This is a genomic window from Chitinophaga sp. CC14 (genome assembly GCF_048957795.1).
GTDB classification, from domain to species: Bacteria; Bacteroidota; Bacteroidia; order Chitinophagales; family Chitinophagaceae; genus Chitinophaga; species Chitinophaga ginsengisegetis.
Genome location: NZ_JARBFY010000006.1, coordinates 57,672 through 173,014 on the forward strand (window position 1 = coordinate 57,672; position 115,343 = coordinate 173,014).

106 protein-coding genes, 1 pseudogene and 1 riboswitch (2 of these 108 cut by a window edge) are annotated in these 115,343 nt (G+C 47.7%); of the genes and pseudogenes, 58 read left to right on the plus strand and 49 right to left on the minus strand.

What is annotated here, in order from left to right; translation table 11 throughout:
- Both PV783_RS30600 and PV783_RS30605 read left to right on the plus strand, forming a co-directional pair.
- Positions 1–2,055 carry the 3' portion of a S9 family peptidase gene (locus PV783_RS30600; protein WP_420990697.1) on the plus strand. 108 nt of this gene lie to the left of the window's left edge, so the window shows 2,055 of its 2,163 coding nt (coding positions 109–2,163); its start codon lies beyond the left edge, outside the window; it ends in the stop codon at positions 2,053–2,055.
- A gap of 28 nt (positions 2,056–2,083) precedes the next feature.
- Entirely contained in the window at positions 2,084–2,479 is a 396-nt protein-coding gene (locus PV783_RS30605) for a hypothetical protein (protein WP_079471846.1), read from the plus strand.
- Between the two features lie 55 nt (positions 2,480–2,534).
- On the opposite strand, the gene PV783_RS30610 is transcribed toward PV783_RS30605, so the two are convergent.
- From PV783_RS30610 to PV783_RS30620, 3 genes are read right to left on the minus strand one after another with little or no spacing between them, the layout of a single operon-like run.
- On the minus strand, positions 2,535–3,179 hold the full coding sequence (locus PV783_RS30610) for a VIT1/CCC1 transporter family protein (RefSeq protein WP_420990698.1): 645 nt from the start codon (positions 3,177–3,179) through the stop codon (positions 2,535–2,537).
- Positions 3,180–3,189: 10 nt separating this feature from the next.
- Positions 3,190–4,428 (minus strand): ornithine--oxo-acid transaminase, encoded by a 1,239-nt coding sequence (rocD, locus tag PV783_RS30615; protein ID WP_079471848.1) that lies wholly within the window; start codon positions 4,426–4,428, stop codon positions 3,190–3,192.
- 59 nt (positions 4,429–4,487) lie between these two features.
- Entirely contained in the window at positions 4,488–4,751 is a 264-nt protein-coding gene (locus tag PV783_RS30620; RefSeq protein ID WP_079471849.1) for an acyl-CoA-binding protein, read from the minus strand.
- A gap of 248 nt (positions 4,752–4,999) precedes the next feature.
- Here PV783_RS30620 and lepA point away from each other — a divergent pair, with 248 nt between their 5' ends.
- The 11 genes and pseudogenes from lepA to PV783_RS30675 all read left to right on the plus strand — a co-directional run bounded on the left by lepA (position 5,000) and on the right by PV783_RS30675 (position 16,049).
- Positions 5,000–6,793 (plus strand): translation elongation factor 4, encoded by a 1,794-nt coding sequence (lepA, locus tag PV783_RS30625; protein ID WP_420990699.1) that lies wholly within the window; start codon positions 5,000–5,002, stop codon positions 6,791–6,793.
- A 215-nt stretch (positions 6,794–7,008) separates the two neighbouring features.
- Positions 7,009–7,563, plus strand: a complete 555-nt coding sequence (locus PV783_RS30630; protein WP_336388575.1) for a thioredoxin family protein — start codon at positions 7,009–7,011, stop codon at positions 7,561–7,563.
- A gap of 253 nt (positions 7,564–7,816) precedes the next feature.
- Positions 7,817–8,119, plus strand: coding sequence for an urease subunit gamma (gene ureA, locus PV783_RS30635; protein WP_420990700.1), 303 nt, complete (start codon positions 7,817–7,819; stop codon positions 8,117–8,119).
- Positions 8,120–8,140: 21 nt separating this feature from the next.
- Positions 8,141–8,440, plus strand: a pseudogene (ureB, locus tag PV783_RS30640) (urease subunit beta); the annotation flags it as partial.
- A gap of 71 nt (positions 8,441–8,511) precedes the next feature.
- The gene (gene ureC, locus PV783_RS30645) at positions 8,512–10,233 is read left to right on the plus strand and encodes an urease subunit alpha (RefSeq protein WP_079471853.1); all 1,722 of its coding nucleotides are present in this window, start codon (positions 8,512–8,514) and stop codon (positions 10,231–10,233) included.
- Between the two features lie 12 nt (positions 10,234–10,245).
- Entirely contained in the window at positions 10,246–10,749 is a 504-nt protein-coding gene (ureE, locus tag PV783_RS30650; protein ID WP_079471854.1) for an urease accessory protein UreE, read from the plus strand.
- A gap of 5 nt (positions 10,750–10,754) precedes the next feature.
- Positions 10,755–11,435, plus strand: coding sequence for an urease accessory protein UreF (locus PV783_RS30655; protein WP_111578160.1), 681 nt, complete (start codon positions 10,755–10,757; stop codon positions 11,433–11,435).
- Between the two features lie 17 nt (positions 11,436–11,452).
- Positions 11,453–12,088 carry an urease accessory protein UreG gene (ureG, locus tag PV783_RS30660; RefSeq protein ID WP_111578161.1) on the plus strand — a complete coding sequence of 212 codons (636 nt, stop codon included), beginning with the start codon at positions 11,453–11,455 and terminating at the stop codon, positions 12,086–12,088.
- Positions 12,085–12,864 (plus strand): urease accessory protein UreD, encoded by a 780-nt coding sequence (locus tag PV783_RS30665; RefSeq protein WP_111578162.1) that lies wholly within the window; start codon positions 12,085–12,087, stop codon positions 12,862–12,864. Before ureG ends, PV783_RS30665 begins: the two co-directional genes overlap by 4 nt.
- Before the next feature lie 9 nt (positions 12,865–12,873).
- Positions 12,874–13,578 carry a hypothetical protein gene (locus tag PV783_RS30670; protein WP_079471858.1) on the plus strand — a complete coding sequence of 235 codons (705 nt, stop codon included), beginning with the start codon at positions 12,874–12,876 and terminating at the stop codon, positions 13,576–13,578.
- A gap of 44 nt (positions 13,579–13,622) precedes the next feature.
- Positions 13,623–16,049 carry an AsmA family protein gene (locus PV783_RS30675; RefSeq protein WP_420990701.1) on the plus strand — a complete coding sequence of 809 codons (2,427 nt, stop codon included), beginning with the start codon at positions 13,623–13,625 and terminating at the stop codon, positions 16,047–16,049.
- 43 nt (positions 16,050–16,092) lie between these two features.
- On the opposite strand, the gene PV783_RS30680 is transcribed toward PV783_RS30675, so the two are convergent.
- Positions 16,093–17,397 (minus strand): O-acetylhomoserine aminocarboxypropyltransferase/cysteine synthase family protein, encoded by a 1,305-nt coding sequence (locus PV783_RS30680; protein WP_420990702.1) that lies wholly within the window; start codon positions 17,395–17,397, stop codon positions 16,093–16,095.
- Positions 17,398–17,549: 152 nt separating this feature from the next.
- Between PV783_RS30680 and PV783_RS30685 the strand changes: the two genes are divergently transcribed.
- The 5 genes from PV783_RS30685 to PV783_RS30705 are packed head-to-tail and all read left to right on the plus strand — an operon-like array spanning position 17,550 to position 24,322.
- Positions 17,550–18,923, plus strand: a complete 1,374-nt coding sequence (locus PV783_RS30685; RefSeq protein ID WP_420990703.1) for a 3' terminal RNA ribose 2'-O-methyltransferase Hen1 — start codon at positions 17,550–17,552, stop codon at positions 18,921–18,923.
- Complete coding sequence (locus PV783_RS30690; RefSeq protein ID WP_079471862.1) at positions 18,920–19,681, plus strand: nucleotidyltransferase domain-containing protein; 762 nt, start codon at positions 18,920–18,922, stop codon at positions 19,679–19,681. Before PV783_RS30685 ends, PV783_RS30690 begins: the two co-directional genes overlap by 4 nt.
- Positions 19,671–20,747: a DNA polymerase beta superfamily protein gene (locus tag PV783_RS30695; protein ID WP_420990704.1), complete on the plus strand. Its 1,077-nt coding sequence runs from the start codon at positions 19,671–19,673 to the stop codon at positions 20,745–20,747. The genes PV783_RS30690 and PV783_RS30695 overlap by 11 nt, the downstream gene beginning before the upstream one ends.
- Positions 20,731–23,334 carry a polynucleotide kinase-phosphatase gene (locus PV783_RS30700; protein ID WP_420990705.1) on the plus strand — a complete coding sequence of 868 codons (2,604 nt, stop codon included), beginning with the start codon at positions 20,731–20,733 and terminating at the stop codon, positions 23,332–23,334. Before PV783_RS30695 ends, PV783_RS30700 begins: the two co-directional genes overlap by 17 nt.
- 37 nt (positions 23,335–23,371) lie before the next feature.
- Positions 23,372–24,322: an NADP-dependent oxidoreductase gene (locus tag PV783_RS30705; RefSeq protein ID WP_420990706.1), complete on the plus strand. Its 951-nt coding sequence runs from the start codon at positions 23,372–23,374 to the stop codon at positions 24,320–24,322.
- A 237-nt stretch (positions 24,323–24,559) separates the two neighbouring features.
- Here the strand turns inward: PV783_RS30705 and manA are convergent, their stop codons facing one another.
- Positions 24,560–25,762 carry a mannose-6-phosphate isomerase, class I gene (manA, locus tag PV783_RS30710; RefSeq protein ID WP_420990707.1) on the minus strand — a complete coding sequence of 401 codons (1,203 nt, stop codon included), beginning with the start codon at positions 25,760–25,762 and terminating at the stop codon, positions 24,560–24,562.
- Positions 25,763–25,908: 146 nt separating this feature from the next.
- Between manA and PV783_RS30715 the strand changes: the two genes are divergently transcribed.
- Positions 25,909–26,259 carry a YraN family protein gene (locus tag PV783_RS30715; protein WP_079471867.1) on the plus strand — a complete coding sequence of 117 codons (351 nt, stop codon included), beginning with the start codon at positions 25,909–25,911 and terminating at the stop codon, positions 26,257–26,259.
- An 87-nt stretch (positions 26,260–26,346) separates the two neighbouring features.
- Entirely contained in the window at positions 26,347–26,514 is a 168-nt protein-coding gene (locus tag PV783_RS30720; RefSeq protein WP_159454397.1) for a hypothetical protein, read from the plus strand.
- 163 nt (positions 26,515–26,677) lie between these two features.
- Here PV783_RS30720 and purB read toward each other — a convergent pair whose 3' ends face one another.
- Entirely contained in the window at positions 26,678–28,015 is a 1,338-nt protein-coding gene (gene purB / locus PV783_RS30725; protein WP_079471868.1) for an adenylosuccinate lyase, read from the minus strand.
- A 142-nt stretch (positions 28,016–28,157) separates the two neighbouring features.
- Here purB and PV783_RS30730 point away from each other — a divergent pair, with 142 nt between their 5' ends.
- Complete coding sequence (locus tag PV783_RS30730; RefSeq protein ID WP_420990708.1) at positions 28,158–28,910, plus strand: menaquinone biosynthetic enzyme MqnA/MqnD family protein; 753 nt, start codon at positions 28,158–28,160, stop codon at positions 28,908–28,910.
- A 206-nt stretch (positions 28,911–29,116) separates the two neighbouring features.
- Complete coding sequence (locus PV783_RS30735; protein ID WP_420990709.1) at positions 29,117–29,776, plus strand: NADPH-dependent F420 reductase; 660 nt, start codon at positions 29,117–29,119, stop codon at positions 29,774–29,776.
- Between the two features lie 53 nt (positions 29,777–29,829).
- Here PV783_RS30735 and PV783_RS30740 read toward each other — a convergent pair whose 3' ends face one another.
- A complete protein-coding gene (locus PV783_RS30740) occupies positions 29,830–31,461 on the minus strand; it encodes a M1 family metallopeptidase (protein WP_420990710.1) in 1,632 nt (543 codons plus the stop codon).
- 45 nt (positions 31,462–31,506) lie between these two features.
- Here PV783_RS30740 and PV783_RS30745 point away from each other — a divergent pair, with 45 nt between their 5' ends.
- Positions 31,507–33,150, plus strand: coding sequence for an ABC transporter substrate-binding protein (locus tag PV783_RS30745; protein ID WP_420990711.1), 1,644 nt, complete (start codon positions 31,507–31,509; stop codon positions 33,148–33,150).
- Between the two features lie 112 nt (positions 33,151–33,262).
- The gene (locus PV783_RS30750) at positions 33,263–34,039 is read left to right on the plus strand and encodes an acyl-CoA desaturase (RefSeq protein ID WP_079471872.1); all 777 of its coding nucleotides are present in this window, start codon (positions 33,263–33,265) and stop codon (positions 34,037–34,039) included.
- Between the two features lie 311 nt (positions 34,040–34,350).
- Here PV783_RS30750 and PV783_RS30755 read toward each other — a convergent pair whose 3' ends face one another.
- The 4 genes from PV783_RS30755 to PV783_RS30770 are packed head-to-tail and all read right to left on the minus strand — an operon-like array spanning position 34,351 to position 37,911.
- Positions 34,351–34,938 (minus strand): HAD family hydrolase, encoded by a 588-nt coding sequence (locus tag PV783_RS30755; protein WP_420990712.1) that lies wholly within the window; start codon positions 34,936–34,938, stop codon positions 34,351–34,353.
- Positions 34,935–35,666 carry an SDR family oxidoreductase gene (locus tag PV783_RS30760; RefSeq protein WP_420990713.1) on the minus strand — a complete coding sequence of 244 codons (732 nt, stop codon included), beginning with the start codon at positions 35,664–35,666 and terminating at the stop codon, positions 34,935–34,937. Before PV783_RS30760 ends, PV783_RS30755 begins: the two co-directional genes overlap by 4 nt.
- Positions 35,667–35,692: 26 nt before the next feature.
- Entirely contained in the window at positions 35,693–37,024 is a 1,332-nt protein-coding gene (locus PV783_RS30765) for an FAD-binding oxidoreductase (RefSeq protein ID WP_420990714.1), read from the minus strand.
- Entirely contained in the window at positions 37,024–37,911 is an 888-nt protein-coding gene (locus PV783_RS30770) for a decaprenyl-phosphate phosphoribosyltransferase (protein ID WP_420990715.1), read from the minus strand. The genes PV783_RS30765 and PV783_RS30770 overlap by 1 nt, the downstream gene beginning before the upstream one ends.
- A gap of 114 nt (positions 37,912–38,025) precedes the next feature.
- Between PV783_RS30770 and PV783_RS30775 the strand changes: the two genes are divergently transcribed.
- From PV783_RS30775 to PV783_RS30790, 4 genes are all read left to right on the plus strand, one after another.
- Positions 38,026–39,657, plus strand: coding sequence for a hypothetical protein (locus PV783_RS30775; RefSeq protein WP_420990716.1), 1,632 nt, complete (start codon positions 38,026–38,028; stop codon positions 39,655–39,657).
- Positions 39,658–39,989: 332 nt separating this feature from the next.
- Positions 39,990–40,604, plus strand: a complete 615-nt coding sequence (locus PV783_RS30780) for a CGNR zinc finger domain-containing protein (RefSeq protein WP_336388560.1) — start codon at positions 39,990–39,992, stop codon at positions 40,602–40,604.
- The gene (locus PV783_RS30785) at positions 40,601–41,503 is read left to right on the plus strand and encodes an EamA family transporter (protein WP_420990717.1); all 903 of its coding nucleotides are present in this window, start codon (positions 40,601–40,603) and stop codon (positions 41,501–41,503) included. The genes PV783_RS30780 and PV783_RS30785 overlap by 4 nt, the downstream gene beginning before the upstream one ends.
- Positions 41,504–41,742: 239 nt before the next feature.
- Positions 41,743–43,929: a bifunctional alpha,alpha-trehalose-phosphate synthase (UDP-forming)/trehalose-phosphatase gene (locus PV783_RS30790; RefSeq protein WP_420990718.1), complete on the plus strand. Its 2,187-nt coding sequence runs from the start codon at positions 41,743–41,745 to the stop codon at positions 43,927–43,929.
- 52 nt (positions 43,930–43,981) lie between these two features.
- On the opposite strand, the gene PV783_RS30795 is transcribed toward PV783_RS30790, so the two are convergent.
- Positions 43,982–45,763 carry a glycoside hydrolase family 15 protein gene (locus tag PV783_RS30795; protein WP_079471881.1) on the minus strand — a complete coding sequence of 594 codons (1,782 nt, stop codon included), beginning with the start codon at positions 45,761–45,763 and terminating at the stop codon, positions 43,982–43,984.
- 164 nt (positions 45,764–45,927) lie between these two features.
- Between PV783_RS30795 and glk the strand changes: the two genes are divergently transcribed.
- The 4 genes from glk (at position 45,928) to PV783_RS30815 (ending at position 49,482) form a co-directional block, all read left to right on the plus strand.
- Positions 45,928–46,983 carry a glucokinase gene (gene glk / locus PV783_RS30800; RefSeq protein ID WP_420990719.1) on the plus strand — a complete coding sequence of 352 codons (1,056 nt, stop codon included), beginning with the start codon at positions 45,928–45,930 and terminating at the stop codon, positions 46,981–46,983.
- 16 nt (positions 46,984–46,999) lie between these two features.
- Positions 47,000–47,071: riboswitch (Fluoride riboswitch) on the plus strand.
- 45 nt (positions 47,072–47,116) lie between these two features.
- On the plus strand, positions 47,117–48,403 hold the full coding sequence (locus PV783_RS30805; RefSeq protein WP_420990720.1) for a voltage-gated chloride channel family protein: 1,287 nt from the start codon (positions 47,117–47,119) through the stop codon (positions 48,401–48,403).
- Between the two features lie 50 nt (positions 48,404–48,453).
- On the plus strand, positions 48,454–48,891 hold the full coding sequence (locus PV783_RS30810; RefSeq protein WP_420990721.1) for a VOC family protein: 438 nt from the start codon (positions 48,454–48,456) through the stop codon (positions 48,889–48,891).
- A 174-nt stretch (positions 48,892–49,065) separates the two neighbouring features.
- The gene (locus PV783_RS30815) at positions 49,066–49,482 is read left to right on the plus strand and encodes a RidA family protein (protein WP_420990722.1); all 417 of its coding nucleotides are present in this window, start codon (positions 49,066–49,068) and stop codon (positions 49,480–49,482) included.
- A 374-nt stretch (positions 49,483–49,856) separates the two neighbouring features.
- Here the strand turns inward: PV783_RS30815 and PV783_RS30820 are convergent, their stop codons facing one another.
- From PV783_RS30820 to PV783_RS30830, 3 genes are read right to left on the minus strand one after another with little or no spacing between them, the layout of a single operon-like run.
- On the minus strand, positions 49,857–51,452 hold the full coding sequence (locus tag PV783_RS30820; protein ID WP_420990723.1) for an MFS transporter: 1,596 nt from the start codon (positions 51,450–51,452) through the stop codon (positions 49,857–49,859).
- Between the two features lie 2 nt (positions 51,453–51,454).
- Positions 51,455–52,528, minus strand: a complete 1,074-nt coding sequence (locus PV783_RS30825; protein WP_420990724.1) for an HlyD family secretion protein — start codon at positions 52,526–52,528, stop codon at positions 51,455–51,457.
- Between the two features lie 3 nt (positions 52,529–52,531).
- On the minus strand, positions 52,532–53,857 hold the full coding sequence (locus PV783_RS30830; protein WP_420990725.1) for a TolC family protein: 1,326 nt from the start codon (positions 53,855–53,857) through the stop codon (positions 52,532–52,534).
- 86 nt (positions 53,858–53,943) lie between these two features.
- On the opposite strand from PV783_RS30830, the gene PV783_RS30835 reads away from it, so the two are divergent.
- Both PV783_RS30835 and PV783_RS30840 read left to right on the plus strand, forming a co-directional pair.
- Positions 53,944–54,735, plus strand: a complete 792-nt coding sequence (locus PV783_RS30835; RefSeq protein ID WP_079471888.1) for a helix-turn-helix transcriptional regulator — start codon at positions 53,944–53,946, stop codon at positions 54,733–54,735.
- A 71-nt stretch (positions 54,736–54,806) separates the two neighbouring features.
- On the plus strand, positions 54,807–56,351 hold the full coding sequence (locus PV783_RS30840) for a S10 family peptidase (RefSeq protein WP_420990726.1): 1,545 nt from the start codon (positions 54,807–54,809) through the stop codon (positions 56,349–56,351).
- A 71-nt stretch (positions 56,352–56,422) separates the two neighbouring features.
- Here the strand turns inward: PV783_RS30840 and PV783_RS30845 are convergent, their stop codons facing one another.
- On the minus strand, positions 56,423–57,217 hold the full coding sequence (locus PV783_RS30845) for a porin family protein (RefSeq protein WP_420990727.1): 795 nt from the start codon (positions 57,215–57,217) through the stop codon (positions 56,423–56,425).
- Positions 57,218–57,223: 6 nt separating this feature from the next.
- Entirely contained in the window at positions 57,224–58,279 is a 1,056-nt protein-coding gene (locus tag PV783_RS30850; RefSeq protein ID WP_420990728.1) for a PCMD domain-containing protein, read from the minus strand.
- A 64-nt stretch (positions 58,280–58,343) separates the two neighbouring features.
- On the opposite strand from PV783_RS30850, the gene PV783_RS30855 reads away from it, so the two are divergent.
- From PV783_RS30855 to PV783_RS30865, 3 genes are all read left to right on the plus strand, one after another.
- Positions 58,344–58,847 carry an FUSC family protein gene (locus PV783_RS30855; protein WP_420990729.1) on the plus strand — a complete coding sequence of 168 codons (504 nt, stop codon included), beginning with the start codon at positions 58,344–58,346 and terminating at the stop codon, positions 58,845–58,847.
- Between the two features lie 58 nt (positions 58,848–58,905).
- On the plus strand, positions 58,906–59,736 hold the full coding sequence (locus tag PV783_RS30860) for a phosphatase PAP2 family protein (protein WP_420990730.1): 831 nt from the start codon (positions 58,906–58,908) through the stop codon (positions 59,734–59,736).
- Between the two features lie 442 nt (positions 59,737–60,178).
- A complete protein-coding gene (locus PV783_RS30865; RefSeq protein ID WP_079471894.1) occupies positions 60,179–60,700 on the plus strand; it encodes a hypothetical protein in 522 nt (173 codons plus the stop codon).
- Here PV783_RS30865 and PV783_RS30870 read toward each other — a convergent pair.
- Positions 60,689–61,333 (minus strand): phosphatase PAP2 family protein, encoded by a 645-nt coding sequence (locus PV783_RS30870; RefSeq protein WP_420990731.1) that lies wholly within the window; start codon positions 61,331–61,333, stop codon positions 60,689–60,691. The two genes, PV783_RS30865 and PV783_RS30870, sit on opposite strands and share 12 nt — an antisense overlap.
- A 4-nt stretch (positions 61,334–61,337) precedes the next feature.
- Entirely contained in the window at positions 61,338–61,784 is a 447-nt protein-coding gene (locus PV783_RS30875) for a DinB family protein (protein WP_420990732.1), read from the minus strand.
- A gap of 90 nt (positions 61,785–61,874) precedes the next feature.
- Between PV783_RS30875 and PV783_RS30880 the strand changes: the two genes are divergently transcribed.
- The gene (locus tag PV783_RS30880) at positions 61,875–62,705 is read left to right on the plus strand and encodes an ion transporter (RefSeq protein ID WP_079471897.1); all 831 of its coding nucleotides are present in this window, start codon (positions 61,875–61,877) and stop codon (positions 62,703–62,705) included.
- A gap of 3 nt (positions 62,706–62,708) precedes the next feature.
- Here PV783_RS30880 and PV783_RS30885 read toward each other — a convergent pair whose 3' ends face one another.
- Positions 62,709–63,104, minus strand: a complete 396-nt coding sequence (locus PV783_RS30885) for a hypothetical protein (protein ID WP_420990733.1) — start codon at positions 63,102–63,104, stop codon at positions 62,709–62,711.
- 61 nt (positions 63,105–63,165) lie between these two features.
- Between PV783_RS30885 and pncB the strand changes: the two genes are divergently transcribed.
- Complete coding sequence (gene pncB / locus PV783_RS30890; protein WP_420990734.1) at positions 63,166–64,332, plus strand: nicotinate phosphoribosyltransferase; 1,167 nt, start codon at positions 63,166–63,168, stop codon at positions 64,330–64,332.
- 63 nt (positions 64,333–64,395) lie between these two features.
- Here the strand turns inward: pncB and PV783_RS30895 are convergent, their stop codons facing one another.
- Positions 64,396–65,259: a neutral zinc metallopeptidase gene (locus PV783_RS30895; RefSeq protein WP_079471900.1), complete on the minus strand. Its 864-nt coding sequence runs from the start codon at positions 65,257–65,259 to the stop codon at positions 64,396–64,398.
- Between the two features lie 147 nt (positions 65,260–65,406).
- Here PV783_RS30895 and PV783_RS30900 point away from each other — a divergent pair, with 147 nt between their 5' ends.
- Genes PV783_RS30900 through PV783_RS30915 form a run of 4 tightly spaced genes read left to right on the plus strand, consistent with a single transcriptional unit; the run spans position 65,407 to position 70,105 of the window.
- Positions 65,407–66,408: an NADP-dependent oxidoreductase gene (locus tag PV783_RS30900; protein ID WP_420990735.1), complete on the plus strand. Its 1,002-nt coding sequence runs from the start codon at positions 65,407–65,409 to the stop codon at positions 66,406–66,408.
- Positions 66,409–66,416: 8 nt separating this feature from the next.
- Positions 66,417–67,244, plus strand: coding sequence for a formate dehydrogenase accessory sulfurtransferase FdhD (gene fdhD, locus PV783_RS30905; protein ID WP_420990736.1), 828 nt, complete (start codon positions 66,417–66,419; stop codon positions 67,242–67,244).
- 11 nt (positions 67,245–67,255) lie between these two features.
- On the plus strand, positions 67,256–69,550 hold the full coding sequence (locus PV783_RS30910) for an FdhF/YdeP family oxidoreductase (RefSeq protein ID WP_420990737.1): 2,295 nt from the start codon (positions 67,256–67,258) through the stop codon (positions 69,548–69,550).
- 3 nt (positions 69,551–69,553) lie between these two features.
- A complete protein-coding gene (locus PV783_RS30915) occupies positions 69,554–70,105 on the plus strand; it encodes a putative glycolipid-binding domain-containing protein (RefSeq protein ID WP_420990738.1) in 552 nt (183 codons plus the stop codon).
- On the opposite strand, the gene PV783_RS30920 is transcribed toward PV783_RS30915, so the two are convergent.
- The gene (locus PV783_RS30920) at positions 70,095–71,162 is read right to left on the minus strand and encodes an NAD(P)H-dependent flavin oxidoreductase (protein ID WP_420990739.1); all 1,068 of its coding nucleotides are present in this window, start codon (positions 71,160–71,162) and stop codon (positions 70,095–70,097) included. The genes PV783_RS30915 and PV783_RS30920 overlap by 11 nt on opposite strands.
- A gap of 57 nt (positions 71,163–71,219) precedes the next feature.
- On the minus strand, positions 71,220–72,968 hold the full coding sequence (locus PV783_RS30925) for a hypothetical protein (protein WP_420990740.1): 1,749 nt from the start codon (positions 72,966–72,968) through the stop codon (positions 71,220–71,222).
- A 320-nt stretch (positions 72,969–73,288) separates the two neighbouring features.
- On the opposite strand from PV783_RS30925, the gene PV783_RS30930 reads away from it, so the two are divergent.
- On the plus strand, positions 73,289–73,450 hold the full coding sequence (locus PV783_RS30930; protein ID WP_079471907.1) for a DUF1328 domain-containing protein: 162 nt from the start codon (positions 73,289–73,291) through the stop codon (positions 73,448–73,450).
- A gap of 142 nt (positions 73,451–73,592) precedes the next feature.
- On the opposite strand, the gene PV783_RS30935 is transcribed toward PV783_RS30930, so the two are convergent.
- Complete coding sequence (locus tag PV783_RS30935) at positions 73,593–74,351, minus strand: DUF695 domain-containing protein (protein WP_079471908.1); 759 nt, start codon at positions 74,349–74,351, stop codon at positions 73,593–73,595.
- A gap of 348 nt (positions 74,352–74,699) precedes the next feature.
- On the opposite strand from PV783_RS30935, the gene PV783_RS30940 reads away from it, so the two are divergent.
- Positions 74,700–77,192 carry a TonB-dependent receptor domain-containing protein gene (locus PV783_RS30940; protein WP_420990741.1) on the plus strand — a complete coding sequence of 831 codons (2,493 nt, stop codon included), beginning with the start codon at positions 74,700–74,702 and terminating at the stop codon, positions 77,190–77,192.
- 30 nt (positions 77,193–77,222) lie between these two features.
- Entirely contained in the window at positions 77,223–77,696 is a 474-nt protein-coding gene (locus tag PV783_RS30945) for an acyl-CoA thioesterase (RefSeq protein WP_079471910.1), read from the plus strand.
- Between the two features lie 228 nt (positions 77,697–77,924).
- Here the strand turns inward: PV783_RS30945 and PV783_RS30950 are convergent, their stop codons facing one another.
- The 3 genes from PV783_RS30950 to PV783_RS30960 all read right to left on the minus strand — a co-directional run bounded on the left by PV783_RS30950 (position 77,925) and on the right by PV783_RS30960 (position 80,347).
- Positions 77,925–79,697, minus strand: coding sequence for an ABC transporter ATP-binding protein (locus PV783_RS30950; protein ID WP_420990742.1), 1,773 nt, complete (start codon positions 79,695–79,697; stop codon positions 77,925–77,927).
- A gap of 137 nt (positions 79,698–79,834) precedes the next feature.
- Positions 79,835–80,074 (minus strand): hypothetical protein, encoded by a 240-nt coding sequence (locus tag PV783_RS30955; RefSeq protein WP_079471911.1) that lies wholly within the window; start codon positions 80,072–80,074, stop codon positions 79,835–79,837.
- 75 nt (positions 80,075–80,149) lie between these two features.
- On the minus strand, positions 80,150–80,347 hold the full coding sequence (locus tag PV783_RS30960) for a hypothetical protein (RefSeq protein WP_079471912.1): 198 nt from the start codon (positions 80,345–80,347) through the stop codon (positions 80,150–80,152).
- 132 nt (positions 80,348–80,479) lie between these two features.
- On the opposite strand from PV783_RS30960, the gene PV783_RS30965 reads away from it, so the two are divergent.
- Genes PV783_RS30965 through nfi form a run of 3 tightly spaced genes read left to right on the plus strand, consistent with a single transcriptional unit; the run spans position 80,480 to position 83,086 of the window.
- Positions 80,480–81,145: an MgtC/SapB family protein gene (locus tag PV783_RS30965; protein WP_420990743.1), complete on the plus strand. Its 666-nt coding sequence runs from the start codon at positions 80,480–80,482 to the stop codon at positions 81,143–81,145.
- Positions 81,146–81,164: 19 nt separating this feature from the next.
- Complete coding sequence (locus PV783_RS30970) at positions 81,165–82,373, plus strand: DUF763 domain-containing protein (protein WP_420990744.1); 1,209 nt, start codon at positions 81,165–81,167, stop codon at positions 82,371–82,373.
- Positions 82,374–82,396: 23 nt separating this feature from the next.
- Positions 82,397–83,086 carry a deoxyribonuclease V gene (nfi, locus tag PV783_RS30975; RefSeq protein WP_420990745.1) on the plus strand — a complete coding sequence of 230 codons (690 nt, stop codon included), beginning with the start codon at positions 82,397–82,399 and terminating at the stop codon, positions 83,084–83,086.
- A 13-nt stretch (positions 83,087–83,099) separates the two neighbouring features.
- Here nfi and PV783_RS30980 read toward each other — a convergent pair whose 3' ends face one another.
- From PV783_RS30980 to PV783_RS31000, 5 genes are all read right to left on the minus strand, one after another.
- Positions 83,100–84,722 (minus strand): hypothetical protein, encoded by a 1,623-nt coding sequence (locus PV783_RS30980; protein WP_420990746.1) that lies wholly within the window; start codon positions 84,720–84,722, stop codon positions 83,100–83,102.
- A 63-nt stretch (positions 84,723–84,785) separates the two neighbouring features.
- On the minus strand, positions 84,786–85,949 hold the full coding sequence (locus PV783_RS30985; protein WP_420990747.1) for an efflux RND transporter periplasmic adaptor subunit: 1,164 nt from the start codon (positions 85,947–85,949) through the stop codon (positions 84,786–84,788).
- A gap of 24 nt (positions 85,950–85,973) precedes the next feature.
- Positions 85,974–87,206, minus strand: a complete 1,233-nt coding sequence (locus PV783_RS30990; RefSeq protein WP_420990748.1) for a TolC family protein — start codon at positions 87,204–87,206, stop codon at positions 85,974–85,976.
- Positions 87,203–90,334, minus strand: coding sequence for an efflux RND transporter permease subunit (locus tag PV783_RS30995; RefSeq protein ID WP_420990749.1), 3,132 nt, complete (start codon positions 90,332–90,334; stop codon positions 87,203–87,205). The genes PV783_RS30990 and PV783_RS30995 overlap by 4 nt, the downstream gene beginning before the upstream one ends.
- Before the next feature lie 96 nt (positions 90,335–90,430).
- Positions 90,431–90,736, minus strand: coding sequence for a DUF6660 family protein (locus PV783_RS31000; RefSeq protein WP_363436162.1), 306 nt, complete (start codon positions 90,734–90,736; stop codon positions 90,431–90,433).
- 103 nt (positions 90,737–90,839) lie between these two features.
- Here PV783_RS31000 and PV783_RS31005 point away from each other — a divergent pair, with 103 nt between their 5' ends.
- The 4 genes from PV783_RS31005 (at position 90,840) to PV783_RS31020 (ending at position 94,546) form a co-directional block, all read left to right on the plus strand.
- Positions 90,840–91,535, plus strand: coding sequence for a LytR/AlgR family response regulator transcription factor (locus PV783_RS31005; RefSeq protein ID WP_420990750.1), 696 nt, complete (start codon positions 90,840–90,842; stop codon positions 91,533–91,535).
- 127 nt (positions 91,536–91,662) lie between these two features.
- Entirely contained in the window at positions 91,663–91,854 is a 192-nt protein-coding gene (locus tag PV783_RS31010; RefSeq protein WP_079471920.1) for a hypothetical protein, read from the plus strand.
- Positions 91,855–91,990: 136 nt separating this feature from the next.
- Positions 91,991–94,189, plus strand: a complete 2,199-nt coding sequence (locus PV783_RS31015) for an ATP-binding protein (protein WP_420990751.1) — start codon at positions 91,991–91,993, stop codon at positions 94,187–94,189.
- A gap of 156 nt (positions 94,190–94,345) precedes the next feature.
- Positions 94,346–94,546: a hypothetical protein gene (locus PV783_RS31020; RefSeq protein WP_142687064.1), complete on the plus strand. Its 201-nt coding sequence runs from the start codon at positions 94,346–94,348 to the stop codon at positions 94,544–94,546.
- 166 nt (positions 94,547–94,712) lie between these two features.
- Here the strand turns inward: PV783_RS31020 and PV783_RS31025 are convergent, their stop codons facing one another.
- Together PV783_RS31025 and gyrA are read right to left on the minus strand one after the other, a co-directional pair.
- The gene (locus PV783_RS31025) at positions 94,713–95,966 is read right to left on the minus strand and encodes a tetratricopeptide repeat protein (protein WP_079471923.1); all 1,254 of its coding nucleotides are present in this window, start codon (positions 95,964–95,966) and stop codon (positions 94,713–94,715) included.
- Between the two features lie 158 nt (positions 95,967–96,124).
- Positions 96,125–98,731: a DNA gyrase subunit A gene (gene gyrA / locus PV783_RS31030; RefSeq protein ID WP_079471924.1), complete on the minus strand. Its 2,607-nt coding sequence runs from the start codon at positions 98,729–98,731 to the stop codon at positions 96,125–96,127.
- 423 nt (positions 98,732–99,154) lie between these two features.
- Here gyrA and PV783_RS31035 point away from each other — a divergent pair, with 423 nt between their 5' ends.
- Positions 99,155–100,477 (plus strand): saccharopine dehydrogenase C-terminal domain-containing protein, encoded by a 1,323-nt coding sequence (locus PV783_RS31035; protein WP_079471925.1) that lies wholly within the window; start codon positions 99,155–99,157, stop codon positions 100,475–100,477.
- Positions 100,478–100,563: 86 nt separating this feature from the next.
- Here PV783_RS31035 and PV783_RS31040 read toward each other — a convergent pair whose 3' ends face one another.
- From PV783_RS31040 to pdhA, 7 genes are all read right to left on the minus strand, one after another.
- On the minus strand, positions 100,564–101,241 hold the full coding sequence (locus PV783_RS31040; RefSeq protein ID WP_079471926.1) for an SIR2 family NAD-dependent protein deacylase: 678 nt from the start codon (positions 101,239–101,241) through the stop codon (positions 100,564–100,566).
- 10 nt (positions 101,242–101,251) lie between these two features.
- A complete protein-coding gene (locus PV783_RS31045) occupies positions 101,252–102,121 on the minus strand; it encodes a DUF4349 domain-containing protein (RefSeq protein WP_420990752.1) in 870 nt (289 codons plus the stop codon).
- 107 nt (positions 102,122–102,228) lie between these two features.
- Positions 102,229–102,642 carry an EVE domain-containing protein gene (locus PV783_RS31050; protein ID WP_079472477.1) on the minus strand — a complete coding sequence of 138 codons (414 nt, stop codon included), beginning with the start codon at positions 102,640–102,642 and terminating at the stop codon, positions 102,229–102,231.
- Between the two features lie 34 nt (positions 102,643–102,676).
- The gene (locus tag PV783_RS31055) at positions 102,677–103,396 is read right to left on the minus strand and encodes a (Fe-S)-binding protein (protein WP_420990753.1); all 720 of its coding nucleotides are present in this window, start codon (positions 103,394–103,396) and stop codon (positions 102,677–102,679) included.
- A 25-nt stretch (positions 103,397–103,421) separates the two neighbouring features.
- Positions 103,422–103,922 (minus strand): 6,7-dimethyl-8-ribityllumazine synthase, encoded by a 501-nt coding sequence (gene ribH / locus PV783_RS31060; RefSeq protein WP_111578206.1) that lies wholly within the window; start codon positions 103,920–103,922, stop codon positions 103,422–103,424.
- Positions 103,923–103,987: 65 nt separating this feature from the next.
- Positions 103,988–104,686: a tetratricopeptide repeat protein gene (locus PV783_RS31065; protein WP_079471930.1), complete on the minus strand. Its 699-nt coding sequence runs from the start codon at positions 104,684–104,686 to the stop codon at positions 103,988–103,990.
- A gap of 120 nt (positions 104,687–104,806) precedes the next feature.
- Positions 104,807–105,799, minus strand: a complete 993-nt coding sequence (pdhA, locus tag PV783_RS31070; RefSeq protein WP_079472478.1) for a pyruvate dehydrogenase (acetyl-transferring) E1 component subunit alpha — start codon at positions 105,797–105,799, stop codon at positions 104,807–104,809.
- Between the two features lie 228 nt (positions 105,800–106,027).
- Between pdhA and recF the strand changes: the two genes are divergently transcribed.
- Both recF and PV783_RS31080 read left to right on the plus strand, forming a co-directional pair.
- Positions 106,028–107,107 (plus strand): DNA replication/repair protein RecF, encoded by a 1,080-nt coding sequence (gene recF / locus PV783_RS31075; RefSeq protein ID WP_079471931.1) that lies wholly within the window; start codon positions 106,028–106,030, stop codon positions 107,105–107,107.
- Positions 107,108–107,188: 81 nt separating this feature from the next.
- Positions 107,189–107,476 carry a DUF721 domain-containing protein gene (locus tag PV783_RS31080; RefSeq protein ID WP_079471932.1) on the plus strand — a complete coding sequence of 96 codons (288 nt, stop codon included), beginning with the start codon at positions 107,189–107,191 and terminating at the stop codon, positions 107,474–107,476.
- A gap of 3 nt (positions 107,477–107,479) precedes the next feature.
- On the opposite strand, the gene PV783_RS31085 is transcribed toward PV783_RS31080, so the two are convergent.
- The 6 genes from PV783_RS31085 to PV783_RS31110 form a co-directional block, all read right to left on the minus strand.
- Positions 107,480–107,989: a DUF4252 domain-containing protein gene (locus tag PV783_RS31085; protein ID WP_420990754.1), complete on the minus strand. Its 510-nt coding sequence runs from the start codon at positions 107,987–107,989 to the stop codon at positions 107,480–107,482.
- A 17-nt stretch (positions 107,990–108,006) separates the two neighbouring features.
- On the minus strand, positions 108,007–108,528 hold the full coding sequence (locus PV783_RS31090; protein ID WP_079471934.1) for a DUF4252 domain-containing protein: 522 nt from the start codon (positions 108,526–108,528) through the stop codon (positions 108,007–108,009).
- Between the two features lie 34 nt (positions 108,529–108,562).
- Entirely contained in the window at positions 108,563–109,036 is a 474-nt protein-coding gene (locus PV783_RS31095; protein ID WP_111578208.1) for a hypothetical protein, read from the minus strand.
- Entirely contained in the window at positions 109,026–109,541 is a 516-nt protein-coding gene (locus PV783_RS31100) for an RNA polymerase sigma factor (protein WP_079471936.1), read from the minus strand. Before PV783_RS31100 ends, PV783_RS31095 begins: the two co-directional genes overlap by 11 nt.
- A gap of 87 nt (positions 109,542–109,628) precedes the next feature.
- Positions 109,629–110,684 (minus strand): ABC transporter permease, encoded by a 1,056-nt coding sequence (locus PV783_RS31105; protein ID WP_079471937.1) that lies wholly within the window; start codon positions 110,682–110,684, stop codon positions 109,629–109,631.
- Positions 110,685–110,690: 6 nt separating this feature from the next.
- Positions 110,691–111,773: a BT_3928 family protein gene (locus PV783_RS31110; protein ID WP_079471938.1), complete on the minus strand. Its 1,083-nt coding sequence runs from the start codon at positions 111,771–111,773 to the stop codon at positions 110,691–110,693.
- A 247-nt stretch (positions 111,774–112,020) separates the two neighbouring features.
- On the opposite strand from PV783_RS31110, the gene folP reads away from it, so the two are divergent.
- Positions 112,021–112,884, plus strand: coding sequence for a dihydropteroate synthase (gene folP, locus PV783_RS31115; RefSeq protein WP_420990755.1), 864 nt, complete (start codon positions 112,021–112,023; stop codon positions 112,882–112,884).
- Positions 112,885–112,908: 24 nt separating this feature from the next.
- Entirely contained in the window at positions 112,909–113,721 is an 813-nt protein-coding gene (locus tag PV783_RS31120) for a diadenylate cyclase (protein WP_420990756.1), read from the plus strand.
- 140 nt (positions 113,722–113,861) lie between these two features.
- On the opposite strand, the gene PV783_RS31125 is transcribed toward PV783_RS31120, so the two are convergent.
- Positions 113,862–114,743: an FKBP-type peptidyl-prolyl cis-trans isomerase gene (locus PV783_RS31125; protein WP_079471941.1), complete on the minus strand. Its 882-nt coding sequence runs from the start codon at positions 114,741–114,743 to the stop codon at positions 113,862–113,864.
- Between the two features lie 38 nt (positions 114,744–114,781).
- Positions 114,782–115,343, minus strand: the 3' portion of a protein-coding gene (locus PV783_RS31130; protein ID WP_079471942.1) for a DHH family phosphoesterase. The gene runs 443 nt beyond the window's last position; 562 of the gene's 1,005 nt are visible here — the last part of the coding sequence; its start codon lies off the right edge, out of view — the gene reads right to left on this strand; its stop codon occupies positions 114,782–114,784.

The following is a 115,343-nucleotide window of genomic DNA, read 5'->3' on the forward strand; positions in this document are numbered from 1 at the left end:
AAAGCCACCCCGGCCGGAATCGAATCTTTCCCGCTTTCCGGTGAGCCATCTTCCCTTAAAATTCCCGCAGCCAGCTATCATAGCCTTGCTATAAAGGATTTTTATTTTTCCGGAGATGAAAAAAAAGTACTGCTTTATACCAACTCAAAAAAAGTATGGCGCTACGAAACCCGCGGCGACTACTGGTTACTGGACATTGCCAGCGGAAAGCTGCTGCAGCTCGGGAAAGATAAGCCCGCGTCTTCTCTTATGTTCGCTAAATTATCACCGGACGGCACCAAAGCCGCCTATGTAAGCGGACATAACATTTTCGTGGAAGACCTCTCCACCGGCGCCATTACTCCCATCACTACTGATGGTACCCGCCGTTTTATCAATGGCACATTCGACTGGGCCTATGAAGAAGAATTCGGCTGCCGCGACGGCTTCCGCTGGAGCCCCGACAGCAAGCGCATCGCCTACTGGCAAATCGATGCCACTAAGATCCGCGACTTCCTCATGATCGATAATACCGATTCCATATATTCCTTTACAGTACCGGTAGAATACCCGAAAGCAGGAGAGAGCCCTTCCGCCTGCCGCATCGGCGTAGCAGATATACAAACTGCTAAAACAACCTGGATGCAGGTTCCAGGCGATCAGCAACAACACTATATTCCCCGTATGGAATGGGTACCCGGTAAAAATACTCTCATCATCCAGCAGCTGAACCGCAAACAAAACGAAAGCAAAATAATGCTCTGCGACGCCGCTAATGGAAACGTTCGCTCCATTTACCAGGAAAAAGACAGCGCCTGGATCGATGTAAAATCACGCTGGGACGATGACAACATCGCCGGATGGGACTTTATCCGCAACAGCAAATCCTTCATCTGGGTAAGTGAACAGGACGGCTGGCGTCATCTCTACAATATTTCTACGGAAGATGGTAAAGCTACCTTGCTCACACCCGGTAACTATGATGTGATCAGCATTGCCAAAATTGATGAAGCCACTAACACTATCTATTTCCTGGCCTCACCGGATAATCCCACCCAGCAATATCTTTACAGGGTGCCGTTAAACGGCGGCAAGGCGGAACGCATTACGCCAGCCAACGAACCTGGTTCCCACGAATATAAAATTTCCCCTTACGGCGCATGGGCTATCCACGACTTTAGCAACGCCTATACTTATCCTGTTAGTGAAAACCTGCAGCTGCCTGCGCATAAAAGCAATGGCAATACAGTATTGAATGCGATCACCAAAGGCGCCGCAGCACCCAATAAACCGGAGTTTTTCACCATCACTACGGTTGATGGTGTTACCATGAGCGGCTGGATGAGCAAACCCGCCAATTTTAATCCCGCTAAAAAATACCCCGTGGTATTTTATGTATACGGCGAACCCGCAGGCGCTACCACTTTGGACGCCATCGGCGCAGGCCGTAACTTCCTCTATGATGGTGACATGGCAGCCGATGGATATGTATACGTATCAATGGACAACAGAGGCACCCCGTTGCCCAAAGGCCGTACCTGGCGTAAATGCGTGTACCGCAAAGTAGGATTGATCAATGCACGCGACCAGGCAATGGGCACTAAAGCGCTGCTGCAGAAATATACTTTTCTTGATCCGCAACGGACCGCTGTATGGGGCTGGAGTGGTGGCGGCTCTATGACGCTGAACCTCCTGTTCCAGTATCCGGAAATTTATAAAACAGGGATCGCTATTGCCGCAGTAGGCAACCAGCTTACTTATGATAACATTTACCAGGAACGTTACATGGGCCTGCCCGAAGAAAACCGGGAAGACTTTGTAAAAGGTTCGCCTATCACTTACGCAAAAAATCTCCAGGGCAACCTGCTGTACATCCACGGCACCGGCGACGATAACGTACATTATCAGAATGCGGAAATGCTGCTGAATGAACTGATCAGGTATAACAAGCAGTTCCAGTTTATGGCTTATCCTAACCGTACGCACAGTATCTCTGAAGGACAAGGAACTTTCGAGCACCTGTCTACTTTATATACTAATTATTTGCGTTCGCATTGTGAACCGGGCGCAAAATAAGTACCTTTGCCTCCCTAAATTGAAAAGTATGTCCAGGACAGCTATTATTGGAATACTGGCAGTGTTGCTGGTGATTGTATGCGCCTTTTTGCCGTGGTCGGTGGTAGACGTGGAAGGCAGGCACCTGGTATTTACAGGCGTAAACGGAACAGGTTCCAATTACGGAGAGCCCGGCCGGTTATGTATTATCCTTTCTGTACTGGCAATTGGAATATTCCTGGTGAAGAACAAGTGGGTGTCCAGGGTGAACCTCTTTATTGTAGGGTTCCTGCTGGCCTGGACCTTCAGGAATATGTTGTTGTACTCAAGATGTGAAATGGGCGATTGCCCGCAGTCGCAACCCGGTCTGTACCTGTCTTTCGCCGGTGCGCTGGTGGCTTTTGCCTGCGTGTTGTTTACACGCTCGCCAAAAAGCAGTAAATAAGGAACGAATAACAAAAGCGGCATCCGGGTAATTTCCGGATGCCGCTTTTTTATTTTCAGAAGATGGTTTTATGTAAGATCCATGCGCCTGCCAGGATACCGGCTCCCATCACCCAATATCGCAAAATTACCGGGAGGGGACGTTGCGCGGTTACTTTCGCCTTGATAAAACTGAAAATGGTGAGCCCCAGGAAAACCAGCAGGATACTGGTTTGTGAGGCAGCCGCGAAATTTTCATTGGAGAGATAAGGCCCCAGCGAAAGGATACCGCCAAGCAAAAAGAAAACCCCTGTCATCAACGCACTCTTGATAGCACGGGAACGGCTAAACGCAGATTCCTTTACTTTCTCGTGTTCCAGCATCAGCTCCCATGAATGGGCATCCTTCTCCATTTCCTGTTCTATATGCGCAATCACACGTGGCGTGATATCCAGGCGTTGCAACTTGGTCCGTTCCTGGTCCGACAACAGGGCGCTGTCGTGCTGCAGGTCGCCTTTGTTAGCCTGGAACGCGCTGATCATCACCAGCATAGCGCCAATAATCCACGCACACAGGTGAATGGTATAAAAGGTCTGGACCTCAATGGGAAATACCTGTATCACCTGCGTAGCAAAGAACAACAGGAAAAGCCCATCGGGGAACCCGATTAAAAAATCTGTCTTCCATCCTGAACTACGGATGGCTTTATGGGATGTAGTCATACAAGGTTCACTAACTGAAAGCCTGCTCCAGGCTTCTTTTAATGATTTGCACACAATCATTGATCTGTCCGGCATTGATAGACAGGGGAGGTGCAAACCGTATTTTATCACCGTGGGTAGGCTTGGCCAGCAGGCCGTTTTCTTTTAAAGTAAGACAAAGGTCCCAGGCAGCTTCCGGGTCTTTATGTTCAATAACGATGGCATTCAGCAGTCCTTTACCACGGATGGTGGTGATGTATGGCGAATGCAGTTCCTTCAGGCCGTTGCGGAGCAACAGGCCCATTTCCGCAGCGTTTTCCGCCATCTTCTCATCCTTCAGTACCTGCAGGGAAGCAATGGCCACCTTGCAGGCGAGCGGGTTGCCGCCGTAAGTAGAGCCATGTTCGCCCGGCTTGATGGTGAGCATGATCTCATCATCCGCGAGTACGGCGCTCACCGGCAGGGTGCCGGCCGACAAAGCCTTTCCGAGTATCAGGATATCCGGGCGCACATTTTCATGATCGCATGCCAGCATTTTACCGGTACGGGCCAGCCCTGTCTGGATCTCATCTGCAATGAACAGTACATTGGCGTCCTGGCAATACTGCCGCGCTTTGGACAAATATCCTTCATCCGGTACCATTACACCGGCTTCTCCTTGTATGGGTTCTACCAGGAAACCTGCTACGTTTTTATCCTGTAAAGCCTGTTCCAGTGCGGTTAAGCTGTTGTACGGAATTACTTCATAACCCGGCGTAAACGGACCAAAGTTATCACGTGCCGCAGGATCTGTACTAAAGGAGATCACATTCAGCGTACGTCCGTGGAAGTTATTGGCGCATACAATGATTTTTGCTTTGTCTTTCGGAACGCCTTTTACAATATATGCCCAGTGGCGGCAAAGCTTCAGCGCTGTTTCCACCGCTTCCACACCCGTGTTCATGGGCAGCACTTTATCATATCCGAAATAAGTAGTGATGTATTGTGCGTATTCTCCCAGCAGATCGTTGTGAAATGCACGGGAAGTAAGTGTCAGCTTTTTTGCCTGCTCTATAAGAGTAGCAATAATTTTAGGGTGACAATGACCCTGGTTTACGGCAGAATAGCCGGATAGAAAATCATAATAACGTTTGCCATCCACATCCCATAAAAAAACACCTTCGCCCCGGTCCAGTACAACCGGTAGCGGATGATAATTATGGGCACCATACTGTTCTTCCAGCGCCAGGTAATGTTGTGATTTTTCGCTTATCGTGTATGAAGGTACCATAACTCAAAAGTAAGGAAAAAGATGAAAGAAGCTGTTAGCCGTCAGCTAACAGCTCCGGGCTAATTGCCTCCTTTCAGCTTCTTTACCAGGTCCACATATTCCTGCATAGCCGCATCTTTCGTTTTACCTTTCAGCTCCGCCCACGCTTCATGCTTGGCTTTCGCCACAAAGTCAAACGGGTTGGAAGGGCCGTCATTATCCACATCGCCGGTTGTTCCCTGTTTGTACAGGGCGTACAGCTGCAGCAAAATTTCATTGGACGGTTTTTCCGGCAGGGTTTTACTCGCTGCCACTGCCTCTTCAAACTGACTAGTTAGTTCCATGTGCGGTGAATTTTTAATTTTTTAATAATATGGGGTAACACCCTCATTTTCCCTTATGTCTATAAAGTTGAGCTTTATATATTAATATATCAAAAAAAGCCCGCGCTATGGTTTCTATCTCCTTAAAAACCAAATAACAAAACATAATTACTAAACGCATTAACTAATGAACTAATTTCAATACCTTTGCCGGCTGAAAAGGTCCGATGCAGTACATTGCAGCAGACTACGGAACAGCAAAACATCATATGAAGAATATTCGCAATTTTTGTATCATTGCCCATATTGACCACGGTAAAAGTACCCTGGCAGACCGTTTACTGGAGTTTACACATACTATTTCCGACCGCGACATGCAGGCCCAGGTGCTGGATGACATGGATCTTGAACGTGAAAAAGGTATCACCATCAAGAGCCACGCTATTCAAATGGATTACACTGCAAAAAATGGTGAAAAATATATCTTTAACCTGATCGATACCCCCGGCCACGTGGACTTCTCCTACGAAGTGTCCCGCGCGCTTGCCGCCTGCGAAGGAGCGCTCCTCCTGGTAGATGCCGCACAGGGTATCCAGGCACAAACTATTTCAAATCTTTACCTGGCACTGGAAAACGACCTCGAAATCATCCCCGTTATCAATAAAATTGATATGCAGGGCGCCATGATCGAGGAAGTGAAAGACCAGATCATTGAACTCATCGGCGTAAAAGGAGAAGATATCCTGCTCGCTTCCGGTAAAACCGGTATCGGCATCGAAGATATCCTCGAAGCCATTGTACACCGTATTCCCGCTCCAAAAGGCAGTAACGACGCGCCATTGCAGGCACTCATCTTCGATAGCGTATTCAACTCCTTCCGTGGTATCATCGCATATTTCCGCGTGTTCAACGGCTCCATCAAAAAAGGAGATAAGATCAGGTTCTTTAACAGCGGGGAAGAATATTTTGCAGATGAAGTAGGCATCCTGAAACTGGGCCTCGATCCCCGCAAGGAAGTGTTCACCGGGGATGTAGGGTATATTATTACCGGTATCAAAAGCGCTAAGGAAGTAAAGGTAGGAGACACCATCACGTTGTCGAACAACCCCTGCCTGGAAGGTATCAACGGATTCCAGGAAGTAAAGCCAATGGTATTCGCCGGTATCTATCCTGTAAATACAGAAGATTTCGAAGAGCTGCGTGAATGTATGGACAAACTGCAGCTGAACGATGCCTCCCTGACCTATGAGCTGGAAACCTCACAGGCGCTGGGTTTTGGCTTCCGTTGCGGATTCCTCGGCATGCTTCACATGGAAATCATCCAGGAACGCCTCGAAAGGGAGTTCAATCAAACTGTGATCACCACGGTTCCCAACGTAAGCTTCATTGCACATACCACCCGCGATGGTGTAATCATCGTAAATAACCCAAGCGAAATGCCCGATCCCACCAAGCTGGACAGGATCGAGGAACCTTTCATCCGCGCACAGATCATCACCAAACCCGAATATATCGGTAACATCATGACCCTGTGCCTCGGCAAACGCGGTAACCTCCTGAATCAAAGCTATCTGACCACCACCCGCGTGGAACTGATGTTTGAAATACCACTCACGGAAATCGTATTCGACTTTTATGATAAACTGAAAAGTCAGACGCGTGGATACGCCTCCTTCGATTATACACCGATCGGATTCCGCGACAGTGACATCGTGAAAATGGATATCCTCCTGAACAACGAAAAAGTGGATGCACTCAGTGCCCTGATCCACAGAAGCCGTGCGCAGGAGTTTGGCCGTAAACTCACCGAAAAACTGAAGGAACTGCTGCCACGCCAGCAATTCCTTATTGCCATCCAGGCTGCCATTGGCGCAAAGATTGTTGCCCGCGAAAATATCAGCGCTATGCGTAAAGACGTAACCGCGAAATGTTATGGCGGTGACATCTCCCGTAAACGTAAATTACTGGAAAAACAAAAAGAAGGTAAGAAACGTATGCGCCAGATAGGTAACGTGGAAATACCACAGGAAGCATTCCTGGCGGTACTCAAACTGGATGATTAAGCGAATTTTGTCTTTCTCAGGATTAGACTGATTTTACTGATTATATTTTAAAAATGATTTTGGGAGATATCAGCGAAAATATTTTCGCTGATATCTCCCAAAATCATTTAAAATCCAAAGTGATCAAATCCCTGAATCAGTATAATCAGTCTAATCCTGAGAAAGACAAACTCCGCGTTCACCAAATTTATTATATTTGAGAAAACCAATCACCCATGCGTTCTTTAGTTCTCTCTTTAACATTCGTATTCTCTGCGCTCACTTTCTCTGCTGTAAAAGCCCAACAGGCGCCACCTGCAGCCGATGAAGTAGTAAAAGATGCCTGCGCACAGGCAGCAAAAGCCAATAAAAAAGTGATCGTCATCTTTCACGCATCCTGGTGCGGCTGGTGTCACAAAATGGATACCGCGATGAATGATGCCAGTGTTAAGAAAGCATTCGATAATAACTACGAGATCCGTCATATCACCGTGCTGGAAAACGGTGCCAACAAAGCACTGGAAAACCCGGGCGGCGCTGACCTGCTGGCAAAATACCACGGCGACCAGGAAGGTATCCCTTTCTGGCTGGTATTAAACACCAACGGCGAACTGCTGGCCGACAGCCGCATGAAAGGTCCTACCGGTAAACTGCAGAATGTTGGTTGCCCTGCCCAGAAAGAAGAAGTGGAATACTTTGTGGGCATCCTCGAAAAAACATCAAAAATGAAACGTGGAGAACTGGACGCAGTACGCACCCGGTTTGGTAAAATAGCCTCCGCCGCACACTAAAGCGTATTTTGTCTTTCTCAGGATTACGCTGATTTTACTGATTATATTTTAAAAAGATTAGGGGAGATAAAAGTAGGTATATCCACTTTTATCTCCCCTAATCTTTTTAAATCAAAAGTGATCAAATCCATAAATCAGCATAATCAGTCTAATCCTGATAAAGACAAAATCCGCGGAAAATTCGTACTTTACCACTCCTTTCATACACCAGCCAATCTCCCGGAAACAAGTTTTTATACAACAATCTATTCATATGCACCTGACTGCACGGGAAACCGAGAAATTATTACTGCATCTGGCCGGAGAACTGGCCGAGAAAAGAAAAGCAAGAGGACTGCGCCTTAACTACCCTGAAGCCATTGCCCTCATCAGCAGCCGTTTAATGGAAGCAGCCCGCGACGGGAATACCGTGGCCGCGCTCATGCACTACGGCGCTACCATTCTTACCCGCGAAGATGTAATGGAAGGAGTCCCCGAAATGATACACGAAATACAGATCGAAGCTACCTTTCCCGATGGTACCAAACTGGTCACCGTACACGATCCTATCCGTTAACCATAATTAAATTTTACAACCATGATCCCCGGAGAATATTTTTTGAAGAAAGAAGATATCATTGCCAATGCCGGCCGGAAAACGGTCAGGATCAGCGTGGTGAACACCGGCGACAGACCGGTACAGATAGGCTCCCACTGCCACTTTTTTGAAGTGAACCGCATGATGTCCTTCCCCAGGGAAGCGGCATTCGGTATGCGGCTTAATATTCCTTCAGGCAACGCGGTACGCTTTGAACCAGGGGAAGCCAAAGAAGTAGAACTGGTGGAACTCGGCGGCGCCCGGAAAGTGATCGGTATCAACAACCTCGTAAACGGCGATACCACCGATCCTGCTGTAAAAGCTGCTGCCATCGCCAAAGCAGCTTCCCTCAACTTTAAATCTGAACAACTATGAGCCTGTCTATCAGCAAAACAAAATATGTAAACATGTACGGTCCTACCACCGGCGATCGCGTACGGCTGGCAGATACAGACCTCATCATCGAAATAGAAAAGGACTATAACGTATACGGAGATGAAAGTAAATTCGGCGGCGGCAAAAGCGTGAGAGACGGCATGGCGCAATCGGCCACTGCACTGCGCAGCGAAGGCGTGCTCGATTTTGTGATCACCAACGTGATCATCATTGACCACTGGGGTATTGTGAAGGGAGATATAGGGATTAAAGACGGTAAGATCGTTGCAGTAGGGCAGGCTGGTAACCCCGATACAATGGACGGTGTACATCCGCAGCTCATCATCGGAGCATCTACCGAAGTACATAACGGCGCTAACCTCATCGCCACCGCAGGTGGTATTGATACGCACATTCACTTTATCTGCCCGCAACAGGTGGATCACGCCCTCTTCAGCGGGGTAACCACCCTGATAGGCGGCGGTACCGGTCCGGCGGATGGCACCAGCGCCACCACGGTAACGCCGGGGAAATGGAACATCCAGCGCATGCTGCAGGCCGCAGAGGCATACCCGGTAAACCTCGGCTTCTTTGGTAAAGGCAACTGCGCTACTACGGAACCATTGGTGGAACAGATCGCCGCCGGCGCACTGGGACTCAAAATTCATGAAGACTGGGGCGCTACACCGGCCGTAATAGACGCTTCCCTGAAAGTAGCCGATGAACTGGATGTACAGATCGCCATTCATACCGATACGCTGAATGAAGCCGGTTTCCTCGAAGATACACTCAACGCCATCAACGGCCGCGTAATACATACCTTCCACACCGAAGGCGCCGGTGGCGGCCATGCACCGGATATCATCCGCGCAGCCTCCTTCCCGAATGTATTACCCGCATCTACCAATCCCACGCGCCCATACACGGTAAATACCATCGATGAACACCTCGACATGCTGATGGTATGCCATCACCTGGATAAGAAAGTGCCGGAAGATGTGGCCTTTGCAGATTCCCGCATCCGCCCGGAAACCATTGCTGCAGAAGATATCCTGCACGACATGGGCGTATTCAGCATCATGAGCTCCGACTCACAGGCAATGGGCCGCATTGGTGAAGTGATTATCCGTACCTGGCAAACCGCAGATAAAATGAAGAAACAACGCGGCGCACTGGAAGAAGATAAAAACAGCGACAACGATAACTTCCGCGTAAAAAGATACATTGCCAAATACACCATCAACCCGGCCATCGCACACGGCATCTCCACACATATCGGTTCCCTGGAACCCGGTAAGATGGCGGATCTGGTGCTATGGAAACCCGCCTTCTTTGGCGTGAAACCGGAAATGATCATCAAAGGCGGCATGATCAATGCCAGCCGCATGGGCGATCCCAACGCATCCATTCCAACACCGCAGCCGGTGGTGTACCGCCATATGTTTGGCGCACACGGAAAAGCACTGCTGCACACCAGCGTATTGTTCGTATCTGCGTTATCGTTAGAGAAAGGGATTAAAGAAGAATACGGTTTGCAGAAGCAGCTGTTACCGGTGAGCAACTGCCGTAACATCTCCAAAAAAGACCTGATCCACAACGATAAAACACCCGATATCACCGTAAATCCTGAAACATATGAAGTACGGGTAGATGGTGAAAAAATCACCTGCGAACCGTTAAAGGAACTGTCGCTCGCACAGCGCTATTTTTTATTTTAACCCGGAGGAGATATGTTGGTAAGGGAAATCATAGGAAATACGGATACGCATACACGCAGCAGTAAGGAAACAGACCTGCTGCCGCTGGAGTGGTTTGAAACCTCCCGGCGCATTCAGCGGAAACATACTGCCGGCGGCCGTGAAGTAGCATTGAAGTTTACAAAGGAAGGGCAGCAGCTCAGGCAAAATGATATCCTTTACCAGGATGATGACCTGATGATCGTGGTAGATATCCTTCCGTGCGAAGCCATCGTGATCAGCCCGCGGAACATGGCGGAAATGGCAAAGGTGTGTTACGAAATCGGTAACAAACACCTGCCGCTTTTCCTCGAAGAAGAACAACTGCTGATTCCCGCAGATGAACCGCTGTACCGCTGGCTGCATGCAGCCGGTTACCCGGTGGTAAAAGAACGCCGCAAGCTCCTGCACATCCTGCGTACTAACGTGCAGCCACATACGCACGGCAACGGCGGCCCTTCATTTTTTGAGAAGATCCTGGAACTGGCGTCAAAATAAAGCATATGGAACAGCATTATCTCGGCAGCTTACTACACCTGGCAGACAGCACACTGCCTATTGGCGGTTATACGCATTCCGCCGGGCTGGAAACCTTTGTGCAACAGGGTTTGGTGAACAGCGCCGCTACGGCGGCCACCTTTGTACGTAACATGCTGCAGAATAATATCCGTTACAACGATGCCGCATTTATGAGCCTGGCTTATACCGCAGCTACACAAAACAATGTGAGCGAACTGCTGGAGCTGCATCACTTATGCACCGCCGTAAAAGCGCCGCGCGAACTCCGGGAAGCCAGCCAGAAGCTGGGAGCCCGGCTCACACGCATTTTCAGCCGCAGGTATACCAGCGAACTGGTTACGCAATATGAAACAGCTGCGGGCAACAGCCCGCATTACTGCCTGGTATTTGGCATCTATGCGCAGCTTACTAATATCCCGTTGTCATCCGCGTTGTACGCATACTATTACAACGCCGCTATGGGAATGGTGACCAACTGCGTAAAGCTGGTGCCCCTCGGGCAAATGGATGGGCAGGACATCCTCTTTGACCTGCAACCTTTATTGAAAGAACTGACGGAAGCAACAATACAACCCGATAAGTCACTGCTCGGGCTTTGCAATGCGGCATTTGATATCCGCAGTATGCAGCACGAACGCCTGTACAGCCGGTTGTATATGTCGTAACAATAATTATTGATACCATGAGCAGAGAATATATAAAAGTAGGAGTGGCCGGACCTGTAGGTTCCGGGAAAACAGCGCTCATTGAGCGGTTAACCAGGCAAATGGCGCAACACTACCAGGTGGCCGTTATCACCAACGATATTTATACAAAGGAAGATGCGGAGTTCCTCACGCAGAATAGCCTGCTGCCACCGGAAAGGATCATCGGTGTGGAAACCGGCGGCTGCCCGCATACCGCTATCCGTGAAGATGCCAGCATGAACCTCGAAGCCGTGGAAGAAATGGTACGCCGTTTCCCGGATATCGAAATCATCTTCATAGAAAGCGGCGGCGATAACCTGTCGGCCACCTTCAGCCCCGATCTGGCGGATGTCACCATTTTTGTGATAGACGTAGCGGAAGGAGATAAGATCCCACGTAAAGGTGGTCCGGGTATTACCCGCTCCAACCTGCTCGTCATCAATAAAATTGACCTCGCCCCCTATGTACATGCGGATCTTGGCGTAATGGAAAGGGACGCCCGCAAAATGAGAGGGGGACAGCCTTTCGTATTCACAGACCTCATGAGCGGCACCGGGCTGGAAGATGTGATCAACTGGATTAAAAGATACGCATTACTGGAAGACATCGCAGCGCCCAATCTCTTAACATGATCAGTGAACTGAAGATATTGACGGGGAAAAGAGATAGTGGCACCTATCTGAAGGAATGCTACTGCACACGGCCTTTTAAAGTGGCTAATGTGCGGGAAGAACGCAGCGACCCGGTATTGCGTCTCATGATGATGAGCTCTTCACCGGGTATGCTGGATAAAGATCATTACCAATTGGATATTACCGTTGCCGCAGGCACGGCTTTACACCTGCAAACGCAGGCGTACCAGCGGCTGTTTAACATGGAAACCGGCGCTACACAGGAAATGCGCGTACGGCTGCAAACCGGGAGCACCTTCACCTTTTTGCCGCATCCCCTGGTGCCGCATGAAAAGGCTACCTACACCGGCTATACGAACCTGCACCTCGCAAATAACTGCCGCCTCATCTGGGGAGAGATCATTACCTGCGGCCGGAAGTTAAACGGGGAAGTATTCCGCTTTACAAAACTGCACAGCATCACGCAGGTATTTTCAGGAGAACAGCTGCTGCTAAGAGATAACCTCCTGATGCAACCCGGCGTTACCAGTTTTGAGGCAATGGGCTGGATGGAAGAATACACACATCAGGCTACCTTCCTGTTTTTCGATACCCATGAAAAGGTAGCCCTTAATGAAACTGCGGACAGGCTTCACCGTTACCTGGAAGAACAACCCCGCATATTGGCGGGTGTTACACGCACCGCCGGCAACGGTATCATGGTAAGAATGCTGGGCCATAGCGGGGAACAACTATTTGAATGTCAGCAACAACTGGCAAAGCTTTTATCTGTTTAAAACAGTAGTATGTCATTTATCGATAACAGTTTATTACTAACAGCAGTTACCATCAGCTGTCTTCATACGGCCTCCGGCCCGGATCATTATGTACCTTTTATCGTTTTTTCCCGCACCCGGAAATGGTCGGTGGCTAAAACCATCGGGTGGACGGCCCTCTGCGGCCTCGGACATGTAATGAGTTCCCTCGTGATCGGGATGATCGGCGTGGTGCTGGGATGGCAGCTATCGCGTTTTACCGCTATCACAGAAGTACGTGGCGGCATTGCGGGATGGGCATTGCTGATATTGGGGCTTTTTTACCTCATTTGGGGATTGTATAAAGCCATCGCCAACAGGCCACACAAACACTTTGATGTATACGACGATGGCGATATGTATGTTTATCAGCATCGTCATAATGAAGCCTACGTAGCGCCGCAGAAAAGGATCCGCGTAACGCCCTGGATCCTGTTCGTGATATTCGTAATGGGCCCCTCTGAACCCTTGCTGCCGTTATTGTTTTACCCGGCGGCGCAACAATCTGTACCCGGCATTGTAATGCTGATTGCTACTTTTACCTTCTTTACCATTCTCACCATGATCATTATGGTACTGCTGGGATACTATGGGTTTTCCCTCATGAAACCCGTTGCTACGGAAAGATATATGGCCGCCATCAGCGGCGCTGCGGTTACACTCTGTGGAACGGGCATGGTTTTTATGGGTTGGTGAACTGTTTAGCAGCTCAGCTGTTATAGCAGATAAACCTTTACCACATGAGAAAATGGCTCAGGATCATCCTTATTACCGGCGGTATATTTATAGCACTCCTGGTGTTGTTAATCCTGGGTATGACCTGGTACATACATGCCAATAAAGACAATTTCCTGAAACAGATCACGGCCCAGCTGAATGATCGCCTGAGCGGAAATATCCGTATCGCTGATATGGAACCTTCCCTGTGGAAGAGCTTTCCCAATGTATCTATCGCCCTGAAAAAAGTAGTACTGGAAGACAGCCTCTTTCAGCAACATCATCATCCATTGCTGGATGTTAACTACATTTTCGTACGGGTAAATACGTTATCACTGCTACGCAAACACGTAGATGTAAATGAAATCACCCTGCAGGATGGTACCATCTTCCTGTATACTGATACCACCGGCTATTCCAACACATACGTGCTGCAACGGAAATCGGCCGCGAAGAAAAGCAACGGCTCAAAAGATGCCAGCATCAAAAAACTGATGTTAACGAACATCAGTTTTATTATAGATAACCGGCAGAAGTTTAAATTATTCCAACTGGATATACGCCAGTTGGATGGCAAGGTGAGTGCCACGGACAGCAGTGTACAGGTTACCATAATATCGGATATCCTGTCTAAAAGTTTTGCTTTCAACACCGTTAAAGGAAGTTATCTGAAAGATAAAAAACTGCAATTAAACCTCTCCGTAATATTCAATAAGCGCACAAAGATTCTCACGATACCATCACAGGAGATCCGTATAGATGACCACCCGGTGCTCATTACCGGGCAGTTTGGCTTTAGCGAAAAGCCGCCGCCGTTCCAGCTGAAAATTAATGCCAACCAGGTATTGCTGCATGATGCGGCCTCCTGGTTGCCGCCCACTATCAGCACCAAATTAAGCAGCATTACCCTCACCAAACCACTGGACGCTGAGGCTAACCTCAACGGGCATATGAAATACAGGGATACGCCTAAAGTACTCATCACCTGGAAAACGACTAACAACGTACTGGTAACTACAATGGGCGAATGGACCAACTGTAATTTCACCGGAAGGTTTAATAACGAGGTGTTACCGGGGCAGGGCCACAATGATGAAAATTCTGCCGTCAATATTTTTCAGCTGAGCGCTACGCTGGCAGGAGTACCGTTGAAAGCGGATACCATCCGCGTGGTGAACCTGAAGCAACCATTGCTCCACGGCCACTTCCGGTCCAATTTCCCGTTGACTAACCTGAACAGCGATACCGGGGAAAGCCCCATCTTATTCAAAGATGGTAACGCCAACGCCGACCTGTACTACACAGGCCCGGTACTGGCCAATGATAATACCCCTTCTTCCCTGCAAGGGGTGGTACAGGTAAAACAAGGCGCGTTTACTTACCTGCCGCGTAACCTGTCTTTTCATGATGCCAGCGCCACCCTGCGTTTTACCGGGCAGGATCTGATGCTGGAAAATATCAACATACAAACACAGAAAAGCAGCCTGCAAATGAACGGCATGGTGAAGAACCTCCTGAACCTCTATTTTACCACACCGGATAAAATTGAACTCACCTGGAATATCCGAAGTCAGCTGGTAGACCTCAATGAATTCAAGAGCTTCCTGGCGCCCCGGCGAAAAGCCAAACCATCCCGCAGCCAGCAGAAAGCAAAAATGACCCGCGTGAACCGGCAACTGGATGTAGTGTTGGCGTCCAGCAACGTAAACATGCAGGTGCAGCTGGATAAGATCATCTTTCAGCGTTTCGCTGCGCAAAATGTTAAAGCTTCCGTGCAACTAACGAATACGGATATACTATTAAAGCAGATCGCCCTGCAACATGCAGGTGGAAATATGCAGCTGGCCGGCGTAATGCACCAACAGGGGAATAACAACAACTTTAACATGAATGCCACAGTGAACAATGTGCACATCAGCCAGTTGTTCTATGCATTTGATAACTTCGGAATGTCGGCCCTGAAATCAGATAACCTGAGAGGAAATGTATCTGCAAAGGTGAATCTGAAAGGGAATGTACTGGATAATGGAAGTCTTGCTAAAAACTCCCTCTACGGCACCATCAACTTTAACCTGAAGAACGGCGCCCTGATTAACTTTGGGCCGCTCGCAGATATCGGTAACTTCGCCTTCCGCAAGCGCCGCCTGGATAGCATCACCATCGATAATCTGTCCAACACCTTCCAGGTACAGGGCAATAAAATACTGATCCCACCCATGCGCATCGCTTCCAGCGCCATAAATATTGATGTGAACGGGGTATACGGAATAGACGGAGGCACCAATATCAACCTGGATATTCCGTTAAGAAACCCGGCGAAAGATTCGGCCATCACGGATAGGGCAGAGAAGCGCAAACGCAGCAGGAAAGGGATTGTTATACACCTGCATGCAGTATCGGAAAAGGATGGTAAAGTGAAAATAAAGCTGGGGAAAGGAGATGGCGATTAAAGGGTGACTTTTGCGGACCATCACAAAAGTCACCACACTATTTTCAAGCTACCGTTTGGAAAGCCTGTTCAAGATCTCCCTTAATATCACTGATATGTTCAATACCCAGCGAAATGCGCAGCACGCCTGGCGCTACACCCGCTTTCCTTTGCTCTTCTTCGCTCAGCTGCTGGTGGGTAGTAGTAGCAGGATGGATGATCAGCGTTTTGGAATCGCCTACATTGGCCAGGTGATAAATTAACTTTAACGCCTGTACGAATTTATCGGCCGTTTCTTTTCCTCCTTTGATCTTAAAACTCAATACGCCGCCAAAGCCATTTTGCAGGTACTTCTTCGCCAGTGCATGGTATTTGTTGTCTGGAAGGCCCGGGTAGTTTACCGATTCCACCTGTGGATGTTGTTGCAGCCACTGTGCCAATGCGAGCGCATTATCTACTGTCCGCTGTACCCGGAGGGAGAGGGTTTCCAGCCCCTGCAGGAACAGGAAAGAGTTTTGTGGCGCCAGTGCCGGTCCCCAGCTGCGTAAGCCGGCCACACGCGCCCGGATAATGTAGGCAATGTTGCCAAACGGACTGTGCGAGCCAAATACTTCCCAGAACTTCATACCATGATAAGCCTCATCCGGTTCACTGAACTGTACAAACTTGCCATTGCCCCAGTTATAATTGCCGCCATCCACAATGATACCGCCAATACTGGTGCCATGCCCGCCAATCCATTTGGTGGCGGCTTCTACCACCACGTTGGCGCCATGCTCCAGCGGACGGGCCAGGTAACCTGCCGCGCCAAAAGTATTATCCACTACCAGCGGAATATCATGCTTGCGCGCAATGGCGCTGATTTTTTCAAAATCCGGAATGGCAAATCCCGGGTTACCGATGGTTTCCACATAAAGCGCTTTTGTGTTTTCATCGATCAATGCTTCAAAGCTCTCCGGCTTATCAAGATCCGCAAAACGCGCCTCTACACCAATGCGCTTGAAACTCACTTTAAACTGGTTAAAGGTGCCGCCATACAGATAGGAGGAAGTCACAAAATTATCTCCCGGTAACAGGATATTATGCAGGGCAATGAACTGCGCTGCCTGTCCGGATGCCACGGCCAGCGCGCCTACGCCGCCCTCCAGCGCTGCCACTCTCTTTTCAAATACATCCGTGGTGGGGTTCATAATACGGGTGTAGATATTACCAAACTGCTTCAGCTGGAAAAGATCCGCCGCATGTTCCGCGCTCTCAAAAGTATAGGAGGTGGTTTGATAAATAGGCACCGCGGCCGCATGGGTAGAGGATTCAGGCTGATAACCCGCATGCACCTGTAAGGTGTCAAAATGTAATGGCTTATTGGACATAACCGGAAAATTTAAAGGTTTGAATATAAGTCTACAAATATAGTAGACTAATTGTAATAACAAAATATTTTAACATGATTCTCACACAAAAAATAATATCTTCGGCACCATAATATAAAATGAATGTTTAAGTGAAGAAATGCAGTTGACCGATGTTATTAACTATTACCACCAAACGTTACCCCGCCACAGACCTGGGCTATCTGTTGCATAAACATCCCGCAAAAGTACAAACCGTTGAACTGACCGCAGGGAGTGCACACATCTTTTACCCGGAAGCAACAGACCATTCCTGCACCGCCGCGTTATTGCTGGACATTGATCCGGTAAGGTTGGTACGCGGAAACGGGAACGGCCACGACTTTGCACTGGAACAATATGTAAACGACCGTCCATATGTAGCGTCGTCGTTTATGAGCGCGGCTATATCACAGGCTTATGCCACTGCCATGAATGGCCGTTGTAAAGACAAGCCACACCTGGTGGATGAAGCCATTCCGTTTGAAATTGGATTGTCTGTTTTACCGGTGAAGGGCGGCGAACCTTTGCTGCGCCAGTTCTTTGAGCCGCTGGGCTATGAAGTGAATGTGCAGGCACACCTGCTGGATGAACAATATCCCGCATGGGGCCAGAGCCGTTACTTCAATGTAACCCTCCGCCATACACTGCCGCTGAAAACAATCCTGAAACAACTGTATATCCTGGTGCCGGTTTGCGACAACGACAAACATTATTTCGTAGGCGGCCATGAAATAGAAAAGCTGATGGAGAAAGGAGAGGGCTGGCTGGATGCGCATCCGGCCAAAGAACTCATTACCCGCCGCTACCTCCGCAATATTGCACCACTGGCTAAACAGGCGCTGGAGCTGATCATGAAAGACGAAGTACTACCCGCAGAGGAAAAACCGGCGAAAGACAAAGTAAAACTGCATGACCTCCGCCTGCTAACGGTAAGGGATATACTCCAGGAACTAAATGTATCCACGGTAGCAGACATGGGTTGCGGGGAAGGGAAACTGCTCCGCCTGCTGATGGAGAAATCACAATTCAAAAAGATCCTGGGAATGGATGTAAGCTATCGCGCACTGGAAATTGCACAGGATAAAGTGAAGCTCGACCGCCTCCCCGAAATGCAGCGTAACCGCATACAGCTCATCCAGGGATCACTAACGTACAGGGATAAACGCCTGGAAGGTTTTGATGCCGGCGTACTGGTGGAAGTGATTGAACACCTGGACGAATCCCGCCTCCAGGCACTGGAAAAAGTAGTATTTGAATACGCACGGCCTGTACACGTGATCATTACCACGGTAAATGCAGAATATAATGTGATGTATGAAAAGCTTACTGCTGGCGCATTCCGGCATGGAGATCACCGTTTTGAATGGACACGCGCACAATTTGAAACGTGGGCCAACCGCGTAGCCGCACAATTTGGTTATATTGTATCCTTCAGGCCACTTGGAGAAATAGATGAAACACTGGGCGGACCCAGCCAGCTGGCCTTGTTTAAACGATCATTATGAGAGACATTATATTAGAGAAAATAAAGGAACTGGAACAACAGCATCAGGTAAAAGTATTGTATGCCTGCGAATCCGGCAGCCGCGCATGGGGATTTGCTTCTCCCGACAGCGACTACGATGTGCGCTATATTTATACCCGTCACAGGGATAGCTACCTGAGTATCACTGAACCACGCGATGTAATTGAATTACCGGTAGATGAAGTGCTGGATGTAAGCGGATGGGATATCCGCAAAGGATTACAGCTGTTCCTGAAATCCAATGCCCCGCTGTACGAATGGTTACAGTCGCCTATCATCTACAAGGAAGAAACGGATTTTAAACAAACAATGACAAGCCTGATGGAAAAGTACTTTTCACCACGCTCAGGTTGTCATCATTATCTCTCTATGGCTTTCAATGTTTTCTCCAACGAATTACAGGGAGAAGCCATCAAGCTGAAGAAGTACTTCTATGTATTGCGCCCAATGCTCGCCTGCCAGTGGATCCTTGCCGGTAAAGGTGTGCCGCCGATGGAGCTGGAACCGTTACGTACGTTAATTACAGATAATGCTATTCAGGCTATCATCGATAAACTGCTGGAATTAAAAGCCACTGCGGATGAGCAAGCCACGGTAACGCCTGATCCTGTACTGCACCAGTGGATGGCATATACCCTGGAAGATTGTAGAATGCAGGCAGCAGAACTACCGGCCATAAAAAACGATACCGCAGAACTGGATATGCTTTTCCGGAAATATATTTCGTATGACTTTTGAAGCACTGCAACAGCAACGGGAGTACATCCTGCTGGAATGCATCAGCGGCAGCAAAGCGTATAACCTGCAGGTACCCACGTCAGACACAGATATCAAAGGCGTATTCATTTTACCGCAAAGGGAACTGTATGGGATGACCTACACCCCGCAGGTAGCCAATCAAAGCAATGATGAAGTATACTTTGAAATAAAGCGCTTCCTGGAACTGCTGGATAAAAACAATCCTAATATCCTGGAACTGCTGAGTACTGCAAATGGCAACCAATTGTTCCGGCATCCGCTGATGAACCTTATTCAGCCAAAAGACTTCCTGTCAAAGCTATGCCTGGAAACCTTTGCAGGCTATGCCAAAACACAGATAAAGAAAGCGAAAGGACTGAATAAAAAGATTAACCAGTCGCACGGAACAGAAAGGAAAGACGTAACTGAATTTTGCTACGTAATTGCAGGCAGCCGCAGTATTCCTTTACGGGAGTGGCTACACGAAAACAACCTCTCGCAAAAGGATTGTGGCCTTGCACGGATAGACCATTTCCGGGATGTATACGCGTTGTATCATACCAGCCAGTTTGAACCCGGTGTTACCTTTAAAGGGATCTTCTCCGGCGCAGATGCGAATGATGTACAACTCAGCAGCATCCCGAAAGGGCCGGACCCGTTGGCGATTATGCAGTTTAACAAAGACGGCTATACGGTGTATTGCAAAGACTTTGCATCCTATTGGGAGTGGGTAGAGCTTCGGAATGAAGCCCGCTATGAACATAACCGGGAACTGGGCGCAGACTACGACAGCAAGCACATGATGCATACCTTCCGCCTGCTAACGATGGCTGAAGAGATTGCACGATACAAGGAAGTACGGGTGTATCGCAACGACCGCGATTTTCTGCTTCGTATCCGCAACGGTGAGTTTACATACGACGAATTGCTGGATATGGCCACCCAAAAATTAAATGACATGGAACAGCTGTATGCCGCTTCCGATCTTCCGGATCACCCGGACCCGGAGCTGGCGGCCAGCCTGTTAATCAGAATAAGAGACGAATTTTATGTCCCGGAGAAATAGACAATTATCACATATCTCCATACCGGAATTATCACTGGTATTATTGATCGGCCCCTCTGGCGCCGGTAAGTCCACGTTTGCCCGCCGCTTTTTTAAGCCCACCGAAATTGTTTCGTCGGATGTTTGCCGGGGTTTGATCAGCGATGATGAAAACAACCAGGCGGTTTCCGCCGATGCTTTTGAAGTAGTTAGATTTATAGCCGCTAAACGGTTGAAGCTGGGGCTGCTCACCGTGATAGACGCCACCAATGTGCAGCCGGAAGCGCGCAAGGAATGGGTGCGGCTGGCCCGCGAGTATCATGTACTCCCGGTGGCCATTGTACTCAATATGTCGGAGAAAGTATGCCAGGAGCGCAACAACCTGCGGAGCGACCGTAACTTCGGTACGCACGTGATCCCGCAACAGATCAGCCAGCTCCGGCGCGGTATCCGCTACCTCCGGGACGAAGGTTTCCGTCACATCTTTGAACTGCACTCGCCGGAAGAGGTGGAGCAGCTGGAAACCGTTACCCGTAACCCGTTGTACAATAATAAGAAAGATGAACACGGACCTTTTGATATCATAGGAGATGTACACGGTTGCTACGATGAGCTGTGTACCTTGCTGGGTACATTGGGCTACGAAGTAGATAAAGAAAATTATACCCTGATCAGCGCGCCGCTCACTACTAACGCAGATGGATACACGCGTTTCCGCAAACCCGTGTTTGTAGGCGACCTGGTAGATCGTGGTCCGAAGTCACCACAGGTACTGCGGTTGGTAATGAACATGGTAAACAATGGCCTCGCGCTATGCGTACCGGGAAACCATGATGCTAAACTGCTCCGCTACCTGAATGGAAAGAACGTAGTGCTACGGCACGGCCTCGAAGCAACGGTAGCCCAGTTGGCAGGTGAAACACCGGAGTTCCTTGCGGCAGTGAAACAGTTCCTGGATGGCCTTGTGAGTCATTATGTACTGGACGATGGTAAACTGGTGGTAGCACATGCCGGGTTAAAGGAAAACATGCAGGGGCGTGGCTCCGGTGCAGTAAGAGAGTTTTGCCTGTATGGTGAAACCACCGGTGAAACAGATGAATTCGGCCTGCCGGTAAGATATAACTGGGCGCTGGAATACAAAGGCAAAGCAATGGTGGTATACGGCCACACACCGGTTCCGGAAGCCAAATTTTTAAACAACACTATCGACATAGATACCGGTTGCGTATTTGGCGCTACCCTTACCGCACTGCGTTACCCTGAAAAGATACTGGTGTCAATACCTGCACAGGAGCAGTACGCCGAGCCTGCCCGCCCCATTGGCTACAACCTGGAAAGCGCGTTAAGCCTGGAGCAGCAGTACGATAACGTGTTGGACATAGAAGATTTTATCGGGAAGAAAATATTGCAGACAAACTACAGTCATAGCATCACTATCCGGGAAGAGAACAACATTGCGGCACTGGAAGCCATGAGCCGTTTTACCATCAACCCGAGGTGGCTCATATATTTGCCGCCTACCATGTCGCCCGCTGAAACCAGCCGGGAAGAAGGAATGCTGGAGCACCCTATAGAGGGCCTGCAATATTATAAGGAAGCAGGTATAGCAAAAGTAATTTGCGAAGAGAAACATATGGGCTCGCGCGCAGTGGTAATTGTTTGCCGCGACGAAGCCACAGCTGTAAAACGTTTTGGCGTTGCAGGAGAAGGTAACGGTGTGGTATATACGAGAACGGGCCGCAGCTTCTTCAGCGATAAACAAACGGAACAGCACTTCATTGCCCGCATCAACGCAGCGCTGATCAGCACCGGCTTTTACGAAACCTTTGAAACCGATTGGGTATGCCTGGATGCAGAGCTGATGCCCTGGAGTGCAAAAGCCCAGGCATTACTGCAAAACCAGTACGCAGCCGTTGGCACTGCCGCAGGGCAGGCGTTGCCCGTAGTGGTGGATGCGTTGCAGCAGGCCATTACACAGGGCGTACCTGCGCAGGCATTGCTGGAAAAGTATTCCCGCCGTCTCGAACAAACCAGTAGTTACGTAAAGGCATACCGCCAGTATTGCTGGCCGGTGGAGTCACTGGACGATTATAAGCTGGCGCCGTTTCATATCATGGCCACGGAAGGCAAAACGTATTTCGATAAAGACCATGAATGGCACCTGTCTGCCATAAAAAATATCTGCGCTGGTGATGAACAATTACTGATCGCTACCCCTTTCCTGGAAGTGGAAATAGGGAATGAAGCCAGTGAAAAAGCAGCCATCGCCTGGTGGGAAAACCTTACCGCCGCCGGTGGTGAAGGTATGGTGATCAAACCATCCACCTTTATGGCCAGGGATGAAAAAGGACTCATCCAACCCGCCGTAAAGATCCGTGGTAAAGAATACCTGCGCATCATTTACGGTCCTGAATACGACGCACCGGAAAACCTCCACCGTTTGCGCAGCCGCAAGCTGTCGGGCAAACGCTCCCTGGCATTGCGTGAATTCGCACTGGGCCTCGAAGGGCTCGACCGGTTTGTAAATAATGCATCGCTACAGGCGGTACATCAATGCGTATTTGGTATTTTAGCGCTGGAGAGCGAACCGGTAGATCCGAGACTGTAACCATGAAAGCATCTTTCTACATTAAAAAAACATAATTATGAAAGCCGTAGCCGTATCAAAATTCAAAGACATTCCTGTGGTGATGGACCTGCCGAAACCTGCAGTACGACCAGGCACTGTACTGGTAAAAGTAGCCGCAGCGGGGATGAATCCGTTCGACTGGAAAATGATTGATGGCATTATGGACGACGGGAAAACCAAACACCAGTTTCCGCTCATCATGGGCGTAGATGGTGCAGGCACCGTGGAAGAAGTGGGAGAGGGCGTTACCCGGTTTAAAGCAGGCGATAAGATCTACGGTCAGTTTATTCATTCGCCCATCGGCGAAGGCTCTTATGCCGAATACGCCATCGTGCCTGAAAAATCAGGGATTACCAAAGCGCCATCCAGCCTGTCGGCCGTTGAAGCTGCCGCGGTACCCACTGCCGGCATGACCGCCCAGCAACTCTTGGATAAACTGGATCTCCAGGAAGGAAATATACTGCTGATCAACGGCGCCACCGGGGGCGTTGGCTCGTTTGCGGTACAACTGGCTGCTGCACAGGGTTTACAGGTAATTGCCACCGTTTCAGATGAAGCCGGCGCTGAAAGAATGAAGAAACTGGGCGCTGCAATAACTATCAACTATAAAGAAGCGCCATTAACCGAACAGGTAAAAGAACAGTTCCCCGGAGGACTCGATGGGCTGATCGACCTGGTAAGTAAAACAGACGGATTTGAGGCGAACCTGGACTTGTTGAAACCCGGCGGCACTGCATTTACCACCCAATTTGTAGCAGAAGAAAATGCCCTGAAAGACAGGAATATCCGCGGAGGCAACTTTGAAACACAAGGCAGCGCCGCTTCGCTGGATATCTTAACACTGGCCATCGACCGGGGTGCGCTTACGATCCCTGTAGAAAATAAAATTAAACTGGAAGATGTGCCGGCTGCCATTGTCCTGAGCCGCCAGGCGAAAGGGAAAGGAAAAACAGTGATCGTTATTTGAGGGAACGCCTTCGGCGTTGAAATTGTCTTGGAACAGGATTACGCTGATTTTATTGATTAGTCTGATTTTTAGTTTTAGGATTTCTTTAGATTTTTTATAAAAGATTAGGGGAGATAATGTGAATACTCACTTTATCTCCCCTAATCTTTAAAAATCAGTGCTGATCAAATCAAAAAAATCAGTAAAATCAGCGTAATCCTGTTCCAAGACAATTTCAACGCCGAAGGCGTTCCTCCACTACACTCCAGCCGTTGCCTTAAACAACTCCGCCTCACCATCAGTACTGATTTCATAAGTGGCGCCATAGGCTGTAAAAGCACATTGTCCTTTTTGCAAAGTCAATGTATCCTCGCCTTTAATAGTAACGTTACCTTTCATTACAATCAGTATTTCCGCAGCTTTGGCAGTATGCTTATATACCTGTCCGGCAGTAAGATCAATTTTACTCACCTCAAAGTCCGGCGCAGGGGAAGGATAAATTCTTTCCAGTCCATCAGCGCTTACATCGCCTTTAATGATATTAGGATGCACCCCTTCAAAGCGGGTATGCTTCAGGAGTTCCGGTACATCCACATGTTTCGGGGTAAGACCGCCACGCAGCACATTGTCTGAATTAGCCATCAGCTCTACGTTCTGGCCTTCCAGGTAAGCATGCGGGATGCCGGCGTCCTGGAACACTGCATCGCCGGGTTGTACCTGCATGATATTAAAGAAGTAAATAGAGAAGATGCCACGATCGAGTTTTTCCCTGCTGTTAGGATCATTCAAAACCGCACGGGCAGCCCAGAAACCTGGATCGTTCTTCGACAGCTTGTTGGATTTGTAAGGAAGGATCATGCGGTCGGTCAGCGGGCGGAGAATGATATTCACCAGCGACTGTGGCATTTCCATTACATTTTTATACAGGCCATAATAACCTTCTTTTTCGTATATGCTTACCAGTGAAGTAAATTCCGGAACGGTTTTCAGTACGTTCAGTAATTGTTCATGTGGCAGGAAGCCGTGAAGGAGATAGAACTCACTCAGGGCCACCATAATTTCAGGTTTATGATTATCGTCTTTATAGTTACGGTTTGACGCGCTCAAAGGAATACCTTCGGCATTTTCCCTTGCAAACCCTTTCTCCGCTTCACTTTTGGTAGGGTGTACCTGGATAGATAACATGTCTTTTACATCCAGGATCTTAAAAAGAAAAGGCAGCTCCTTAAACCGTTCCCATACTGCCGGACCGGTAATGTTGGCCGGGTCCTGGCCAATCAGCTCATTCAGCGGCAGTTGTCCGCTGGCGGTAGTAATAGTGGACGGAGCGCTGGGATGCGCGCCCATCCAGTATTCTGCACTGGGTTGATTTGAAGGGGCAATTCCCAACAGCTCAGGAATATAGTTATATCCGCCCCATGCGTAATGCTGTACTTTTCCTTCCAGTCTGAATAAGTTCATATATAGTAATCTGTTTTACTTGTTAAATACCAGAGAATCGATAATTTTATATGCCTGCAAAAATAGGTGTTAACCGTAAATAATTCCCCCGCACCAGGAAGTAAATTATTCAGGCAGTTGTTTGTAATACCCAAACCCAATAGCAAATGGCCAATCATCTGTCCCTGGGGCAACAGGGCGAATCAATTGCACAGGCTTATGTTAGCCGGTATTGTACCATCCTGCATGTAAACTGGAAATCCGGCAGGAAGGAGATAGATATCATCGCCCGGAAAAACGAACAGATTTATTTCATCGAAGTGAAAACACGCAGTACAGATCGCTTTGGCTGGCCCGAAGAAGCCGTGAACGCCCGCAAGGAAGAACATATCCGCAGCGTGGCAACCGACTATCTCCTGTATTATAACCTTAACCCTGCAGCCATCCGGTTTGATATTATTGCCATCACATTTTCAGGAGAAAATTATGAGTTGGAACACCTGAAAGATGTGTTCTGAACGCGGGTTTCCCGCTTCAGATCGTTAACCAGTTATTAACAAAAAAATGCCTGTGATTATTCTTTAATACTATGATATTATATATCTTTGTACCAGCTTTTAGAACCTACCCCTGAGTTGTTATATACCCCCGGTATCCCGGTAGATTTCAGGCAAAACATTTTCTCTGAAAAGATCTGGTGCAATGGTCAGCGCGACCTGTGCAGGCACTTTATTTATACCAACAGGAGAGATGAACAACGGCGATACCAGTAACAAAGAAAGAAACAGGGGAGTAAAAATTAATACACATTTGACAGCGTTTGTTTAACCGCGGCTATTACGCTACTAAACGCATTGATCACAGGAAGTTGCTTTCGGGAGTCAGAAAGTAAAAAAAAAGCTCCGTCTTACAAGACGGAGCTTTTATGTTTTATGCTTACCACAAACCGGTGTAGTTGTGTGGCGTAATGGCTTTCAGTTCTTTTTTGAGGGCGGCGCTGATCTTCAGTCCATCCACAAATTTATGCATGCTTTTCTGCGTGATCTGTTCTCCGCCACGGGTCAGCTCTTTCAGTGCTTCATATGGCTGCGGATAATTCTCACGACGTAATACAGTTTGAATGGCTTCTGCTACTACCGCCCAGTTATTTTCCAGGTCGTCTTTCAGCTTGGCTTCATTCAGGATCAGTTTACTCAGTCCTTTCTGAATAGATTTGGTAGCCAGCAGGGTATGACCAAACGGAACGCCGAGGTTACGCAATACCGTGGAATCGGTCAGGTCGCGCTGCAGGCGGGAAATGGGCAGTTTGGCGCTCAGGTGCTCAAACAGGGCATTCGCCAATCCGAGGTTGCCTTCTGCGTTCTCAAAATCAATCGGGTTCACTTTATGCGGCATGGCAGAAGAACCCACTTCATTCTTCTTGATCTTCTGTTTGAAATAATCCATAGAGATATAAGTCCATATATCACGGCAGAAGTCAAGCAGGATTGTATTGATCCGTTTCAGCGCATCAAATTGAGCAGCGATGTTATCATAATGCTCAATCTGCGTGGTATACTTCATACGTTGCAGGCCCAGCGTGGTGTTCACGAACTTCTCGCCAAACTTTTCCCAGTTGATCTTGGGGAAAGCTACGTGATGCGCGTTGAAGTTACCGGTAGCGCCGCCAAACTTCGCTGCGAAAGGAATATGCCCCAGCAGGTTCACCTGTCCTTCCAACCGTTCTACAAACACCAGGATCTCTTTACCCAAAATGGTGGGGGAAGCAGGCTGACCGTGGGTACGCGCCAGCATCGGTACTTTCATCCAGGATAATCCCAGCTTCTTCAGCTCCAGGATCATATTAGCCAGTGCCGGCATATACACGTGTTCTATGGCGTCTTTCCAGAACAGCGGGGTAGCGGTATTGTTTACATCCTGTGAAGTAAGACCGAAATGCACCCACTCCAGTTTGTCTTCCAAACCCAGGTTCTTCAATTCATTCTTCAGAAAATATTCAACTGCCTTTACATCGTGGTTGGTAATTTTTTCTGTGTCTTTGATCAGTTGTGCGTTCTCGATGGTGAACTCCTGGTAAATTTTACGCAGGGCGGGGAACTTGGCTTTCGGCAGCGTAAACAGCTTCTGCTCGGAGAGCGCAATAAAATATTCCACCTCTACCATCACACGGTAACGGATCAACGCAAATTCAGAAAAATAATTGGCCAGCTCGTCCAGTTGCTTGCGATAGCGCCCGTCCAGCGGAGAAATGGCAGTTAAAGGTTGTAGTTGCATAATGTATGTATTCCAGTATTACTATTAACATGTTTGAATGGCTGCAAGTTCTCCCTAAATCCTGATTTACAGGACCACAATTATTCATTTGGAACTTGTTAACCGGGATTTAATTACTTTTGCAGCTTCAAAATTACTGAAATTGGAACGGAAAGTAAAAGTTGCGGCTGTAAGTTATTTGAATACGAAGCCTTTATTGTATGGATTCAGGAATCATCCGGTGATGGAGATGATGGAATTATCGATGGATTATCCCGCTAAAATAGCCCAGCAGCTGATAGATGGAGAGGTAGACGTAGCGCTTGTGCCGGTGGCCATTATTCCTAAATTAAAGGAATATCATATCATAGCAGATTATTGTATCGGAGCCGAAGGACCAGTGGCATCTGTTTGTTTATACAGCGAGGTGCCTTTAAATGAAATAAAACGTATTTACCTGGATTACCAGAGCCGCACTTCTGTAGCGCTGCTCAAAGTACTGGTACACGAATACTGGAAGCTTGGTGTGGAGTTTGTAGATACCAACGGGGATTACCAGGACAAGATCAAAGGAGCCGATGCCGGCCTGGTGATCGGCGACCGCGCCCTGGAACAACGCAAAGTATCGCCATATATATATGACCTCGCAGAAAACTGGGTGCGCTTTACCAGCCTGCCATTTGTTTTCGCCGCCTGGATCAGTAACAAACAACTGCCGGCAGCGTTTATAAAGGAGTTTAACAACGCCACGGGTATCGGAATTCAGAATATTCCGGCGGTAGTAGCCGCAAACCCTTACGCAGTATACGATCTTACCACTTATTATATTCATAATATCAGTTATCCGTTAACGCCGGCGAAGCGACAGGGCATGCAAAAATTCCTCGGATACCTGCTACAGGAGCGGGTTGTATGATCAAGTCCACGTCCCCTCCACGTCACCTCCGTATAAAGTCCATGTCAAAGGCATGTCCTAAGCATGTGTAAAGCATGCGCAAAGCATATCTGAAGCATTGGCAAAGCATATTTAAAGCAGAAAGGATAAAGCATCACTTTATCCTTTCTGCTTTTTTAAGTATCTTCATGATTCGCACAATCATCTGCTTAAATTAATCTACGCTCATGAAAATCGGTATCCTTGGAAGCGGTCCTGTAGGATTAACCCTTGGTAAAGGGCTTATTCAGGCAGGACATCATGTTACAATCGGTACCCGTAACCCCGCGAGGGAATCCCTGCAGCAATGGATAAAAAAGCAAGGCAAACAGGCAATGGCAGGCACTTTCAGACAGGCATCCGAATTCGGGGAACTGTTGCTGATCTGTACCAGCTGGGCCGGTACCAAAAAAGCCATTGAAGCCGCCGGGATATGGAACTTCAAAAACAAAACAGTAGTGGATGTTACCAATCCTCTCGATGGCAAAGGCCCCGATGAAAGCGGACGACTCACCTTCACCATCGGTCATAATAACTCGGCAGGGGAACAAATACAAGCCTGGCTACCCCCGGATGCCAATGTGGTAAAGGCCCTCAGCTGTATCGGCCATGAAAAAATGCTGCTCCCGGATTTCAAAGAAGGAGCCCCCACCATGTTTATTGCCGGCAATAACAACGATGCCAAACGGGAAGTGACCAACCTGCTACACCAGATTGGCTGGCTCGATGTGGCTGATATGGGAAAGATAGAAATGAGCCGCAGCATAGAACCACTCTCTATTCTATGGGCCGCCTACGGCTTTCTGAACGACAGCACCGGTCATGCCTTCAAATTACTGAAACGATAAAATGAAAAGAGGGACCAGCTGTCAGCTGATCCCTCTCTTATATATCCGTGTACTTACTTTACCTGTTTGGAATTTATATAGAAGTTTTTATCTACCTCAAAGTTCTTCAGGTTACTTAAAGTTATATTGGAACTCCGCCATAACGTTCCGGGGTATATCAGCTTAAACCCGTTATCACTCAGCTTCACCTTCACCGGCATATTAAAATCCTTTACATCAGATACCCAGCGGTACTGGATCTGCTGTCCGTTGAAACGGTACTCCAGCGTAGGAATGGTAGTATGCCGCAGGTACTGGTCAAACACTTTGCTGAGGTTCATACCCACTACCTGGCTCATATACTGTTCTATTTCCTGCGTGGTCACAGTCTGATGGTAGAATGTTTTGTTCAGCCCGCGCAGCAGCTGGCGGAAGGCTTCGTCGTCTTCCATGATCTGCCGGATGTTATGCAGCATGTTGGCGCCTTTATAATACATATCACCGCTTCCCTCTGCGTTTACGCCATAGGGAGGAATGATGGGCACATCATTTAAGATATTTTTACGGATACCCTGTACATATTCCTCCGCGGCCTTATGTCCATACTGGCATTCAGTAAAAAGGGTTTCGGAATAGTTGGTGAAAGACTCATGGATCCACATGTCTGCCAGGTCTTTGCTGGTAATACTGTTACCAAACCATTCATGGCCGCTTTCATGGATAATGAGGAAGTCCCACTTCAATCCCCAGCCGGTACCGGAAAGATCCCTGCCGGAATAACCCATGAGGTATTTGTTGCCATATGCCACACCGCTCTGGTGTTCCATACCCAGGAACGGCGCTTCTATCAGTTTGTAGCTATCTTTATAAAAAGGATACTTACCAAACCAGTATTCAAAACATTTCAGCATCGGCTTCACCACTTTGAAATGTTCCCGCGCTTTGTCTTCATTATAATCCAATACCCAGAAACCAAGATCCAGTTTGCCGCCTTCACCATGCCAGGTATCTTTCATCTCTATATAGTTACCTACGTTCACCGCTACATCATAATTATTGATAGGGCTGCCCACATACCATACAAAGGTTTTGGTGCCATCGGGGTTGTCGATGGTCTTTTTTAAACGGCCATTGGATACATCGGTCAGGTCCGCCGGAACGGTTACGCTGATGGTCATGTCTTCCGGTTCGTCGCTTTGCGTGTCTTTGTTCGGCCACCAGATGCTGGCGCCCAAACCCTGGCAGGCAGTGGCTATCCACGGACGGCCCTTTTCATCTTTAGCCCATACCACGCCGCCATCCCATGGGGCTTTTAATGCCTTGCGGGGTTTACCGCTGTAATACACGGTGATCTTTTTTGATTTGTCTTTTGCCTGCGGCGACACCATCTTTATAAACCAGGCATTGCCGTCGCGGGTAACGGCGAGCGACTTCTTATCCTGTACCACACTGTCTATCACCATGGGTACCTGCAAGTCTATCTGCATCACGGAATCGGTTTTCAGCACCTGGTAGGTAATGGTATTAAAGCCGCTGAAGGTGCTGTCGTCCGGATTTACCTGTACATGCAGGTCGTAACTGGTAACATCCCACCAGGCGCGCTGAGGAGTAATACTGCCTCTCAGCGTGTCAGCCCTGCTGAACTGTTGTGCCCCTGCAGTTAATGTTGCCAGAAGGGCCATACAAAGCATTGGTATGCCGCGCATATTTATTCGTATATTTTAACCTGAAAGATATTAATTTACTGCCAAATGAAAAGTTGTTATTGTCAGGTGGTTATATGCAGATGGGGGCTTGCAGTGTTATGCAGCCTCTTACTTGGGGCGTGCGGTAGCCCGGAAGAACAGTCGCTGCGGGTATTCCGGTATAACAGTACCAACGGACTTGCCAGCCTGGACCCTGCATTTGCCAAAAGCCAGGAAGTAATATGGGCGGTAAAGCAATTATACAATACGCTGGTGGAACCCGACACCAACCTGGTGATCCGCCCTTCGCTGGCCAAACAGTGGCGCGAATCCGCCGATCACCGCACCTATACATTTGATCTCCGGACAGATGTGTATTTCCACGACAACGACATCTTCCCCGGAGGCAAAGGCCGCCGGATGACGGCCCACGACGTGGTGTATAGTCTCCGCCGTATCATGGATCCTGCCACGGCATCGCCCGGCGCCTGGATCTTCAACGGCAAACTCTCCGCCGACAGCGGCTTTAAAGCCCTGAATGATTCCACCTTTGAACTCACGCTCTACCGGCCGTTCCACCCGGTGCTGGGAATTCTCAGTATGCAGTACTGCTCCATTGTGCCACATGAAGCCATTGAGAAATACGGGAAAGACTTCCGCAACCATCCCTGTGGTACCGGGCCATTCCGCTTTTTCCTCTGGGACGAAGGACAGGCGCTGGTGCTGCACCGCAACCCCGCTTACTTTGAAACAGATGACACCGGCCATCGCCTGCCTTACCTCGAAGCCGTTCAGGTAGGCTTCCTCGAAAGTAAAGCATCGGAGTTCCTGCTGTTCCGCCAGGGACAACTGGATTTCATGAATGATATAGACGCCTCCTTTAAAGATGAAGTGCTCACCAAACAAGGCAAACTCCGGAAGGAGTGGGAGGGCAAAATGGTGCTGAGCAAACACCCTTATCTGAATACAGAATACCTCGGAATTCTTGCAGACAGCACCAATGCGCTTGTAAAGGAGTCGCCGCTCCGCTGGAAAAAGGTGCGCCAGGCCATTAACTACGGTATCGACCGTACGAAAATGATGACCTATCTCCGCAATGGTATAGGCACCGCCGCCGCAGCAGGATTTGTGCCCGCCGGGCTGCCTTCTTTCGACGCGCAGAAAGTAAAGGGCTATCCCTGGAACCCGGCCATGTCACGGCAGCTGCTCCGCGAAGCCGGCTTCCCGGATGGAAAAGGACTACCCGTTATCAAGCTGTTGTCTATTCCTATTTACGCTGATCTCGCCAACTACGTGGCCAATGAACTGGAAAACGTTGGCATCCGCATCCAGGTGGAAGTAGTGCAGAAAAGCCTGCTGCTGGAGCAAACCGCTAAATCACAGGCGCTGTTTTTCCGGGGCAGCTGGATCGCCGATTATCCCGACGCAGAAAGCTACCTGGCTATGTTTTACAGTAAAAACCCCGCGCCGCCGAATTATACCCGCTATCATAACCCGGCGTTCGACCGGCTCTATGAAACATCCCTGGAGGAAAACAACGACAGCATCCGGTACATTCAATACCGCGAGATGGACAACCTGATCATGGCAGACGCCGTAATAGTGCCGCTGTTCTACGATGAGGTAGTACGACTGGTACAGCCAAACATCTCCGGATTCACGGGTAATGGTATGAATCTCTTAGAGTTACGTCGGGTAAAGAAAAATTAAAATTTAAAATTATTTTAACATTTCCTTCACCACCCGGAACAGTAAATCTGGCTTGATATCCACTAAATTAGCTTACCTTTGGCGCTTATTTGTCACTTTATAAAGTATAGAAATGACGGCGATCCTGATATTCTTTTGTGTGCATTGGTTCTTTTCCTTGTTTTTTCACACATTCTACTTGCACCGTTATGCATCTCACCAGATGTATACTACCAGTAAATTCTGGGAACGATTCTTTTATTTCAGCACCTGGTTTTTCCAGGGTTCATCATACCTGATTCCAAGAGCTTATGGCGTTATGCACCGCATGCACCATGAATTCAGCGATACCGAACACGATCCGCATTCTCCGCACTTCTTCAAAGACGTTTGGGGCATGATGGTACAAACCCGCAAAATCTACAATGGTTTTGTAACCCGTACCAGTGAAGTGGATCCTAAATTTACCAAAGACCCGTTACCTGAATGGGATGCGATGGATAAATTCGGCGACAGCAACATCACCCGTTTCCTCTGGATGGGCGCTTATGTAGCATTTTATGTAGCATTTGTTCCTGCCGGTATGTGGTATCTTTATTTATTGCTGCCAATCCATTTCCTGATGGGACCTGTACAGGGCGCTATCGTTAACTGGTGCGGACATAAATATGGTTACCAGAATTTTGATAACAACGACCATTCCAGGAATACTTCTCCATGGGGTATTGTACTGATGGGCGAACTGTTTCAGAATAACCACCACAAATTTAAAGACAGTCCTAACTTTGCCAAGAAATGGTATGAGCTGGATCCAAGCTACCAGGTAATGAAGTTGCTGAACTTCGTTGGTATCATTAAGCTGAAACCCGCAATGGTTACAGCGCAGATGAAGAAAGCGAAAGCTGCCTGATAATACTTCGTACAATCAATCTGTTACAATAATAGAAAGTGCCTTGCCGTAATGGTGAGGCATTTTTTATTTACGCGGAGGTTGTCTTTCTCAGGATTAAACTGATTATGCTGATTACTTTGATTTGATCATTTTTGATTTTAAAAGATTAAGGGGAGATACAAGCGGATATCCGCTTGTATCTCCCCTTAATCTTTTAAAATCTTTTATAAAATCTTTTATAAAATCAAAAGTAAAATCAAAAGTAAAATCAAAGTAATCAACATAATCAGTTTAATCCTGAGAAAGACAACCTCCGCGACACTCCTGCATCACCGGAAGGGTTTAAAGGAAACATGCTGCGCCAGCGCCAGCATGGGCCGGTCGCCCTCACTATCGCCGTAAGCATATATTTCCCCGAAGTTTTCCAGGCGGTAAGCTTCACGGATGCGTCTTACCTTTTCTTCACCATTACAGTTGATACCCTGGATATTACCGGTGATGACTTTATTTTTTACTTCGAGACGGGTGGCCAGGCAAACGATGTTTTCCCGCCGGCACCACGGCGCTACCCAGTCCTGCGCAGAAGCGGATACCACCACCACATGATGTCCCTGTTGCTGGTGATTTCGTATAGCCGCCAACGCTTGCGGACGAATTAACGCCGGCAGCTTCTCCCGGCAGAAACTTTCACAGCCTGCGGAAAAATCATGGGTGGGCATCTCTCCAAAAAAATATCGCAGTACTTCTTCCTTCATCTGTTGCGCCGGCAACATTTTTAATTTGAAGCGCAGCAGTGCGGGCAGCAGTTGGATCATGCCTGCATACATAGCGGCGCGGCCCCTGTGATGGCGGATGATTTCCCATAGGGTATCCCTCGTAGTAATGGTTCCGTCGAAGTCGAAAAAAGCGATGGTCACAGGGAGAGTTTTTTGAAAATACCTTCAGGTATTAATTTGATAATGAGCATAATGTATCGCCAATGCCACTTTACATACAGCACATTCTTTTTACGTTTCACTGCTTTGAAAACCGTGGTGGCCACTGCTTCCGGCTGGGCGGTGAGCAAGGGGGGCAGGGTCAGGTGTTGAGTCATACGGGTGTTCACAAATCCCGGTTGTACACTCATCACGTGAACGCCACTACGAAAAAGACGGTTTCTTAACCCACTGAGATAAGCGGTAAAACCTGCTTTCGCACTGCCATAAATATAATTACTTTGCCGGCCTCTTTCACCTGCTACAGAGCTGATCCCCACAATGGTTCCCTGCTTCCTGGCTTCGTAGCTTTCTGCCACAATGTTTAGTATAGAAACGGCGCCGGTATAATTACTGTTAATGATGGTAGCAGCTTCCTGCCAGTTTTGCTGCGCTTTCTCCTGGTCGCCCAGGTAACCAAAAACGCAAATGGTAATATCGGGGGGAACAGGCAGGCCGGCGTAAAAAGCCGCGTGTGATGCGAAGTTGGCCGCATCAAACATATGCGTGGTGGCTTTAACGCCATAACGCACCTGCAGATCCTGTTGTTGTGGTATCAAAGCGGCAGTATTCCTGCCGGCCAGTTGAATATCATATTTTTCAGACGCAAACTTCCTGGCAATGGCAACCGCCATGTCTGAACCTGCGCCAAGTATTAAAAGGGTAGGCATGAGTGTACTTGGTTAATCAGGGTAAACTATTTCGTCAGTGATAAACGCTCCGATTGGAGGGATTCAAAACGCGCGTTGTTGTTATATCGTTTTACAATTTCGGCAAACCGGCCGGCATTAGGATAGCTGTTCCAGAAAATTTCCTGCTTCATCCTCGCGTCTTTCGACAGGTATAAACGGCCGCCGTATTGCAGTACAATCTCATCCAGCTCATCCAGGAATTCAAATAACCCTTTGCGGATGGGGAAATCCAGCGCGAGGGTATATCCTTCCATCGGAAAGGAGATGAGGCTGTCCTGTTTACCAAACACCTTCAATACCGCCAGGAACGAACCCCAGCCTTTATCACTGATCCGTTGCAGGATAGCTACCAGGCCATCTTTCTGCTCAAGGGATACCACAAACTGGTATTGTACAAACCCGGCCTTGCCATACCCGCGGTTCCAGTGAAGGATGGCGTCCAGCGGATAAAAGAAGGGTTCATACGGGATTACCTTGTGCATCACCTTCTTATAATTCTTCCCATAGTATAACCAGTTAAACGCTTTTACGGTAAAAGTGTTCAGTACAAAGGAGGGGAGGTTGAATGGCAGGGTCAGTTTTCGTTTAGCCGGGAGGGTGAGCGGGGCTTTCTGTTGTGCTGCATTCAGTTCTTCCGGGGTAGCATGTTCACCAACAATCAGGATACTCCGGCCAAAGGAATCGCCTTTCTGGAGACAATCGATCCAGGCCATAGAGTAGGTATAGTGTTTATATTCATCAAACAGCCGGATCACTTCCTCCAGGTTTTTAGCCTTCAGTTGTGTTTGCCGGATATAGGCAGTGGCTATTTTTTTGAGGCCGAATTTCACACGGGTGATTACCCCGGTAAGGCCCATGCCACCGCAGGTAGCCCAGAAAAGATCTTCGTGTTGTGTGGCGGAACAGCAAATGGTTTCGCCGCTGGCGGTCAATACATCCATATCAATGATATGGCCGGAGAAGGCGCCATCCACGTGATGGTTTTTTCCGTGTACATCGGAAGCTACTGCTCCGCCTACAGTAATATATTTGGTGCCGGGTGTTACGGGTAAGAACCATCCTTTCGGAACAATAATATCCAGTATCTGGTCCAGCGTTACGCCTGCCTGTACATCCATGATCCCGTTGGCCGTGTCAAAGGAAAGCATCTTATCGTACTTCAGCATGGAAATGCTGTGCTTTCCCAGGGAGGCGTCGCCATAACAGCGGCCGTTGCCACGCGCAATCATGTGGGTATTGGCCACCACATATTTACGAAGCTCATCTTCCTGGGTAAAAGCATTTTCGTCGCTGTCAACAGCAGGGAAGTTCCCCCAGTTGGCTAACCGTTTTTGCATTATTCAAAAAATGTTTTATCTGTCGGTAAATAAATTAATACATAAAAACTCAGGACCCACAGGAGGATGGTTAATTGAATAAAACGGTCTTTATATAGGATTTTGGTTGGAGAACCAGTACTGTTCTGTACGTAGGTTATTTGCAAATATCGTAATAATCCGCCAATTACAAACAGGGTGGTGTAATAAAGGCGATAGGTATGAAACCTGGCCTGTGTTTCAGGAGAAATCGTATACATCAGGTAGGCGACTATAATAACGGCGGAAACAAGCGCCAGCATCACGTTCAGGAAATCCATATTGTACCCCCGCACAGCTTTGCGCATATCTTTTCCCGAGTCCTGTTTGATTATTATATCGTCACGGCGTTTGGCAATGGCCATAAAAAGAGACAACAGGAATACCATAATCACCAGCCACTCCGATAACGCTACTTTCGCGGCCACACCACCGGATTTAACCCGCAGCACAAATCCTGTTGACACAATTATAATGTCGAGGATAGAGATATTCTTTAGCCCCAGGCAGTACAGGATGTTTAACACAAAATAGATACTCAACACAAAAACAAACTTATCACCTACCATAATGGCGAACACATAACCGGCGAAAACGCAGATGATAAAGAGGGCGAGGGCGGCCGGCCGGCTGATGGCCCCGGAAGCCAGGGGGCGTTTGCATTTTACCGGGTGGAGGCGGTCTGCCTCAATATCGCGGTAGTCGTTCAGTATATAAATACTACTGGCAATGAAACTGAAGGCGAGGAAAGCAACCAGTACATCAAGCAGCTTATCAGGCTTAAAAATCTCTCCCGCAAAAAACAGGGGAATAAACAGGAAGGCATTCTTTACCCAGTGTTTGGGTCGTAGCAGCTTTAAAAATTTCACGGAACCTGGAGTTGTTTGGTATGTTAGATGGGTCTAATTTACAATTTATTCAATTACTTTTGCAGCCATTCATGTTACTGAATAGTCAGCAATTACAGCGAATCCCAATCTACTATGCCCAAATTTTCACTGAAAGGCCATCGCCCGGCCATTGCCGAAAGCATTATTATCATCGCACTGGCCCTGGTGCCATTATTTGTAACATTCCCGTACCGTGTTAATATTTTCCTCTCCTGGGAAGGTGCTTACCGGATATCATCCGGACAAATTCCTTTCCGCGATTTCGGCTCCCCACTCGGTTATGGCTTCTGGATTTTCCCGGCTATCTTCTTTAAACTATTCGGACCGGAACTCATTTCCCTTGTAAAGGCGCAGGTGCTCCTGAATATCATGGCGGGCTTTGCTTTCCGTTCTATCCTGAAAAGTATGGGCGTGCAGCCCGGTGTCAGGCTCCTGTCGGTACTGGTATTTGTATTGTCCTATTCCTTCTTTAATTTCTGGCCCTGGTATAATCACACGGTGATTGTGTTTGAACTGGTAGGACTCAGCTTTCTGTTCCGGTCCTTCTTTTCGGATAGCCGTTTACGTAGTTACCTGTGGATGTTTGTAGCCGCCTTCTTTATCTTCCTGTCAGTTTTCACCAAACAGGACGGTGGCGGAATGGCGTTTATGCTATGCCTGCTGTTCCTGGCGTATAATAGTTTCCAGACACGCCGCTGGCTGGACCTGCCCATTTTCGTAGCCATGTTCGCCGTAATTGCCGCCATCATGATCCTGCCACTGATGCCGGGATTCGGGTACTGGTTTAACCACGGACAGCCGCCACACAGCTCCCGCCTGGCCTTCAACGATTTTACGGACGAAATATTTGGCAGCTCCAACTGGATTAAGGCATATGTAGTGCTGGTGGTACTATGTATTGTGGCGAAAGTGAAAGCGTGGGGCGCCTGGCTGCAGCAGCGCAGGGAGGTACTGTTTGCATTGCTTACGCTGGGTATGTTGGGCGAAGCCGCCATTTTCCAGGTAACAAGCTACACGCCGCCGGACAATAATATCTTCTTCCACAGTTTCGCGTTTGCGTTTATTGCTTCTTATTTACTGGACTTACTGAAGATAAATATCAACTCATTCCGCCCGTTGCTCGGAGCTGCTTTTCTCGTGCTTTTCTGGTGGTCTGGTACCTGGTGGAAATATATAGGCCGTTTCACCGACCGACTGTTTCCGGCGCAGGAAACGGTGGCTATGGGAACTCCCGGGCATGAAAATGTGGTGAACCGGCATAACTTTATGCTCAACAACGACACTACCGATGTGCCGGTGTCGTCCTGGGTGTTTTCCGATCTCCGCCCTTTCCGCAAAATATATATGCCCGCTTCCACGGTAAAAGGAATGGACAAGATTATGGCGCTGCCGGTGGTGGCCGAAAAGAAAGGAGATATCAAAGTACTGAATATGTCGGAGCTTACCCCGCTGGCGGCAGCAATGCCTTACAAACTGGAAACCGGTCCCGATTATCCGTTATGGTATCACCTGGGAGTGGGGATGTTTAACAGGCAGTTAGCCACCTTTACCCAAAAGGTGCGCGACCATCATTACGACCTGGTGATCTATGAATATGCCCCCAGTTTAAACAACTTTTATCCCTTTGCTTTGAGGGGGGAACTGAAGCAACACTACCACCAGGTAGACAGCTTTCTTGCACCCAGAAGACCTACTAATGCAATTATAGAAGTATATGTTAAATAAATAATGTATCTTGTAGAGCGAAATAGCGAAAATACCGTCGCCCGGTAATCTCCGGATATTAAAATACTATCATTATTGCCAGTAAAACAGCTCTTAACGGAGCTGTTTTTTATTTTGTAATAAATTGATTATTAGCACTTAAATAAACAGATGTTTAAGTATTGTTTCAGATAGATGAATACCCCGTTTTTACCCCATTTTTTATTAACCAGTAAAATAACTTTTACCGGTTAATAATATGAATTACCTTCGCTAAAGTACCAGAAATGGTCAGGAGAAATTCATCGTAATCAGTATCATCAGTTTAATCCTGAGTAAGACAAAACCCGCGTATGTCAGCTCCTAAATCCATCACATCACTCCGCCTCGACGGAGGCATTCTGTGTCTCGATTTCGTGAACACCATCGACAACCGGAAGAAGGGAATACCGCATGATTATCTCAACGGTTTCAAAGAACTGTTGCAATGGTATGGTCATACCCGTGCTTTATCTCCGAAAATTATCCATACCCTCGAACGGCTGGCGAAAGACTATCCGCAAAAGGCGGCCGTGGTTTTTGAGAAAAGCATTGCTTTGCGGGAATTACTGCACCGGTTGTTTACGGCAGGCATTGCAAAAAAGCAACCCGCTGCGGCCGACAGTATGCAGTTCAATGCGTATATCGGGGAGGCATATGCCAATATTGAAATCAGCTGGTCGGCAGGCGCCGGCACTTTGCAGTTCAATGCGCCCGCACTGGAGCAGGTGTATTGGTGGCTGGTGAAATCGGCAGTGGAATTGTATACCTCCGGTAAGCCGGCGGAAGTAAAAGAGTGCCCCGCCTGCGGGTGGCTTTTCCTGGACAAAAGCCGCAACGGGTCCCGCAAATGGTGCAGCATGAGTACCTGCGGGGATGTGAGCAAAGTAACCCGGAACTATCAGCGTACCAAAAGAAAGAAAACATGAACAAGAAGATAGGCGTATTGTCCTCCAAAATGATCTTTTGCCTGCTGGCCGTGTACATCATCTGGGGTTCCACCTACCTGGGTATGAAGATAGCGACGAAAGTAGTACCGCCATTTCTGTTGTCGTCGATGCGTTTCCTGGTAGCAGGTGGTATCCTGCTGTTGGTAGGTTGCCTGCGGGAGAAAACCTGGCCCAACCGGCAGCAGTTTATTTCCGCCTGTTTTATTGGCGTGCTGCTCATAGGCGTCGGGAATACTACCGTAGCCGTGGCCGTACATTATATGCCTTCCGGGATTGTGGCGCTCATAGTGGCCGCTATGCCCGCCTGGATCATGGGCATGGACTGGGCCTTTTTCAGCAAGCAACGCCCTTCGGTTATGACCATGCTGGGAATTGTAGTAGGATTTATAGGACTGTTCCTGTTGTTTAATCCCTTTGCCCATCATGAAACAAGACAATTTCCTTTATGGCCCGTTATCGTTATCGTGGTAGGAAATATCTGCTGGGCGGTTGGAACCCTGCTGGTACAGCGGCTCCCCATGCCTACGCAAATTACCAGCACCGCCATCCAGATGCTGGCCGGCGGCATTTTCTCTTTGCTAATGAGTTTTGTGCTTGAACCGGGTGGCCTCGGCACATTACCCCTGATGACCGCCGAAGCCTGGCAGGCATATCTCTATTTGGTACTGATTGGTTCACTGGTAGGATACACCTCTTATAGCTGGTTATCGAAGAATGCGCCGCCACGCCTCACGTCTACCTATGCTTATATTAACCCCATCGTAGCCCTGTTCCTGGGATGGGCTATCGGTAATGAAGCCATTACCTCCCTGGTAGGTATTGCTGCCGCCATTGTCATCTGCGGCGTGGTGCTGATGACGCTCGGGCGTAAGTCGTAACAGGGTAGTGGAGATATTTCCACTTCCTTTTCCCCCTGATAATGATTATCTTGCATTTTCACACATATACAGGTGTAGCCCTTATCCGCTCCGGATAAACCCTGTTGATGAACCATAGCCATTGTAGCAGCATTGTATTTATTTATATATGTAGGTTCCGCTCTTTTGGGTGCATTTTTTGTTTTGTTGGGTGCTATTCCAATTGAATGTAATTAGATAATAGATTATATAAACTGACTATGCGAAAGACCATTATTGTATCGAACAGGCTGCCAGTAAAGATTTCGGAAACAGAAGGGGATTACTCCCTTCAACCCAGCGAAGGGGGCCTGGCAACAGGTTTAGGCTCCATTTACCGCGAAGGAAATAATATCTGGATAGGCTGGCCGGGACAGGAGATCACAGACCAGAAAGAACAGGAGAAAGTAACAAAAAAGTTGCGCAAGATGAACCTGATGCCGGTATACCTGACACAGGACGAAATCAACAACTTCTACGAAGGCTTTTCTAATGAAACACTGTGGCCGGTTTTCCACTATATGGCTGTTTATGCCCACTATGAACAAACCTATTGGGACGCCTATTACCAGGTAAATAAAAAATTCAGGGATATTATTATGAAGGTAGCAGAACCCGGAGACACCATCTGGATTCACGACTATCAGCTGCTGCTGTTACCCGGAATGATCCGCGCAGAGATGCCGGAGATCTCCATCGGCTTCTTCCAGCACATTCCTTTTCCTTCATTCGAATTATTCCGCCTTATTCCCTGGAGGGCCGAGATCCTGGAAGGGATGCTGGGCGCCGATCTGATGGGGTTTCAAACTTTTGATGATACCCGCCACTTCCTGAATGCCGCCAGCCGTATCCTGCCGGTAACTACCACGGCTAACGTAGTATCCTATAACGACCGCGCTATCGTAGTGGAAACATTCCCGATGGGAATCGACTATAACAAGTATGCAGAGATGGGTAGCGACCCGGAAGTATTGCAACAGATAAAAAACCTGAAGGAGAACTTTCATAACGACCGCCTCGTACTTTCTATCGACCGGCTGGACTACAGCAAGGGAATCCTGCAACGGCTCCAGGCTTTTGAACTGCTGCTGCAACTGCATCCCGAATACATCGGGAAGGTGGTATTGTATATGATTGTAGTGCCTTCCCGCGACCAGGTGCCACAGTACAAAGAGCTGCGCGACGAAATAGATAAACAGGTAGGAAATATCAACGCCCGGTTCCGTACACTGGCCTGGCATCCCATCCAATACTTCTACCGTTCGTTTCCGCTGGAAACATTATCGGCCCTCTATAATTTCGCAGACATCTGCCTCGTAACACCCATGCGCGATGGCATGAACCTCGTGAGCAAGGAATACGTGGCCAGTCGCAATAACAATGATGGCGTATTGATTCTGAGCGAAATGGCAGGAGCATCTAAAGAACTAATAGATGCCATTATCGTCAACCCAAACAACATCGGCGCTATCACCCGCGCCATTGTAGACGCGCTGAACATGCCGCTGCCGGAACAGCAACGCCGCATGAAACAAATGCGCACGGTGGTAGCCAAATTCAATATTAATCACTGGGTAAAGCTGTTCATGACCCGCCTGCAGGAGGTAAATGAAATGCAGCAAAACATGCTGGCCCGCCGCGTAAACCAGGAAACAGCGGTATTGATCCGGCAACAGTATTTCAACAGCAAAAAGCGGATCATCTTCCTGGATTATGATGGTACATTGGTTGGGTTCCAGCCCAACATCGATATGGCATCCCCGGATCCTGATCTGTACCAGCTGCTGCGCGAGCTGGCAGCCATACCGGGCAACGACCTGGTAATGATCAGCGGCAGGAATCATGATACGTTGGGGGAGTGGTTTGGTCATCTGAACCTGGATCTCATCGCGGAACACGGCGCATGGCAAAAAACAAAAGCAGGGGAGTGGTACCAGCTGCCCGGTCTTACGGACAAGTGGAAAAAGGAACTGCTGCCTATCATGGAACTGGCCACCGACCGTACACCCGGCTCTTTCATTGAAGAAAAAAGTTTCTCGCTGGTATGGCATTATCGCAAAGTAGAATCGGGCCTCGGCGAATTACGCGCCAATGAACTGATGAACACCCTGCGTTACTTTACCGTGGAGAAAGGATTGCAGGTATTACCGGGCGACAAGGTAATAGAAGTAAAGAACATAGAGATCAACAAAGGCAAGGCCGCATTGAGCTGGCTGAATCATAAGAAATACGATTTCATTATGGCCATGGGCGATGATGTAACAGACGAAGACATCTTCAAAGCGCTTCCGCATAAAGCCATTACTGTTAAAGTGGGCAGCCAGGTATCTGCCGCGCAGTATTACCTGCGAAGCTATCATGAGGTGCGGCATCTGCTGAGAACATTGCGCAACAGGGAAAGTGTTTAAATAGAAAAGGAGGGGAGCACAAACTCCCCTCCTTTATTTTATGTATACATGACTATAGAAAAATGGGCGTATCCAGTTTCATGGCGATCCGGTAAGCGGCGTTCATCAATCCTACGTGACTGTATGCCTGCGGGAAGTTCCCCCACTGGCTGCCGGTATCAGATTCCACGTCTTCGCTGAAAAGCAGCAGGTGATTGGAGTATTGCAGCAGCTTACCAAATTCCCGCTGGGCATCTTCCAGCCGGCCTACGCAGGCAAGTGCTTCCACATACCAGAACGCACACACGAGGAAAGTAGTTTTGGGCTTACCAAAATCATCGGAGTGGCGGTAGCGGTAAAACAATCCTTCCGGTGTTTTCAGTTCTTTCTCCAATGCGATGAGGTGATCGCGGGCCCGTTCAGAGGCCGGGTCCAGGTAGTTCATCATTATGAGCTGCAGGGTGCTGGCATCCAGGTGCTGACTGCCGGCTGCGTTGGTATATACTTTTCTTACCGGGTCGTAGCAGCTCTCAATATGAGCCGCAGCGCGGTTTTTCAGCGCAATGGCCTGTTCCAGCAATGATTCGTTACCGATGGTGCGGGCCATCTTTTCAGCGGCTGCACAGCCTGCCCACTGGAACAGGTTCGTATAGCAATGAACGTTAGCCATATTCCGGAATTCCCAGATACCTGCATCTTTTTCATCGATCGTTTTCTCTATCTTCTTCAGCAGCAGTTCAATCCACCGGTCAGAATCTTTTCTTTCAGAAAAAATAAAACGGTGGTCAGTATATAATGGAAGCATGGAAATAAGCACCTGCCCATATATATCGTTCTGGATATGTTCAAATGCCTGGTTGCCGATACGCACGGGTTTATTTCCCATATAGCCATCAAGATGCGGCAGGATGGTTTCCGATAAGGTTTTCTGGCCGGTAATCCCGTACAGCGGCTGGTACCGGAAATCGCCGGAGAAGGAGATATCCGTGATATATCCGAAGTACCGCTCCATTTCTTCAAAATGGCCGATGTGATTCAGGGCGGTGATGATATAGTAGGTATCGCGCATCCAGCAATAACGGTAGTCCCAGTTACGCCCGCTTTCGGGAAACTCGGGTAAGCTGGTGGTACTGGCTGCAATGATGGCGCCGGTATCTTCGTACTGGTGTATTTTCAGCGCTAAAGCAGAGCGGATCACATAAGGCTGGAAGTAATTGGCGATGGAAGAATGTTTGATCCAGGTTCTCCAGTAGGAAATAGTTTCCCGGAGAAAACGTTCTGCGGTGCTGGCTAACGGCGCTTCAAGCGGATGCCCGTAAGTTAGGATCAGGTACCTGGTATCATTCAGCACAAAAAATTCGCCATCAATCAGGTAGCTGACAGGGATATTGGTAGTGAGACGGATGTTTTCTTCGCAGCCTGTAAATTCAATATGACTGCTGCCTCTCATTGGACGTAACTTTGATGCGCCATAGTCGCAGGTAGGCTCACATTTTACCTGGATTCGCGGAGAGCCTTCCAGAGGTTCTACTTTCCGGATCAGCATGAGCGGTTTAAAGAAACGTTCGTACTGGAGGAAGCGCGGTGCAAAGTCGGTTACCCGGTAGCTGCCTTCTGTGGTCGTAATTTCAGTACACAGTACGTTGGTGTTTTCCAGGTAATACTGATGAGAAGAAAAATCGGCTTCCGGTAAAACGGAGAAGGAGCCACCATTCTTCTTATCGAGCAGTCCGCCGAAAACAAAGGAGCTGTCCATGCGGGGCCAGCAAAGCCAATCGATGTTTGTATTCTTATTAATATGCGCCAGAAATGCACAGTTGCCAATAAGTCCTGTCTGATAGGTGTGTCTTTCCATATGGGCCTTACGTTTGTGTTTTGAATTACATTTTTCTACCGGAATTGTTCATCCCCCGGAACAAAAGCTGTTCCAATAATGTATCCGGGGCAATTATTAACAAAACATATTCCTGTTGTATTCTTGGGGGAAACCCTTATTTTTAAGTATAAAGTTCCACAAAGATGCAAACATTGAAAAAGCAGCAATACCTTCCTCATTTTATAGAGCCGGTAAGCAGTGGGGGTACCAAAACCTATCTGCTGGCGGGAGATCTGGGAGGCACCAAAACCAACCTGGCCTTGTTCAGCAGCCTGAATGGAGAACTGGACCTGATAAAACAGGAGAAATATGCTTCGCGTGATTACCAGAATTTTTCTGAGATGATTAAGCACTTTCTCAGTGGATGCAGCGATACCTCACCGCAGCGTATATGCATTGGCGTAGCCGGGCCTGTGGTGAAGGGAAAAGTGGAACTCACCAATCTGAGCCGGGAGCTGAGTGAGGAGGAAATCCGGCAGAGCACGGGTATCCATACCGTAGCCCTGATCAACGACCTGGAAGCTACCGCCTACGGATTAGCTACACTATCACCACAGCAGCTTACCACCCTGCACAGGGGCGCACCGGATCACACCGGGAATATGGCCATCATAGCGCCGGGTACCGGGCTTGGGATGGCAGGGCTGTATTGGGATGACCAGTATCATCATCCATTTCCAACAGAGGGAGGCCACACCGATTTTGCGCCCAGAACAGACCTGGATATTTTACTGCTCAGGTACCTCCAGGAAAAATATGATGTAGTAAGCTGGGAACGGCTTATCAGCGGCCCTGGTATCACCGATATCTTTGAATTTCTCCGGGATATAAAAGGCATGGAAGAACCCGCCGAACTGCGGGCCGCCATGAACGCCGGCGATGCAGCTGCTGAAATCAGCAAAGCGGCAATAGCCGGAAGGATTCCTGTTTGCATAAAAACAATGGAGCTGTTTGTACGCTACCTTGCCAGGGAATCCTGCAACCTGGTGTTGAAGATGAAGGCTACGGGTGGCCTGTTCCTGGGTGGTGGAATTCCGCCAAAGATAGCAGCGCTGCTGGAAACGGGCGAGTTCTATCATCATTATATGCAGGGCGATCGTATGGCTGAATTACTGGCCAGTGTACCGATCCACATCGTGAACAATGATAAATCCGCTTTATGGGGTGCCGCATTTTATGCCGGATTATTAAAAGAATAAACTTATTTTTGGGAGACAGATAACAGGAAATGGTGTCTTCCTGACCCAAACCGTCAGCCCAGGGCTGTCTGATGGCGCCTACAAATATTATAATGGTAGCAAAGCTGCCATATAACACTGCTATTTGTAGGATATGAAACAAACGAAATCTTTGCTGGAACAATTGTCCGTGGCTAATCAATTGCTGCGCTGGACCGTATTGACAATACCGGTTGCCATTATTGTAGGATCTTTAGTTGCCTTGTTTCTTTGGCTGCTGGATGTGGTAACAGGTTTGCGTATGCAGCATGAGTGGCTCATTTTCGGGTTGCCGCTGGCGGGTATACTGGTTTACTGGCTTTATCGCATTGGCGGAAGCGACTCCGAGAAAGGCAACAACCTGATCATGGAAGAGATCCATCAGCCGGGTGGCGGCGTGCCTGCGCGTATGGCGCCGCTGGTATTGATCACCACTATTATCACTCACTTGTTTGGCGGCTCCGCCGGGCGGGAAGGCACAGCGGTGCAGATTGGCGGCAGCATGGCCGGTTTGATAGGCAAAAAGCTGGGACTACCGGCGGCGGATATACGAATTTTACTGATGACCGGGATCGCCGCAGGCTTTGGCGCAGTATTCGGCACACCGCTTACGGGGGCCGTGTTTGCGCTGGAAGTACTGGCCATCGGCGTAATGCGGTACGATGCCTTGATACCCTGTTTAATTGCCGCCGTTTTCGCAGACATCGTGTGCACGTCATGGGGCATTGAACATACCCACTACCATATATTCTATAAGGCCAATCCCTTCATGAACTGGCTTCCTTTTGTTCACCGGGATCTCTGGCTATTGGCGAAAGTGATTGTCAGCGGTGTGTTTTTTGGATTGAGCAGCCTCTTATTCTCCCAACTCATTCATAATATCAAGGATAACGCAAAAGCCTATATTAAAATACCCTGGATGATTCCTGTGGCAGGTGGCATTATGATTATCGTGTTGAGTTACGTGGCAGGTACCACGGACTACCTGGGATTGGGCGTGTACGGTAAATCAGCAGATAGCGTAAGTATAGTGGCCGCCTTTAATCCGGATAGTCACATTAGCGACTGGAGTTGGCTCTGGAAGCTGGTTTTTACGGCTATTACCCTGGGAATGGGGTTCAAAGGAGGAGAGGTGACTCCCCTGTTTTTTATAGGCGCCACCTTAGGTCATACACTGGCGCTGCTATTCAATGCTCCGGTGGACCTGTTTGCAGGACTCGGCTTTATTGCCGTTTTCGCAGGCGCTACGAATACACCCATTGCCTGTACCTTAATGGGTGCTGAATTATTTGGCACCGAACACATTTTATACTTCGCGGTGGCTTGTTTCACGGCTTACTATTTCAGCGGACACTCCGGGATTTATGGCGCCCAACGACTGGAAGTAAGAAAGTTACACTAACAATTTTGTCAGTACCGTGTTCTTTTGTCGACAGCTTTTACATTTGCTGCATGACGAATATTACAGGCATGCACCATATCGCCATCCAGGCGAAAGATTATAAGGCTACTATCAAATTTTACGAGTCGCTGGGACTAACTATGTTTCACAGCTGGACATTGCCGGAGTTCAATATCGAATACGCTGCGCTGCTGCGTATTCCCGGTACGTCTTCCTTTGTGGAAATATTTGACAAGGGCGCGAATGTTGCTACCCAGGGGCGTCGTGCCCAGGATGGCGAAACACCGGTGGCCGGCGCTTTACTTCATTTCTCGTTTACGGTGAAAGACGCCACGGCAGCTTATCATGAGGCTATCGCCGCCGGAGGTGCCAGTTGTGTGCCGCCATCCGTACTGTTTTTAGGCGAGCCGCCTATGACGGTGTATAACTCCCTCGTGTATGGGTTGGATGGAGAAGTTATTGAGTTTATTGAAACACTTCCGGGCTGATTCTGTTATGCTTTAGATACATAGATCTGTACCTGTTTCGGCGTAGCTATTTCCGTTTATTTTGCGGTGTATAAAATCAACAGCATGAACGGTTTCCTACGGAGGAATGCGCTGATAGCCTTATTGACATTGGCTTTGGCAGGGTCCTTATTTATTATCTTTAAAAGTACTAACATGGAAAAAGAAACAAAAGCGCCGGCATTCATTAATCCGCCCGGCTTATACGATCCGGCCCCAAATGCATATTCCCATATTGCGGTGGTACCAGCGGGAAACACACTGGTTCTGATCTCCGGTCAGGGCGGCGAAACCGCCGATGGCAACCTGGTGAACGATTTCCGGGCGCAATTAAGGCAGTCGCTCAGCAACCTGGACACGGCGCTTAAATCGCAGGGGTTAGCATTCAGCGATGTTGTGAAGTTAACCACGCTGGTCGTGGATCACAATGAGGAAAAGCTGAAAATCTTCACCGAAGAATCCCTGCGGCTCTGGCCAGATAAGAAGTTTCCTGCAAATACGTTGATCCCGGTTCCACGACTTGCACTGGATGGTATGCTGGTGGAAATAGATGCAACTGCCGTAAAAAGATAGCAAATTCGCGTTGGCATTAATGCCGGCGGACTATTCACATAACACAGATTAAAACCGTTTGAATGGGAGTGAACAGATCACTTATTCAAGCGGTTTTTTTATGTGCATCTGGAAACAAGGGCTTCTCAAAAGCCCGCTATAGATGCAGAATTCCACCGGATATGCAGACATTATTTTTATACGCGATTCTCAGCGGCTTCATTTTCACGTGATTATCACATTTTAAAGGGTCGAAAGCCGCCGGTTTGTTAGAGACTATTATTTTTATTAAAGGGTTCAGATTAATCCTATAATTTATATTATGTTAAATAAAATAAACTCAGCTCTGGTATATCAAATCTATACCTATCTCCTTTTACGAAAACCAATTCATTCTACACAGTAGCCGCGGCAGGCTGTTTACTTTTCACATTGATGATAGTACGGTTGATATATGGCGTCATCACAATCAACAGCATCAGTACCAGTATGAGGATGCTTATCAGCTCGTAATAATCCATCGCATACTTCAAAAAAGCCTGTTTCTGGATAGCTTTATCCAGCAGCCCCGGCGCCAGCTTTGCGGCCTGGTCAGCCATCAGTCCGCGTGACTGCAACGCCCACTGGTACGTATGCAGCCGCTCCGCGAGCCCGTTATCTGTTTTTGAAATTCCATCGCTGAGCCGCATGGCGTGGATTTTAGTAAAATACAGGGAGCTGTAATTGATAAGCGCGGAACTCATTCCAAAGAAGGTGAACCGGATAAATACGCCAGCCGTGGAAGCCGATACACTGATGCTTTCCGGTACCGAGGAAATGATGAACAGCACAATGGGCGTAAGCAGCATCCCAGCCCCACTTCCCTGGATAATCAATGGGAGTATAAAGATCGATTGATCCGCCTCAGACGTGAACAGGAAATACATGGTGCTGTGAAAAACCAGTAAGAGGAAAAACCCCACCAGCCAGATGAATTGTAAGGGCCGTTTTTTTATCACCAGCCGCGCCGCCACCACAGCGCCTATCAAGATCCCCACGAGATTATAGCCAAGCAATTCGTAAGTGTGTATCGGGTCCATGCCCAATACCGTGGAGAAAAAGCTGGTGATTACATTGAACGATCCCCTGATCAGGTAAAGCCCTGCCAGTAAGGTGATGCCAAACAGGAATCCCCTGGATTTAAACACCTCCATATTAATAAACGGCCGTTTGCTGTAAAGTTGCCGTACTACAAATACCGCAGCCAGGAAAATAATTCCCGCAATGCTCCATACTATCCGGCTGTCCTGCAACCAATAATATTGTTGTCCGTAAATCATCACATATCCCATCAAAATGAGCATGGGCGCATATATCACGAAACTGGTCCAATCCAGCTGGTAAAGCGGTGTTTTACGAACGAGATGCACGCGGTTCATTAACAGCAGCAATAACACGGCGCCTGGTATAAAGGTGTATATGATCATCTTATACAGCGCATTGTACTCGTAATCATCTACCAGTGGCGCCGTTACCAGGGAAGTTAATGAGCCGGAACAAAGTATCATGCCATAGAAAATGGCGTATCCTGTTTCACGCGCATGCTCTGATTTCAGTCTGCTGAACAGCAACGTTAAACAGATACTGGTAACCCCACAGTTCAAAATACCCTGTAAAAAACGGCAGATAAAGAGTACAGATACTTCCCTCGTATGATAACAGCAGTACGTAACCATTACCTGCAGCACCAGGCAAATCAGGAAATATTCTTTAGTGGCAATACGGCTGAAAAACCGCTTCTCCAATGGTGTAAAAGCCACCAGGGCGGCATAATACACCAGCATTGAAAACTGGATATCGGACGGTTCTGCGCCGTAAAATCCCGTAGCTGCGTTCACGTTAGCCGTTGATAATGCGAACAGCATTACCGTTGGAAATAATACCAGTAAGATCGTTAGCCGGATCAGCCATTCGGGTACCCAGGAACGGAATGTCTGTTTACTTTGCCCCATGATTATTTACGTTCTTTTGCAATGGATACATTCACATTCATTCCCGCGGAAAGCTGTTTTAATTCTTCAGGGCTACCGTTGACGCGTATACGAACCGGGATCCGCTGCGCTATTTTTACGAAGTTGCCTGTGGCATTGTCTGGTGGTAACAATGAAAAACGGCTGCCAGTGGCGCCGGACAGCGATTCAATTTTCCCAGTGAGCGTAGTTCCCGGGAAAGCATCCACTGTGATATCCGCAGTTTCGCCTATGGTCATATGACGGATCTGTGTTTCCTTGAAATTGGCCACTACCCATTTACCGGCTTCCCAGTCTACGATGTAAGCCAGTACTTGTCCGGCGGAAACCAGCTGCCCGCGCTGAATGGTGCGGCGGCCCATTTTTCCGTTATAAGGCGCTGTGATAATTGTATAGGAAACATTGAGATCATTTTTTGCCACCACGGCCACTCTCCTTTTAATTTCAGCTTCCAGCGCGCGCTGTTGTACGCTGACATCATTGATCTTTGCGAGCGAAGCCTGATATGCATCAAGCGCAGTATTATACTCCGACCGCGCCACTGCCAGCGCCGCTTCTACCCTTTCCAACTGCTGCTTGGTGGCGGATTCCACGTCATACAATTTTTTATACCGATCATATTCCTGTTCCTGGTGCGTTAGCTTTGCTTTCGCAGCGGCAATCTGTGACTGATAAACTTTGGAAGATTGGGCGGTGGTAGAAACATTACTTTCCAGTATCGACACCTGCGCTTTGGCATTCATCAGGGAAGCTTCAGCTTCCTGTTGTTGCGCGGCATATTCGCTGTTGTCAATGATAATCAGGGTGTCGCCTCTCTTTACTTCCTGGTTTTCTTCATACCGGATCTCCTGTACATACCCGGTTACTTTAGCTACAACAGGATTAATATATTCATCGATCTGTGCGTCATTTGTTTCCTCAAACTTCCATTGATGCAGCAACGTTTTTATTCCCCATATCGCCAGGAATACCACTACAATCAAAGCTATGATGGTGGTGATACGGGAAATAAGCCTGTCGGTTTTGTTGGTAGTAGTGTTAGTGTTCGTCTTGTTCATATATTAAAGGTTGCCTGTTGCTTTCAATAATTGATAGTATTGTAACTGTGCTGTTACCTGTGCGGTGGTAAGATCAAAGCGGGATTGCAGCAGTTGCGTTTCTGCATCGAGCAGGTCGGTCAGCAGTGATAACTGGTTGAAGTAAGTATTGTTTACAATGCGGAAATTCTCTTTTGCCTGGATGATGTTGTTGTTAGCGACATCTATCCGGGTGATGGCTTCTGTATAACGCAGATAAGCAGACTTCACTTCCTGCCGCACCTGGTCTTTGGTATCGGCGTGTTCTATCTCCTGCCGTTGCAGGTTAATCTTTGCTTCTTGTTTCCTGTGTTTGTTCTGATAAAATGCGGAGATAGGTACTCCCGCTTTCACACCTACCTGTCCTAAGCCGTAAAGTGCGATGGAGTAAGGATAAAAGAGGATCTGCGGGTACGTATAGGCGTACTCCGCATACAGTCCTACTTTAGGCAGGATATTACTCTTTACATCCTTCAGCTTCAATTCACTCAGGGCTGTTTCTTTTTCTGAAATCTTAAAGGCAAAAGAATGTTCATATGCATCTGCCAGGTAATCTTCGTAGGTGCGTACAGGTAGTACCAGCGTGTCCGGCGCTACCATGTTGTCTGTGCTGTCGGGTTGCCCGATCATAATGTTCAGGCGCTGGTTGGAGATCAGGATGCCGTTCCTTATTTCCAGCAGTGTCATTTTCTGTTTGGATAATTTCAGCTCTGCACGTAACAGGTCGCTTTTCAGCACCACGCCGTTTTTGTTAAGCTGCCGGATCTCTTCCAGCTCTTTTTCCCGTTCTGCAATATCCTGCAGCATTACTTTTTCGTACATACGTCCACGATAGATATCAAGGTATATGGCTGCTGCTTTGTACCGGATTTCTGCCGCCGTGAGGTTCTTCTGCTCCTGCGCCAGCGCAGTTTCGGTTTGTCTTACTTTAATTTCGCGGGTAGTTTTACCTCCGTTATATACATTGAGATAGGCATCTGCACCAAACTGGTAGTAACCGTGCACTACCGGGTATTGCGTGGGACTATTAAGCAAGCCATCTTCATAAATAGCCAGGTTGGAAACACGGGCATACACACCGTTGGCCTTTATCTCAGGCAAACGCTCGTCCCTGGCTGATTTTGTCTGCTCATCCATGCTCTGCACACGGAGATATTGCATCTGCAACTGGCGGTTATAGGTTGCTGCTTTTTTCCATACATCCGTTAACGTTAGGGTGTTTTTCTCAGGGTCCTGACTAATGGCTGTTTGTGTAGAGAAGAGCGTGAACATGAGTGCCCCTCCAAGCCACTTATTAATAATTGTAGACATATTTATAGTGATGAAGATGCAAAGTTCCGACCCTGTCAGTTAATTTATTTTCTATAAATTGCCATAAAATTGTTAGAACCGGCCAAATGAAAGATATTAATCCGCAGCTGATACTGGAAGATGTTGATGCCATCCCGGAATCCGCGTATATATGGCACTGGAAAACGGAACATCACTTTTCCCTTCATAAGCATAATAAAGGACAACTGACTTATGTGGAAGGTGGCGCCGCTTTCCTGTACACAAAGGACAAAACTTATTTTCTGCCTGCCCGTCATTATATGTGGGTGCCGGCTGGTGTGGAGCACTATTTTCAGCACAGGTACCCGGCTAACTACGTACGCACTATTTATTTCTTTAGTGAGCCGGACGACAGTGAACATCCTTTTTATACTAAAACGGGCATCTACCCTGTCAGTAATCTCCTGCTGGAAATGATCCTGCATACGGCTGCCTGGGATGGCGACATACTGCCGGACGACAAGCGCTTTGTGTTTATCAAAGCCATTAAATATATGCTGCCGGCTATCAGCTCGGTGCCGCTTCCCATTACCTTACCTACTACCGATAATCCCCGGCTTCAACCGGTTTTAAAGTATATACAGGAAAACCTTGGCGAACCGCTTACCCTCGAAACGGTGGGGCATGAATTCAACTACAGTGAACGCACGCTCACACGCCTCTTCCGCTCAACAATGGATATTTCTTTCTTTCAATACCTGAAACTGGCCAGGATGATCAAAGCAATGGAGTATCTGCTGGAAACAGAGAAAACGATCAGTGAAATAGCCTGGGATACTGGCTACAACAGCGTTTCCGCGTTCAGTAATACATTCTTTAAACTGGTAGGTAAAAGGCCGAGCGACTTTCAGCCATAACCCACTCATCCGAATGTGCTTGATTTTTTGCGGCAATTGCACAATCTTTAAGCGCAATCAAGATCCGATCCATGAACGTAACAAGAAAACAACTTTGGCTGCCGCTATTGCTGGCAGGCACTATGAGCCTGCAACTACAGGCGCAGCAGAAGAACAGCAAAGCCAATCCTACTGCCGGAGAAGAAACGCCACCACAACGGTCCGTTGTACTGAACCCGGATACGGCGGTTACCACCTTCCATGACGTAACAGTAAAAGGTCAGAAGATCCCTTACAAAGCCATAGCTGGTACCCAGCCCGTGTGGGACCAGGATGGCAAAGTGCTGGCAGGTCTCTTTTATACCTATTATGAAAGAACGGATGTAAAAGACCGCGCAGCGCGACCACTGGTCATTTCCTTTAATGGCGGCCCCGGCACTCCATCCGTATGGATGCAGATTGCCTATACCGGCCCCCGGCTACTCAATATCGATGATGAAGGATACCCGGTACAACCCTATGGCATACACGAAAACCCGGAAACTATCCTGGATATCGCAGATATCATTTATATAGATCCGGCCAACACCGGTTTCTCCAGGCTTGTAGGGAAAGATGTACCGCGCGAAAAATTCTTCGGGGTAAATGCAGACATCCGCTACCTGGCAGAATGGATCAACACTTTTGTATCCAGGCAAAACAGGTGGGCTTCCCCCAAGTACCTGATCGGTGAAAGCTATGGTACCACCCGTGTTTCCGGCCTGGCGCTGGAACTACAGAATGCCCAGTGGATGTATCTCAATGGCGTGATCCTCGTATCCCCCACTGAACTGGGCATTTCCCGCAACGGCCCTGTGGATGCAGCATTGCGGCTCCCTTACTTTGCGGCCACCGCATGGTATCATAAAATGCTGCCCCCGGATCTGCAACAGAAAGATCTCACGGCAGTGTTGCCGGAAGTAGAAAACTTCACCATCCATGAATTAATACCGGCCATCAGCCAGGGTGGATTCCTGGAAGATCAGCAAAGAAAAAGCATCGCAGCAAAAATGGCCCGCTATTCCGGGTTATCAGAAAAAGTGATCCTGCAGCATAACCTGGATGTACCACCGAATTTTTTCTGGAAAGAATTACTGAGGGATAAAGGGTTTACAGTAGGCCGGCTGGATTCCCGCTACCGTGGCCTCGACCGCGAAGATGCAGGCAACGGTCCTGATTACAATGCAGAACTGACTTCCTGGCTGCATGCGTTTACGCCGGCGATTAATATTTACCTCAGGCAGGAACTGAAATTCAGCACCGATCTTAAATACATGATGTTTGGCCCGGTGCATCCGTGGGATAAAAACGGCGACAATACCGGCGAAAACCTCCGCGAAGCAATGGCTGCCAACCCCTACCTGCACGTAATGATCCAATCAGGCTACTACGATGGCGCCTGTGATTATTTCAATGCGAAATACAGCATGTGGCAGATGGATCCGGGCGGAAGGCTGAAAGACCGTCTGTCGTGGCGCGGCTACCGCAGCGGTCATATGATGTACCTCCGGAAAGATGATCTGGCAACAGGCAATAATGATATCCGCGATTTTATCCGCGCATCCCTTCCTAAAACCGGACAGGCAGCGAAATACTAATCCGCATTGGATAAAAAAAGCAGCAGTGACATAGTCGCTGCTGCTTTTTTTATTGATAACCGGGTAACTAACTATATCTTATATGTTACGCCTAATGTCATGTAGATATTGTACAAGGGGAAATCCATTCCTTTAAAATCGTCCGGAAATATGGGACGTAACCCCCAGTTGAGGTTCCCATCCACGCTGAGTTTCCTGCCTACACGATAAGCAGCGCCGCCCTGCACCCCGGCATCAAAGGAACGCACTTCTGTGCCAAAGTCGAACGTGGCTTCCGTGATGTTTACCTTCTCTCCCAGTGATCCGCCATTGCGGATATAACCATCCGAAACATTACCATGGAAATTGGAGCTGAACAACCAGGCTACATAACCACCCAGGTTGAATCGCCACCGGTCGCCGGGTGTATATACCAGGCTTATGGGAAAAGATACATAGGCATTACGTACAGTGGTTTCGTTTTTACCGGTAAAATCTCCTTCAAAACGGCCACCATCGCTGGTAGTAATGATAGTAGGAAAATATTGTACTTCATCTTTGGTGAACATTCCTTTATAATCCAGCTTCACGGCTACAGCAACACCCCATTTTTTAGTTTTGCGGTATGATAACTCGTAACCCAGTGAAGGAGAAAATTCCGGCCGGTAGGTTTCGATTTTGCGGATAGTATTGGGCAGGCCCACCGGCGCCGTTCCACCAAAATTAAATCCGGCCAGGATGCGATGTTCCAATACCCGTTTAAAACGGTGCGTATTCGTTTGTGCATGCCCGTTATCCTGTGCAAATAACGCAGTGGCAGCCGTGAGCATACCGAGCATCATTCCTGTTATCTTTATATTCATCATCTGCTGTAATCTTTTATTCATTTACGGTTACTTCACTATCTCAAGGCTGTCTAATACCAACCTGCTGCCGATTGCGCCTTTATAGGTGTCGCCATCTTTACTGGAAGACGCTACAATGGCCATCATCATTTTCTCTGTTCCGGTGTATGGTTGTACCGTTTTAAACGGAATATCAAACCGGGTCCATGTGGTGCGCGGACCGCCGTCCGGTATGCTGGCAGTAGCCAATATCCTGTCTGATGTATGGATATTGGTGGCATCCAGCCTGGTTGTTCCCTTGAACAGCACTGCGTATACAGAACAACTGTCTTTCATGCCTGCAATAATATTCCCGGCTTTATCCTGGTAGTGTTCTCCCGGCTGATATTTATAATACCCTACAAAACGCAGTGGCTTACCGGAATAGGGTTCTCCGAATTGTGTGGCCGTTAATGGCGCCGTCATGGCATTTCTCGAATCAAATACGCCCACAAAAAGGGAACCGGCAAACAGTTTAATGCCCAGCAGGGCCGACAAAGCGGTGCCGGTTCGGGTAACCAGTTCAGCGGACGACTTTCCATGATATGCATCTGAGGAAGCGCGCAGCGGGTATTCCATCGGATCTTTCTTTACACCCGACAGGGCTATGCCGGGATTACCGGACGACCAGAAAGAACTGCTGCCATGTTCCTCTACGTATTGATATTTATCTTTATCCTGTAACAGCCAGGTTTCAAAGTCCCATTTCCATATTCCCATGCCTCCAAATTCAACTGTATAGATCTTCTTATTCCCGTTTGCAGCGGTCACCATATATTCGCTTACCCGTGAGGAATCCAGGTGCAGTGAGTCGCCGGAACCCGGCGATACGCTGGCTCCCGCTGAAGTTGTAATAACAGGGGTCACACCGCTTTTAAAAGCCGCAGGTGTGAGATTCAGCATAATCTTTTTGTTTGCCTGATCAATAAAAATATCTGCAGTAAGATATTTTTTTTCAATAGTAAATGTTTCAATATCGGCCTCCGGGTTAATGGGTGCGTCTTTAATACAGGCGTGTAACAAAATAGTCAGCGTGGTCAGATAATATAGTTTCCTTATTTTCATGCCGTTATTGGTTAAATAGTCAGAACAACTCCCAACTGTGAAAAGTTCAATCATGATTGACAAAATGAGAATCAGGCGAATATTAATCTATGCAGCCAAATGCGTAACCGGCGTGCTGGTAGTGCTTGGTCTGTCGTGGTTAGTAAATTACAATGATATCATCTGGGTGCTGATTTCCGTGATGCTGGTGCTATCCCCGGATGGTTCAGACGCAGTAACGTTGGCGGTTACACGTATTAAGGCAAATGTGGTGGGTGGTATATCGGGGTTCCTGCTGATATTGGTGCATCCGAATATGTTGCTGATGATGAGTACTGCTGTATTTGTTACCGTGGTGATCTGCAACCTGCTGAACCTGGAAGCGGCTACGCGTACAGCGCTGGCGGCCACTATTATTGTAATGACCCACGAGGCTGGTGAACATGTATGGGATACTGCGGTGGCGAGGATACTGTCTGTGTTAGCCGGTTGTTTGCTTGGGTTGCTGATTACTTTCATCTTCCATAACCGTTATACAAAACAAACCGCTGAAATGATCCTTCCCAAACCCGACCGCGGCGGGGAATAAAATGATACAGATTTGCTTCAGAATCGGCCTCTATTTTTGTTGTTACAAGGAGTGAAGCATGAAGAAAATGATATTATCAACAGGTTTGGCATTAGGCGCCCTCTCCTGTTCTTATTGTGCTGATGCACAGGAAACAGATTCCCTGCCTGCCGGAAATGATTCCATCCATTTTACGTATCCTGTACAAAAGAGCCAGCTGCCTGCCTGGCAAACAAAACAGTTTCATACCACCGTTGCTGGTATTGCCGTTCCGGCGGCGATGATCGGTTATGGTGTGCTTGCGCTCAGCAATCCAACCCTCCGGGACCTGAACTCCACTACCAAAACGGAAATCAAGGAAGACCATCCTCAATTTCGCACTCATATTGATAACTACCTGCAGTATGCTCCCGTTGCAGCTGTTTATATCCTGAATGCCGCCGGCATACAGGGAAAACACAACCTGCGCGACCGCACCATCCTCCTCGGTATTTCCGCGGTGATTACCGCCAGTACAGTGGAAATTGTAAAAAACGGTACGCATGAAGAACGGCCGGATCATTCTGATTACCTGTCCTTCCCTTCCGGGCATACCGCCACGGCTTTCGCCGCCGCAGAATATCTCCGGCAGGAATACAAAGACGTTTCTCCCTGGTACGGCGTGGCGGGCTATTTAGCCGCTACCACCACCGGCGCTTTAAGGATGTATAATAATAAACACTGGCTTAGTGATGTGGTAGCCGGCGCCGGAATAGGTGTACTGGGTACCAAAGCAGCCTATTGGATGTACCCCTGGATACAACGGCAGCTCTTTAAAGATCCTGCGCGCTCCACGGATAAGGTGATCATGCCTTATTACAACCCGCAATTTCACAGCGCGGGCCTCAGCTTTATCTTCTTTCCCCGCTAAGTAGCTTGATAAGTATATAACATGTCATAACGCCTATGCAGCGCTATGATGCTGCATCTGTCCCGGATGTGAAAAATACGTATATTAAAATATTAATTGGAGTGTTAACGAAAGAGTATATGGGGGTTAACCCCTAAAGTTGACCTGGTTACAAACACCTGTTTTTGGCAATTCGGTAAAGTTGCGGGTTTATCGTGAGAAATTTTGTGATTTAATTGTTAACGTGAAAAAAAAATGTTCATTTTTGCAACAGGCCCCGTAGAAAACCAGTGATCTGTGCAAAATATCGTGCTTTCATTAACATAGAATTTACAGTTGCCTGTGCCGGACCCATTATTTTAGCATTATCAATATGATAATCATCAAAACCCTTTGACCTGCAAACGACTCAAAATAAAACTGATCCTGTGTTTAACAAACCCCTCCTCAAAAGCTGTTAATTATGTATGTTCCGGTAATTATTTTCTTCTTTTTCATGTTGTGGTACATTCATTTCCGAACCCAAAGCTTTCGCAGTGCGTCTTTTAAAGAAAAGAAACTAAAGCCCATAGCGGGAGAAGATGCTATTCATGCGGTCAGGATAATAGGTGTATCCAACAGTGTATTCAGCGTATCCAAATATCTCCGCAGCGTAAAGAACCTGTCGGACAAAAGGTTTATGACCGTGGCGATTAACCAGGTGATCACTACCACTATGGGAACCACGCACCAGGCCCGCCTCATTGAAAACCTCGCTCCCGGAGAGGAACGCCGGCTGGGACATACCGATCATGTGAGGGAAGGCAAATACCAGATCTACATCGGCTATGAAATACTATGGGCACGGTACACTCCTGCCCCTGTATGGCACAAAGAAAAAGACACCGAAATGGCATCTCCCGCAAAACTATATAATGAAATGCTCAGGCAGCACCAGGACTCGCTGATACAGGAAATGGAGGACAAAAAAGATTTATTGTCCTGACAGCTGTGCCGTTTTACCCCTGAAGATGCTTAACCAAACCATAGAGAAGACAACGCCCAGCGTAGCGCCGGCAGTAACATCTTCCAGGAAATGCTGGCTCATATACATCCGGGAATATCCCACCAGCATAGCCAGTGCCAGGTATAACAACGACCAGTACTTGTTTTTTGCATAATAGGAAAGCACCGTAGCTGCTGTAAACGCACATACGCTGTGCCCCGAAGGGAAGCTCCTGAAATTATCAAGAACCGACACGCCGGGTACAAAATAAATTTCCTGTAAACGGCTGGCAAAATAACGGTGCGGGCGGGGAAAGCCGATCAATGCTTTCAGCGTGAAACTGATAGCTGCGGTAAACAGGTAAGCAGTAGCCATCATAGCGCCGGCGCGCCTGTTAATGACCAGCAGCAACAACGAAATGAGTACCGCCGCAGCAACGCTTCCCAGCTCTGTTATGCGGGGAAACAGGAAGTCGCCCGCAGGCGTGTGCAGTTTATTGATAAAGAAATAAGCATCCTGACGGCTTACTACCAGCCGTGTTATCAGCACTGTGATTACCAATAGTGCAAATGGCCACACCAGCCATTTCAGCTGGTGGTATACTTTAATGAAATTTTTGAGAAAGGCATTCATGGGATCACGACTGGGTTAACCGGCGATGGTAATTTATTTGTCCGAGATGATAATTAAGATGTGTACTCAGGTGCACCAGGAAATGCCCGGTAGACATGGCACTTGAAAAAACCTTTTCCGGATACGTTTTTTCAAGATCTTCCGCCGTTAAACCGGCTATAACGGTAAGGATTACACGACGGGTAGAACTGATCAGCACCAGCAGGTCTTCCGTGGGTACATTCCGCGCGCTGAACTCCAGCTCCCTGTTGCGGACATATCCCGTTTTTCCCAGTACGGCGCCTATATAATTTTGCAGATTACCACAGAGATGCAGACAGAGGTTTCCCGCTGAATTTGTTATCCCGGGAGGAACCCGCCAAATGCCAGCTGCTGTTTCGTATGCGGCGATCTCTTCTTCCAGTTTGCTGAGATCGCGCTCAAATAAATTAATTAAAATTCCGGTTAGCATATACTAAAGATAGGAAAAGCCCGCAATCATCTAAAGTTTTCCTTAAACATAAACTGATATGTTTTTGTTTAAAGTACATAACCCAACAGGATGACTGACAATAACAAACGCGAACTTACGCCCTTCCAGGAGAAATGGCATACCATCATTTTCGAGGCAAACACGCCGGCGGGAAGGGCGTTCGATATTATCCTTCTCGTTGCCATCCTGATCAGTGTTGTTATTGTAATGATGGAAAGCGTGATGCCTTTGCAGGAGAAATTCGGACGCTTGTTTCACATACTGGAATGGGTATTCACTATTATCTTCTCCCTTGAATATCTTTTCCGGGTATGGTGCAGCTACCGCCCAAAGGCTTATATCACCAGCTTCTACGGACTTGTTGACCTGCTCTGCATTCTGCCTACCTATGTAGAAGCTTTTTATGGTGGTGCGCATTTCCTGCTCACCATCCGGATACTGCGGCTCATGCGTATCTTCAGGATATTTAAACTGGTTCCCTTCCTGAATGAAAGCAAACAACTGTCGCTTGCCTTACAACAAAGCAAACGTAAAATATTTGTTTTCCTTTTTTTTATTGGATTATTAACTGTTGTTTTAGGCGCTATCATGTATGTGATAGAGTCTGAGCACAATTCGGGATTCACCAGCATCCCGGTAAGTGTGTACTGGGCAGTAGTTACACTAACAACCGTGGGTTACGGGGACATTGCGCCTATAACACCACTGGGACAAGCATTTTCAGCGCTCATTATGATAATGGGTTATGCAATTATAGCAGTGCCTACAGGGATCGTAACAGTAGAGATGAGCAGGATACGTAGCCGCGAAGATGTAGATCGTAGAGTTTGTCCGCATTGCATGCGTGAAGGACACGATGCCAATGCGGACTTCTGCAAATACTGCGGTAATAAACTCTGAAAATTATTTTACACTGAATAAAGGCTGTACGTCTATCATTGCTTTCTGGTAAGCAGCATCAAAAAGTTCCCATTTACCGGAAATGCCAATGCGTATATTGCGGCCATCTATCAGGTCAAACTCGGCAACTCTTTTGTTAAAGCCCTGTTTACCTCTTCTGAAATCTGTTATTTCAGATAACGGAAATTCCAGTGTGATTTTTTTACGGGAAAGCAACCAACCGATGACACCAAATAACAAAACCATCACCATTGGATTGGCTTCAAGAACAATTCTCTCATTTGTAATATACAATGTACCTTGTTTTGCATTGAACCTGGTCTTCATGTACACCGCATCAACTTTGAATAATATGGTTTCCTGTGGGTTAAGGGGCCATTTAACTTTAATCTCCTTCATGGTAATTAACAATATGGTTAGCCGCAAAAATATAATTTTATTGTGAATCTAAACGGTAAATATGATCCTTACTTCGCTACTTGATAATGATTTCTACAAATACACCATGCAACATGGTGTTATCAAATTGTTTCCGAAGGCCCGTGCCCGTTATACTTTCATTAACCGCGGACAGCACGCATTTCCGCCGGGCTTCGCGGAAGCCCTCCGTGAAGCGGTGAATAACATGCAGGAACTGCAGCTTACCCGGGAAGAAAAAGAATACCTGGCTGTAACCTGTCCGTACCTCGATCCCACCTACCTCGATTTTTTACAGGGCTACCGCTATAATCCCGCTGAAATACATATTGCACAACAGGGCGAAAACCTGGAAGTACATGCAGATGGCTACTGGTACCGTACCATCCTTTGGGAAGTACCGCTGATGTCGCTCATTTGTGAGCTCTATTACCAGCTAACCGGCCAGGAACGGGTAGCCGATGAGGAAGTGATCCGCATTACCCGGGGAAAAATTGAGAAATATAAAGAGATGGATATAACCATCGCGGACTTTGGCACCCGGCGGCGGCATTCCCTCGCCGTTCATAAGCTGGTGGTGAAAACGCTGCGCGACTATGGAGAAGGCTGTTTTATTGGCACCAGCAATGTACACCTGGCCATGCGGAATGGCGTAAAGCCCGTAGGAACCCACGCACACGAATGGTTTATGTTCCATGCGGCTAAGTACGGCTTTAAAATGGCCAATATGCTTGGATTGGAAAACTGGGTACAGGTGTACCGCGGGGATCTGGGGATTGCGCTTTCTGATACCTATACCACGCCTGTTTTCTTTGAGCAGTTTGATAAGAAATTCGCCCGGCTGTTTGATGGCGTGCGGCACGACAGTGGCGATCCTATTTTATTTGCAGACCGTACTATTATCCACTACAAAGGCAAGAACGTAGACCCACTCAGCAAAACCATCATTTTCTCCGACGGCCTTAACTATGAGAAAGTAGCAGATATCGCCGCCTATTGCCGGGGAAAGATAGGGATGTCGTTTGGCATCGGTACCAATTTTACCAATGATGTAGGGTTAACAGCCCTGAATATTGTAATTAAGATGTATGAGGCCCTGCCTGAAGATGCTACCCGGTGGACGCCTGTTGTGAAGTTATCTGATGTGAACGGGAAATATACCGGCGATCCGAGAATGATCGAACTGGCAAAGGAAATGCTGGATATTTAACAGCGGACTGTTTCCGGATTTGTTTGCCTGCATGATACAGGTAACAAATCCGGAAACTATCATTTACCAGTTCCCCAGGCCAATACCCGTATCCCCTTCCGCCACATTCCCGGATTCAAAGCCTTTCTTAAACCAGAACATTCTTTGCTCGGAAGTTCCGTGGGTAAAGGCATCCGGTACTACCTGGCCTGTGCTGGCCTGCTGAAGGCGGTCGTCGCCTACTGCGCTGGCTGCATTCAGCCCGGATTCAATATCGCCCGGATCCAGGAACGGCTTGATCTTATTGGCGCGGTTGGCCCAAACGCCGGCCAGGAAATCTGCCTGCAATTCCAGCATCACCGATAATTTATTGTATTCCTTTTCGCTGAGCCGGGAGCGCATGGATTGTAACTTACTGCTGATACCCAACAGGTTCTGTACGTGATGCCCTACTTCATGAGCAATCACATAAGCCTTTGAGAAATCGCCCTTTACACCAAATTGCTGCTCCAGTTCATTGAAGAAAGAAACATCCAGGTACACTTTACGGTCGGCCGGGCAGTAAAACGGTCCCATGGCTGATTCCGCAAAGCCGCAACCGGAATTGGTACCTTTTTCAAAAGACACCATGCCCGGTACTTCGTAGGTTTTGTTCCTCTCCTGGAACCCCTGCTTCCATACCCGTTCGGTACTGCGGAGTACTTTGGAAGACATCACCTCAAAAGGACTTGCATTCTCCTTCGTGAGTTTTTCAGATGTTCCGGCCTGCTCCTGGCCAGGACTTACCTGCTGAACAGCCTGCATTACCTGCTGCGGGTCCTGCTTAAAGATCAATGCCAGCACTATAATGATAATGGTGCCAATACCGCCGCCAACACCGATTTTGCGCATGCCGCCACCGGTCCGTTTCTCGACGTTTTCGCTCATTTCTTCATCATCAAGACGCATAGTAGATTTTAAATTTAGGGGTGAATATTCTTACCCCGAATGTACATTTTTCATTGTAAATTCCACTCTTTTCCCTAAGGGTAAACAAAAGCATTTTTTGCCTGTTAAGTAATCATTACCAATCCATACTCATAAACACCAGTTCGTATGAAAATAAAGCAGATCCTCCTTGCCGCCAGGCCCAAAGGATTACCTGTAGCCAGCAACTTTGAAACAGTAGATGCCATCTTACCGGAACTGCAGGAAGATGAAGTAATGGTAAAACCACTTTACTTTTCTGTAGATCCGTATATGCGTGGCCGTATGAATGATGCAAAGTCATATATCCCTCCGTTCCAGGTGGGCGAGCCGATTGAAAGCACCGGCGTGGCGGAAGTGACCAGCAGCAAAAGCGTCCTTTTTAAAGCAGGAGATAAAGTAATGGGCAACCCCTTCCTGCCCTGGGCAACAGCCGCTATTTTTCCTGCCGCCCATCTCCGTAAAATCGATGACAGCATTCCGCTTACCTATTATCTCGGTGTGCTCGGCGTACCCGGACTAACCGCCTATTTTGGCCTCGCCGATATCGGCAAACCCCAGGCCGGGGAAACCGTAGTGGTATCCGGTGCTGCCGGCGCGGTGGGCATTGTTGTTGGGCAAATTGCGAAAATACTGGGTTGCCGCGCAGTAGGTATTGCCGGCGGCGCTGAAAAAGTAAAGCTGCTCACAGATACCTTTGGTTTTGATGCCGCCATCGATTATAAAGGCAACGCCAATATGGATGCCGCCATAGCTGCGGCCTGCCCTAATGGCGTGGATATTTATTTCGACAACGTAGGTGGCGATATTTCCGACGCCGTGATCAAACATCTCAACTTCTTTGCACGGGTACCGCTATGCGGGCAGATTGCCCTGTATAATTCCACGGAAATACCCGTGGGGCCACGTATCCAACCCATTATGGTAACCAGGAGCATCCTCATGCAGGGCTTTACCATCGGCAACTATTCCAGCAGGTTTGGCGAAGGTTTCAAACAATTGTCGGAATGGGTTAAGGCCGGAAAAATAAAATATACCGAAACCGTGGAAGAAGGATTTGATCATTTGCCGTCGGCACTACTCGGATTATTTTCGGGAAGAAACAGCGGTAAGATGGTAGTGAAAGTGTAATTTTGAGTATGACAAATGCAGTTGTTCATACCCGTATTAAAAAAGTAGCCGCCGGAAATATCACAGATGCCAGTGATACGCTTGCTACAGAAGATCCACTCGAAATAAGACTGGTGCATGGCCCTTCTCATAATCGCCGGCAGCAGAACATTTCCGTTACCATGCGTACGCCCGGTGAGGATATGGAACTGGCCGCCGGCTTCCTGTTTACAGAAGGCGTGATCCGCGACCAGGCTGCCATCCAGGAAATTATTTTGTCGGAAGATGATAGCGGCAGCGCTGCTACCGTTCACCTGAAACCAGCCATAGTAGCTCAACTGGGCAATACCCAGCGGAATTTTACCGCCACTGCCGCCTGCGGTGTGTGTGGTAAAAATGATATTGCCGCCATTCATACAGGCGTTTCCGTTAACCGCGCTTCCTTACGCCTCGCAGCCGCACAATTATTCGGGTTGCCTGCTATATTACGGAATGAACAGGCGCTGTTTGAGTCTACCGGCGGATTACACGCCGCCGCCCTCTTTAACCGCAACATGGAGTTACTCCTGCTGCGTGAAGATATTGGCCGCCATAATGCGGTGGACAAACTCATAGGCGCCGCCCTGCAACAACAGTTAACACCGCTGGATGAATATATCCTGCTGCTCAGCGGCCGTGCAGGATTTGAGCTGATACAGAAAGCCGCAATGGCAGGGATACCTGTTATTGCCGCCATAGGCGCGCCTTCCAGCATGGCGGTAAAAATGGCCGCTGAATGGAATATTACCCTGCTGGGGTTCCTGAAAGATCAACGTTTTAATATTTACAGCGGAGCAGAAAGAATTGATGTCAAATAAATTTACGTGTTATGGATAGTGCAGAAAACCCGGTGCGGTTCACTGGTATCAGATTGAGCCCGCCCAAACAAGTAGCAGCGGGCATTCCTGCAGTAGTGTCCAGCATGCGGCACATCCTCGGGGAAATGAACGCCTTCCGTGGTATGAAGGCACTGCTGGAACTCAATCAGAAAGATGGATTCGACTGCCCCGGCTGCGCATGGCCCGATCCCGATGATGAAAGATCCGGCATCGCGGAATATTGCGAGAACGGCGCTAAAGCTATTGCAGAAGAAGCCACCACAAAAAAATTGTTACCCGGTTTTTTTGCGCAGCACAGCATCGCTGAGCTTGGACAATTAACGGATTACGAAATAGGTAAGAAAGGCAGGATAGCCCAACCTATGCACCTCGCTCCCGGCGCCACACATTATACGCCCATCGCGTGGGCAGACGCTTATAAAATTATTGCCGGTCATCTTCATAAATTATCCTCACCAGATGAAGCCGTATTTTACACCTCCGGCAGAACCAGCAATGAAGCGGCTTTCCTGTACCAGTTAATGGTCCGCGAATATGGCACCAACAACCTGCCCGACTGTTCCAATATGTGCCATGAATCCAGTGGCGTAGCCCTGAATGATGCAGTGGGAATAGGTAAAGGATCTGTTACTTTGGAAGATATACACGAGGCAGAAGTCCTTATCATATTAGGACAAAATCCAGGAACCAACCACCCGCGCATGCTCACGGCTTTGCAGAAAGCAAAGGCCAACGGCGCCACCATCATATCGGTAAATCCTTTACCCGAAACAGGTCTGCTGAATTTCCTGAATCCACAAACCGTTAAAGGGGTATTAAATATAAAAACACATCTCACAGATATTTTTGTGCAGGTAAAGATCAATGGAGATATGGCTCTGCTGAAAGCCTTATCGCTGCTGATGCTACAGGAAGAAGAACGTTTGCCCGGCAGTGTATTCGACCAGGAATTTATAGCCGGAAATACCCAGGGCTATGAAGATTATATCGCCCATCTGAAAACGCAGTCGCTCCCGAAACTGATAGCGGATAGCGGCGTAGCGCCCGAACTCATTCAACAGGCAGCACAAGCCCTGTTCCATAAAAAGAAGATCATCGCCTGCTGGGCAATGGGACTCACCCAACACAAAAATGCAGTAGACACGATCCGCGAAGTAGTGAACCTGCTGCTGCTGAAAGGCAGTATCGGCAAACCCGGAGCAGGTACCTGCCCGGTACGCGGGCATAGCAATGTACAGGGCGACCGGACGATGGGCATTTATGAGCAACCATCCGCAGCCCTTCTCAACAAGATTAACGCCGTATACGGATTTCAGCCGCCACGGGCACACGGCTACGACGTGGTACATGCCATCAACGCCATGCACCGCGGAGATGCCAAAGTGTTTATGGCGATGGGCGGCAACTTTCTTTCGGCTACGCCGGACACATTGTATACCGCGGAGGCGCTGCGCAACTGCGATCTTACCGTGCACGTATCTACGAAATTAAACCGCAGCCATGTGGTGCATGGCAAAGAAGCCCTGATACTGCCCTGCCTCGGTCGCAGTGATAAAGATATCCAACACGGCGAACAACAATTTGTGACCTGCGAAAACTCTATGGGCGTTATCCAGATGTCGAAAGGTAACCTGCAACCGGTATCCAACGATATGAGAAGTGAACCGGTGATTGTCTGCGAACTGGCCATGACCCTGTTCGGTGAGAAGTCGCGCGTACCCTGGGCAGACTATGCCCGGCACTATGATCACATACGCAACGATATTGAAAAAGTAATTCCGGGCTTCGATAATTACAATAAAAGAGTGAGGCATCCGGGAGGGTTCTATCTGCCCAATGGCGCGCGGGACGGACGGTTCAATACCTACAATGGCAAAGCCAATTTCAACATCGCGGATGTACTAACCACACCGCTGGCCATCGACGAGTATATGATGATGACCATCCGCAGCCATGATCAGTTCAATACAACTATATACGGGCTGGACGACCGTTACCGCGGTGTATACCACGAGCGGCGGGTAATATTCATGCATCCTGCGGATATTGCCGCTGCCGGATTCCATCCGGGCGATGTGGTAGATCTCTACAACTATCACGGTGGCAAAGAACGTGTAGCATATGGCTTCATTATTGTATCTTATCACATACCTGAAAAATGTACCGCTACCTATTTCCCGGAAACCAACGTACTGGTGCCGGTGGACAGCGTAGCAGATAAAAGCAATACGCCCACATCAAAACTGGTGATCATCAAAATAAAATCATCGACTATAAAAAACTAGCGCATGCAACCCATTATATGGCAGGCATTATTATGGCCGGCAACTGAATATTTTACGCTGCAGGAAAGTGGAACGGGAAAACTCGCTACCGGTTGTATCAACGGAGTAAGAGATCAACAACCATTTTGTATTCATTATAAAATAGAGATTACCGCATCATGGCAGGTGTCGTCCTTTCATATTAAACAGGAAGGGCTCACCCCAACAGAACTAAAGCTCACTTCAGACCTGCATGGTCATTGGTTTGATAAAGATAATAACCACATCGACGCCTTTGATAACTGCATCGACATTGATATTTCACTGACTCCTTTTACCAATACACTGCCCGTGAAAAGACTGCAGTTTGAATTACAGGAAAGTAAACTGCTGGATATGCTGTACATCAACCTCCCGGAATTTGAACTGCAGAAAGTACAGCAACGCTATACCCGCACCGGCCAGCATGAATACCTGTACGATAATGTATCCACGGATTTCACAGCAGCACTGCCCTTTGATGAAAATGATATTGTGAAAGATTATCCCGGGATCTTCCAACGCGTTACTTATTAAAGAGCAACGCTGTTTCACGGACCAGCTCCGCAAAAATATCTGCAGTACTCCAGGCACGCGCTTTCCCGGCTGCCTGCCCGGCCCACATATTTACAAACGCAGGATTATCCAATTCCCTGGCTGCTTTACGGATGGGCTGCGTTAACGCATCCTGGTAAGGATATTCGCTGATGGGTAGTCCGGAGGCTTCTATTTCCGTGATCAGGGTATTGCGGACGCCTCTTGCCCAACGACCGGATAATGCACGGGTGAGCAGTGTATCCGTGTCCGTTATATCGGCCAATGCCGCTTTATGTGCAGGTGTAGCAAGACTTTCATGCGCCCTGAGGAACAGGCTGCCCAATTGAACGCCGGCGGCGCCCAGCATTTTTGCGGCAGCTACTCCCCTGCCATCCATTATTCCCCCGGCGGCAATAACGGGTACGTGTACACGATCTACGATCTGTGGCACCAACGCAAGCGTGCCTACCTGCGGCAGCTTTCCCGGCAGGAATGCCCCCCGGTGACCACCGGCTTCAATGCCCTGTGCAATCACCACATCCGTGCCGGCCGAAGCAAGTACGGTCGCTTCTTCCACCGAGGTGGCCGTTCCCATCAGCAACACATGATGCTCTTTCAGCAGCCGGAACCCCGCTTCATCAGGCATACCAAATGTAAAGCTCACATATTTTATACCAGCTGCGAGGATAACCGGCAGCTGGTCTCTCCATGAATAAAAAGGTACTTCGTCGAAATTCACCGGTGCAGCGGCAAGCCTGTTGGCACCATACAGGAATTGCAGGAACTCCTGCATATCTTCAAATGTTTTCCGGTCGTAATGCTCCGCGGGCTCATAAACAAAGAGGTTTACGGCAAACGGTTGTTGTGTTAATCCCTTTACCTCCCGGATGAGTGCCGTTATTTTTTCAGGTGGCAGTCCGCCTACCGGTAAAGACCCCATTCCGCCGCTATTGCTCACGGCGGCTACCATAGCAGGTGTGGTAATTCCCAGCATGGGCGCCTGTATCAGCGGGTAAATGATCCCCAGCATACGGGTCAGTTCATTCTTCCATTCCATGACACAAAGGTTTAGTACTATAAATTTACGGAATGAAGGGGTTTCCTGCGCATGATTTTAGCGGAAGTTCAGCACCGTAGGTGCACGCAGTGCAGACACATCAAAGCGGAAATCAACGATCGTGGTTATTTCCAGCATCAGCTTCTTCATGGGGGCCGGTGCATTGGGGTAATAGTAGCCGGAAACTTTGATGGTATTCAGCGAGAGGTTTTCATTACGTACCCGGAAACCGCCTCCCAATCCCAGGTAAACCGGGTTGCGGAGCAGGTCATCACTTTTGTTGGTGATCATGGATGCCTGTAGCGCCGTAAAGAAATTGAATTTGAAACCGAGGAATTTCAGAGGGCTGTAGTACACGGTTTCTGAGCCCAGGTTCAGGCGCTGAAAGCCGTTGATCATGGTATTCCTGTACCCCCAGATGCCGTATTCCATATTGATGTTGAGCGGCTTATTAAAAAACGGGTTAGGGCTGTTGAGGTAATCGATATTCAGGAACTGGCGGAACCGCGATTTGCGGATATTCAGCAACCGGCTGTAATATTCCAGGCGGGCGTGTATCACGCCATCTTCCCAGGCGTTGTTGAGCCAGAAGGTGCTAAGACCGATCGTAGAATTAAAGAGGCCCTGGTTCCTGGTGGTCCAGAATTTCTGTGCTTCAATGCCGGTGTAGATCCTTCTCCGGTCTTTCCAGCTTTCCCAACCGCTGGTGGCGCTGACATTGTATCCCAGGGGAATATCCTCCGTACGGCCAAAGCCAAAAAAGTAGTGGGCTTTAAAGTAATCGATGCGGTAAGCCTGTAGTTCTGCCAGGTAGAGGCGGTGATTATTATAAACGGGATCGTCTTTATACCTTATCTGGTCCGGCTTTCGCTGAAAAGATAAATTATAGTGCCTGGCCAGTACCGCGAAATTGGGCTTCTTCCCGATGGTACCGTCGTGTTTATAGTTGTTGATGAAGTTATAGCCAATCCACCCGTCTATCACGGAATATACATAGTCGCGGTAAACACTGTCGCCGGTTTCCGGTAACGATCCGCGGATATTAATGGACCAGTTCTTTGACAATGCAAAACCGCCCACCAGTTTGGCAGAGTTGCGGTACAGCGGTTTATTAAAATTAATAAACACCGCCCCTTCAAAGGCATTGGTATCCAGCTGGGCGTAGTTATTCAGGGTAGTATAGCCGAGGCTCATATCTATGAAAGATCCCAGCAGGTTGTATTTTGTATACCTCACTTCCGTGTTCCAGGTGGGGGAATAGTCGGAACGCCACTGCATACCAACTCTAAGGCCCTGTCCAGCGCCAAACAGGTCGTTGTTGGATACACTGGCCCTGATGTCTTTTGCGCTGAACTGTGAAATGTCTACGCCATATTCAAAGAGATCTTTTGTCACCACCTCCACATCTATAGAATCGCCGGTGGCGTTTTTTACATACAAACGGGCATCCTGTATAAACGGCCGGTTACGCAGGTAACGTTCATTGTCGGCCATTTCAAAGGGTTCCAGCGGTTGATTTTCCCTGAAGAACAGCGACTGCCGGATCACCCATTCCCTGGAATCGTAATGCATACGGTTGGCCAGGTGGATTAGCTTCATGCTGGTGGTGAAGGTGGTATCGTTGATATTACGCGGACCGAAAACCTTTACTTTCCTATAGTAGATATTTCTGATCACTTTGCCCGCAAAGGGGGTAAAATACGCCTCACTTTTGATAATGGTGCTGTCGTTATCATTGGATTCCACCGGAACATCCTGTTTGGTAATGCGTTTTATGAGCGATTGACGGTACTCTTTATTGCGCATGGAATCGCGGTATTCCCCGATTTTTTTGAAGAGGCCACTACTTTTATGGGGGATAGTGTCCGCTGCAAGCGGGAACTGTTGGCCTTCTGCGTATAAACAGACAGGACTATGCAGGCCAATCAGCCAGCATAAGACAGTTAGTGTAGGCCATATTTTAAAATAATTCCTCAAATCTAGCAGCAGGTAACAAGTATATCGAAAAAAAATGAAATAGTAACAACCGCAATTATTGTACTTACCGGAATGATAATTGTGTAAAATTGAACGGATTACCTGGAAAAGTGTTACAAATATTAATTGTTCACCTTAAAGTTTTCGTTATGTTACGCTGGGCACTCATCTTTTTTATTGTAGCTATTATCGCAGCTGTATTTGGTTTTGGAGGTATCGCCGCCGGAGCAGCATCTATCGCCAAGATCCTCTTTTACATCTTCCTGGTGTTATTTGCTATTTCTTTACTGACAGGATTGCTGCGAAAATAGGCAGTGAACCGCCTTTGGCGGTTGCAAATTGTCTTGGAGCCGGATTACACTGATTATACTGATTGCATTGATTTGATCATTTTTGATTTTGAAGAAATCAGTATAATCAGCGTAATCAGCGAGAAAGACAAAATCCGCAAAATTACTTCATGATGCTGGTTTCCCAGCCATCATATTCTGCATTCACCTGCTGGGCCAGTTCCCAAAGGCTCATTACCACACTGTCGATGGTAGCTTCACTGGCTTTGTCGGAGCGGGAGATACATAATTTATAGGGAAATTCAGGGTTATCTGTTTTTTCTTCTCTGGCCAGCGCAAAACCATTTTCCTTGATATGCTCCCAGTAAGCAATTTTATCTTCTTCTGTTCTGAAGTGGATCCAATGCTCGATGATACGCTCTTTTTCTGACGCATCCCCGTGCTGGCGCAGCATACGAAGCACCTTCCTGTTTTGAATGCGTTGAAATTCGTATACATCAGGAAAGAGAAAATCAAAATATAGTTCCCAGTTATTATCTTCCTTTACGCCGTAGTCGTAGCGGTAATCAGGAAAATTAACCATTGCATCCGCAATGAATTTATCATGCAGCAATGTGGTGCCTGAATAAAAGTAAAAATCGCGTACGCCATTTGAAAAGGTGCGGCCTACAAAATGCGCATCCAGTTTGGTTTGCAGTTGCTCCACCAAACTGTCCTCAATTTCACCCATGACGGCAAATTCATCGTTCTGCGGGAATCCGTCCTCACGTGGATTGTTAAGATATACTGTTATATATATGGCATTCGGCTTTTCCTTTAATGGCGCAAATCGTCTCAGATCAAGGTCAAGGCCTATTACTGCTGGACTTTCTTCAATATGGCACGTATAAATATCCCAGTCCGGTCGGTAATCCTTATGCATATAAAAAAATTAAAATAACGCAACAGCTGGCTGTAAAGATACGTAGCTCTGTAATACAATGGAAACGATAAACTTGTATTGACCTCTTTTTTATCCACAAAATTTAGCGTATGCTATGCGTTGGCCTCCACTCAATTATGCCGGTTAAAAACCAGGCTTAACACTAATTAACACTTGTGGTATTTTCCCTGCATATTCCTGCAACCGGCTACCACAAGGAATCCTGCGCGATTCTGTAGTTGAAACAGCGGACTGTAAAGGGTTCTAACCAACCTTTCATCCTAAAAACAGGCGATTCTTCATTCATAAAAGGTAATTTTACAGGGCTATAAATTGTTGGAAGCTATTATGAGAAAAATTGTATCGTTAATTACAGGCTGGCTGTTATTATTTTGTATTACTGCTGTGGCGCAACAACCGGGTGGGAAAGCCGCCTCCGCCAGCACGGGCGTCATCTACGGCAAACTGCTGGATGCACAAACCGGCAAACCTATTGAGTACGCATCTGTAGCGCTGCTGCGCCCCGACTCCTCCGTGCAGACAGGCATGCTCTCCAAAACCAACGGGGACTTCAGTTTCGAGAATATTGCGCGGAGTAAATATATCCTGAAGATTAACTTTATCGGGTATGAAACCGTTTATAAAACTACGGTGCTGTCTGACAAAACCAACAGCGTAGACATCGGTAATATTAAACTGAAAGCGAATGTAAAATCACTCGCTGCGGTGAATGTAGTGGGCGAGAAACCAGCCTTTACAATGGCTATCGATAAAAGAGTATTTAATGTAGAAAAGAACCTGGCCAGTATCGGCGGTACCGCTACCGATGTACTGAAACAGGTACCTTCTGTGAATGTGGACATCGACGGAAATGTAACCGTGCGCAATGGCGCCCCTACCATCTTCATTGATGGCCGCCCCTCTACCCTCACACTGGACCAGATCCCCGCAGACGCTATTCAGAACATTGAAGTGGTCACCAACCCTTCCGCCAAATACGACGCAGAAGGCATGAGCGGAATCCTCAACATTGTGCTGAAGAAAAATAAGAAAGCAGGTATCAACGGCGCTGTAAACGCCGGCGTAACTTCCCTCGGCAGCACCAACGGCGGTATCGACTTCAACCTGCGCCAGGAGAAGTTCAACTTCTTTATAAATTATAATTTCCGTAACCGCAAATCACCCATGACCAGCCGCCTTTTCCGTAAGAACCTGGGCGCTGATACCACCTCGTATACGGAACAACTGGAGGACGGTGACTTCTACCGGAAATTCCAGACCGGCCGCATCGGGTTCGACTGGTTCATCGATAACCGTAATACCATCACGATTTCTGAAAACATCACCGGCGGTAATTTTAACCGGTATAATAATCAGATATTAAATGAACTGGACGACAAGCAGCAGAAAGTACGCTATGGTACAGGGATCAACAATACGCTGAACGGATTCCGCAACTACACTACACAATTGGGTTACAAGCATACGTTTGCCAAAGAAGGTGAAGAGTTGACTGCAGACTTCACCTATAATTATGCTACCGGCGACAACAGTTCCAATTATTCCCTGCAATATTTCGATCTTTCCGGTCAGCCGGTTTATGATCCTAAAAAGCCGGAACTACGCTATGGCAGCGGAGAAGGAACCACTAAATATATGACCGCCCAGGTAGATTATATAAAACCACTGACAGAAAAATCCAAAATTGAAATGGGGCTGCGCAGCAACACCCGTCAGTTTGATAATTTTACCAATACCTACGGCCAGAATTATCCATCCGGCGATTTCTCACTGGATACGGCACTCTCCAACAGTTATCATTACCAGGAACAGATCAACGCGGGTTATGTAAGCTACACCGGTGCCAAAGATAATTTCGGCTACCAGGTTGGTTTAAGAGCGGAGCAATCGAACTACGACGGAGAAACAAGACTGGGGCAGAAATCTTCCTATAAGATCAATTATCCCATCAGCCTGTTCCCAAGCATTTTCCTGTCGCAGAAATTTAAAGGCGATCATGAGCTGCAACTGAACTATAGCCGCCGCATCCGCCGGCCGTGGTTCCGCGACCTGCTGCCCACCATCGACTACAGCGGGCAAAGCGCCAGCACCGGTAATCCGCAGCTGAAACCGGAGTTCACCAACTCTTTTGAATTATCTTACCTGAAAGACATTGCGCATAAACACAACCTGCTGGTATCCGTATACTACCGCAATACCAATAATGCCATCACCGATTTTTACGTAGATACCACCCTGAACCTGAACGGGCAGGACCAGCACGTATTACTCTCCTATCCTATTAATGCCAGCACCCGGAATTCATATGGCGCGGAATTTACGCTGAGAAGTCAGCTTACAGAAATATGGGATCTGACCACCAACATAAACCTGGCACAAACAAAGATCGACGCCACCAGCAATGGCAGCAATCTTTCAAACCAGGGCCTTACCTGGTTTGGTAAATTGAACAGCAACACTAAGCTGCCGTGGAACCTCACCTTCCAGGTGAGCGCCGAATATGAATCCAAACAGATCCTGCCACAGGGCGAAAGAGAGCCTAAATGGTCGGCCGATGCCGCCATTAAAAAGGACCTGCTTAAAAATAAAGCATTGTCTATTTCTCTCGGGATCGCCGACATATTCAATACTGATCGCAATCTTACCTATACCACTACCAGCTTTTCCGAGCAGGAAAATTACCGCAAACGCGCCACCCGTGAGCTGAGACTCAATGCCACCTGGCGCTTTGGCAAAATGGACACGCATCTCTTTAAAAGAAAGAATAACAAGTCCAAAGAAAGCAATAACGGAGAAATGGGTGGAGGCGATAATTTTTAATTCGTATTTTGTCGTTTGTAAACGACACTTATGGATTCTATTTATCATACTATTACCCTGCGGTTCCTTGCTGAACCATCAGATGTAAATTTCGGCGGAAAAGTACATGGCGGCTCTGTTATGAAATGGATTGACCAGGCAGGTTATACCTGTGCAGCCAATTGGAGCGGGCAATACGCCGTTACCGTATATGTGGGGGGTATCCGTTTTTTTAAACCAATCTCCATCGGCGACCTGGTGGAGATAGATGCGAAGATTATTTATACCGGCAACACCAGCATGCATATTTCTATTGATGTATTTGCGGGTAATCCGCGCCAGCAGCAGAAATCAAAAACCACGCACTGCGTAATGGTTTTTGCAGCCGTGGATGATCACGGCAAAACCGTACCGGTTCCTAAATGGACGCCACAAACTGCCAACGAAATAAGTATGGAAGGCTATGCAAAGAAACTAATGGATCTGCGCAAAGATATTGATGAGGAGATGAGACCCTACATGTAGTGGAGATCGCCTTCGGCGATTTAAATTGTCTTGGAGCACGATTACACTGATTATATTGATTAGCTTGATTTTTACTTTTTGATTTTATAAAGGATTAAGGGAGATAAAAGTGAATATATCCGCTTTTATCTCCCTTAATCCTTTATAAAATCACATATGATCAAATCCTTAACATCAATATAATCAGTGTAATCATGCTCCAAGACAATTTAAAATCGCCGAAGGCGCCTAACTTGCAAACTGCATATCGCTCAATGTCCGGTACAAGCCATCCAGTCCTATTAATTCGCTGTGTGTACCTTCTTCCACAATATGCCCTTTGTCCAATACAATTATTTTATCGGCCTGGCGTACAGTAGCCAGCCTGTGAGCGATTACGATGGAGGTCCGGCCTTCCATCAGCTTGTCCAGCGCGTCCTGCACCAGTTTCTCCGATTCAGAGTCCAATGCGGAAGTAGCTTCATCCAGTATCAGGATGCGGGGATTTTTTAATACCGCCCTTGCGATGGCGATACGTTGCCGCTGTCCGCCGGAGAGTTGTATCCCCCTTTCTCCCACCACCGTTTGAAGCCCTAACGGGAACCGCTGTATGAATTCCCAGGCATTGGCCTTTTTGGCGGCTTCCTCCATTTCTTCCGGAGTGGCGCCAGGCTTGCCATAGGCAATATTTTCTGCAATGGTGCCGCCGAAAAGGAACACATCCTGGGGCACCACCGCCATTTGTGAACGGAGCTGCGACAGTGGAAATGCAGCGCTTTCCTTGCCATCAAAGAGAATGCTGCCGCTTACCGGATCGTATAGGCGTAGCAGTAAGGACACGACCGTACTTTTCCCGGCGCCGCTGGGGCCAACCAACGCCACCTTCTGATCAGCATACACATCAAAGGAAACATCGTTCATGATGGTAAGATCCGGACGGGAAGGATAGTGAAAAGACACATTGCGGAAGCTGATTTGCCCGTCCAGCTGGTTTTCCGGCGTAATGGCCGTTACGGGGGTAATATCTTCCGCAGGTTCATCCAATATTTCCAGCAGGTGTTCTGTAGCGCCAATGCTCTTCTGCAGGTTGGTATATACTTCTGCAAGCCCCGCAATAGATCCGCCGATAAACAGGGAGTACAGTACAAACGACAGGAGGTCGGCCGTAGGCATACCGATGGAAACGCCTCTCCAGATAACAGCTACCAGTGCGCCAAAGATCCCCATGATGATAAAGGATGAGAAGGCCCCGCGGAATTTCCCGCTTTTCATACCGAGCCTCGCAGCTTCATTGGTGCGTTGCCGGTAGCGGGCAATTTCAAAAAATTCATTCGCAAAAGCCTTTACGTTCAAAACGCCCTGCAATGTTTCCTCCACCACGGTGTTGGAAGCAGCTACCTGTTCCTGTACCTGTTTGGAAAAGCGACGGATAAATTTGCCGAAAACCACGGCGGCTACCATCATCAGCGGTAAAATAGCCAGCATAAAAATGGTCAGGTGCGGCGAGGTGATTAATAAAATAACCACGCCTCCGATGATGATGATCATCTGCCGGATAAACTCTGCCAGGGTGGTGGTAAAAGTTTCCTGTAACAGGGAAATATCAGAGGAAATATGGCTGCTAAGCTCTCCCACCCTTCTTTCCAGGAAAAATTTCATCGGCAGGCGGATCAGGTGACTATAAATAGTTTGACGAAGCGTGGCCAGTGTTTTTTCTGTTACATTAACGAATAACACAATGCGAAAGAAAGAGAAAATGGCCTGGGCCACCAGTACACCGATCAGCAGTACGCCGGCTTTGTTCATGCCATTAAACAGGTGTTCATTGCTTTTCGGATCTACCAGGTTACCCAATAGTTTCGGGAAGGCCAATCCGGCTAAACTTGAAATCAGGAGAAAAATAAGACCTAACGAAAACTCAGGCCAGTAGGGTTTTACATAACGGAACAGGCGGAATGTTTTTTTCAGAGCGGCTACCTTAATGGGTTGCTTTACCGCCGGGGTTGTGGTGTCGTTTTGCATTCGGATATTGTCTTTATTAATAGAGGTAGACGAAACGTATCCAAATATATTGTAAAAAGCGGGATAAAATTTATAATGCCTCCGGGGGATCGCTTTCCATTGCAGGAAAACAAATACCAGAGGCATTATAAGTACGGCTAAGGCCGTGGTCTGTTTTTGGATGAATCGCCGGTGCCAGTCCCAAAGCGGGATGAATCTTCCCCTGGATTGATGGCTCCCGGAGGCGCCTGTGCCGCAGGCACAGTGTCTTGTTGTATCATACCGGCCGTGTCTGTGGTATTTACCGTTGAATCGGTCCCGGACTTATTACCGTTTCCGCATGCAGCGAGCATGAATGCCGATATACCTGCCAGCATGAGCATGTGTGTTACTTTCATAAACTGAGTGTTTAAGGGTGAGGTAATGCGGTTATATCAGTTAACAAAGCGTCCTCCTTAAACAGGTGTAGCAGTTTATAAGCGGGTTGAATCCGGTTTGGTTTTAGCAGTATCTACAGGTATAACACTGGTGCTGTCTACTGAAGGCATGGATACAGCGGCGGAATCGGCTTCCTTGCTGGCCTCCTTTGAACTGTTACAGGCAAAAAGAAAAAAACTCAGGATACCGGTTAAACAAAGTACCACGCATGATTTATAGAAAAAGGCTTCCATCGTTGTGTTTTTTTATAATGATAGATTGTATTTTATAACAGACATTAAAGCAAGCAGTTCAATATCCTGTTACAATTGTTAAAGGAAAGAATTGTGCCAACACGTACATTTGCAGGTATATATTTTCAGATGATGAAAGATGTATTGCATATCATAGAAGAAGATCAGATACTAAAAGTGCTGATAGCATTGGTAATGGGTGCATTATTGGGTCTTGAAAGAGAATATAAACGAAAGGCCGCAGGCATGCGTACCATGACGTTGATATGCATGAGCAGCACTGTATTCACCATACTTTCTGCTGAATTGGGATATCCCCATTCGGCAGACCGTGTAGCCTCCAATATCCTTACGGGCGTGGGTTTCATTGGGGCCGGCGTTATTTTCAAAGGGGATTACAGCATAGATGGCATTACTACAGCAGCATCTATCTGGATTGCCGCCGCTATAGGAATGGCCGTTGGCATGAGCCAGTACCTGCTGGCCGCTTCTGCCCTTGCCGGTGCGCTGATTGTATTGATTGTACTGGAATTTGTAGAAAGAAAAATTGCGGACATAAATGTTAAACGTTATTACACAATTTTTTTTCATGAAGAAAAATTTCCACATATAGAGGTTGAAAATATCCTACAGGGATTTAACCTGAAGTATAAAAGAATGATGATAATAAGAAAGGAGCATATTGTGGAAGTGAATTACGCGGTGCGGGGCAGCCACGAAAAAATGGAGCAGTTTGATAATTTCCTGCTGACTAACAGCAACATCTCCCAATACGAGATACAGGCCAACCCATCGTAAGGTCTTTAATTGAATTATTATGCCATCATATGCAGATCTGCCTTTACATTACGGCCAGGTTCCACCCTGGCTGGCAAAGCGGATGAGCCTTTTGGGCGGCGCTATTGTAGAGGCTATTGTGACAGACTACGGTAAAGGAGAAGTGATCAGAAAACTCAGCGATCCCTGCTGGTTCCAGGCGCTGGGCTGCGTGTTGGGTATGGACTGGCACTCGTCAGGCATTACCACCAGCGTAATGGGCGCCCTGAAAAAAGCAATCAATCCCCGTTCTGCTGAACTGGGTATCTATATCTGCGGCGGTAAAGGCCGCCACAGTAAACAAACGCCTGCGGAACTCACCGTCATTGCCAACAAAACCGGCTTACCCGGCGACCAGCTCGTGTACAGCAGCAAACTCACCGCTAAAGTGGATAATACCGCCGTCCAGGATGGCTTTCAGCTATACCTGCATTCCTTCATTTTGTCGGATGAAGGCGAATGGGCGGTAGTACAACAGGGCATGAATGATGCGAGCAGTATGGCAAGGCGCTATCACTGGCATTCGTCGGCCTTTCAATCGTATACGGAAGCACCCCATACTTTTATCTACGGACGTAACCAGGGCAGGATCCTCAACCTCACCGATTTAGAGGCCGGTACTACCAAAGCCGGGATCCTTCAGCTTACAAAAGAAAAACCGGTGCACCTGCTGCCGGAAATACGCAACCTCATAATGCCTTCCCATCATGATGTGAGAGCAGAAAACGTAAACCTGAAAAGATTGGGAAGTGTGCTGGCGCTGGCGCACGATACCAGTCCCGCTGATTTTGAAACCCTTCTGATGCTGGAAGGCGTAGGCCCCAGAACGCTGCAGTCGCTTACGCTGGTGAGTGAAGTAATTCATGGCACGCCTTCCCGGTTTGAGGACCCCGCCCGCTTTTCGTTTGCACACGGCGGCAAGGATGGTCACCCTTTCCCGGTACCCACCCGGATCTATGATGAAACCATTCATACCCTGAAAGAAGCGCTGCAAAAAGCTAAGATCGGGGAATCAGATAAGAAGGATGCCATCAGAAAGCTGTCGGTACTTTCGCAGCAGATTGAAAAAGATTTTGAACCAAATACCAATTTTGAAAACGTGATAGAACAGGAACGCCGCGATTCCTGGAGATATGGCGGCAGAACCGTTTTCGGGAAAGCTGTAAAACCATCAGCTCCCAAAAGCGGCGACCAGTTAACCCTTTTCTGAGCAGAAGATAAATAACGGAATCCATGATCGATTACAACACACTTACCGTTCCGGAAGCCACCATCATACAAAAGGAATTAAAAGATTCAGTAAAGATAACACCGTACAACGGCCCGTTAAACTATGTGGCCGGAGCAGATATTTCTTTCAATAAATTCAGCACTACCGTGTACGCCGGTATTGTAATGCTGGAGTTTCCTTCGCTGAAACCGGTTGGCTATAGTCTTGTAAAAAAAGAGGTGCTATTCCCTTACGTTCCCGGGTTCCTTGCCTTCCGGGAAGTACCCGCATTGCTGGATGCCTGGGCGCAACTGCCGGTAAAACCGGATATCCTGGTGGTAGATGGTCACGGTATTGCGCATCCGCGCCGCATGGGCATCGCCAGTCATTTTGGAGTGCTCACACAACAACCTTCCATCGGCAGCGCGAAGAAGAAGTTATTTGGTATTTATGAAGAACCAGGTATAGAAAAAGGCTGCTATACACCGTTAACAGATAAACAGGGACAACAGCTGGGTAATGTGCTCCGGAGTAAAAGCAAAGTGGCGCCTATTTTCGTGTCGCCCGGACATTTGATAGATATTCCGGGCAGTACAGCAGTCCTGATGCAATGCATAAAAGGCTACCGTTTACCCGAACCAACACGACTGGCACATAATGCGGTTAATCAATTCCGGACAAACATAATTTCTGAAGGCTGGACCAGCCTTTGAATAAGTGCGGCGACTAGAATTTTATCCACGCGATATTCGCTTTTTTCTCCAGCCCCTTTCGTGAAACCAACACCGTGGCATACATCCGCGTTTGTGCATTGTAGTCTGCCGCTCCCATCATACAGGCATATCCCTTTGTAACTTCCGGCGTACCGAAGAGAAATAACCGGTCCATCTTTCCTTTATAAAAACGGTAGCAGACAAAATTCGCGTCTGTTGCATATTTCAGGGGCTTACGCACTTTATCCTGTCCGCCGGTATCGAGGTATTGGAGATAGTCGTTGAAAAGTACAAAGGATACATCAGGCACAGGGATATAATCATACGACAACCACGTGTTGGTATTCAGCGCGGCGATCTTATTGCGGAATACCCATTCACTTTTACTGCGGCGTTGCAATTGAAAAGGCTCACAAACACCTGTGATCACCTGGTATTTGGAAACGGCCAGGGTGGAGTTCTCCCTTCCCGCCGTATCCAGTAGAGTGATCCCGATATCACCGAGATTGGTATGCAGTTTATTCAGCTGGGAATTACCCTGTTTAAAAAACGAAAGACTTTCCATCAGCAGCGTGCTGCTACCATCTTCGTTCAGGTGTAACCGTTGTGGCGTGCCTTTGTATTCTTCTTTGTAGTTGAGGTTCTGCTGCACATTACGTGAAAGCTCCGGAAACGACAGCTGCACGTGCTTCTTCAGTTTACCGGTAGACTCCCGGAAGGTATTCATCATGATACCCGTGTACCCTTCTTTTTGTTTGGAAGATACATAGAGCAGCATCCGCACCTGCGAAGCAGCCACCTGGACTTCTCCGCCTACATTTCCAAAGCCGGCCGTGTAATCCAGCACTTCATGTGCAAACGTAGCCGAATCGGGCGATAGCATAGAAAAGAGCACCTTCGCTCCTGCGTCACCGTCTTTTCGTTTGGCATTAAAACCCACTGTGCCTAGGTATACTTTTTCTTTTCCCTTCACCGCCATGTTGATATAACTGAAATAGCTATACGAAGAATCCGGCAGGTAAAACAATCCGCTGTTAATGATTTCATGAGCCGGTGAAAAGTGCAGTACCCGGATGCGTTCATGCACGCTGTCGTTTTTCTGGATAGGCGCTCCTGAAAACATGGCTACTGCATAGTAATCGCTGTTGGCATCTTTCTCTACATACATATCATGGGAAGCGAGGTTATCGTCTATAAATACGCTGCGATGCTGTATGGTAGGCAGTTCCCCCAGTTTATCCTCCCGCAGTAACCTTCCTGTTTCCCCATCCAGTATAAGGCGGAACATCACGGGATTGTATTTCACCAATTGTTGAAGAAACAGTACCGGCTGACCGTTTATTTCAAAGATGCCATCTATTTCAGTAGACTCCAGGTCGGCCGCATTCCACTGCTGCGCGTGTACCGTATCGGTTGCTTTCAGCGCCCGGGCGGTGTCATAAATATTTACCAGCAGCCCGTCCTTTTTGGAGAAATGCAGGTATACGGTGTTACCATTCTTCAACTGCATCAGTTTATCCCACCCATCCCCCGGCTCGGCAAAGTCGGGCCCCAGTGTTACCACCGGAACCTGGGCTATGGCGAAACTGCTGATCAGCAAAGCTCCAAAAAGAACGGGCCATCTCAAATAGTTCATCTTCTTACTAATTAATAATTTCAAATATATGAAATTATTTAAATTAATAAGATGAATACCTGGTTAGTGCCCTTCGTGCTCTCCGCTGTTTTTCAACTTGGCCAGCAGATCATAGGCCCCTGTCACCACCACATCCCCTTCCGGCGCGTCTTCCGGGAAGGTTACTTCGGTATAACCCAGCTCACTGTTGCCTTTCTTTATCTCCAGCATATTGAAATGAAAGGTGCTGTCTGCTCCTGGTTTCTTTACAAACACATATGCCTTGTTCTCAAAATTCACCACAGCCGCATCGGGCAACGCCTTTACGGCGGCAGCGCCGGTTTCAATCATCGCCTGCAGGTAAGTGCCCGGAAGCAGCTGCGTATCTTCTTCCTCCAGGTGGCAATGCACCCTTACCGTACGTTCCGGGCTTATTTCGCGGCCAATCAGGTGAACAGTGGCGGTACGCGGCGTAGTTTCATTGGCGAGCGTGAAACGCACCAGCTGCCCGATCTTTAGCCGTGGTACATCTTTTTCAAACACGGTCAGCTCCGCATGCAGATGCTCGGTATTTACAATGCGGAAAAGTATATCCGCCGGCGTTACAAACTGGCCCAGGTTAACATTCACCTGTGTTACATAACCGCTGATAGGCGCATATACATTGACAGTACGTTGAATATTCCCTTTTTGCAAAGCAGTAAGGTTGATGTTCAGCACCGACAATTTTTGCCTGAGTCCATTTTCTTTCGCCAATAGAGTTTGCCAGCTGGCTTTGGCCTGCTGCAGCGTTTTCAGGGCGTTTACATTTTCTTTGGCCAATTCCTGCTGGCGGTCGTGTTCCTTTGTGGCATACTCCAGTTGACTGTTTACTTCCAGGTAATCCTGCTGTAACTGGATGTAGTCGAGGTTTTCCAGTACCGCAATTACCTGCCCCTGTTTTACCGGCATGCCCTGCAACAGGCTGGTTTGTTTTATAAATCCACCCATCGGCACGGAAATGCTTACCTGTTGCTGCGGCGGTACATCCAGCAGGCCATTTACTTTCACGGCGCCGCTGATCTGCCGGTTCTCAGGTTTACCATAAGTGATCCCTGCTGTTTTAAACTGCGCGGCAGTCAGCTCTACAACACCGGCTTCTTCTTCATGATCATGGGCATCTGTAGTAGCGGGTGTTTGTTTGCTTCCACAGGAAACAAGTAAGAAGATGATAACGGTAAAGGCTATATGTTTTTTGAATAATTGCATGATGATATTTTTTTGTTGATGACCTTACTGCTGACCGGCCAGATAAGCCATATATAATTCTGCCTGTTTTACTTCATTGCGGGCCAGCAGGTATCCCTGCCGGGCGGTGAGCCCATGCTCCAGGTTAAGAAAGTATTCTGCATAGCCAATGTCTCCACTGCTGTATGATTTCTCAGATTGTTTCAAAAGCAACTCCACGTTTGGCAGCGACGTGCTTTCATAAAACTCCAGGCTGTTCCTGTTTTTGATAAACTGTTGTACTGCCTGTTCATACTGGGATTGCAGCTGTATCACATTATTATCAAACTGCAAACTGGCAGCCTGCTGCTGCTTTTCTTCCGCCCTTACTTTTGCTTTAAGTGGCCCCATCCAGATGGGCAGTGCCAGTCCAACCTGGAATCCCTGGAAACGGTTGCTGTTGGTGGCCAGCGGCGCGCCTGAAGCATTCAGCGGGGTGCCGATAAACGACTGGTTAAAATAACCTACCATGATATCCGGCAGTATCGCGGCTTTGAACAACTTCTTTTGCTTTTCCGCAATGCTTACCTGCTGTTTAAGGTATTGCAGTTGCGGATTGGCAGCTACCGCTGCGGAATCATTTACGAGGGAAAGCGTGGCATCCGGTATAGCCGTTTCCGTTATAGTAACCGGCGTAGTGATGCCCAGTAATGCCTGCAACCTGGCGGTATAAATTTTAAGATCCGCCTCGTTCTGACGCAGGGAGTTCTTTACTTCATTGAGCCGTCCTTCAGCAGCGATCTTCTCCAGCATCCTGCTTTCCCCGGTGCGGTAACGCAGATCCGCGCTGCGGGCAAAGCTGGTGAAGATGCTATCCTGCCGTGTGATCAGGGCTCTTACTTCCTGCAGGTACAGCAGCTGTACATATACCTGCTTCACCTGGTACACCAGTTCATTTTGCGTAACGGCTTTAAACCATACGGCTTTATCTACCTGCGCATTATTCAGTTCCTTCCTGGCGCCGAACACGGTGGGAAAAGGAATGGTTTGTGTTATGCTGTAGTTGTTATCATTCGCAACATAACTGTTTGTTTGTCCGTACTGCAGATTCACATCTGTTTTCGGGATCTCCCCGCTGGTGCCTGTCATTTTACGGTAGTAACCGATGGAAGCATCGGCAGATTTCAGTCCTTTGTTTTGCTGCAAGGCCAGCTGCACCGCTGTTTCCAGTGTCAGCGCCTGCGATTGCGCCACGGCCATCGCAGGTAACAGCAAGCCTGTTAATATCCAGATCTTCATAATGTATGTTTTGAAAAACCTTTCTCAAAATAGATGTATAAACAGGGCAACACCAGGAGGGTGAGCAAGGTAGAAGTAATCAATCCTCCTATTACCACGGTAGCCAGCGGACGCTGTACCTCCGCTCCTGCGCTGGTGGCCAGGGCCATCGGTAAAAAACCGAGCGACGCCACAAAAGCCGTCATGAGTACCGGCCGTAATCGTGTAGCCGTTCCATTTAGTACCACGCTGTTCAGGTCCTGCAAGCCGGACTGTTTCAACCGGTTGAACTCTCCTATCAGCACAATGCCATTTAATACGGCTACACCAAACAATGCAATGAATCCTACCCCGGCGGAAATACTAAAAGGCAAACCGCGCAGCATCAACGCAAAAACGCCTCCTATGGCCGACATCGGGATGGCGGTAAATATGAGCAGCGATTGTTTTACAGAGTGAAAAGTAAAATAGAGCAAGCCGAAAATCAGCAACAACGCCACGGGTACGGCAACGGCTAAACGCCGGTTGGCTTCTTTCAGATTTTCAAACTGCCCTCCGTACCGGATAAAATAACCCGTCGGGAGTTTTACCTCTTTGCCGATAGCTGCTTCAATCTCTTCTACCACGCTGGTGATATCGCGGCCTCGAACGTTAAAACCAACGATGGTACGCCTTTTCGCATCTTCTCTTTGCACCTGGTTGGGACCGGTCGTCATTTTCACTTCCGCTACTTCCTGTAGCGGCACCTGATTACCGGATGGCGTGGTGATGTACAGGTTTTGTACATCCGCCAGCTGCTGCCGGCTTTGCTGATCCAGCCGCAGTACCAGGTCGAAACGCTTCTCCCCTTCATATACCAGTCCGGCACTCTGACCGGCGAAAGCGGTGTTAATAGTTTGATTAATGGTGGCGATATCAAGTCCATAACGGGCTATCTTGTCCCGGTCGGCTGTTACCACTATTTGTGGCAGCCCGCCGGTTTGCTCTACGTACAGATCTTTGGCGCCGGGTGTACGGTTCACAATGCGGCCTATTTTATCGGCCAGTGAAGCCAGCGTGGCGAGGTCTTCTCCAAAAATCTTAATCCCTACATCCTGCCGCACGCCGGAAATCAGTTCGTTGAACCGTAACTGGATAGGCTGTGAAAAGCCAAAACTCACACCAGGTATGGCCTCCAGGGCTTCCTGCATTTTATTGGCCAGTTCTTCCCGGCTGCTGGCACTGGTCCATTCTTTCCTGGGCTTTAGTAAAATGGTAAGGTCGCAGGCTTCCATCGGCATGGGGTCTGTGGGTATTTCTGCGGCGCCTATTTTGCCGATCACTTCTTTTACTTCAGGAAATTGTTTCATTAATATACCGGAGGCCAGGCTCACTTTGTCGATTGTTTCCGACAGGGAGCTACCGGTGAGTAGCCGTGTCTCCACGGCAAAATCCCCCTCTTCCAGGGTAGGAATAAATTCTCCCCCCATCTTACCAAATAAAAATAATGCGATCACAAAAAGCAGTATAGCCGCTCCCGTTACCAATGCCTTTGCGCGCAATGCGCCCCGAATAACGGGGTCGTATATACGCTGAAAGAAGCGCATGAGGCGGTCGGCCACCGTAACTTTATTATCCAGGTTTTTACTCAGCATCAGCGCGGACATCATGGGCACATAGGTGAGCGACAGGATGAAAGCGCCGAGGATGGCGAAAGAAACGGTTTGCGCCATAGGCCGGAACATCTTACCCTCAATACCGGTTAAGGCAAGTATAGGCAGGTATACGATAAGGATAATGATTTCACCAAAGGCGGCGGTGCTGCGGATCTTGCTGGCAGCCTCAAATACTTCGGTGTCCATTTCCTGCTGTGATAAGCGTACCAGTTGCCCGGTTTTATTTCTCCCGGTAAGATGGTGTAATGTGGCTTCTACTATAATTACGGCGCCATCTACGATCAGCCCGAAGTCGATAGCACCCAGGCTCATCAGGTTACCCGACACCCCGAACAGGTACATCATAGAAATGGCAAACAACATCGACAAAGGGATTACAGAGGCTACAATCAGCCCTGCGCGCAGGTTCCCGAGGAATAGTACGAGTACGAAAATAACAATGAGTGCTCCTTCTACCAGGTTCTTTTGTACCGTGCCCACGGCCCTGCCCACAAATTCGCTGCGGTCCAGGAAAGGTTCTATTACCACACCGGGTGGCAGGGTTTTCTGTATCTGCACGATCCTGGCTTTCACCGTTTTCACTACCTCGTTGGAGTTTTTCCCTTTCAGCATCATTACAATACCGCCAACGGCCTCTCCGTTTGCATTGCGGGTGAGCGCACCATAACGAACCGCGTCTCCCAGCTGCACGGTAGCAATATCCCTTATCAATACGGGCAATCCATCCGGCGTATTCTTCACCACTATCTTTTCTATATCCGCCAAACTGCTGATCAGTCCTTCGCTGCGGATGAAGTAAGCGTTGGGTTTCTTGTCGATATAAGCGCCACCGGTGTTCTGGTTATTCCTTTCCATGGCGTTGAACACATCGGCTATGCTTAAGTGATGACTGCGGAGTTTGTCGGGATTCAGCGTTACCTGGTATTGCTTCAGCATCCCGCCAAAGCTGTTTACTTCAGCTACCCCCGGCGTTCCCAGCAGTTGCCGTCTTACATACCAGTCCTGTATAGTACGCAGCTCGCGGGCGTCGAACTTTTCTTCATATCCTTTCCGCGGATGCAGCACATATTGGTATACTTCCCCCAGGCCGCTGGAAATGGGCGACATTTCCGGGGTGCCGATGCCGGGAGGTATATTGGTTCTGGCTTCGCCCAGTTTTTCATTCACCTGTTGGCGGGCCCAGTAAATATCTACATTATCGTGAAATACAATGGTCACCACCGACAGCCCAAACCTGGAAATAGAGCGTACTTCCGCCAGTTCCGGTATTACTGCCATTGTTTGCTCAATAGGAAAAGTGATGAGCCTTTCCACTTCCTGCGCCGCGAGGGAAGGCGATTGTGTAATCACCTGCACCTGGTTATTGGTGATATCCGGTACTGCATCCACCGGTAAACGTAATAAGGAGTATACGCCAAATGCCGCCAGGGCACACGTAAATATCCCTATCATTAATTTGTTCCTCACAGAGAAACGAATGATCTTATCCAGCATGATTGATTCAATAAGTAATAAAATGACGTACCATAGCCATATCTGCACCGGTAAAAGGCACGGATATGCTCATAGCAAAAACATCTGTAAAACGGATTAAACCAGCTGTGGGGGCTGCCAGATATTATCTGATAAGGAAGGAAGCGGATTAACGGGCAACAGCGGGTAATCTATGATGATCCGTTGCGCCATAAAATAAACGGTGACTGCCACACCGGGAGTGGCCTGTACATTGCAGCAACTGCATACGCACAGCGGCGAGCAGTAATCCGGTTGTGTTTCGTGATCGTGGGAAGTGGTGAGTTGTACCGCCATGCTGCTGTTTGCCGGCTGGTAGTCGTTGCAGGGAATGCACGACAGCAGCAGGATATAACAGCTTAGTATGTAAAGTAACCACTTCATCTTTACAAATGTAAAAATTAAACTTAAAACCCCGCCGGAAAAAACTGCATCGCAGTTGCGGCTGAGATGATTTTATATTACGATTTGTACTTAAATTAGCCGCATGAATTGCCTGATAGTAGACGATAATAAGCTGGCACGTACCGCCATGAAGCAATTAGCCAGTCATGTGGAACAATTACATGTGGCAGGTGAATGCAGCAGCGCTATGGAAGCATATAATTTTTTACAGAAAGAAAAGATAGATCTCCTGTTGCTGGATATAGAAATGCCCGGTATGAGTGGCCTGGAGCTTACCCGCAACCTGGGGAAGAAACGTCCGGTGATCATCTTTACCACGGTAAAAAAAGATTATGCAGTAGAAGCGTTTGAGCTGAATGTGGCCGACTACCTGATTAAGCCGGTACAACCCGCCCGTTTTATCCAGGCCATTGAAAAAGCCCGCGAAATCGCCGACAGCAACAACCGCGAAATACAGGTGTCTGATACCGAGTTTGTATTTATACGTGATAATGGTGTTCTGAAGAGAATAAAAACAGAAGACATCCTTTTCCTGGAAGCAATGGGCGATTATGTAAAATTAAATACCCCGCAGAAATTCCACGCCATCCATACCACACTGAAAGCGTTGGAAGAGAAACTGCCTGCTGGTAAATTCATGCGTGTGCACCGGTCTTATATCGTAGCGCTCGACAAAATTGAGTCTATTGAAGATGGCACCATCATTATCAATAAAAACGCGATTCCCGTAGCAGATGCTTACCGTTCTGCACTGAATAATAAACTGAACCTCCTGTAGCTCAACGACACTTTCCCCTTTTTGACCGATAGCTGCTGCCTGTTGGGCCATTAGTATTACCCTCACTTTTGAAGTGGATGTACCTTTAGGTCGTCAAACAATTGATCACTAAATAAAATATACAACCATGAAAAAGTTTGGTATTGTAATCGCCGCAGCTATGTTGTTTATGAGTGCATCATCTTTTGCACAGACCACTGCGCCTAAAAAAGAAACAAAAAAAGAAGCGACTGCAAAGGCGCCTGCTCACAAAACACATGCGAAGCATCATCATACAGCAAAACCTGCTGCTGCTCCGGCTGCACCCAAAGCAAAATAATCACATTGCTTTGTCAACATAATTAGCCTCAGCGAATTATCACGCTGAGGCTAATTATCTGAAGGAAGGAGCAATAAAATTGCTACTTTTATTGAACCGGCTTTCCTATATCAGCGTTTATATGTACTAAACTGTCATGCAGCCTAAAAGAATCAAATATTACCTCCTCGGCCTGTTCATTACCGGAATGATATTATTTGTGGTGCTGCAATTCAACTCCGCCAACAATATCCATAAGCTGATCAAAGGCAATGAGCAGCTGTTACAGGAACTGAATGTAAAGAACGAACTCCAGAAGCTGCAAACCAATATGGCCAAAACCGACAGCAAGGTACGTGGCGCAGTTATTTCCCAGGACACTATTCATATTACCGGCATTGAAGCCGAAATAGCCATTATTAAGGCAGATCTTAAAGAGATCAATAAAATCATCAAAAACGACAGCACGGAGAAACTGCTTACCCAGCTCAACTACCTGGTAGATGAAAAGAACACCTTTAACCTGATGGTGCTGGATACTTTTTACAGCCAGGGTAAATGGGCCGCTGAAAAATTAATCAACAACCAGAAAGGAAGGCGGCTGGGCGAAGCCATCAACGGTATTCTGCGGCAACTGGATACCACCCGGCAATCGGAGGTGAACCGCACTACCCACCTGATAGACAGCAGCGGGCAAAAAGCCCAGCGCTGGGGCACCGTACTGGTGTTCTTTGCCTGTTTAATGAGCCTGCTCGCATTTTTATATATCACCAGCCGTATCCACCGGCAGGAACAACTCATAGAAGCACTGGATGAATCGCAGCAGCAGGAGAAAAAACTGGCCACCATAAAAGACCAGTTCCTGGCTAATATGAGCCACGAAATACGGACTCCCATGAATGCGGTGCTGGGTTTCACCAACCTGCTTAAAGCGCAACCGCTCAACGATAAATCCAAAGAATATGTAGGCGCCATAGAAAGCGCAGGCCAGAGCTTACTGGAAATCATCAACGACATCCTGGATATCTCCAAAATAGAATCCGGTATGATGCGCATAGAAGCTACCTCCTTCAGCCTGCGCAGCGTGCTGCATGGCGTAAACACCATGTTCAAACCCAAAGCCGAGGAAAAACAACTCCGGCTGGCTGTTACCATCGACGAAGAGGTACCGGATATTTTATATGGCGATGTAATGCGGCTGACACAGGTGCTGGTGAACCTTACCAGCAACGCCATTAAATTTACCAGTGAAGGTGAAGTACGCATACATGTGGCGAAAGTATGGGCAGAAGAGAATGCGGTTCGTATATTATTCACCGTTAGTGATACCGGTATTGGTATTGACCCCGCTATGCAGCAACGCATCTTCGACCGCTTTCACCAGGCGGAAGCCGCAACCACACGTAAGTTCGGCGGAACGGGTCTGGGGCTCACCATCGTAAAACAACTGATAGAATTACAGAATGGTTTTATTTCCGTGGAAAGCAAACCCGGCGAAGGCGCTACCTTCAAAGTAGAATTGCCCTATACATTAGGTGAGTCAATATCAGAAGAAGGACATCATTATTTTACGGAGAACGACCAACTCCCCTTACATCCCGATGTGCGGCTGCTGGTGGCAGAAGATAATAAGATGAACCAGAACCTGCTGCGTCACTTGCTGGGCAGCTGGCAGTTGCAGTATAAAATTGTGAACAATGGCAGGGAAGTATTGCAGGCATTGGACCGGCAGCACTACGACCTGGTGCTGATGGATATCCAAATGCCTGAAATGGACGGCTACACTGCCGTACAGGCCATCCGGCAGGAGCTGCACTCCACTATTCCCGTAATTGCCATGACCGCCCATGCCATGGCCGGAGAGCGTGAAAAATGCCTCCAGATGGGCATGAATGAATATATCTCCAAGCCCATTATTGAAGAGGACCTGTATAAGATGATCCAGGTATACATCGGCAAACTGCCGCCCCGGGAGTTACCAGCTGTTTATCACCTCCCAAATGAAAATGGCACACAGCATCTTATCAACCTGAATTATCTCCACGATCTTTCCAAAGGCAACAGCCACTTCGAAAAAACGATGCTGGAGCAATTCATCGCGCAACTGCCAGAAGAATTATCATTGCTGAAACAGGCGGTGGTAGCGGAAGACATTCCCGCTATACGTTCCACTGCACACAATCTGAAAACAACCGTATCCTTTATCGGTTTGCAGGATCACCTGTATCCTATCCTGGAACCGCTGGAAAAACTACAGGAAAACAACTATCACCCCGGTATGGTGGCCAGCCAGTTCAATACCCTGAAACAGCTGTGTATACAGGCTGTACAGGAGGCAATCCACATCCTGTTATAATTCCCTGCTATATATTACCGTACATTTTTCCCTGTTCAACGACAGTAATTCCCTGTTCACCGAAACATCCTGCCAATACCCTCTTTGCTGATGTATTTTTACTACAGAAACTATAACAAAATATTCTTCATCTAATCATTTTAAAAAGACAACATCATGAAAAAAAGCCTGATCGCCGCTGTAGTAGTAATGAGCATTTCTGCTGCATCTTTCGCACAAGCACCAGCTGCTAAACCTGCAAAGAAAGCTGCTAAAACTGAAGCAAAAGCTGAAGCTAAACCAGCTGCTGACACTACTAAGAAAGCCGCTAAACACGAACATGCAAAGAAAGCTGCTCCTGCTGCTAAGAAAGCATAATTCAGCACCATACAGCGTTTGAGTTAATAGTCCCGTTGACCTTCCCGGTTAACGGGATTTTTTATGTATGGGAGAATCGCCGGAGATGATACAAATCAGCGACCCTTATACGCAAAAAAAGAGCCCACTGTAAAGTGAGCTCTCTTCAATAATATCAGGGCAGTTATTATTTCAAACTGTCCAGTTTCTTTTTCACTTCTTCTACTTTTGCAGTGTTGTTTTTGATCGCATAGATCTTCTGCAGTGCATAGAGGCAGCTTTCGTAAGTTTGTTTGTCGCTGGCATCGAGGCTGCTGGCTTTAGCAGTAAAGCCTGCATCTGCTTTCTCGAAGAAAGGTAATGCCTGACCCATCAGTCCTTCTACTTTTCCCTGTAATTCTTTGGCTTTGGGAGAAGTTTGCTGTTTGCTGTCCAGTCCATTCAGTTCTTTGTTGAAAACAACTGCGCGGTTAAAGTACAGTGCACCCAGCTGGAAGTTAGCGGTAGCATCAGCAGGGTTCATTTCGATAGCTTTCTTGTAAGCTGCTTCTGCTTTACCTATCAGTTCTTCGTAGTTAGCTGGTTTAGGAGCATCACCGCCTTTATCGTCGCGGGGATTAGCCAGGTTATCTACGCGGATAGCGTAATCCAGTACAGCTGGCTGGTCGTTTGGATTTTCGGCAATCTTCTTTTCCAGCATGGTCAGTAATTCGTTGGTTTTACCTGTTTTGCTGTAGAAAGCCATTTCCATATCGTTAAAGCGTTTATCCTTAGGGAATAAACCTTTAGCCTGTTCAATAGTTTTCAGCCAGTTTGCCTGGTCGCCTTTTTCTTCATACAGCTGACCCAGGATTACATAGAGTGCTGGTTCGCCTTTGAACTGCAGATCTGCTGCTTTTTTCAGGTAGGTGAAAGCATCATCTTTTTTACCGGCCTGGTTGGCAGCGTAACCAACGTAAAAAGTGAGGGCAGTATCTGTAGGAATAGAGCCACCGAGGTTTTTACTGTTATAGAAGTCAGCTACTTCAAATGCCTGTTTGAAGTTATACAGGGAGGAGTCCCATTTCTGTTCATTCAGGTTAGCATAACCGGCGTTGGCGATAGTAGCGTATACATTGAATAACGGCTGGTTCATTTCCAGAACAGCTTCTTTCATTTTAGGATCTATTTCCAACGCTTTTTTGAAGGCAGCAAAAGCTTCTGTTGCGAGTGCAGAACTTTTCTGCTTGGTGCCCATAGCTTCCAGGATCTTACCATCTACCAGCCATGTTTTAGCGTCGTTCTTGGTCTTTTCATTCTGTAATGCTGCGTCAATATCCGCTTTGGCTTTTTCCAGATCTTGCTTCTTCAGGTTCTCATCCGCACTGCTAACTTTTGCCCGTTGTGCCATAACCGATACACCGGCCGTGCAAAAGAGAAGAGATACCAATAATTTTTTCATGCTTTTGTTTTTTTTAGTTGCTGATTACAATAAGAGTATGGTGCTCCAATAAATAGTAATACAACCAGTAGTATAGTTACCACTAAAAGCTGGCTGTATTTTTTTATCAGAAACCGGTAACAGACCGGGTTAAGGACCTGTTACCGGCTATAATTTATTTATTCTTCTGTAGTGTCAGTAGCTTCACCGTCGGTTCCTTCCGGTGTATTGTCATTTTCACCTGCTTCAGGTGTTTCATTACTTGCTACAGCGGGCGTTTCGCTACCTTCTTCGCCTTCTTCTGCGTGGATTACTTCTTCTTCCTGTTCATCCAGTCGTGCTACAGCGGCTATTTCGTCGTTGTCATCCAGGCGGATCAGGCGTACACCCTGTGTAGCGCGGCCGGCTTCGCGGATATCTGCAACAGCCATGCGGATGGTGATACCGGACTTACAGGTGATCATCAGGTCATGTTTCTCTGTTACATCGAGTACTGCGATCAGGTTACCGGTTTTCTCCGTGATGTTAATGGTTTTCACCCCTTTACCGCCACGGTTGGTAATACGGTACTCATCGATGCTGGTACGTTTACCGAATCCCTTCTCAGAAACCACCAGGATGGTTTTCTGTTCATCTTCCTTATTAACACAAACCATACCAACCACCTCGTCTTTGTCGCTGTCTACCTCAATTCCTCTTACCCCGATGGCGCCGCGACCGGTGTCACGCACTGTGGCTTCAGGGAATCTGATAGCGCGGCCGCTCTGGATGGCCATCATGATCTGGCTGTCGCCGGTAGTCAGTTTGGCTTCCAGCAGTTCATCGCCTTCGTTGATGGTAATGGCATTCACACCGTTCTGACGCGGGCGGGAGAACTCTTCCACCATCGTCTTCTTGATGATACCCTTCTTGGTACAAAGTACAATATAATGGTTATTGATAAAATCTTTATCACTCAGGTCTTTAATATCGATGATAGCGCGGATCTTATCATCGGCCGGCAGCTGGATCATGTTCTGGATGGCACGTCCCTTACCGCTCTTCTCCCCGTCCGGAATTTCATAAACCTTCAGCCAGTAGCAGCGGCCTTTCTCTGTGAAAAACAGCATGGTATGGTGCGTGGAGGCTACGAACAGGTGCTCAATATAATCCTCATCACGGGTTTTACCACCAATAGCGCCACGGCCACCACGTTTCTGCTGACGGTAATCGTAGGCAGAAGTACGTTTGATATATCCCAGGTGAGAAATGGTGATCACCACATCTTCTTCTGCAATAATATCTTCGATCCTCATTTCGCTGGCGAGGTACTGGATTTCTGTTTTACGTTCGTCACCAAATTTCTTCTTCACTTCTTCCAGTTCTTCACGGATGATCTTCATACGTAAAGATTCGTCAGCCAATACTTCTTTCAGGTAAGTGATCAGTTTCATGATGTCGTCGTACTCAGCACGGATCTTATCGCGCTCCATACCGGTAAGACGTTGTAAGCGCAGTTCCAGTATAGCTTTCGACTGTAACTCAGACAATCCGAATTCTGTCATCAGCCCTTCCTTCGCAATATCAGGCGTAGCAGCGGCGCGGATCAGTGCAATCACCTGGTCCAGGTGATCCAGCGCGATCAGGTAACCGGCGAGGATGTGCGCTTTTTCTTCTGCTTTACGCAGGTCGAAGCGGGTTCTTCTCACTACTACTTCATGACGGAAGTCGATGAACTCTGCGATCATATCTTTCAGGTTCAGGATACGCGGACGGCCTTTTACCAGCGCCACGTTATTGATACCGTAAGATGTTTGCAGTTCGGAGTATTTAAATAACTGGTTGATGATCACATTGGAGATTGCTTCTCTTTTCAGATCAATCACCAGGCGCATACCTTCACGGTCACTTTCGTCACGTACATCGGAAATGCCTTCAATGATTTTATCATTTACCAGCTGTGCAATTTTCTGGTGTAGCACTGCCTTGTTGATCTGGTAAGGCAGCTCGTAGATCACCAGCTTTTCGCGGCCGTTTTTCGCGGTTTCAGAAGTAATTTTACCTCTTACCACTACCCTGCCCCTGCCGGTTTCAAAACCCTGCTTAACGCCTTCAAAACCATAAATTACACCCCCTGTCGGGAAATCCGGTGCTTTAATGTGTTTGATCAGCTCTTCTATAGTGATCTCTTTGTTTTCAATGTAGGCAATGGCGCCATCCACCACTTCGCTGAGGTTGTGGGGCATAATGTTGGTCGCCATCCCAACAGCGATACCGGAAGCGCCATTCACCAACAGGTTGGGAATGCGGGTAGGCAGCACTGTAGGTTCTTCGAGGGTGTCATCGAAGTTGTTGGTAAAGTCTACCGTTTCCTTTTCGATGTCTTCCAGCATGGCTTCTGCAATCTTCTGCAGGCGGATCTCGGTGTAACGCATGGCAGCCGGCATATCGCCATCTACCGAACCGAAGTTACCCTGTCCATCCACCATTGGATAACGCATGCTCCAGGGTTGCGCCAGTCGTACAATGGTGTCATAAATGGAAGCATCACCGTGCGGGTGATACTTACCCATTACCTCACCCACAATACGCGCTGATTTCTTGTAGGCCTTGTTACTGTGGTTGCCGAGTTCATTCATTCCGAATAAAACGCGCCGGTGCACAGGCTTCAGACCATCTCTCACATCGGGCAAGGCACGGCCTACGATCACGGACATAGAGTAATCTATGTAGGCCGTTTTCATTTGCTCCTCGATATTTATCTGGACAATTCTCCCTTCCTGATGATTTTCCGTATGCTCTGTCATTTTGTGTGTTGATTTACAGTTTTTTCTGCGTAAAACAGATAAAGGCAAATATAGCCATTTCAGCCCTTATTCCGGCCTAAAAATCAAAGAATGTGAATAAAAAACGCCATAGGGATTAACGATTATATTGCAATATCGATATATGATTGATTTACACAATGAATGAGAACCATTTATATAGCATTTGTGTTATAGTAAAACAACCCTGTTTTTGTTTTATCTGCAATATGTTAAGACCCTTTAATATATTAGAATATAAATATTGGCAAAGTATTTGTTTCTAAGAGACTGATAATCAATTGTTCGAATCAACGGAAAACATATATATAATAAGATCAAATCCGAATTTGCTTAAAAATTCGAACATTAGTATAAAAAGTGCTGTTATTCCCCTGATTCTTAATCACTTTTCTAAAGAAGACTATGAAGAACATACTGTTGTTTGGAGCCGGTAAATCGGCCACCAGTCTGATCGACTATCTGTTGGCAAATGCACCGCGACAAAAATGGCATATCACTGTAGCCGATCACGATCTTTCGCTCATCAAATCCAAAACAGGAAAATCATATTATGCTACTCCCGCCGCACTCGATATCAAAGACAACGCGGCCAGACAACAACTGATCCGGGATACCGACCTCGTGATCTCCCTTTTACCGGCCACCCTGCATATCCTGGTAGCCAAAGATTGCCTCGCGGCAAAAAAGAACCTCCTCACCGCCTCTTATATCGACGAAGAAGTACGGCAGCTGCAACCCGAAATTGAAAAAGCCGGTTTGCTCTTTATGTATGAAATGGGACTGGACCCGGGTATCGACCATATGTCGGCCATGAAGCTCATTCACTCCATTGAAAAGAAAGGCGGACAGATCTTCTCCTTTAAATCCTACTGCGGTGGCCTTATCTCCCCCGACAGCAATGATAATCCCTGGCAGTACAAAGTATCCTGGAACGCCCGGAACATAGTAATGGCAGGCATTTCCGGCGCTACCTACAAAGAAAAAGGAAAAGTAAAGGAACTCAGCTACGAACAACTTTTTGATCATACCAAAACCATCCAGGTACCCGGCATCGGTAAACTGGCCTTTTATCCCAACCGCGATTCACTGGGATATATGCAGGCGTATAAGCTGGAAGAACTGGCCACCTTTATGCGCGCCACCCTCCGGTACCCCGACTTTTGCGAAGGCTGGAACGCCCTGATAAAGCTGGGTCTGACAGACGACCGTCATAAAATTGCCACAGATAAACTTACGTATACTGACTGGTCCACCAAATCCGTTAAAGAAGGAACAGGTACCCCGGAAGAGAATATGGCCCAGTTTCTGGGCGTTAGCACCAAGTCGAAAGTGATCCGCCAGTTAAAATTCCTGGGATTATTAAATACAGAAGTCATAAATTTAGGAGAACAAACCAATGCCGGCGTCCTCCAGTTCCTGGTAGAAAACAAACTTAAAATGGAACCTGCCGACAAGGACATGATTGTAATGATGCACGAAATTGAGTTTGAACGGCGCAACATGGCCACCAGGATGCACAGTTACATGATTGTTCAGGGCGAAGACAACATACACACCGCAATGGCTAAAACAGTGGGGCTTCCGCTGGGCATCATGGCCAAAATGATCCTCCAGGACAAGGTAACATTAACAGGACTACAAATACCGGTAATGCCGGAAATATATAACCCCGTTCTAAAAGAATTAGAGGAGTATGATATCAGATTTGAAGAAAGCTTTGAATAAGCGCAAAGTTATTTTTTTCCTATGATGGACTCTAATCGGGCACAAGGACTTGTGATACCTCCCCTGGAACGGGGAGGTTTTTATTTTTATAAGATACTTAATAATTCCAGCACGCCTTCTGTAGCAGGCTTTTCAATGAGGTGCAGGTTATCTGCCACCGCTACTTCAGGAATTTTCCGGTCGATGATATACACCGGTACACCGGGCTTTACATACTGCAACAGGCTCGCCGCCGGGTATACCTGCAAAGAAGTACCTACTACCACAAACACGTCAGCTTCCCATACTTCCCGCGCCGCCTTTTCAATCATAGGCACTGCCTCGCCGAACCAAACGATGTGCGGGCGCAGCTGTCCGCCGTCTTCTGCCAGATCGCCCATCTTAATATCATCGTGGATATCATAAATCAGCTCCTCGTTATCTACACTGCGCATCTTGAAAATTTCGCCGTGCAGATGCAGCACGCGGGTAGAGCCTCCCCTTTCGTGGAGGTCGTCGATATTCTGGGTAATAATCCGTACATCATACTTTTCTTCCAGCTTTGCCAGGCCCGTATGCGCGGCATTGGGAAGCGCCGCTTTTACGTCCTGACGCCGGCCGTTGTAAAAGTCCTGCACCAGGGCGGGGTTCTTCTGCCAGCCCTGCGGGGAAGCCACTTCATATACATCGTAGCCTTCCCATAATCCGTCTGTGTCTCTGAAAGTCCGGAGGCCACTTTCTGCGCTGATGCCGGCTCCGGTCAGCACCACCAATCTTGGTTTCATGTGAATTCGTTTATTGGTTTACGTTAGTTGGGGTTCTGCGGGATTTCCATCTCCCTATTCCTTTTTTTATAAAAATAAAAATAAAAACAATACCAACAATCAAAGGCCATGCACTCAGTATACCCAATGCAAAAGATAAAAGCCCGTTCCAACCGTCTTTAAACGACAACCAGGACCGCTGCAGGAATCCCGGCGACTGCGGATCCGAGTTGGCAAAGGTTTGATAATACTCCAGGCTGATGTTGCTGTAAGCCACATGATGATCCATGTACTGTAACCGGCCCTTTGCGGATTCAATTTCTTCGCGGATACTTTTCAGCTGTGCTTCCACTTCCAGTATTTCTTTTACATTCTTCGCCTGCTGCAATATCTGTACGTAACGCTGCTCTACGGCCAGGCGTGCTTTCATGCGGGCGTCGAGGTCCACATATTCTTCTGTTACGTCGGTGGAAGTGATACTTTTTTCATCCACCCTGGAGGCGCCGCCGGTGAGGCTTTCAACGCATTGTTCAAAGGCGGCTGCGGGTACTTTTATAGCTACCTCATTCCGCCATTGCATATTGGTATTTTCCTGTTTTTCGCTGGCAATGTAGCCGCCGTATTTTTTAACGGTATCGGCTATACGTTTCTTACAGGCTTCAAAATCGGAAGTCGAAAAGCGGAGCACCGCATTTTTTATTATTTTTTGGGAGATGGGTAACGCGGGTGCCTGCTCAGCATCGTTATCAGGCAGAGCCAACGCCTGAGTGGCCGTTACCGCTGCTGCCCCTCCGGCTTCCTCCTGTTTAAGTTCTGCTACCGCCGGGGTGCTGTTGTTGTTGCGGCATGCCGGGAGAAGGGCCACTGCCGCGCAAAGGGCTAGTATGAATGAATATTTCATGAGCTGGAATTTTCTCTATGATGAATAGCTGACCGGAATTCCATAAACGGCGAAGGTTATCTTCCAAAAGAAAGATAACCTTCGCATTCATATCTCTGTAAAAATACTTACTTCTTCATACCCCCCATTTCCATGATCGCTTCAAACTCTTCCGGCTTCACATCGCATACCGATAAGCGTCCCTGGCGTATGAGCGACAGGTTGGCCAATCGTTTTTCGGCTTTCATCTGGGCCAGTGTTACGGCCTTTTTAAAGGGCTTTAATGGTTTAAGGTCTACCACTACCCAGTTTGGATCGGGTGTAGTGGGATCCTGGTAGGCTTCTTTGGCAACGGTGGCCAACCCTACTATTTCCATCCCTTCATTGCTGTGATAGAACAGTACCTGGTCGCCTTTTTTCATGCCCCGGAGATTGTTGCGTGCCTGGTAGTTACGCACGCCATCCCAGAAGGTGATCTTGTCTTTTACAAACTGATCCCAGGAATATTTAAATGGTTCAGATTTCACCAGCCAATAGTTCATATAGCATTCAATTTTCGTAATCAGATCGTTGGAATTACCAGCCGCTGGCCAATACATCTGCAATGTGCATCACTTTGATGTTGGTACCGTGTTTACGGATATAACCATCCAGGTGCATCAGGCACGAAAGGTCGGTGGAGATCAGGTAATCGGCTCCGCTGTTAACAGCGTTGTGTACTTTCTGCTCGCCCATTCCCATTGAAATAGGTTCAAACTTAACAGCGAAAGTACCACCAAATCCGCAGCAAACTTCGCAGTCGTTCATCTCTTTCAGCTCCAGTCCTTTTACTTTTTCCAGCAGTTTGCGTGGGCCTTCTTTAATATGGCATTCCCGCAGCGCGCCGCATGCGTCGTGATAGGTAGCCACCCCATTAAGGGTAGCGCCCAGCTCTGTTACATGCAATACGTCTGTGAGGAATTCGGTAAACTCGAAGAGGTTTTTCTTCAGCAGTTTCACATCGTTGTGTGCGGCTGAATTATCGAACAATTTGCCATAGTAGTTTCTTACAAAACCGGTACAGGAACCGCTGGGCGCAACAATGTAGTCGAAGGTTTTGAAGTCCTTTACAAACTTGGTAGCTACGGTACGGCATTCATCCTGGTACCCGGCATTGTAGGCCGGCTGACCACAACAGGTTTGTTCCGCGTTATACATTACATTACATCCCAGTTTCTCGAGTACCTTCACCATATTGAAGGCGGTTTCAGGAAACAGCTGATCTACAAAACACGGTATAAATAACTGTACATTCATCTCTATAGCTTTTAGCGATTAGCCCTTAGCTCTTAGCTAACTTTCTTTGCAATGCAATCATCTTCAGTGCAGTAATGGCAGCTTCTTCCCCTTTATGGCCGTGGGCCCCGCCGAGTCTGTCCTGCGCCTGCTGTTCGTTATCTACCGTCAGAATTCCAAATATAACAGGAACGGGTAACTGAAGGTTCAATTGAAGGATCCCTTCTGTTACGGCTTTACACACATAATCGAAATGAGGTGTTTCGCCACGGATCACGCAACCGAAAGCAATAATAGCGCCAGGCTGTTTGCCGGTGCCTTTGGTGGTTTCCCAGTATTGCTTACAGGCGTAAGGTAATTCGAAAGCACCAGGTACAATTATTTTTTCTGATTTGGTGATGTTATACTGTGTGAGGGCTTTTTCGCAGCCGTTTACCAGTTCATTCACGATGGCATCATTCCATTCGGTATACACCATAACAACACTGGCATCCTCCAGGTTGAGAATGCCAGCGTCATTTAATAAGCTTTTATTGTGCTCGGACATATTCTATAGCTTTGGGCTGTTGGCAGTTAGCTGTCAGCTAAAAACTAACAGCTAACTGCTAATAGCTAGTTCTTTACATCTCCCAGTCTTGCCAGGTATTTGTCCATTTCACGACCTTCGTTAGTGGTAGGAAACTTCTCTTTAATTTCTTTGTAGATAGTGATAGCATCCTGTGATTTACCGGCTCTTTCCAGGGCCTGGCCTGCACGGAACAGGTATACAGGGGCAGTCAGTTCATTATCGTTATAGTGACCTGCTTTTTTGTAAGATTCAATACCTTCATCTGCTTTATTCAGCTCCATGTAAGCGTCGCCGATCAAACCGTAGGCAGTGGGTTGCAGCAGCAGATCATTGGAACTAAAAGATTTCAGCATGTCGATACCTTTCTGGTATTCGCCCAAACGGATATAGCAAACGCCTGCGCTGTATTTGGCGAGGTTACCGGCTTTGGTGCTGCCGTATTTATCTGCTACCTGGATGAAACCGTAGTTATTACCGTCGCCGTTCAGAGCCAGTTTGAATGAATCTACCGCGAAGTAGTTTTGTGCATGGAAAATCATTTCCTGTGCTTTGTTTTCATTTGGCTGTTTTACAAAACGGTTATAAGCGAAGAAACCGCCTACCACTACTACTACAGCCAATACGGCTATAGAAATAACATTTTTGTTTTTATAGAAGAAATCTTCTGCCTTGTGCATGGATTTCTCCAGGTCAAAATCTTTTGTAGGTTGAGGCACGGTGGCTTTATCTTTAGTTTCTGCCATTGTAAGGTGTAATTGTGATTGCTTGGTTATTAAATATAGGGTTTAGCTTTAGGCTTTAAGCCTTTAGCAGATGCAGCTTTGCTACATTTACTAAAGGCTTAAGGCAGATAGCTAAATACATTAGTCAACGATGAATGGATAATCTTCCTGAACGTAAACGTCTTTCAGCAATTCATCATCGGCTGGCCACGGAGATTCTTCTGCGAATGTTACACACTCTTCCACTTCCGCTTTTACGCGTTCGTTGATCGCTTCGATTTCTGCTTCGGTAGCCCATTTATTTTTCTGAATAACTCTCAGTACTTCGTTGATCGGATCTTTTTCCTTGTATTCTTCGAGTTCTTCTTTTGTGCGGTATTTAGCGGGATCACTCATGGAGTGACCACGGTAACGGTATGTTTTGATTTCCAGGAGGGTTGGACCGCCGTTTTCACGACCGCGTTTCACCGCTCTTTCGATACCATCGTGTACAGCTTCGCAGCTCATACCATCGATAGAATCGGCCGGCATTTCGTAAGCATCCGCCAACTTATAGATATCCAGTACATTGGAGGTACGTTCTACGGAAGTACCCATAGCGTACATGTTATTTTCACAAATGAAAATTACCGGGAGCTTCCAGGTCATGGCCATGTTAAAGGTTTCATGGAGGATACCCTGACGGGCAGCGCCATCACCAAAGAAACACAACACCACGTTGTCTGTTCCTTTGTACTGCTCTGCAAGCGCCAGTCCGGCACCTGTACCTATCTGAGCTCCAACAATACCGTGGCCTCCGAAGAAGCCATGCTCTTTGGAGAAAAAGTGCATACTGCCTCCCTTTCCTTTCGAACAACCGGTTGCTTTACCATACAGTTCAGCCATACAAGCTTTAGCGGAAATTCCTTTTGCAATTGCCAGCGCATGATCACGGTAGGCCGTGATGAATTTATCCTCCGGCTTGGTAGCTGTCATCGCACCAGCAGCAATTGCTTCCTGTCCTATGTACAAATGACAAAAGCCACGGATTTTTTGCATCCCGTACAATTGGCCTGTCTTTTCTTCAAAGCGGCGCAGCAAAAGCATCAATTCATACCAGTACAGATATGTCTCTTTGGTGAATTTCGTCTTCACGTCTGTTTTAGTTTGCACTCTTTCTAAATTTGTTCGCAAATATAACAGGAAAATCGTAAAATATAAATATCAATTCTAATTCCCATTAAATTATGCAATTTCATCAATTTCAAACAGTTTTGCATTTATTTGCACGGGAATCACAGGGAAGTTCCCATTAGAGCGGTTTTTTATCACTTATACAAGTGATAATTTTCGCATATTATTATTTACGAATAATCTTTTTCTTTGCTTTATATAAATAAAATATCACTCGTCCAGTTCAAAAATTACAGCCAGGCGACCTTTTCCTTCGGACACAGGATCGTGGGCATCACCGGCCGCAACGGCGCGGGTAAAACAAACCTGCTGGACGCCATCTACTACCTTTGCTTCACCCGCAGCTATTTTACCAGCAGCGAAAGTCAGAATACCCAGTACCAAACCAATGGCTTCCGCCTGGAAGGCTATCTTGAAAAAAATAACCAGGAAGAAAAGATTGTATGCACTCTCAAAGAAGGCCGGAAAGAAGTAAGCCTTAACGAGGACCGGTACGACCGCTTTTCACGGCATATCGGGCAGTTTCCTGCGGTGATGATTGCCCCGGACGATGCCGACATCATCCTGGGGGGCAGCGAAGAAAGACGCAAATGGCTGGACAGCCTCCTCTCCCAGCTTTACCCGGAGTACCTCGACCACCTGATCATCTATCAGAAAATATTATTACAACGGAACAGCCTCCTGAAAAACATGGCCACTACCGGGCAGAACCAGGATAGCCTGCTGGATGTATTCGACCTGCAGCTGGTGATGCATGGCGTACCGGTATACGAAACCCGCAAAGCCTTTCTTCAGACCTTTATCCCGCAGGTGCAGCGCCTGTACGATTATATTGCCGGCACCCACGAAGTAGTGAATATTCAATACCAGTGTACCCTGCAGGAAGAAGACTATGCGGTACAACTGCACCAGTCCAGGTACCGCGACATGCAATTGCAGCGCACCACCACCGGTATTCACCGCGACGACCTCCTCTTTTTACTGAACGGCCACCTCATGAAAAGCAGCGCCTCACAGGGCCAGCGCAAAAGCTTTCTATTTGCGCTGAAGCTGGCGCAGTTTGAAGTAATCCGCCAGCATAAAAAGTTTCCCCCGCTCCTGTTGCTCGATGATATCTTTGAAAAGCTGGACCAGGAAAGAGTGAGCCGCCTGATTGCATTGGTAGCCAGCGATAATTACGGCCAGGTGTTCATCACCGATACACACGCAGAGCGCCTGCAACAAGCGTTTGCAGGCACAGGCGAAGCTATACAGCTGATTACGATATAGCTTTCAGCTTTCCTCAGCAAAGTTGATCACCAAAAGCTAAAAGCCAATCATTGAGAACCAAAAAATCACTAGCTTCGCACCATGCGTCATGGAACTACCAGTATCGGAGATGCGCTCCGGGAATTTATGAATAAGAGCAGGATGAAACCCCGTCTCACGGAAGTGCGCATCCAGGAAAACTGGGAGAAACTGATGGGTAAAACCATCGCCCGCTACACACAGAGTATCCAGTTGATTGATCATAACCTGATCGTTACAACTACGGTGGCGCCGCTAAAACAGGAATTAACTTATTCGAAAGACAAGATCATCAAGCTGGTGAATGAAATGCTCGGAGAGAACATTGTAAAGGAAGTGATGATCCGGTAGGTATCAATTGGAGGCAAACTGGTGAATCAGTTCGTTGATATCACTTATTTTCAGGGAGGTTTGCAGGTTTACGATCAGGAAGTCATTTTCATCCTGCACCAGCATCACCACATTACCCAGTTCGTCGTCTTTCCCCTTGTTGAGTATATGGATCAGGTTTCCCTTTTCTCTCACTTCCATCAGCATCTCAAAATTTTCATTCCGCTGCAGGTTACTTTTCAGATCAGCGATATCGTCGTAGCTCACCGTGGCGCCCTTCACGTTTGAGATGGTATACATCTTTACTTTGCGTACATTTTTAAGTGCATGTTTGATCGCCCTGGCATCGGCATCCTCGCTATCAAACGACAGACATAAACTTCCCAGCTGGAGCGCAAATTTGCCGATGTTCACAGTGTGCACTTCCGCGCTTCCCCTGTACTTGTTGCGGAATTCACGCAGGCATTTATCCTGGGCTTCTACAGCGGTAGCAGATAGAACGATACAGCTTGCAGCAATGAGTAATGATTTCATGGGGGTGGTTTTAAAAGTTATTTCTTCTTCACATTTTTTAGTTTATCCATTCCCTGGATATTCACACCGTTGGCGATCTGGGATATTTCATTGAGATCCAGCGTACCTACGAGGCTCATGGCCAGGAACTCATCGGAGCTGCCTACCAGCATTACCAGTTCATTGATATTGCCTTTTGCGTCTTCTTTGACGAGGAACTTCAGGTCGCTGTTTTTATCGCGCACCGTCATCAGCTCTTCAAAGTCGCTGCCCAGAAAGGCTGCAGCCTCTTTGTATAAGCGCGGGCCGTCTTTCGTGCTTTCCTTTGTGAGGATACGGAGTCCTTTCAGTTTCTGGATCACTTTCATCATGTTTTTGGCATCTGCGTCGCCGGGATCTACTTTGGCGAACATGCTGAACATTTTGGGTGTGATGGTAATAACGGTGAAACTGCGGTCGTTCTCATACTTCTGGAAGAACCGTTCTATGACGCTTCCCTGCTGCGCGAAGAGGTGAAAACTGGCGAAGACCGCCAAAAGTAATAACAAGAATCGTTTCATCTTTCTAAATTTATATCAGGTTTTAAAATGGCCGTTAGTCTTCCTTGCCTTCTACCACGGCGGTAGCTTCATTGAAATAAGACAGCTGCTGCATCTTTGAAGTGCCTTTGTGCAGGTTTTTAGCCAGCAGTTGTAAAGCTTTCTTTGTTTCATCCAGCGCTTTCTGCGGATCGTTCATTTCCTGTTGCTGTAAGGCCACCAGTACCTGCTGCTCACGCTGCTGGTGCTGTTTGAGCGCATAGCCAATGCCTACTGCCACCATGATGACGGCTGCATACTTCATCCAGTGCCTCCAGGGCGACAGCTTCACCACTTTTACCGGCGGCGCGTCCCATACTTTTTCCGCCTCCCGGTGAAAATACCCGAACAAGGGGGCTGCTTCCTGCAACGCTTCCGGCAGGGCTGGATGTGGTGTACTGAAAAAATCCCGCAACACCGCTTCCTCTTCAAGGGAAGTTTCTCCTTCCCAATACTTTTCCACCAATACAGTGATTTCTTTATAATCCATATACCTGCAGGTTTTGTAGTTTTTCGCGTACCGTTTTACGGGCACGGTGCAAATTCACTTTAACGTCGTTCATGTCTATATCGAGTATGTCGGCGATCTCCTGGTAGGAATGTCCGTCGATATCCCTCAGTTGAAGGATGGTGCGGTACTTTTCCGGCAGCCCGTTGATGGCCACATGCACTTTCTCCATTACATCATTCTGTTCCGTTACCGCATGCGGACTTTTCTGGTGCGTTGCCGGCAGCTCTCCTGCCCTGTCCAGTTCATCAGACATCCGGTATTTCCTGGATTTGATTTTATCCAGGGCCAGGTTGCGGGTGATGCGCATGCACCATGCTTCCATGTTTTGCAGCTCCGCCATTTTCTCCTGCATGTCCCATACTTTCATGAGGGCATCCTGGGTAATATCCTGCGCGTCTTCCTCGTTGCCCAGCAGGCGGAAAGCAAAGCGGTAAAGCTTTTGCCTGACTGGAACTACCTGGGTAAGGAATCGATCTAATGACATGCAGAATAGTACGTTTTGAAAGAAGACGACTGTAAAAAGAAGATGTTACAAAGATGCGGATATTTTTTTTGAGAGATGGGCCGGGCGCTAGTCCAGCTTGATCCGCGGATCGATGAGCGTATACAGCAGATCGGCCAGGAGGTTGACGATCACGAAGATGCCGGCCGTAAAAAGAATGGCCCCCATCACAACGGGGAAGTCGAATTTGTCCAGCGCCTCCACGGTTACCTTGCCGATGCCTTTCCAGCCAAAGATGTATTCCACGAAGAAGGCGCCTGCCAGCAGTTCCGCAAACCAGCCGGTGATAGCAGTAATAACCGGGTTGAGCGCATTGGGCAGCGCATGCCGCCAGATCACCGTAGACCGGGAAAGCCCTTTGGCATAGGCGGTGCGGATATAATCCTGGTGCAATACATCCAGCATGGCGCTGCGGGTGAGCTGCACAATGATGGCCAACGGGCGGATACCGAGGGTAATGGCTGGCAGTACCAGGTTGCGCAGGTTTAATACCCTGCCTTTGAACGGGTCTACATCAAACAGGTTGCCCGACATATGCAGGCCGGTGTAATCGCTGAGTACAAAGCCAAACAGATAAGCCAGCACGATGCCGGCAAAAAATGAAGGGGCTGAAATGCCCGCCACGCTGGCGAACACGGCGCCGGTGTCCATCCAGGTATTTTGCTTCACCGCCGATAATACACCCAGGGCGATACCGGTGATGGTGGCAAACACCATTGCCGCTACTGCCAGCAGCAAGGTACCCGGCAATGCTTCCATTAAAATATCCCACACCTGTTTTTTGCCCTGGTAAGAGCGGCGGAGATAGGGTGCTTTCAATACCAGGAGCTTATCATTTGATATATGCGCTACCGTTAGATAGCGGAGATTTTCGTCTGCCTCCTGTTGGGTGTGGATCCCAACCGGGAGGAGGTCGTTCAGGTAATACAGGAACTGCGTCCCGACCGGCTGGTCGAGATGCAGTTCCCGGCGCACGTTTTCCAGGGAAGCCACGTCGGCCCGCTGCCCTAATGTAAGCCGCGCCGGATCGCCGGGCAGCACATTGAACAGGAAGAACACCAGCACCACTACACCGAGCAGTACCAGCAATCCATATCCGGTTTTACGAAGCAGAAAACGAAGCATATATTATTATGGTATATCATTGTAGTGCCACTTCCCTTTAATGGTGCCTTTGTTCAGCAGGATCAGGGCAGGATTGCTTCTGCCGGCGGTTTTAATGGCTACGCCATCCATCTGTACAAAAGGAAACTCCAGGCCGTGTTGTTGCTTGAAGGCCGCAATCTCCTCTTTGGTAGAAGCGGTTACTCCATATATAACTACCTGCTGGTTTTTCCATTGCTGTTGCAGCGCTTTTATTTTCTCATCCCAACCGCTGCCGGCCTTTTGGGTATTCAGTACCAGGAAGAGATATACCGGTTTGGATTCAGACAGGATAGCTTCCGTTTGGTTAACCCCATCGAGGTCAGTGAGGATGAAATCCTTGATGGCCGGTTCCGCGTTTCCTTTCTTCACCAGTTTATCTTTACGGTCTACAAACTTCCAGGTGCTGTCTGACCAAGGGTAGTTGTCGGCAGTAAATTCTTTCTTCTCTCCATTCTTTTCATATATAAACATCATCTCGTACACGTCTGGTGTAGCGCCCGGAGGCAGTTTCATCTTCTCCGGAATATTATTACCTACTTTATAAGGCAGGCAATCAAAGAGCGGCAGGTGTTTTAAAGTGTACCGCTGGATGCCAAAGGCGAACAAAACGGAGAGCAGGAATACTGCACCGGCTCCTTTAAAGAGCGGCTGTATGGTGTTGCGGTAAAAGAAGATAACGAGGATCATTACCAGCAGGATCACATCTTTCCAGAAGGTTTCCACGGCAGTGAGTTTGATACAGTCGCCAAAGCAGCCGCATTCGCGGATAGTACCGCTGAACAGCGCATATCCTGTAAGGAAAGTAAAGAATATAATAAGCAGCAACAGCAGTACGGAAAAGATCCGCATGCGGTAGCCGATAAGTACCGCTACGCCGGCAATAATTTCAAAGGCATTCATGATAATAGAAAATGCCAGCGAATAGGGAGAAAGGAATGTGAGATGCAGCACTTCGAAAAACTCCTCCATTTTATAGCTGAGTCCTAACGGATCATTGGCTTTAATCAGACCAGAGAAAATGAATAACACCCCAACGATTATACGTAACAGGTTAAGGATAATCTTCATAAAATAGTTTAATGGTTAAGTGATCCGTGAAGATAAGAACAATCAGGGTTTACCTCTCCGGGAAATTGATGAGCGTATCTGAAAGTGAGTTGACAGCGCGTCAAATCTATTTCTGAAATTGAACGTCTAAATTCCTAAATTCGGAAATGATTGATTTTCCTTCTTAGATTTGCAGGCAAAATAAAGAATTTCAGGTAAAAGGCCGGAACTATGTGAAAAATCAGGAGCAACTTCTTAACGCATTCAAATGAAACCACACCATATCCCGACAACAACATCTTCACCGGTAATAAATTGCAGGGGCCAATTGTTATCCCTGGCTACTCCTGCTGTAATGGGTATTATCAATGTTACCACCGATTCCTTTTATGAGGGCAACCGCATGCATGAGCTGCACCAGGTGATGGAGAAAGCTAAGCAACACCTGGAGGAAGGCGCTGCCATACTGGATCTGGGTGCACAGAGTACCCGTCCGGGTGCGGAAATGGTGGGACCGGAAGAAGAGATGCACCGGCTGATCCCTGCTATCCATGCCATTCTGAATAAATATCCTGCTGCCATTATATCTGTAGATACGTGGTATGCTGCTGTGGCAGAGAAAGCAGTACGTGCCGGCGCCGCTATTATTAATGATGTAAGCGCCGGGGACATGGATGCGGCTATGATTCCGGTTGTTGGTACGCTGCAGGTGCCTTATATTGCGATGCACATGCAGGGCAAACCTGCTACTATGCAACAAAATCCGCAGTATGAAGATGTGGTTGCTGATGTACTGGATTACCTGAAGGAAAAGCTGGCCGCCTGCCGTGCTGCAGGTATAAAAGACTTTATTGCTGACCCGGGATTTGGCTTTGGAAAAACAATTGACCATAACTATGCCTTGCTGAAAAACCTGCGCCTGTTTTACGATATACTTGGCGTACCTGTGCTGACGGGCATTTCCCGTAAGTCGATGATCTATAAACTGCTGAACATAACCCCTGCCGAAGCGTTGAACGGCACCACTATATTAAACACCATTGCCTTGCAACAAGGCACACATATATTAAGGGTACACGATGTAAAAGCCGCTGTGGAAGCGGTAAGGATTATGGAGAAAATGAATGGATAATTTAATCTTGCTATTTTTACAACTATGAAGGAAGTAATAGAATTTTATGGAGTTGAGTTTCGATGGCTGGATCTGCTGGACCTGCTGATTGTTGTTTTTTTAATCATTCAGTTGTATCGTTTATTAAAGGGTAGTCTTGCTTTTAATATTTTCGTAGGCCTGTTAATGGTATATGCAGCGTATTTCCTGGTGCGGGCATTGAAGATGCCTATCCTCACCATTATCCTGCAGAACTTTATTAACGTTGGTATCATTGCGATCATTATCATCTTCCAGCCGGAGATCAGGAAGTTCCTGCTGGTACTGGGCAAGAAAACGCCGTTGAGCAAGGATAGTTTTTTAACCAAGTTGTTCCTGCCTGATAAGTTTAAGAGTTATAAGGAAGAAGAAAACATTATTAATGAACTTATTGTGGCGGTGAGCCGGATGCAGAGCACATTTACCGGGGCTTTGATGGTAATTGCCACCACCTACCGGTTGAAATTTGATTCTGCGTCCAGTATTCCTATCGACGGGAACGTGAGTGCAAAGCTGATTGAAAGTATTTTTGAGAAGCACAGCCCGCTGCACGATGGTGCACTGATTATTGTGGGTAATAAGATCCTGGCGGCCAAAGTGATCCTGCCGGTATCGGAGAATCCGAACCTGCCAACCCGTATCGGGTTGCGGCACCGGTCGGCCGTAGGGATTACGGAGCATAGCGATAACCTGGCGATCATTGTTTCTGAAGAAAGGGGTACGGTGTCTTACGCGATCGATGGGGTGCTTACCCAGGATGTATCGCTGGAAGACCTGAAAGTGAAATTGTACGAGGTGCTGATAGACGGGTACGCCTGATACTTTAAACACGCTTTATCTACGCTTCATGTACGCTTTATCTACGCTTCATCCCCGGCGATGAGGTGGACCTGAAGAAACTGCATAAAAAGAAAGCCCCCTGCCGTTTGGCAGGGGGCTTTCTTTTTATGTTGTAATAATTACTTACCTGGAGTTGGAGTAATTGGTTGAGCCGGAGCCGGGGCGCCTGCTTTAATGTCTACCAGTTGTACATCAAATACCAGGATAGAGTTTCCAGGAATTACCGGAGGACTTCCCTGTAAGCCATAAGCCAGTACAGAAGGAATTACCAGGGTAGCTTTGGAACCTTTTTTCAGGCCGCTTAAACCAGCATCCCAGCCTTTGATCACGAAACCGCGGCCGATAGGGAATTTAATTGGTTCTAAAGGCATACCTGGGCGCATAGTTGAATCCTGGCTGGAATCAAATACTTTACCGGTGGTGAGCTTACCAGTGTAGTGTACATAAACGGTATCACCTGGATTAGGTGTACTGCCTGTACCTTCCTGGGTTACTGCTACGTAAACGCCTTCAGCGTTTTTAGTGGCGTTGATCTTGTTTTTATCCAGGTACTCTTTAATGAGTTTTTCGTCTTTTTCTTTCTGGGCAGCAGCAGAGTATTTGTTTTCTACCGCGAAAGTGATTTTCAGTTTATCACCTTTCTTACCAAATGGAGGACGCTCCTGAGCTGGTAATGAATCCCATGGAATGATAAAAGTAGCGCTATCACCTTCGTGGAGGAGAGCAATACCTTCCATCAGATCGTACTTGTTCTGTGGTTTTGCCACCAGCACCGGAATCGCAGCACCTACCATTTTACGGGAATCGCCCAGCAGGGAGTCATTGATACGCTGGGTAACATTCACCAGGGCAGTATCGCCTAATTTCAGTTGTGCTCCGCTGCCGGATTTGTGAACGATATACTCAATACCGCCCGGTGTTTTTTTAACACCTGTACCGCAACTGGCTAAAAGAAAGCCTAAAGCCGCAGTTGCAACTAAAAACTGATTGTTTTTTTTCATTTGATTGTATTAGTAGGTTGAAATACTTTATTTACAGTTTATTGTAACAGGTCTTCGTTCTCTTCCACGGCTTTGATAAAGCGGTCCACTGTTTTTTCCAGCGGATCGGTGCTGCGCCCTCCTGAAGCGTTGAAATGCCCTCCCCCGTCGAAATATTTGCGGGCGAAGGTATTTACGTCGAAGTCGCCTTTGGAGCGGAACGACAATTTCACTTCCGAGTTGCGGTCAATGATCAAAGCGGCCATCTTGATGCCCTGTATGGATAACAGGAAATTCACGAGTCCTTCGGTATCTCCGGTCTGGAGGTCGAACCGTTTAAGATCGGAATACGGGATGGCCAGCATGGCGGTATTATATTCATAGAACACTTCCATGCGGTTCAGCAGACTATGTCCGAGGAAGCGCAGGCGGTTTTCCAGGAAGTTATCATAGATCGCCTGGTGGATCACCTCATGTTTCAGTCCTCTTTCCATCAGGTCGGCCACCATACGGTGTACGGCAGCAGAGGTAGATGCAAAGCGGAAAGACCCTGTATCTGTTACAGTGCCGGCATAAATGCACTGTGCAATTTCGAGGTTAATATACTGCTCATCTCCCAAT

What these genes read in the sequence shown, in the direction of transcription:
- PV783_RS30605 (WP_079471846.1), top strand. Translation starts at nt 2,084, where the DNA reads ATGTCCAGGACAGCTATTATTGGAATACTGGCAGTGTTGCTGGTGATT.
- PV783_RS30610 (WP_420990698.1), bottom strand. Translation starts at nt 3,179, where the DNA reads ATGACTACATCCCATAAAGCCATCCGTAGTTCAGGATGGAAGACAGAT.
- rocD (WP_079471848.1), bottom strand. Translation starts at nt 4,428, where the DNA reads ATGGTACCTTCATACACGATAAGCGAAAAATCACAACATTACCTGGCG.
- PV783_RS30620 (WP_079471849.1), bottom strand. Translation starts at nt 4,751, where the DNA reads ATGGAACTAACTAGTCAGTTTGAAGAGGCAGTGGCAGCGAGTAAAACC.
- lepA (WP_420990699.1), top strand. Translation starts at nt 5,000, where the DNA reads ATGAAGAATATTCGCAATTTTTGTATCATTGCCCATATTGACCACGGT.
- PV783_RS30630 (WP_336388575.1), top strand. Translation starts at nt 7,009, where the DNA reads ATGCGTTCTTTAGTTCTCTCTTTAACATTCGTATTCTCTGCGCTCACT.
- ureA (WP_420990700.1), top strand. Translation starts at nt 7,817, where the DNA reads ATGCACCTGACTGCACGGGAAACCGAGAAATTATTACTGCATCTGGCC.
- ureC (WP_079471853.1), top strand. Translation starts at nt 8,512, where the DNA reads ATGAGCCTGTCTATCAGCAAAACAAAATATGTAAACATGTACGGTCCT.
- ureE (WP_079471854.1), top strand. Translation starts at nt 10,246, where the DNA reads ATGTTGGTAAGGGAAATCATAGGAAATACGGATACGCATACACGCAGC.
- PV783_RS30655 (WP_111578160.1), top strand. Translation starts at nt 10,755, where the DNA reads ATGGAACAGCATTATCTCGGCAGCTTACTACACCTGGCAGACAGCACA.
- ureG (WP_111578161.1), top strand. Translation starts at nt 11,453, where the DNA reads ATGAGCAGAGAATATATAAAAGTAGGAGTGGCCGGACCTGTAGGTTCC.
- PV783_RS30665 (WP_111578162.1), top strand. Translation starts at nt 12,085, where the DNA reads ATGATCAGTGAACTGAAGATATTGACGGGGAAAAGAGATAGTGGCACC.
- PV783_RS30670 (WP_079471858.1), top strand. Translation starts at nt 12,874, where the DNA reads ATGTCATTTATCGATAACAGTTTATTACTAACAGCAGTTACCATCAGC.
- PV783_RS30675 (WP_420990701.1), top strand. Translation starts at nt 13,623, where the DNA reads ATGAGAAAATGGCTCAGGATCATCCTTATTACCGGCGGTATATTTATA.
- PV783_RS30680 (WP_420990702.1), bottom strand. Translation starts at nt 17,397, where the DNA reads ATGTCCAATAAGCCATTACATTTTGACACCTTACAGGTGCATGCGGGT.
- PV783_RS30685 (WP_420990703.1), top strand. Translation starts at nt 17,550, where the DNA reads ATGTTATTAACTATTACCACCAAACGTTACCCCGCCACAGACCTGGGC.
- PV783_RS30690 (WP_079471862.1), top strand. Translation starts at nt 18,920, where the DNA reads ATGAGAGACATTATATTAGAGAAAATAAAGGAACTGGAACAACAGCAT.
- PV783_RS30695 (WP_420990704.1), top strand. Translation starts at nt 19,671, where the DNA reads ATGACTTTTGAAGCACTGCAACAGCAACGGGAGTACATCCTGCTGGAA.
- PV783_RS30700 (WP_420990705.1), top strand. Translation starts at nt 20,731, where the DNA reads ATGTCCCGGAGAAATAGACAATTATCACATATCTCCATACCGGAATTA.
- PV783_RS30705 (WP_420990706.1), top strand. Translation starts at nt 23,372, where the DNA reads ATGAAAGCCGTAGCCGTATCAAAATTCAAAGACATTCCTGTGGTGATG.
- manA (WP_420990707.1), bottom strand. Translation starts at nt 25,762, where the DNA reads ATGAACTTATTCAGACTGGAAGGAAAAGTACAGCATTACGCATGGGGC.
- PV783_RS30715 (WP_079471867.1), top strand. Translation starts at nt 25,909, where the DNA reads ATGGCCAATCATCTGTCCCTGGGGCAACAGGGCGAATCAATTGCACAG.
- purB (WP_079471868.1), bottom strand. Translation starts at nt 28,015, where the DNA reads ATGCAACTACAACCTTTAACTGCCATTTCTCCGCTGGACGGGCGCTAT.
- PV783_RS30735 (WP_420990709.1), top strand. Translation starts at nt 29,117, where the DNA reads ATGAAAATCGGTATCCTTGGAAGCGGTCCTGTAGGATTAACCCTTGGT.
- PV783_RS30740 (WP_420990710.1), bottom strand. Translation starts at nt 31,461, where the DNA reads ATGCGCGGCATACCAATGCTTTGTATGGCCCTTCTGGCAACATTAACT.
- PV783_RS30745 (WP_420990711.1), top strand. Translation starts at nt 31,507, where the DNA reads ATGAAAAGTTGTTATTGTCAGGTGGTTATATGCAGATGGGGGCTTGCA.
- PV783_RS30750 (WP_079471872.1), top strand. Translation starts at nt 33,263, where the DNA reads ATGACGGCGATCCTGATATTCTTTTGTGTGCATTGGTTCTTTTCCTTG.
- PV783_RS30760 (WP_420990713.1), bottom strand. Translation starts at nt 35,666, where the DNA reads ATGCCTACCCTTTTAATACTTGGCGCAGGTTCAGACATGGCGGTTGCC.
- PV783_RS30765 (WP_420990714.1), bottom strand. Translation starts at nt 37,024, where the DNA reads ATGCAAAAACGGTTAGCCAACTGGGGGAACTTCCCTGCTGTTGACAGC.
- PV783_RS30775 (WP_420990716.1), top strand. Translation starts at nt 38,026, where the DNA reads ATGCCCAAATTTTCACTGAAAGGCCATCGCCCGGCCATTGCCGAAAGC.
- PV783_RS30780 (WP_336388560.1), top strand. Translation starts at nt 39,990, where the DNA reads ATGTCAGCTCCTAAATCCATCACATCACTCCGCCTCGACGGAGGCATT.
- PV783_RS30785 (WP_420990717.1), top strand. Translation starts at nt 40,601, where the DNA reads ATGAACAAGAAGATAGGCGTATTGTCCTCCAAAATGATCTTTTGCCTG.
- PV783_RS30790 (WP_420990718.1), top strand. Translation starts at nt 41,743, where the DNA reads ATGCGAAAGACCATTATTGTATCGAACAGGCTGCCAGTAAAGATTTCG.
- PV783_RS30795 (WP_079471881.1), bottom strand. Translation starts at nt 45,763, where the DNA reads ATGGAAAGACACACCTATCAGACAGGACTTATTGGCAACTGTGCATTT.
- glk (WP_420990719.1), top strand. Translation starts at nt 45,928, where the DNA reads ATGCAAACATTGAAAAAGCAGCAATACCTTCCTCATTTTATAGAGCCG.
- PV783_RS30805 (WP_420990720.1), top strand. Translation starts at nt 47,117, where the DNA reads ATGAAACAAACGAAATCTTTGCTGGAACAATTGTCCGTGGCTAATCAA.
- PV783_RS30810 (WP_420990721.1), top strand. Translation starts at nt 48,454, where the DNA reads ATGACGAATATTACAGGCATGCACCATATCGCCATCCAGGCGAAAGAT.
- PV783_RS30815 (WP_420990722.1), top strand. Translation starts at nt 49,066, where the DNA reads ATGGAAAAAGAAACAAAAGCGCCGGCATTCATTAATCCGCCCGGCTTA.
- PV783_RS30820 (WP_420990723.1), bottom strand. Translation starts at nt 51,452, where the DNA reads ATGGGGCAAAGTAAACAGACATTCCGTTCCTGGGTACCCGAATGGCTG.
- PV783_RS30825 (WP_420990724.1), bottom strand. Translation starts at nt 52,528, where the DNA reads ATGAACAAGACGAACACTAACACTACTACCAACAAAACCGACAGGCTT.
- PV783_RS30830 (WP_420990725.1), bottom strand. Translation starts at nt 53,857, where the DNA reads ATGTCTACAATTATTAATAAGTGGCTTGGAGGGGCACTCATGTTCACG.
- PV783_RS30835 (WP_079471888.1), top strand. Translation starts at nt 53,944, where the DNA reads ATGAAAGATATTAATCCGCAGCTGATACTGGAAGATGTTGATGCCATC.
- PV783_RS30840 (WP_420990726.1), top strand. Translation starts at nt 54,807, where the DNA reads ATGAACGTAACAAGAAAACAACTTTGGCTGCCGCTATTGCTGGCAGGC.
- PV783_RS30845 (WP_420990727.1), bottom strand. Translation starts at nt 57,217, where the DNA reads ATGAATAAAAGATTACAGCAGATGATGAATATAAAGATAACAGGAATG.
- PV783_RS30850 (WP_420990728.1), bottom strand. Translation starts at nt 58,279, where the DNA reads ATGAAAATAAGGAAACTATATTATCTGACCACGCTGACTATTTTGTTA.
- PV783_RS30855 (WP_420990729.1), top strand. Translation starts at nt 58,344, where the DNA reads ATGAGAATCAGGCGAATATTAATCTATGCAGCCAAATGCGTAACCGGC.
- PV783_RS30860 (WP_420990730.1), top strand. Translation starts at nt 58,906, where the DNA reads ATGAAGAAAATGATATTATCAACAGGTTTGGCATTAGGCGCCCTCTCC.
- PV783_RS30865 (WP_079471894.1), top strand. Translation starts at nt 60,179, where the DNA reads ATGTATGTTCCGGTAATTATTTTCTTCTTTTTCATGTTGTGGTACATT.
- PV783_RS30870 (WP_420990731.1), bottom strand. Translation starts at nt 61,333, where the DNA reads ATGAATGCCTTTCTCAAAAATTTCATTAAAGTATACCACCAGCTGAAA.
- PV783_RS30875 (WP_420990732.1), bottom strand. Translation starts at nt 61,784, where the DNA reads ATGCTAACCGGAATTTTAATTAATTTATTTGAGCGCGATCTCAGCAAA.
- PV783_RS30880 (WP_079471897.1), top strand. Translation starts at nt 61,875, where the DNA reads ATGACTGACAATAACAAACGCGAACTTACGCCCTTCCAGGAGAAATGG.
- PV783_RS30885 (WP_420990733.1), bottom strand. Translation starts at nt 63,104, where the DNA reads ATGAAGGAGATTAAAGTTAAATGGCCCCTTAACCCACAGGAAACCATA.
- pncB (WP_420990734.1), top strand. Translation starts at nt 63,166, where the DNA reads ATGATCCTTACTTCGCTACTTGATAATGATTTCTACAAATACACCATG.
- PV783_RS30895 (WP_079471900.1), bottom strand. Translation starts at nt 65,259, where the DNA reads ATGCGTCTTGATGATGAAGAAATGAGCGAAAACGTCGAGAAACGGACC.
- PV783_RS30900 (WP_420990735.1), top strand. Translation starts at nt 65,407, where the DNA reads ATGAAAATAAAGCAGATCCTCCTTGCCGCCAGGCCCAAAGGATTACCT.
- fdhD (WP_420990736.1), top strand. Translation starts at nt 66,417, where the DNA reads ATGACAAATGCAGTTGTTCATACCCGTATTAAAAAAGTAGCCGCCGGA.
- PV783_RS30910 (WP_420990737.1), top strand. Translation starts at nt 67,256, where the DNA reads ATGGATAGTGCAGAAAACCCGGTGCGGTTCACTGGTATCAGATTGAGC.
- PV783_RS30915 (WP_420990738.1), top strand. Translation starts at nt 69,554, where the DNA reads ATGCAACCCATTATATGGCAGGCATTATTATGGCCGGCAACTGAATAT.
- PV783_RS30920 (WP_420990739.1), bottom strand. Translation starts at nt 71,162, where the DNA reads ATGGAATGGAAGAATGAACTGACCCGTATGCTGGGGATCATTTACCCG.
- PV783_RS30925 (WP_420990740.1), bottom strand. Translation starts at nt 72,968, where the DNA reads ATGCGCAATAAAGAGTACCGTCAATCGCTCATAAAACGCATTACCAAA.
- PV783_RS30930 (WP_079471907.1), top strand. Translation starts at nt 73,289, where the DNA reads ATGTTACGCTGGGCACTCATCTTTTTTATTGTAGCTATTATCGCAGCT.
- PV783_RS30935 (WP_079471908.1), bottom strand. Translation starts at nt 74,351, where the DNA reads ATGCATAAGGATTACCGACCGGACTGGGATATTTATACGTGCCATATT.
- PV783_RS30940 (WP_420990741.1), top strand. Translation starts at nt 74,700, where the DNA reads ATGAGAAAAATTGTATCGTTAATTACAGGCTGGCTGTTATTATTTTGT.
- PV783_RS30945 (WP_079471910.1), top strand. Translation starts at nt 77,223, where the DNA reads ATGGATTCTATTTATCATACTATTACCCTGCGGTTCCTTGCTGAACCA.
- PV783_RS30950 (WP_420990742.1), bottom strand. Translation starts at nt 79,697, where the DNA reads ATGCAAAACGACACCACAACCCCGGCGGTAAAGCAACCCATTAAGGTA.
- PV783_RS30955 (WP_079471911.1), bottom strand. Translation starts at nt 80,074, where the DNA reads ATGAAAGTAACACACATGCTCATGCTGGCAGGTATATCGGCATTCATG.
- PV783_RS30960 (WP_079471912.1), bottom strand. Translation starts at nt 80,347, where the DNA reads ATGGAAGCCTTTTTCTATAAATCATGCGTGGTACTTTGTTTAACCGGT.
- PV783_RS30965 (WP_420990743.1), top strand. Translation starts at nt 80,480, where the DNA reads ATGAAAGATGTATTGCATATCATAGAAGAAGATCAGATACTAAAAGTG.
- PV783_RS30970 (WP_420990744.1), top strand. Translation starts at nt 81,165, where the DNA reads ATGCCATCATATGCAGATCTGCCTTTACATTACGGCCAGGTTCCACCC.
- nfi (WP_420990745.1), top strand. Translation starts at nt 82,397, where the DNA reads ATGATCGATTACAACACACTTACCGTTCCGGAAGCCACCATCATACAA.
- PV783_RS30980 (WP_420990746.1), bottom strand. Translation starts at nt 84,722, where the DNA reads ATGAACTATTTGAGATGGCCCGTTCTTTTTGGAGCTTTGCTGATCAGC.
- PV783_RS30985 (WP_420990747.1), bottom strand. Translation starts at nt 85,949, where the DNA reads ATGCAATTATTCAAAAAACATATAGCCTTTACCGTTATCATCTTCTTA.
- PV783_RS30990 (WP_420990748.1), bottom strand. Translation starts at nt 87,206, where the DNA reads ATGAAGATCTGGATATTAACAGGCTTGCTGTTACCTGCGATGGCCGTG.
- PV783_RS30995 (WP_420990749.1), bottom strand. Translation starts at nt 90,334, where the DNA reads ATGCTGGATAAGATCATTCGTTTCTCTGTGAGGAACAAATTAATGATA.
- PV783_RS31000 (WP_363436162.1), bottom strand. Translation starts at nt 90,736, where the DNA reads ATGAAGTGGTTACTTTACATACTAAGCTGTTATATCCTGCTGCTGTCG.
- PV783_RS31005 (WP_420990750.1), top strand. Translation starts at nt 90,840, where the DNA reads ATGAATTGCCTGATAGTAGACGATAATAAGCTGGCACGTACCGCCATG.
- PV783_RS31010 (WP_079471920.1), top strand. Translation starts at nt 91,663, where the DNA reads ATGAAAAAGTTTGGTATTGTAATCGCCGCAGCTATGTTGTTTATGAGT.
- PV783_RS31015 (WP_420990751.1), top strand. Translation starts at nt 91,991, where the DNA reads ATGCAGCCTAAAAGAATCAAATATTACCTCCTCGGCCTGTTCATTACC.
- PV783_RS31020 (WP_142687064.1), top strand. Translation starts at nt 94,346, where the DNA reads ATGAAAAAAAGCCTGATCGCCGCTGTAGTAGTAATGAGCATTTCTGCT.
- PV783_RS31025 (WP_079471923.1), bottom strand. Translation starts at nt 95,966, where the DNA reads ATGAAAAAATTATTGGTATCTCTTCTCTTTTGCACGGCCGGTGTATCG.
- gyrA (WP_079471924.1), bottom strand. Translation starts at nt 98,731, where the DNA reads ATGACAGAGCATACGGAAAATCATCAGGAAGGGAGAATTGTCCAGATA.
- PV783_RS31035 (WP_079471925.1), top strand. Translation starts at nt 99,155, where the DNA reads ATGAAGAACATACTGTTGTTTGGAGCCGGTAAATCGGCCACCAGTCTG.
- PV783_RS31040 (WP_079471926.1), bottom strand. Translation starts at nt 101,241, where the DNA reads ATGAAACCAAGATTGGTGGTGCTGACCGGAGCCGGCATCAGCGCAGAA.
- PV783_RS31045 (WP_420990752.1), bottom strand. Translation starts at nt 102,121, where the DNA reads ATGAAATATTCATTCATACTAGCCCTTTGCGCGGCAGTGGCCCTTCTC.
- PV783_RS31050 (WP_079472477.1), bottom strand. Translation starts at nt 102,642, where the DNA reads ATGAACTATTGGCTGGTGAAATCTGAACCATTTAAATATTCCTGGGAT.
- PV783_RS31055 (WP_420990753.1), bottom strand. Translation starts at nt 103,396, where the DNA reads ATGAATGTACAGTTATTTATACCGTGTTTTGTAGATCAGCTGTTTCCT.
- ribH (WP_111578206.1), bottom strand. Translation starts at nt 103,922, where the DNA reads ATGTCCGAGCACAATAAAAGCTTATTAAATGACGCTGGCATTCTCAAC.
- PV783_RS31065 (WP_079471930.1), bottom strand. Translation starts at nt 104,686, where the DNA reads ATGGCAGAAACTAAAGATAAAGCCACCGTGCCTCAACCTACAAAAGAT.
- PV783_RS31080 (WP_079471932.1), top strand. Translation starts at nt 107,189, where the DNA reads ATGCGTCATGGAACTACCAGTATCGGAGATGCGCTCCGGGAATTTATG.
- PV783_RS31085 (WP_420990754.1), bottom strand. Translation starts at nt 107,989, where the DNA reads ATGAAATCATTACTCATTGCTGCAAGCTGTATCGTTCTATCTGCTACC.
- PV783_RS31090 (WP_079471934.1), bottom strand. Translation starts at nt 108,528, where the DNA reads ATGAAACGATTCTTGTTATTACTTTTGGCGGTCTTCGCCAGTTTTCAC.
- PV783_RS31095 (WP_111578208.1), bottom strand. Translation starts at nt 109,036, where the DNA reads ATGGATTATAAAGAAATCACTGTATTGGTGGAAAAGTATTGGGAAGGA.
- PV783_RS31100 (WP_079471936.1), bottom strand. Translation starts at nt 109,541, where the DNA reads ATGTCATTAGATCGATTCCTTACCCAGGTAGTTCCAGTCAGGCAAAAG.
- PV783_RS31105 (WP_079471937.1), bottom strand. Translation starts at nt 110,684, where the DNA reads ATGCTTCGTTTTCTGCTTCGTAAAACCGGATATGGATTGCTGGTACTG.
- PV783_RS31110 (WP_079471938.1), bottom strand. Translation starts at nt 111,773, where the DNA reads ATGAAGATTATCCTTAACCTGTTACGTATAATCGTTGGGGTGTTATTC.
- folP (WP_420990755.1), top strand. Translation starts at nt 112,021, where the DNA reads ATGAAACCACACCATATCCCGACAACAACATCTTCACCGGTAATAAAT.
- PV783_RS31120 (WP_420990756.1), top strand. Translation starts at nt 112,909, where the DNA reads ATGAAGGAAGTAATAGAATTTTATGGAGTTGAGTTTCGATGGCTGGAT.
- PV783_RS31125 (WP_079471941.1), bottom strand. Translation starts at nt 114,743, where the DNA reads ATGAAAAAAAACAATCAGTTTTTAGTTGCAACTGCGGCTTTAGGCTTT.